Raw genomic sequence first — 115,343 nt, 5'->3', positions numbered from 1 at the left:
CCTGATCGGGATCAGATACTTTCATTCCGGGATAGTGCAGTGCTACCTTGAGTCCGGCCGGACCGCCGAATATTTCTTGCTCCAGCATAGGGAACCCGTAAAAGTCAAAGCCATTCTCCTCCATGTACCAGCATGGGAGTGAACCCAGCCGGAAGCTTTCAGGGTTTTTCGGTTCAACCCAGGCGAGTACCTGCCGGGTGACACGGAAAAGGTCTGACCATTCCGGCACAGTTTTGCCGGCCCATGCCCCTGTGGTGATGATTAGCTTTTTGGCGCTGTAGTTTCCTGCCGTGGTTTTTACATTCACCATTCCCTGTGCATATCTCCAGTCGGTCACTTTTTCATTGGTTCGTATTACCGCTCCTTTTGAAAGAGCCTGGCGGATATATAACAGAATACAACGTTCAGAAGTTAGGAATCCTGCGTCAGGTTCAAATAGCTTTTGATGACCGTCGGGAAGGTTAAATTGAGGAAACTGCTTTTTAGATTCCTCCGAAGTCAATTGATTTAACTGTATATCGTAATCCTGTGCTGATTGCCGGATGGTTTCGAAGAATGGATTTTCCCGGCTTCCGAAGTAGGCGAGACCGGTCTGGAAATAAACCTGTTCACCTGTTTCCTCCTCCAGTTCCTTCCAATTCTTATAGGCCTTTTGGAGCAGCGGTACATACCTGGTGTCCTCACCGTATGCTTTCCTGATTAGCCGGCTTTGTCCGGTATGTGAGCCGTACGAATGTGGAATATCAAATTGCTCCAGGCCTAATACCTTGAAACCCTGCTTTGCCAGATAATAGCAGGCAGAGGACCCCATGCTGCCCATGCCAATGACGATCACATCGAAATTCATTTGAGGGGCCGGATCCTTCAGCCTTAAATGAACATTTTCAAGTAGCTCGTTAAATGACTGCCCGGGCATGACGTATAATATTATATTCCTTCGCGGATTTGTCGGTTATATTCTTCAGCAGAGAACTGCCCCATTGACTTTAGAATGCGGTTATTTTCTCCCATTTGCCAGAATTCAAATCCACTTACCTTCACGGCATTTCCCGTTCCGCCTGGTCCTGTATTTGTGCCGGTCAAAGTCCAGTGAAATTCTGTGCCATCCGATTTGGTAACAAGGCTGTCGAAGCTGACGACCATGTCGGGCAGATCTGTCATAAATCCTCTTGCAACCTCGGTAATGGAGGATCTCCCAATAGCAGGTGAGCCTTCATTGACTTGTAGTGATCCATTTTCCTCAAAATACATGGCTACGAACCCCGGCCTTTTACAGGACCAAGCCTCAGCATATCCGCGGGCAAAGATTTCCATATTGAATCCTTTCTGATTTTCCGGCAGTTCATGGACCGTCCAGGCAATATTCAGCAATTTCCATGTGTCTCCATCTTTTACGAGCATCATATTGTTGATTTCACGTTTGCCGGGAATTCCGAAACGGTTAACAACGGCATCGGCCTGAACCAGGGCCAATCTGCCATCCGTAATGATCATATCATACTCGCTTACAATTTCGACATAGGGGGTTGGGTCACCATTTTCAATGCCGGAAATGAATTCCCCGAAAGTAATCTCCCTGTTTTGCCAGGAACCATCCTTTTGGGAAGTGATACTGATAAAGCCATTTTCACTTAGCAAGCTTTTAAGGTCCTCTACGTTGTAAGTGCCGGCAGCAAGCAAAATTCTTTCTACAGCCGACTTTACTTCACCTTCCGTAGGATCCGAAGAATTGAATGGAGTTTCTGCGGCAACTTCATCTGAATTATTGTTGACAGAAGGGGTTGAATCACAACTGATAAATACTATCAGCAGGATCATGCATATAGTCAAATCCTTAAATGATGATCTGTTCATTTTTTAGGGTGTTTGGTTATTTTCGATTTTTCAACTCAGTTTCCAGGCGCTGTACAAGGTACGACGTTTCCTCAATTACACCATTCAGATGATTGATACAGTCTTCGTTGATCCAGTAATGAACGGCAGCATTTCGAAGATACTTCTGCTTATTGTTTCTCAGGTCGTTTGATATTTCACTGATCGTCTGATTTCCGAAAAGCGGCTCTGTGAAGGGTTCATATTTCAATGCGTCATTCTCAGTATAGAATGGCGCATCCACGGGTAGAGCCCAGTTGGTGTTGACCTGAAAATTGGACTCCACGAATTTGTAGTTCGCATAGTGATTTACGATAAGATCCCGCAATTCAGTATCCTTGATAACAACCAGGTTGCCTGTGCTGGACAGATCCTCAAAGGTTGAGGTCGATGGATTAAAGAAAGGATAATGGCAACCGTACATGAGATAGTCTGTCACAGTCTTCCATAGTAAAGTATCACCGCTCTCGGCATCATTGAACGCTGCCGACATATCACGAATCGTTTGATTTCCTTTTTGCAGTTCTTCGATGCCCTGGTTGAATGTGAGCAAGTCCTGCTGGTTTTCCAGCATTAATCTTTCCAGGTACAACTTTTCCTGTTGGTCCTGCTTTCTTCCTTCATTCCAGTTATTGATCTGCAAGGCAATTAAAATGCCGATAACCACAAGCACTATTTCCCCAAGGGCATAGACGAGGTACCTGCCTGCCGGCGACGAGGCTTTACTGATTTCATTTGCGCCAAGCAATTTCTGGCGAATTTTCCTGAAGAATTTTAACAATATTTTATGATCCAGATTAGTTGCCGGCAATATTCAATGTTACCGGTATGTAATAAAATAAAGTTGGCAGTAATTTCCTATCGACATATGGAATTCGATTTTCTGAGGTATAGTAAATGCTTCCGTCCGTTAAATTCCTGGGAAGGGCTGCAATGTCATCTTACTTTTTGACGAACCGAATGGCCGTACCGCCGCCTGGCGCCAGTTTCAATTGTATCGTGTCCGAAGCTGTTACATCCCGGGTTGAGATGGCTACCTCCGAGGCATTTTTATTCCAGGTAATCCCATCGGGATCCGCATAGATCTGCGCCTCATAAATGGAATTCGGATCAAGAAACGATAAACTGATTTGCAATGAGCGACTCTTCTCATTCGTCAGGCTGCCCAAATACCAGTCATCACTGTAACGGTCCTTTCTAACTGTGGTGATATATTCCCCGATTTCTCCATTGAGAACTTTGGTGTCTTCCCAATCTACAGGAACATCCTGGAGGAATTTGAATGCCGGATTGCCGTCATAATTTTCCGGCAGATCTGCCAGCATCTGAATAGGCGAGTAGAGCACAACATAAAGCGCCAGTTGCTTGGCTGCTGTGGTATGTACATCACGCCCTTCATAGCCCTGCTTTATATCCACATCAAGGATTCCGGGGGTGAAATCCATCGGGCCTGCGAGGAACCGGGTAAAGGGAAGTGTTGCCGTATGGGACGGCGGATTACCTTCGCTCCAGGCATTGTATTCCTGTCCGCGCGCGCCTTCGCGGGACATCATATTGGGATAGGTTCGTCTTTCACCAGTATCCTTAATCGGTTCATGAAAGTTAACGGTCAGCTGATATTCCACAGCCTTATCAAGGACATACCGGTAATAATTGACTCCGAATTGCCCGTGGTGCCACTCTTTCATATTGAGGCGCGAACCTACCTGGCCGATCTTTACATCATGAATCCCTGCCTCCTGGTATAATTTCATGCCCGCATCTATCTGCTTGAGATAATTAATAATATTGGAACCGGTTTCATGGTAGCCAATAATACTCACACCATTTTCCCTGGCATAATCAGTTACTTTATGAAGGTCGAAATTGTCGGCTTCCTCGGTAAAGCTGAACATATGCATGGCATTCTCGTACCAGGCCGGCGTCCAGCCTTTATTCCATCCTTCGATAAGCAGGTGGTCGATCCCCAATTTTTTACAGTAATCAATGTATTCCATGGCATGCTGGGTGGTGGCACCCTGGATCGGACTTTCCCAGAAGGAATATTTACCTATATGCATGGCCCACCAGATACCGAGATACTTATGCGGCTTTATCCAGCTGGTATCTTCCAGTTCGTTTGGATCATTCAGGTTTAAAATGAGATAGGAGGTAATGAGCTCCCCGGGTGTTTCAGCAATTTGAATTGTACGCCAGGGGGTAGTGAAGCCACCATCGGTCTTTACCCTGTCACCATCAGCCCAGGGTACAAGATCTGCCTTTAATTCTGTGCCACCGACTCTTGCCAATGTCATACTTGCATAATTTTTCAGGTTGGCTTCGTGGAAGCTCAGGGAAAGCCCGCTATTACTTTTAATGGTGAGAGGAGTATGCACAGTATCCAGCGTACTTACGGATGATTTATTTGTCAGGTATTCATACCGGTTGTCCTGGTAGGCCCCAATCCACCATGCCTGACCGTCTTCACTCAGGTTGAAGCTTGTTAGCTCGTCCATGATGACGAGGCTGTCGTTGTCCTGCTTCAGATAGATATAACGAAAAGCGACACCATCATCATAAGCCCTGAACTGCAATTCAATGCTTCTCCCTGATTCGCCTGTTTCCTGTAGCGTGACCGACAACTGGTTAAAGTGGTTTCGTATTCTGCTTTTCTCACCCCAAACCTGATCCCACGTCTCATCAAATGTTGTTTCTTCACTTTTAATCATTTCTAAATTCCCATACAATGGCTCACTGTCCTTGAAGCGGAATCCAAGTGTTGAGTTGTTTAGTACCATTTGGTCACCATGTGAAACGCGATATACCGGTGTTCCGTCAATCAACTCAAAGGTTATGGTATTCACCATGTTAGGGGAAGATAATTGAAAACTTTCGGGACTATCGGCCGGAGCACAGGCAGTAATGAAGAATAATGTAAGAATGATTAAAAACAGACGGTTGATCATTTTATGTAATTAGATTGAATTACAAATTACAAATTTTTAATAATGAGCGTAATTAAGGCATCATGCTTTGCCGTCGGACTTGATTAATTCATCATTCAACCGGATGCATATCTAATTCCAGTCCTTCGAAATATTCAATACGATTTGGAATCGTACGTGTGATTGTATTTTTGAGGGATTCCGAGATACGCCCGGGTCGGTAGCGAAGGGCGAAGTAAAGAAGATAGGTTTCGGCAATATCCTCCCGCTGCGGGTTGTCCCGTGCATAGGTAGAAATGAAATTTCCGTCGGCCTTTTGTGCTGCTATCCAGCCGCTTGAGCTGGCATGTTCTGCGTCGAGGGACGTATGGGATGCCTCGTGAACAAAGGTTTCTTCCAGGATTCCATCGTTTTCATAGAGTGTGGACTGGCCGGTATGGATCAATAGATTATTATTTCCACCGCCAAAAGGCTCTGTCCCCCGATGTATCCAGACGGTTTCGACATCCTTGCGAAGCGCGGTGGGCAATCGACCGATGACTTCGGCATACTTAAGTGATAAAACTTCACCGGCATCCTTTCCAAACTCGGGGTTCACCTGGATCTCAATTTCAAGTCCGTCATCAAAGACAGCATCAAAAAGAAAAGGGGTACTGTTTATCCAGTTATTTACCCGCCTGTCATACATCACCCGCTCTGCCTGACCGGAGTAGGAAAGACTAACAAAAGTGGTAGGGTCGTCTTCGGTGATAATGTCGGGATCCAGGAAGATCGTTCCGCCAAAAGGGGGCACTGCAGGTGCCGGAGGGGGTTGAATATTCTCGCCTTCACCATCGGAACCGCAGCGGATAAGCGAGATCAGCAGAAAGATAATAGTGATTTTGTGGATTAGTTTCACGGGTAGAGAATTAGGCCAGGTATATAGATATGCTACTCCTCAGTTTTGATGAATGCCGTGCTTACGATATTGTTTTCAACCGGGTCAAGAGAATTCAGGTAGACATAGATAGCCCCAAGGTCTTCATCCGTCATTCGGCTGAACCATTCCCATGACATAGGCGAGGTTGCAAAAACCCGGCCGGCTCTGAAGCGTGTGATCCAATCTTCCATGGTTTTGAACTGTGCGAGCTTGCTTTGCGGATGAGGAGTTAAATTGGGGGTCTCGAACATCAGGTTCGGATCGAGGCCGTTGGCAATATTGTATTCAGCGTCTGTTTCCATGAGCAGGCCTCCTGAGAATTCGGGGGCAATCGCCTGGAATGTCATATCATCCCTCTTTGTATGGCAGGCAACACAGTTCGCCACAAAATTGGCCAGATATTTTCCTCTTTCCACTGTCGCTTCCATTGGCGGGGCTTTCTTCATAGGGCTTGGCTCATATACTGGTTCAAAAGTGGAAGAAAAGCTTCGAAGTACCTTTCCCATCATTGACCAATTTGGTGGAGGAATTTCTTTTTTTACAGGTTCGAGGGAACGGAGGTATGAAACGACTGCAATCATATCATCGTCGGCCATATTCCAGAATGGCATCATTAGGGCAATGGAAGCACGGCCATTCGGCTTCACTGCATGGCGCATCATGCGAAAGATCTCTTTATCTTCATAACGACCAATTCCGGTTTCGGAATCCGGGGTAAGGTTTGCTGTCGTAACCTCCCCCATAGGGCCCATATTGAACGTTTCTCCCCCGGAAAGATTTTCAGTATGACAAGTTGAACAATGTGCCGGACCGTTCACATAATATTCACCCAGTGCAATTACGGCTGAATCCGTGGAAGATGTTAATGAGGGGTAGGGGATGTCATACACTTTGTCCCAGGTAAATTGAACATAGGTGAATGAAACAAGAAGTGCAATTACGATGACTGCGACCAGTCCGAGTAGTATTCGTTTGAGCATTGGTAATAGGGTTATAGGTTTTGCCAACGCCTCTGCCAAAATCAAGGTAGCGAATAAATTGGAATATACCCTCTTTTCACAAGAGACTTTATTTCAATAAGTTATGAGATATATATAACCGCGAAGGATAAAACTCCAGGTAAATAAGTCACGTCATGGATTAGTCAACTCCATGATCAGTGCTTCTTTGAGATTTGCTTTGTCACCGAATGAATCCGGGTTGAAACGGTTGTTGTTGCTCAGAATAATGATGGTTTTATTACTGCTTAGAATCCGTACCAGCGCAGAATTGGATCCAAGGATTCCACCTCTTCTTTCCATGATGTACGGTGCAGGTGAAACGTACGGATACTTGTAGGTCCATACGCTATACCCTGAATAATTATATTCGGGATAGGATTTGAACATCATTTCTTTGCTTGCTTCAGTCAGGAGTGAATTTCCGTACATTGCCTGGTCGAGTTTTAGCAGATCTTGAGCGGTTGAATACATGCAACCGGCGGCATAAAAGTTTTCAATATGGAAAAGGGGATCTTCTATACGGTTATTGTCCGGATCAATTGAAAAGGAGTACGCAAAATCTTCGGGATATTGATCTTTACCAAGGAAACCCGTGTCATTCATTCCCGTTTTATCCAAAATACGGACCTTCACTGATTGTTGCCAATTTCTGCCATCGATTGATTCGATGATCATTCCGAGCAGCACATAATCGATGTTGGCGTAATTGAACTGCTCAAACCGACTTGATTTGTTTTGCAGGGTAGCATCAACAAATTCTTCCGGAGACGTTTTGGATTGATAAATCAGGTCCGACTCATTTGGTAATCCGGAAATGTGCAAGAGCAGGTGATGAATGGTAATCTTGCTGGATTTTGGTATATCGATCCCGGGCAACAGCTCAGCAAGATTATCAGTCAAGCTAAGTTTGCTTTCCTCGACAAGCTGCATTATGATGATAGCCGTAAACATTTTAGTGATAGAGGCAATGCCGAAACGCGTGGAGTTCCCGACAGGCGTTTGTTTGCTGGCGTCGGTATATCCGAATGATTTCTGATAAATCACTGAACCTCCGTCGGCCAAAAGGACTGTGCCTTCAAAGTAATTTTCCGAAGCGGCTGACGTCACAATACTATCGATCGTTGACAATCGCTGTCCTTTGGTTTTTATTGAAATAAGTGAAATGGCAAATGCAAGGAGTAAGCAGAATGAGTAGGTAATTTTCATGGTGGAATAAACTGAAGGTTAACACTGCTGGAGATATTAACAAGTTAAAGCCTTAAAAGGATTTTGTAAACAGCATTTTTGTACGTTTATGCAAGATAGGAAAGGTGCAAAACTGCCTGATCCACCTTGCATTCCTCAACTTATTCTGCCATCTTCCTCTCCACACCAACGTACAATATTTGATGAAGAAAGTTGTCTTGCTTGTCGCTGTGCTGATGTCCTGTACAGTCAGGGAATCTATTGAGCTGGACGAAAACGATAATTTGCTCACTTTGCAGGTAGGTGGAAGTCCGGTTCTTACCTATCATAAGACCATTCAGTTTCCCCCTGATACAATGCCGGATTATTATCAGCGAAGCGGGTTCATACATCCACTGTATACTCCGAATGGGAAAGTTGTTACCGATGGATTTCCTGCCGGACATCCACACCAGCACGGATTATTTTTTGCGCTGGTTAATACCACCTTCCGCGGCATGCATACCGATTTCTGGAATCAGCAAAATGGTACGGGTACGGTACGACATGTTGAATTATCGGAGAGATATGATGCGCCCGCATCATCCGGATTTATTTCAGAACTTGAGCACCTGGCAATTCACAACGGTGATACGACTCGCGCGCTTGGAGAATTTTGGGAAATCAGGGTTCTGCCTTCTACCGATGCTTACAGGGTGGATTTTATCAGCCGGCTCTTTGCATTTGATACGGTTCACGTCAATGAATATTTGTATGGCGGACTTGGTTTCAGGGGAAGTGCGGAATGGAATGACCTTGAATTTGAACAGCCGGGTGATGTCAATTATATCGGGACAAAAGGAAAGGGAGGGTTTCTTACCTCAACGGGTAAAACGAGGATGGACGGCAACCATAGTCATGAGCGTTGGGTGAGCTTTCACGGACAGATTGACGGAGATTCCGCCGGTGTACTGATTATGGCGCATCCTGAAAATTTCCGGTTTCCGCAGGCCGTCCGACTGCATCCTGTAATGCCTTACTTTTCCATATCACCCATGGTCGATGGCCCGTTCGACCTGGTACCTGGTGATACACTTGTCTCCCGGTACAGAATCATTACCTATGATGGCAATCCGACAGTTGAATGGATGGAGCAGGAATGGCAAGATTGGACAGGGGTAAAGTAGACGAATACGCCCATACAGATGATTAAAATCAGAAATAATTCTTTGTGATTGCCCATATCATTTATTAATATTGACCGACCGGTCAGTCAATTAATAATGAACCAAAAATTATGACCTCCAGAAGGCATTCAAGGAACGAAGAGATACGTGAGGCAAGCATTGGTAAAATACTCGATGCTGCATTAGAGTTGTTTTCTTCCCATGGCTATGAATATACCTCGATGAGTCAGGTTGCCAGGCAAGCGGGGATATCCAAGGGGCTTATTTACAATTATTTCGAAAGCAAGGAACAAATGCTGTATGCGATGATTGAAAACCTTCAGAAAGGTGAGGAGAAGTATCTTGAGCTATTTAAGGAGGATGATGCCCGGTCAGTTCTTGAAAACATGTTTACACTTTTCTTTCAGGAAATTCAGGAGAATACACGTGTCTGGCGCATGATCACTGCTCTTTCCCTTCAGCTGGATAAGTTTGACTTCATCCATGACATGGCCCAGCAGAAATTCAACGCCTGGAATGAATTGATCGGAAGGCAGTTACTCAAGATCGGGTATCCAAATGCAGAAAAGGAAACAAAGCTCCTGACAGCGCTCTTTGACGGGATTGGGTTGCACTATCTCATTATTCGGGAGGATTACCCCCTGGAAGAGATGAAGGATTTTCTCATTCAAAAATATTGCCGCTATGAAAACTAGAATTGTCACATTGCTCTTACTGCTGCCGCTAATTTCATATTCGCAGGACGCTACGGAGATCATTAAACGTGTGGATGCTAAAATGAGAGGAAACTCTTCTTCATCTACCATGACAATGAAGATCATACGGCCCGACTGGACACGTGAAATAACCATGGAAGGATGGTCATTGGGAACCACGTATTCTCTGATACTTATCAAATCTCCGGCGCGTGATGCCGGAACCGCATTTCTCAAGCGGGAGAAGGAGATCTGGAACTGGCAGCCTACTATCGACCGTGTGGTGAAGCTGCCGCCTTCAATGATGAGTCAGTCCTGGATGGGCTCTGATTTTACAAATGATGATTTGGTAAAGGAGTCATCGGTGGTTTATGACTACAATCACTTCATTCGCGGCGATACAACCATCAACGGGTACGACAGCTGGAAAATCGAAATGATTCCAAAGGAGGATGCAGCAGTTGTCTGGGGACGCATTATGATATACGTGGCTAAACAGGATGATATTGAGCTGCTGATCAGGTATTATGATGAGGATAATTACCTGATCAATACAATGGTCCTTTCAGAAATAAGGGAAATGGATGGCAGGGTTATCCCTACCCGCATGGATATGATTCCTGCAGAGAATCCGGATCAGCGGACCGTGATCATTTACCAGGAAATGGAATTTAATATCGACCTTTCAGAGAGTTATTTTTCTATTCAGAATATGAAACGAATGCGTTAATCTTATGTTGTTCAAACTGGCATGGCGGAATATTTGGCGTAACAAAAAGCGAACGGTGATCACAATCGTGAGTATTGCCTTTGCGGTGGTTCTTTCCAGTATCATGCGCTCCATGCAGCTGGGTTCCTATGAACGCATGATCGATAACAGTGTCAAGTTTTACACAGGATATATCCAAATTCATAAAAACGGCTATTGGGACGAACAAACGCTGAACAATGCATTCATGCCTTCCGATACTTTAATCGATGGACTGGCCGGGATTCCGGATGTTGAAGCAGTCGTACCACGGCTGGAATCCTTTGCGCTGGCATCCTTCGGCACACAAACCAAGGGAACACTCGTAATCGGCATGGATCCCGAAAAGGAAGCGTTTCTTACCAACATCGACTCCCGAATCGTAGAGGGCAGTCCTGTGAATATTGATGATCAGTCCGTTCTGATCGGCAAGGGCCTTGCAGATTACCTTAAAATGTCGGTGGGTGATACGATCGTGCTTATTGGCCAGGGGTATCACGGTGTTAATGCTGCCGGGAAATATTTGGTCTCGGGATTAGTCGAATTTGGTCTGCCCCAGCTGACAAACCAGGTTGTTTTCATGCCGATGCCGGCGGCACAGTACTTTTATGGTGCCGATGGTTTGCTCACAGCCATCTCGATTGTCACCACTCACCCAAGACACGTTCCGAATATTATGAAGGGTGGAGGCGAATTGATCGATGAGGGAAAACTTGAGATCATGGATTGGCGGACAATGATGCCTGAGCTTATCCAGGGAATTGAGATCGACAATGTCTCCGGTCAGATCATGCTCATGATGCTATACATCGTAATCGGATTCGGAATGTTTGGAACATTTCTGATGATGACCATGGAACGGTTATATGAATTTGGTGTGCTGTTGGCCGTAGGAATGCGTCGCTTCCGAATTCAATTAGTTGTATTCCTGGAGATTGTTCTTCTGTCGCTGATTTCGGTATTGGTGGGCTTTGCCTTGAGCATGCCGGTTATCAGCTACCTGTACTTTCACCCGATTCAGCTTCCGGGAGAATATAAGGAAGCATTTGAAAAGTTTGGCATTGAGGCGATTTATGTCTTTAGTATTCAGCCGGTAGTATTTACAAGCCAGGCATGGGTCGTGTTTTTTATGGCACTGATTTTAAGCGCTTACCCGATGTACAGAATCTGGAAATTACAACCGGTGGAAGCGATGCACGAGGGACGTTGATGAATTTATAAGATGAAAATGTTATTAACAATAGCGTGGAGAAATGTCTGGCGAAGCAGGGGCCGCAGCCTTGTGGTAATCGGCTCCATTGTGGTAGGAATATGGGCATTAATTGCCATGCTCGGATTTATGAACGGGTTTACGATCTCATATGTGAATGGAGCAATCCGCTATGAGATATCCCATATTCAAATCCACCATCCGAAATTTCAGGATGATTATGACATCCATTATTTCATTCCGGATGGATTTGAAGTGGCTGAAAAAATTTCAGACAAGCCCGGCATTAAGGCTGTTTCCCCCAGGAGTGTTGTGGATGGAATGATCTCTTCTCCCCGAAAAGCGAGCGGTGTGCGAATCATGGGTATTATTCCGGACGCTGAAAAACGTGTTACGCGCCATGACTCACTTATTGTGGAAGGAGATTATTTTACCGGTGACTTGCGAAATCCTGTTGTATTGGGAAAAGAACTTGCCGAGGAATTGAAAGTGGGTCTTGGAGACAAGGTGGTGCTTACCTTTCAGGACATGGACCGGAATCTTGTGGCAGGAGCATTCCGGGTAGAAGGGCTGCTGGAAACAACTTCACCAGCTATCAACAAAGCACGGTCATATGTTCAGATAGAGGATCTGAACCGAATTCTCGGAACATCCGATGATATTCACGAGATTGCCCTGCTTGCCGATAACCCCGACCAGGTACCCGCATTGCGGAGTGAGCTTGAATCGATGTTGCCAGAGATGGATGCTGAGTCCTGGCAAACAATCGCGCCGGAGCTTGAATTGTTTCTGTCGATGACCGACAGCATGTTATGGGTTCTTATTGGCATCATCATGATTGCACTGGTTTTTGGAATCATCAACACCATGCTGATGGCAGTCCTGGAACGTTTTCGTGAACTGGGAATGCTTATGGCGATTGGGATGAACAGAATGCGGATTTTCCTGATGATTGTTATTGAAACCCTGTTTCTTTCCCTTGTCGGAGGTCCACTCGGAGTTCTTGCCGGATTGCTTACCATTCATTGGTTGGGGATACATGGCATAGATCTGAGCGCGTATTCAGAAGGCCTCAAGGAATTTGGCTACAGCAATATTCTGTATCCGTTTGTTGAGAATAAAACGTATGTGATCGCTGCTGTGGGTGTGGTAATTACGGCAATATTAGGGGCTTTGTATCCTGCGTTTAAGGCCATACGGCTAAATCCAACTGAAGCTTTACATACCGTATAAAAATTACGTTTATGGAACCAACAACAGCAAAAAAGATAGTAATCCGAACACAGGACATTTCAAAAACCTACCATGAATCTAAAATTCCTGTTCAGGCACTGAAGGATGTTGACCTGGAGGTTGCTGAAGGAGAATTTACGGCAATTGTAGGTCCATCAGGTTCCGGGAAGACAACTTTTCTGAATATTCTCGGCGGCCTTGATAACCCGACAACAGGGACGATCGAAATTGACGGGACGGATATTTCGAAGTTGAAGGAATCGGAACTGATTGATTTCAGGCTGCATAACATCGGGTTTGTATTTCAGCAGTATAACCTCATTCCTGTATTGACCGCAAAGGAGAATGTGGAATTCATAATGCTCCTTCAGAAAAGACCGGGCCATGAAATGAAGGAACGAGCCATGAAGCTACTGGCGGAGGTGGGACTGGAGGACAAGGCCAATGTCAGACCTTCTGAACTTTCCGGAGGCCAGCAGCAGCGTGTGGCCGTAATTCGGGCGCTGGCGTCCAGACCGAAATTTATCCTTGCCGACGAACCCACGGCCAATCTTGATTCCGTTTCAGCAGCCAATCTACTGGATATGATGGCTCGTATGAACAGGGAAGAGGGTATCACTTTTATTTTTTCAACGCATGATCAGCGCGTCATCGATAAGGCACGCAGGGTAGTAACGCTTGAAGACGGAGTTGTCAAATCTGATGAGGTACGTTCTTAGCACCATATTCCTTTTAATTTTTCTAATGGGTAGTCTCCAGGCACAGGAAGAAAAGCCTAAAAAGTTCTTTGTTAACGGGTACCTGAAGGAAATGATTTCCGTGAATCATATTGGCGATAGTTCACTGGTGGATAATCTCATCCATAACCGTCTTAATTTCAAGTGGTTTCCAAAAGACAATTTGCGGTTTTACGGTTCACTCAGGACAAGGCTGTTCATTGGGGAAACGACGAAATATTATGAAAACTTCAGTGATTTTATAGAATATGACACTTATTTCTTCGACCTCACCTGGACGGTTTTAGATGAAGACGCTGTTCTGTTGCACACCATGATCGACAGGCTTTATATGGAATGGATTAGGAAGGACTTTACGCTGAAAGTAGGGCGGCAGCGTATCAACTGGGGCATCAATACGGTCTGGAATCCCAATGATATATTCAATGCCTATTCCTATTTTGATTTTGATTATGAGGAGCGCCCGGGCACCGATGCAGTTCGTTTGGAATACTTTACAGGAACCAATTCCAGCATTGACGTGGCTGTGAGCCTTCCGGCTGAATCCAGAAGTATCACAGGGGAAGAAAACAATACAATGTCTGCTGCCATCATGTATAAAACCAATAAGTGGGATTACGACTTTCAGTTCCTGGGTGGTTATAGCCGGGAGAAATGGGTACTGGGTGCCGGCTGGGCAGGAAATCTGGGAAGCGCCAGTTTGAAAGGGGAGATGACCTACTTCTATCCCCGAAATATCAGGCCCGAGGATCCAAAGGCCCTGGTAGCCACTGTTTCCATTGACCATTCCATTGGTAATTTCTTCTACAATGTTTCATATCTTATTAATTCTGCGGGACCTGTTGAGCTGGGCCCGGAAGGGTTGATCCGGCTAAGCAGCCGGGCGCTTACCGCTAAGAACCTGTCACCCTACCGGCATTCGGCATTTGTTCAGGGTAGTTACCAGATCCATCCATTGGTTAATGCCGGCATGGGGATAATGCTGTTTCCACCCAACAAGGCCATGTTCCTGTCTCCCTTCGTGACCTGGAATATGCTTCAGAATTTTGACCTTGACTTTATTGTCCAGGGATTTTATGGGGAAGATTTTATTTCAGGTGAATTTAAGTCACTCTCTACGTCTTATTTTCTGAGAGGGAAATGGAGCTTTTGATTAGTCAATAGTCAGCCCTCCTGCCGGCAGGCAGGTAGTCAGTAGTCATTGCTGTGAGATATCTTCGTTAATTTATTCAGGTATAGTTAATTTAATCATAATCAGTTTATTCCAGGTGGCGCCTTATAAAATCGATTTCATGAATAAACACCATCACTATATCCTTCATAAACCATATGGGTATCTCTCGCAGTTTGTAAATAATCAGACCAAAAGGAAAAATAAAAAGTTGCTTGGCGAGCTGTATGAATTTGTTCCCGGTACCATGGCGATCGGGCGTTTGGACCAGGACTCAGAAGGATTGTTACTCCTCACAACAGATGGCAAAGTGAGTGCGCAGGTTTTGAGCAGGCAGGTCGAAAAAGAGTATTATGTTCAGGTGGATGGAATTATTTCTGAAGATGCAATCCAACAGTTAAAAACAGGGGTTGAGATAAGTATCTATGGAAAGAAATATGAAACCTTGCCATGCGCGGTATTTCGGCTGAATGAGGTTCCGGATCTTCCTACAAGAAAACGACAGATAAGGGATGAACGGCACGGACCGACAAGCTGGATTTCCATTACCCTTACAGAGGGAAAATTCAGGCAAATTCGCAAAATGACAGCCGCTGTAGGTTTCCCTACATTACGGCTTATCCGAATACGGATTGGAAATATAAATCTGGACAATCTCGCCCCGGGCGAGACAATGGAGTTGGATGGATTAATGGATTTTTTCGATACTATTAATCCTGACTCACAGACTGATGATCAAAACTAAAAACACGCCGAAGTTTCCAGTCTTTTGGTTCAATAATCCAAAGGTGAATGAATTTGGCTGTGGTCCTCAGTTTTGTTGGTGTGTCATTTTCCCGGTCATAGAATTCCTGGTCGCCACTTTGTATTGCGCCATATAGTATCTCACCCTCATACAATGGGAAAACCTCCATTGAACTGTTAACTAATTTTCTATAGGTCCTTTCGCACACCCAGCTGAAATCTTCAACCATGACCTCCGAAGCCAGTTCATCAGCTGAATCCAGCAGAACACCTCCTTTATCGTGATAAAATTCAAAATCAGAACTTATCAGGGTTCGCGCCAGTGCACTGTCGCAATGGTTATAGGCAACATCGAAATACAGGCTATCCAGTGATTTAATCTGTTTGTAAAGATCATCCTGCATATTTGAAATTCCGGGGCGTTCAACCGGTAAATCCATGCCTTCAGAAGATGTGGGTTCTGAATTCTGACATCCGGTGAGGATGAGATTGATGAGTATAATCCAAATGAATGGCTTCATTTTGATAGATATTTAATACTTTATTCATTTCACTTCACAGTGATCTTTCGGAAGGTACAGAAAATGTAGTTCTGAAGTGATCCATGTGGTGTTTTATGATCTGTCTTAAAGCAATGGATTTTCTCAAAGTAAGGATGAAACCGCTGGCAAAGAGTTTTTTCCGAATATTGCCGGATATTAATGCCGCTGCATGTATCAGGCCCCTGTTCTGAAAATGTTCCTATAACCAGGATGCCATCATGATTCATGTTATTGCCGGCGATGTCCGCATATGCTGAAATTTCTTTTTCATCTGTCAAAAAATGAAATGTTGCCCGATCATGCCAAAGGTCATATTTGCCTACAGGTTTAAAGTCAGTCACATCTGAAATGATCCAGTTCACTGTTTTTCCGGCATCTCCCAGTCTGTTTTTTGCATGATTTATAGCAGTTTCAGATATATCCAGAACAGTAATGTCGGTGTATCCAAGTTTGATCAACTCGTCGACAAAATAACTGTCTCCGCCACCGATATCTATAATTTTCGCGTTTAGAGACAGCTGACATTTCAGAAATATGTCGAGGGATATGACAGGCACAGATTGATACCACCCCAGATCCTTTGTTTCTTTTGTATTATAAATCGTATCCCAATGCTTTTTTCTATCTAGTTTATTCATTGATGCATCCAATCAGATAGAATCCATTTTTCAGTGTATGGCGCTTTACATGCTAAATATGTTTCTAACGCTTCACAAATAATAGATTCTTTACCCTGCCGGCAGCAAGCCTGAAGCTTCCGACGCTTCCATCACCTTCGCGGCTAAAAAGAAAAGTTCCATATTGATCGTTTGAAAACATCTCAGACATAACCGCATCAAGGGGTGAAATTTTGTTATCGTTGATATACAACATGAGGGATTCATTCTCCAGTCTGAGGACGTATTGGACATCCAGTTCTTCACTGTAATAGGTTCCCTCAAAATCGGTGAGTTCAGAAACACTGTAGCTTCTTGGCTGATATCTTTCAAACCGCGATGGTGGTTCCTCATTTACTGTAACGACCATGGACCGGTCACCGCTGGTTTCAAATTTCACCAGGACGCTGGCTCCCACATTGATCATTTTAAATTCATCAGGACCGATTGGAACCAGGGCATTCTCACTGTTTTCATTGCGGTAATAACGTAAGGTGTCATCCCTTACATAAATTTTCCTCGAGTAACTGTTTGCTTCACTCCAGAAATCGCCGGCAAACTGTTGAAGCTTTTGTGCCGAAATCTTTTTAACAGTTGCTGTTTTCTTTCTCTGTTGTGGTTCTTCCGGTAAATCCCTGAATTCATTCTCCAGCATAATGTCGGCAATCTGATAACACATGGCGGTTGGGTTCGCATCTCCACGGTTCGCAAAAAGCGCGATTGATAACCGTTGCTCCGGGAAACGAAAAAAATCTGCCCTGAAACCTACGAATGCTCCGCCGTGACTGATGAGTTTTAATCCTCTGTATGTGTCAATTCCCAATCCTGCTGCATAGTCCAGTTCTTTACCGTTGTTCAGTTTGCCTGGCTCTGTCATGACCGACCAGAATTGTCGGGTGAATATATCTGAATCATAAAATGCATCATCCCATTTTTTAATATCATTGATCGTGGTGAAAATACCCCCGTCGCCAATCATATCAAGTGTTGTCATACTGATCTGGTATCCTCCCTCACGTTTGGGCAAATAACCCGAAGCCCGGTTCTTAACGATCATAGTATGATCATTATGGAAGTGCGTATTTGTCATTCCCAGGGGCTCAAAAATCTCCTTCCGCGCAAAATCAGCCATGTTCATTCCTGAAACCTCTTTTACAATTTGCCCTAGAAGCCAATAGCCGGAATTGCTGTAGAGGTACTCATCCCCGGGCAGGAAATTCAGGTCTTGCTGCCGGATAAGCCATTTCATAACATCTTCATCGGTGTAAAAGGTATCATCACCATGCCCTTTCAAATAGGAGATTGCCAGGTAGTCCCTGATGCCGCTTGTATGATTCAATAAATGACGAATGGTTATGGATGAGGCATAGGCCGGAAAATCCGGAAAAAATTTATCAAGTGTATCATCGAGGCTCAGCTTTCCCTGTTCAGACAGGAGTACAATGCAGGCAGCGGTGAACTGTTTGGAGGTGGAGCCAATACGAAACACCGTGTTGGCTGTGTTGGGGATATCATACTCCAGGTTGGCAAACCCATATCCTTTGGCATAGATGAGTTCACCGTTACGTATGATTCCTAACGCGGCACCCGGTGATCCGGGCTGAGACCATTCCGCAAAAATACTGTCGATTGAGGAAAATTGATCTGGCTGCCCGTGTGCATGAATCATGATTTGAAGACAGACCAGGAACAGGAACATTTTTTTCATAACGGGAAGGATGGTTGAATTAATATTTAAGTAAGTGCTTGCAGTCTCAATTCACTTTCTGAACAAGATAATGATTAAATATTATTTTAAATAGGTGATTTTGAAGGGTTCAGGTTCAGCACGAGGCTATTTTCGAATGGAATATTGGTACGGATTCCTTCCCGGTGTTTCTTTTTTTAACTTCGGCAGCCGCTTGAATCTTCCGGAGGCCAGCATTTTCTTTTGGAACCGGCTGCGGTCGAGTTTCTCTTCCAGGATGGATTCATGAAGCTGGTGCAATTCAGGCATGGTAAATTGCTCAGGCAGCAGGTTGTAGGAAATATGCTCACTGATAATATCCTCCTTGAGACGTTTTCTGGCTTCCTGAACAATGGAGGCATGATCCATCCACATATCCGGCAACTCATCCAGACTGAACCAGGCAAACGATTTATCGAAATTGGAGACAGTAGGGTGGGTTTCCCCGATATTTACCAGCGAGTAGTATGCCAGAGTGACAAATCGGGTGTTCAGCCAGAAGTCATCGTTCCATGGCTGACCGGTATGAATGAGAAATTCTTTTATTTCATGACTGAATTTGCGCTGTGAATCTCCGAATACCGACAGGAATTTGAAATGGGGATTTTCCAGACCGGTTCGTTCTCTCAGATTACGTTCCACTGCTTGCTGAACAGATTCATCAAGCTGTATAAACCCGCCGGGAAGGATCCACTTGTCACCAATCTGCAGCAAAAGGCATTTCAGAACACTGTCTTCCTGGCCAATGATCACCAGATCAATCGAAAGGTTTGGCAGGAAATGATCCTGTCCCTTTTCCAGAAATTCTTTTAAATCCATTTACGAAAACAACAATGTTTGTGACATTATGCCACAAAAAATATGTATATTTGTGGCGTTGTGACACAAATATAATCAGAAATAATGAAAAAGGGTTTGAAAGTTTCTTTGATTGTCCTTGGTTCCTTACTTGGACTCCTGCTTATCGCGGCTACTGTAGGTTGGATTTACGTACGTTCTACATTCCTGAATTTTGAAAACGAATACACTGAAAACAAAGATATTCAGGAGGTTACAATAGATGGCTACACGTTTCCTGACCGAAATGGAAATGGTATGCTTGATATTTACGAGGACTCAAGGCGTTCAACATCCGAGCGTGTCAATGATCTGCTTTCACAGATGACCCTTGAAGAAAAGATTCACTTGCTAAAGGGATCGGGATTGGCATCGGCCTTAGGAAATACAGATGCGACAGAAGGAATTCCGGGTGCTGCCGGTACGATTGTGGCGACACCGCGATTGGGCATTCCCACGGTATACCTGTCAGACGGACCCGCCGGTCTGCGTATTGTACCGATCCGTGAAAATGATGATGCCACCTATTACTGCACGGCTTTTCCCATTGGAACCCTGCTGGCTTCAACCTGGAACACAAGTCTGGTTGAGAAAGTAGGTACTGCCATGGGGAATGAGGCCGTCGAGTACGGTATTGATGTAATTCTTGGCCCGGGAGCGAATATTCATCGCCATCCCTTATGCGGGCGGAATTTCGAATATTATTCAGAAGACCCGATCCTTACCGGCTATATCGGAGCCGCTATGGTGAATGGTATTGAATCCAATGGAGTAGGGGCATCGGTCAAACATTTCGTTGCCAATAATCAAGAGACGCGCAGACTTCAAAATGATGCCATCGTTTCTGAACGCGCACTGCGTGAAATTTACCTGAAAGGTTTCGAGATCATCGTTAAAGAATCCCAGCCATGGACGATCATGTCGTCCTACAACAGAGTTAACGGGACCTATGCTTCGGAAAGCAGGGAATTGCTTACAGATATTTTGCGGGATGAATGGGGATTCAGAGGGATCGTGATGTCCGACTGGTTTGGCGGACAGAATGCACCTGCGCAAATAGCAGCAGGAAATGATCTCCTCGAACCCGGCACCAGGCGTCAGTGGGATGCGCTTCGGGAAGCGGCTGCATCAGGGGAACTGTCGGAAGCCGATATCGATACAGCCGTAAAACGAATTCTAACCCTGGTCATTGAGTCGCGAAAGATGCAATCCTATGTTAACGGGAATAACCCTGATCTGGAAGCACATTCAAAGATCACCCGGCAATCTGCTGCCGAAGGCATTGTGCTTCTTAAGAATGATCAGTTGCTGCCACTGAGGCAGCCCAGGAATATTGCCTTGATGGGTGTTACATCCTACGATTTTATAGCCGGTGGTACAGGATCCGGTGACGTGAATGAGGCCTATACGGTTTCTCTCCGGGAAGGACTTGAAAATGCCGGCTTCGAGATCAATGCTGCAGCTGTCGAAATCTATAATCAGCACAAAGCAGCCAATACTGATGCATTTTTTAAGCCTGAAGGCATTAATGCCATGCTGGAACCGTATAATCCACCACAAATCAGCTATACAGATGCCATGTTCGGGGAATTTGCCCAAACGGCGGATATCGGAGTTGTTACTATTGGCAGGAACAGCGGCGAGGGTTATGACAGGGTTGAAACAGATGACTTTTTATTAACCCAGGTGGAAAAGGATATGATTGAGCGTGCGAGTAAGGCATTTCATGCAGTGAACAAGAAGCTTCTCGTCGTACTGAATATTGGGGGAGTGATCGAAACAGCCTCATGGAAAGATCAGCCGGATGCCATTCTGCTGGCCTGGCAGGGCGGACAGGAGGGAGGAAACTCCGTTGCAGACATATTGGTTGGAAATGTGAACCCAAGCGGTAAGTTACCCATGACGTTTCCAGTACATCTTAATGATCACGCTTCAAATGCTAACTTCCCGCTGGACGGCGAGCCTTTTGACTGGAAGACGATGATGTTTTCCAGTGGTGAAAGAGCTGAGGATGAAAAGATCAGGAATAAAGATTATACCCTGTATGAAGAGGGTATTTATGTGGGTTACCGTCATTTTGATAAAGCCGGTCTTGATGTTTCCTATCCCTTTGGTTTTGGCCTTTCATACACAACGTTTGAATATTCCGCTATGGTAACCGAAGTCGTGAATGACACCGTCGATGTTAAATTGACCATTATCAACACTGGTAACCTGGCGGGTAAGGAAGTGGTACAGTTTTATGTTTCCAAATCCAATTCTTCGATTGATCGGGCCCCCCGGGAATTAAAATCCTTCAGTAAAACACCGGAACTTAATCCAGGGGATTCCATTGAAATTTCCATAAAAATACCGGTGGCTGAATTACGTTACTGGAACGAAGATCAGGGGGGCTGGGTACTGGAAAATGGGAGTTATAAAGTACAGGCTGGCGCGTCTTCCAGGGACATAAGGGTGGAAAATGAGATAGAATTGTAATTTACTGTAGGAAATGCCCCGTTGGTGATCATTCCGGACTATGCATTTAATCTGCATTCCGCAGCCGGTCGAGTTCCTGTTCGATTTGACTGTTGAGCCCATTTGTCCATCGGATAATCCTGGTATAGTTTCTGATTTTGAATATTCGTAACCAGATAGCCTCTTGTAATTTTAATATCAGGAGGTCATCCTTTAGCATCTCCTCATAGTTGTGGATCATCGTCGGATAGATAAAAATGCTGTCGTTCTGGAAGTTGGGTAAATAATAACCGCTGCCGTCGGTTACTTGTGAATATTTATCGGCAAAAGGTGTCATAAATTCAAAATTCCGGATGGGCGCTTTATCTCTTCCAAGGCCCACAACCCTTTCGAATCCCAGCTGGTATAAATTTGTAATATTTTCCCGTAACGTATCATTTCGAAGCGTTCTTAGTCCGACGGATTTCAACGCCTCAAAACCGGATGTTTTTGGGAAAAACTGATCGTCGTTATTGGTATTTCTTAGATAATCCACGAGTGAATCTGTTAATGGATTTTTTTTGATGAGATGATCCCTGAGTTTTGTTGTCATGTCAAGTCGCTCATTGTGTGTTGCCAGACCAGACATCAAATCTCGCAAAGAGGCACTCAGATCATCCTGTATTTCCTCGTAAATATTGATTTCAGTTTTTCTTGATTTTCGTTCGTCATTCCATGTATTTACCTGTAAGGCCATGAGTATTCCAATCATGACCAGAAAAATTTCGCCAAGGGCATAGAGAAGGTACTTCCTGATACTGTTTTGGGAAACTAATTGTTTCCTGATTTGACTGAATAGTTTGATCATGGATTATTGAGCAGAAGCCCTGTCTGGAATAATACTAATTTTTTTGAGGTCAGCACTACATAGTCAGGGTAAGTCCGCCATCAACGGTAAGTGTTGAACCGGTGATATAGCTGGATTCATCCGAACAAAGGAATAATATCGATTTCGCCATCTCTTCGGGAAGACCTGCACGTCTCAGGTGTACCGTAGGGAGTAATCCCTGATCATAAAGTTCATCACCGACAATGCCCCGAAGTCGGCGGTGCATGGGAGTATCGGTAACACCCGGACAAAGAAGGTTCACCCGAATTCCCTGTGGCGCAAGTTCTGCGGAAACGCTGGACGTCAACCCGATCAACCCGTGCTTAGAGGTTACATAGGCAGATCCTGTTGGAAAGCCCAGAAATGAATTCACCGAGCCGATATTCACAATGGAACCGCCATTTCCAAGTTTTATCATCGCCCTGGCTTCGTATTTCATGCTAAGAAATATTCCTTTCAGGTTTATATTCATGACGTTGTCCCAGTCCTCTTCAGACAGGTCGGTGATGGCACCGAAATTACCTTCAATCCCGGCATTATTAACCGCATAGTCGAGACGGCCAAACACATCCATCGTATGTTCCACCATTTGTTCAACACTCTTTGCATTGGACACATCTGTTTTAATGGCAGATGCCTGTCCCCCCATATTTTCAATTGATTCCACCAGGCTATCAAGTTCATCTTTTCGGCGGGCGGCAACGACAACTTTTGCTCCCTTTGCGGCAAAAGCTTCGGCGGTTGATCTTCCGATCCCGCTGCTGGCCCCCGTGATCAGGGCTACTTTATCTTTAATTGTACTCACTAATGGTATGGTTTAAATGAATAAATATCTAATTGTCCACTTCGTTTAGTCACGAAAGAATTTGATCATTGAATTGAAGAATAAATTATGATGCCCATCCGGAACGACAGATAAATTAGTCATTTATTTCCAATTAATCTGAAATCAGATCCAGGGGTAATACTTATTTTGCTCCGTAAACACCTGTCGCGCAGCCGAAGAAGAAGTTCTTCACATTTGACTTAAGTCCGGCTTCGACCAAACATGAATGGAAATATTCACATGTCCCGAAATCGGCGCAATACCGGCCCAGCATTCTATAGTCGTCAGTATTTCCGAGGAAGATCTTTCCGATTAATGGAATGATTATTTTCAGGTAGAACATATAGAGCCATTTCAGCACCAAAGGTTTGGGCTTTGAGATTTCAATAAACGAAAAGGTTCCGCCGGGTTTTAAAATACGATGAACTTCCGCAGCTAAAATTTGTTGCTGTTCCTTCTTAAATGTTTTCAGTCCGAATGTGGAAACGATAAAATCTGCTGATTGATCAGGTATATTATTTTTCAGCACATTAGCATTCCTGATTTCAATATTTTTTGACTTTAGCCTGTTGAGATGATTCGCCGCTTTCCGATTCATCTCGTCTGAAATATCTACTGCAATAATCCTGCAACCATCACCCAGCCGTTCCTGAATATCCCCCCAGGCTTCTCCCATTCCAGACATGAGATCATATCCGGTTGGGGTACTTTTCGTTAATGCAAGTTGATTCAGGCATTGTTTTCTCCAGATCGCTGTGAACCCAAACGAGGTAATGAGGTTTGCCAGGCCATAGGTCTTGGACATTCTGTCGAACATTCCGCTCACAAACTCCGGATCATAGATGTCTGTATTGGGTTTACTCACAGGCGGTTCCGTTATTAACCATCTCCTTCACAAGGTGAAATTTCATCGGGAAAATGTCATGCCTGAACCCTTTTCAATTGGTCATCGATGCAGGCGGCGAAACGTGTGGCCGATTTTGGATCAAACCTGAAATAGAGGCATGGTTCGATCAATTCCAGTTCCATCAATGCAAAATCATTCCGGGCTGTGCGAACGAGGTCGACACGGGCGTACATGGGTACAGCCGGAAGCGCCTTCATAGCTTTCCCGGCTGCCTCAAGAAGCCTCGGTTCCGGGTGTATGATGGGAATCACGTCTCCGCCGTGCTCTTCCTGGACGCGAAAATCTCCATTACCAACCGTCTTCAGGATTACGTGGCTCAGTTCACCATTGAAATACATCAGTGAAAACTCGCCCTCTTCCACAATATACTTCATGAACGGTTGAAGAATGCATTCCCTGTCCTGGAACAGTTGAATGACCTTGTGAGAAACTTCAGTATTCTGCTTTGGGATCCGGAAGGTGTCATCTGCATTGGCGCCAATGATGGGCTTGATGATCAACTCACTGGTTTTGAAGGTTTTATAAGCCTTTTCAATGTCTGAATGATTCGGCCCTGTTTTTCGAATGGACGGGACAAGCTGTATGCCTTTTTGTTCCAGCTCAAAGAGATAGTTCTTATTGATGTTCCAGCGGACAATACTTATATCATTGAGCAATAAAGCAGAAGATTTCTCGATTTGTTCGAGTACATCCAGGAATTGTTCCAGGTGATCCTGGTAATCCCAAGGACTGCGAATCACAACCACATGATAGGCATTCCAATCGGTGGGCTGGTTCCAGGGGATATTATCGACTTCCCATCCCAATTTTGTCAAGGGCTCATGAACAAGATCGTCATCGATAAACCAACCTTCAGTATTCGCGATCGAGAGAAAAGCACATTTTGGCATACAGGCTACTTGTTAGCGACAGAATTCAAATTGTTTGGGTTGTTTACTTTACCTGACTTAAATATAAATCAACATCATGAATTATTTCACGTGAATTGGATAAGGAATATTCGAGCTCCTCTTTGGTTTCTGTGAACAGGATGCGTTTGAAATTGCTGATGCCCTGGAAAGTGGCTGCGAGGTGACTGTAATCGATTTCCGACCAAACGAGGGAATCGATCAGAGGCCCCTGGTCGTGAATAGGTGTGGACCCAAAGGTATATGTATTTACGTAGGAGGTGATCTTTTCCTGATAGTCACGGGTAGTTTTTTCGACCCGGTCTTTCAGGGAAAATTTACGGTTGTAAAATGTCTTGATCTTCGATTTGAGCGAATCCGGCAACTCTTCGATCAAACTGGTCTGATTAAGGCTGTTGAAGGAATTTGTGTTGTAAATAATTTGGGCGCTCCAGTTAGGGTTGAATTCAAAGCGCATGATCCGGATTAAAGTATCTACTGTGGCAGCCGGCTGGGCGACCCGTGACCTCAGCGTTTCATTGAATTCATATTGTTGGGTTATAAAGGGCAAGCGATCGGTGATCAGCAAAGTATCCTGGATCAGATCGCCTTTCAAGGCAACCAGGAGGCTCTGAGTTTCCGATCTCGTTTTTCTCTGTTCATTCAAGGTGTTGATTTGAAGTGCAATGAGTATGCCGATTACTACCAGGATAATTTCCCCAATGGCATATTTGAAATAGCTGACAGTTTTACTTTCACTCAGCATTTTTAGCCTGATTTTTCGGAAGAAATTAATCATTCGGATTTATTTATTTCGGCATCGATCATATTGATAATTTCCTGTGCTGTTTCAATGAGTTCCCTGGATTGTAGCAATGAAACGGATATCGTGAGCTCCCTGGTAGTAAGAGAACTTTCAAAGTCGGGGTCTTTTAATAAACCAGCGTAATCGCTTTCAAACGGACTTGGTGACTGGCTTTGGAACAAAGCATATCCCCTGTAATCAATGCTCCGGTATACATCGTACAACGCAACATATTGCCGGACCACGGGAAGTACCATGTTATATAGGGCGTTACTCGAATATACTTCATCTTCGGTAATGTCTGCGACCTGTTGAGGCCAGAGGACCAGCGCATTCTTAATTGAATCGTTGCTTATAATATTTATTTTACCTGAATTGAATAGAATATTCAGTGTTTCCGACTGTCCATTGTATGTGGGGTTTATCAGAAGTCCGGCGATCAGGCTGTCTATGCGCTGTTTTGTATAGTTGATTTGTTCGTCCCGGATTAGTGTATACAGTGAAGATGTTTTTGAAATAATCTCCTCCCTGAAGGCATTATTCTCCTCAAATTCAATGATCGCGTTGATGAAATCCGTCCGTATATTACGCAGCGTAGAAATCTCTTCTGCCCGTTGTTTCTTTTGTTCGTTCCAGGTGTTGATCTGCAGGGCAATTAATATGCCTATCACGACCAAAATGATTTCCCCGATGGCATAAATCAAATACCTGCTGAATCTTCCCGAAGCGCTGGAAGGGCTGTTACGGTTAATCAGTTTAAGTCTTATTGTTCTGAAGAATTTGATCATATCACACGGTCAGCTATTTATTGTTTTTTGAATTTACCATAAATAGGCTGACCCGGGTAAACATTTTTAACGGTTTTCCCTTCATTCACCACAAGAACCCCGTTCACCAGCACGTAGTGAATTCCCTCCGAAAACTTTAAACCTTCATCAAAGGTTGCGCGATCGATCACTTTATCCGGATCAAAAACAGTGATATCGGCATCGGCTCCTACCTGGATTCTTCCTTTGAACCGCATCATGGGAGATATCGTTTCGAGTCTTCTGGCGGGTAAGAGTGTCATTTTTTCTATAGCCGTGGGCAGGCTGATTACTTTCTCTTCCCTAACATATTTACCCAGGACCCTGGAAAACGTACCTGCAGTACGCGGATGGGCAAGTTTTGCGTAAAACATACCATCGGAAGATATAATCACCTTATCTGCGGCAATACCTGTGCGAATCCAATCCGGCTTCATCATATGAACTATCACTATACCACCCTCTTTTCGCTTCTCGATAAAAGTCTTCTCCGTTAATCGTTCACCTGTTGCAACCCATTGTAGATCGTTGTAGGAAATACCGAGCCGCTCCTGCCATCCGTCGTCAAACAGTGCGGTTTCAATCCCCGTTGATGCAGCGGTGTAGGGATATAATTCCGTAGTGATATCAAAGCCCCGCTGCTGTGCTGCTTGTAACATTTCCAGTGCCAGGCCAATTTCACTGCGGGCCATGCTATTCACATGAACGATATGCAGAGGAGCACCGGTTATGACCGCATCTGAAATGGATTGTTGTATGGCCATCGTTCCGCCTTCCCGTACATGGGTGAAAATCGGCACCTGCATTTCTCCCGCGAGCTGATATATTCGGTAGATCTCTTCCCGACTGGACCCGGTTACATATGCAGGTACCAATCCAATGCCAACACCGCCTTCCCGAAGGGACTCCTTCACATGTTCGAGCATACCCGGAAGTTGATCGGCTGATAGTTCTGTATATAATGCCGGCTTTACCTCGTCGAGGATAATATCCACGCCCTTATATTGGCCACCTGATATCCGTTTTTCAATTTCTTCAACGCCTGATTTCATTTCGGGATTGTCCAGACTTCGGCAAAAAGCCCAGTTGACACTTGCTCCGTAGTTGATCAGCGCATTTGAAGCCCTTGATTCATACCAAGCCCTGAGCATCGGTACACCCCATTCCAGCTCCAGCGCTGAAGTTACCCCGTCTCTTACCTGATATTCCTGTTCCACATTGGTAACGCCATGTACATGCAGGTCGATAAAACCGGGAGAAACCACCAATCCGGAAACATCAATTGTTTGTTTGCCTGACAAACTTCCGGATGAAATTTCCATGATTCTGCCATCACTGATTCCCACATTCCGGATGTCGTCCATTTTGGTTTCAGGATCAATCACACGGCCGCCTTTAAGGACTATGTCATATTGGATTTCAGATTGAGCATTAACGACAGATGTGCCCAAAGCCGAAATAGCCAGGACAACTAATAGTGAAAAGAATATATGATGATTGGAATTCTTCAGGAGGATTAAATATTCAGTCATTTTGTTATTCAATAAATAGTTAGCAGTGGTTGGGATAATCATTCCGGGTTTGTCAATGATTCGATTACCTGCAAAATGATTTCGCCGGCATTTTTGTCGACCGACATTCCGGTCAGGTATTCTGAATGGGGGATTTCATTTTCCGCGTCGAAGAAATCAGGTGTTACAATGTATCCCAAACCATCCATACCCAATCCCAGGACGAATTTTGGCCCGGTGGTATTCATCAATTTTTTTGATTCCAGTGAATAAACCGGGGATGTTTCACCCGGGTGGGTAATAAACTCAGCATCCCCGACCCTGAACCAGGCAATTTCGGTTTCAACACTATCGGTGATAGCACGATCAATAACTCCCATTGATGCGAGTTGCCTGAATCCTTCATTCGAAACCGGCAATGAAAACACACTTCGATTGAATTGAATATCGGTTGATACCGTTGCTTTTGAATTTTTGAGGGAGGAGAGTACCGCATCGGCCAGTTCGCGACCTCTTTTAAATGCATTCGGAAAGCTTTTTTCTTCATACTCGGGTTGAACCCATCCTCCGATGGAACCTTGCAAATACTGGTTTGTTCCGCCTAATTCCTGGTCCATCGCCTCATAAAAACCTCCAATAAAGTCGGATGATACCTCATCATTGGTTCCGTCCATAAAGGTTGGATGACAAGCAAAATTTGTGAGTGTGGCGATCGAGTTGCCGTTTAAATCGGTGAATTGCAACACGCCAAGTGATCGGTCAAGTTCTTCCGGTTTCGATATATTATAGACCCAATCTTCTCCGTAGGTAGTTTCTGCATAGTGCAACTCAGCAGGCTGCTTCTGTTCAAATGCTTCGATAATTTTGGCTGCGGCTATCTGTACAAGTCTTTGCATATATTCCGTATTCACACCAGAACTCTGCTGATTTTGCCCCCACAGACCGACCACATCCGGACCGCTATGGGTGTGGGTAGATGAAGATACAATATGTGACGGATCCAACAATTCAGGGGAGATCTGCCGGGCTACGGCTTCACGGATTTCAAGAAGTGTTGGGTAAAGCAACCCAATGCAATCGACCGTTATTATGGCCACGGTGTGTTGAGAATCAGAAACAACGACGGCCTTTACAAAAAGCGGGTCATGAACACCTGAAAATTTACGGTTATTTCTATCACCTGCGATGAAATCGCCTGGTGCGGGGTTTATAATTCCAAAGGCTGCACCTACCGATAATGAGTTTTCCGAAGGTTTATCCGAAGCACATGAAGAGATCAGCATCTGACTGCTTAAAAATATGATTCTGATGAAAAGGCTTTTGAATTGATATATCATATTTCACAGGGTGGGTCGGCACAAAATTTCCGATAATATACATGAATTAATGGATAATTCCGGCTGTAAAAGGAGGGTGAAAGGAGTTATTTCAACTCAACCACAATCTTACCTTTCGCCTTATTTTCCTCCATATACCTGTGGGCCTCAGGAACCTGTTCGAGTGTGAATACCTTGTCAATATTTAATTTTACCGAACCCTTTTCCACTTCATCGATGAATTCCTGAAGCAATCCTTTCGGGAGATTGGATGATTCACCCATGTATACGGTAAGTTTCCCCAATGAGGGGATATCACCCATTGGCGTGAATTCTTTCATAGTCCATTCGTTCCCGAGGATCCCGGTCATGCATACCATACCACCCGTCTTGATGCACTTTAACGAGTCTTTCAATGTGCGTGTGCCTATTAATTCAAGGACTTTATTGACTCCTTCAGGATATATTGTTTTTACTTTTGAGGAAATCTCGCCATCATCAATTACCACATGATCTGCGCCATTGTCTTTGAGTGCTTGTACTTTTTCATCAGTACGCGTTGTGGATAAGACGGTCAGCCCTTTTGTTTTTGCCAGCTGACAGGCAAGCATTCCGATTGATGAGGTTCCTCCCCGAATGAGAAGGGTTTCTCCCTCCGAAATTTCCAGTGCCTGATTCAGAGAGCCCGATACTGTCTGGAACATTTCCGGAATAGCTCCCAAGATATGCCAAGGTAACCTGCTTTCAAAAGGCAATACGATTTCAAGCGGCACGAGGGTAAATTCGGCATAGCCACCATCATAAAACCTGCCCATACCACCCATTAAAGCGGCCACCTTTTGCCCTTTAGCAAAAGTATTCGAGGGATCTTCTTCAATATAACCTACGCACTCTATACCCTGAATTCTCGGGAATTCAACACCCGGTGAATCTCCTCTTCTTGTAAAAAGCTCCGACCTGTTTAGTCCGAATGCTTTAACCCTGATCAGCACCCAACCCGGTTTGACCTTTGGTTTCATTACTTCCCTCAGAAGGATCACTTCTGGGTTTCCGGGGGTTACTGTCACAGCTGCTTTCATAGAGGTGGGTTGTTCAGTGCAAATTATATACTACCGGCCGATAAATGCATTGTATTCATCATTCATAACTTTATCGGTGGTTATGACACGATAATATCGTTTTAACAATTTACCAATTACTGGGAAAAAGGAAGTAAACTGCTTCAGCGATTGACCTTCGTATTGATATAGTTCGAAATCTACGATGTATACCACCGGATCATCCGGGTAAAAGGACTTTGCCAGCTGATTCAATGCATAGGCATTATCAAAGCCCTGTTGATTATAAGTTGTATAAACCCTGGATTGAAAATAGGGGCGTTCAAGATAGTATGGTAGCCGGCCTTCCGTCTCCAGTTGCCTTATATTTTTTTCTGCCTCCTCATATTTTCCTTCTGAAATGAGCTTTTCGATACTCAGTGCATCGCCAGATCCAGTTAGCTTCAGGGATGAACCATGTAAATGTAAAATCAGCTCCTTCCCAAGGCTGTCCAGCATTTCCAGTCTAATGCCATACCTGAGGGTATAGTATGCCGTATCATTCTGGAAGAGAGGCGCTTCAGTTAAGCCATCTATGGTTACATACCAAACAGAATCACGAGGATGGATAGTAAGGTTTCTTAATTCTGAGAAGATATAATTGCCGCCTGCATTTTCTGGAAGACTGGCATAAATCGCATTGTCAGTGAGATGGATGTGACCGATGGAATCCAGGACCTCATCATGCAAATAGGCCTCACCTTCAAGATTTTGCGGGATTGGAATATCAGGAATTACAGCATCCCGGTGATCATTCAGATGTGAATGAAGTGAGTACAAACTGGGAACAATCATTTTGATTTTGGCATGTGGCAGCGTAAAAAATGTAGGGTCTGATGTCGTGTTCGGCGTATCCATCGTTTTCTCACCCACGAGAATGGTGTGGGTCATTCTCTCCATGTCACTCGCAAAACTCACAGCAGCTGAACCTGTACCCCGGTCGATAAGGGTATAAAGCTTACCATATTGATTAATGAGTGTGTCCGCAGCAATCCGGTTCAGGAAGGAGTTGTGATTCTGCGTGTCACCACCACCATTGCCCCGTACGTCGATCACTACCTTTTCTGGTCTGGTATTATGTATTTTTTCAAATACCTCATTCCAGAATGCTTCAATGTCACCCTGGGCGATACACGCTGAATACCGAAGGTAGAAAATATTATCATCCTCTATAGTCGTATACCAGTAGTTCTTTTCAGGATTCCTTTGGTACAAAGGGATTTCATCAGTATCCCATTTATCATTCATTCTTACATAGTCTGTCAGCCCGGCGATTTCATTTTCCGATAAAGGTTGAAAGGTAAGGGTAGACAGTCTGCCGTCCTGAAGGATTTCCAGTTCAACCTCATTTTTATCCGGAATTATACCTTCATGGTACAAGACTTCGGACGAAGAAATGATACTGCCAATGAAATAGGCAGCTCCCGCTTCGTTAGGTGAATTACAGTAGGATGACAGTTTTTTGAAGACTTCCTGACTATCCATGTTCCCGATTCTTACCACCCTGGCGCCTAATGTTCGCGGATCAACCTGACCCCCCATCAGATAGAAGTTCCCTTCCGACCAGGTTAGTGAGAATGGGAATCGCGGTCCGACAAGGGACGTTTTATTCATTATGTTCGTGTGAGGATCTCTGAAAGAGGCAACGGTCTTGATTACGGCGATGTTGAATTCTTCCTGGCTTTGAAGCGGTTCCTTTGCTGCTGCTTGCCGCAAAGCCTCTATTTGCTCATCAAAGGACTGCCTTCCGGGAAGTACATTATATCCCGAGAATTCATTTTTGAAAATATATTCCAGCCGGTCGATGTCCTCGAGTCGTTTTTCATTTTCCGTAAGAAATGATGCCTGAATTTTTTCGTAAAGCTTATTCAAACCGAGCGGCACCAAAATAAGGAACACAAGGAATATTAACGACAGTATCGTCCACTTCAAACCTTTGAGTACCTTTTTCATGGTTGTTATTTTGAGTATTAATTAAATAGGAATCACAAATAGTGAAAATCAGACCGACTAATCAAATTCTCTGTTGTGGGAGCAGGTTTTTCAATACATGGTATTGGGATTGGCCGATTCTTTAGGTACCTGCTGGATAGCATCCCAATGTTCACAAATCTTGCCATGATGGTCAAATCTGAAGAAATCCATGGTGACATATTCGTCATTCCCGGGCCATATCTGGTGCGTATGAAGGGCGACCAGGTCACCTTCAGCGATGCAGCGTACAAACCGAATGGTTTTTTCAGGATATTCATGTTGCATCCGTTTGAAATAATCGATGAATCCTTCAGTGCCGTCGACTACAGCCGGATTATGCTGAATGTATTCGATACCGACATACTTGCGGACGGCCGTTTCAGGGTCTCCTTCAAATGCTGTCCTGTAAAAGTCGATAGCGTTCTGTTTATTTTGCTCCTGATTCGCTGTGCTCATGTTATTTATTTCTGATCAATATTTTCTATTTCCATATTTATGATTTCAATCAATTGCTCTGCCCACAAACGTTTATTATCAAGAAAATTAATGCCAATTTTTAGCCGGATAGAGAAAGAGTTGATATAATTTTCAACTTCCATATCCCGGCGGAAAGCCTCGGCGGAAAACTGAAATCTGTTATCATTCTCATATCCCGGAAGTAAATAGGATCCGTCCAGACCATCCAGGGCGTAAGTGTTTTTGTTAAAAATCCTATACCTTTTCATCAAAACCGATTCTGAAAAACTATTGGTAAATCTTTTGGTCTCTGTCACATGCTGATCTAGGGTAATGTCGGAATAGTATTTTGAAATAAGATCGACCAAACTGTCATTGCGGATGAAATTGATATGCCCGTTGTTCTTAGCTGTTTCAAACGCTGTACTATTTAAGCTGGGTAAAATGAAATACACCAATCGCGTTACATCGTTATCGAATTGCGATGCATCTGTTACCGGGATTTCGGGATTGATGATATAGGCAAGCAACCGGTCACAGGTTTCTTTCTGCGTTGTTTTAAAGGAACTAACACGCTGTAATTCCCGGATATCATCGTTCAGGTCTCTTCTTAGGTTGATCAAGGTTGCTTTTTCCAGCTTTTTGTTATCCGATGCGATCTTCCAGCCATTAATTTGAATTGCAATGAGAATTCCGATAACCACAAGAATGATTTCTCCAATGGCATATAGCAGATATTTAGTAATCCGGGAAGAAGTATTGGGCGAACCCCCGGGACCCGGGGAAAGTAGTCGCAGACGGATTTTTTTAAAAAACTTAATCATTGGCTACAGCGCATTTCGTGTTTAAAATCTCAATGAGTACGGCATTTTCATTTTTCATAAGATGATATAGTTCCTTTTGCCGGGTATTGGTGGCAAAATAATACAGTGCATCAATGTATAGTGCTCTTTTTATTTCATCCGATATGGCCCCCTGGTTATCAATCGGGAGGGACTCCAGCACATCTTTGTCCAGATTATCTAAAAATCTGTCGGTTGTTAAATTTGATTCAAGCCAGCCATTCTCGAAATTGTTTTTCTGATCATAATAGAGATCAACCGCCTTTTGTCCGTTCACCTGTACAATACTAAAGTAGCTTTCAATCTTGTTGAAATAATGATTCAGCGCCTTTATGATACTTTTGTCGCCAATGATATTCAGGTTGGCTCCTGACTTCAGATCTTCAAATGCCGAGTTGTTTGGCCGGAAATCAACGTATATTGCACTGATGGAGCGATTGATCTGAATTCCGATCTCCGCTTTTCTGGTAGTCTCTTTCTGAAGTAATCTTAGTGCTTCATTTGCGGTTATTATTCTGGCCTCTGAAAGAGAAATATATTCAATAAGCTGCTCCTTATCCTGCAAGGCGTCCTCAAGAAGCCTGCAATAATACTCTTGTTCCAGTCTTGACTGTTTTTTTGCGTCGTTCCAGGTATTGATCTGCAAGGCAATCAATATTCCTATAACCACAAGGAGAATTTCACCAAGTGCATACAGCAGGTATTTGCTGAGCCTGTTTTGGGCAAGAAGCTTCTGTCTGATTTTTCGAAAAAAACTGATCATTTCTCTTTTTCTCTAGGTTTATAAAGCCTGTATAATCCTGCTGCGGTCAGAATTCCGGCAAATGAGGTTAGCACATACCAGATATAAACCAACTCCTTATCCAAATCCGGATTCATCAGGTTGACTATTCCACTAATCAGGACCAATGCAGGTCCGATCCACTGATATTTGGGTGATTCAAGGAACTTCATTTCTTAATTTTCTTCTTCTAATCCTTTCTTAAAAAGCTTTTCAAATGCGTCATACACGGCAAGGTGAAGTGCATCACCATGGTTCTGATTTTCGAAGTATCTGAAATGCACATCGAATTGATTTTGGTGTTGCTGCAGCTTCTCATGTAATTCTACGGCTACCCGTTCCATTACCTCACCCTCTTTTCCAACCCCTACGTAGACTTTCACAGGGGAGGTAAGCGGAGCTATGTTCCGGGAAAGCAGACGCTCGTCATCCCACCATAAACTCGGACTGATGATAATATAATTATCGAACATTCCGGGGTGCTTAAATAGAATCTCCGTTGCGAGTAAGCCGCCCAGTGACTGTCCGATGAGTGTTTTTTGATCATTTAGCCGATAATTTTTTGCAATAATTTCCTGAAGTTCCTTTTCCAGGAAGTTTATAAAATTCTGAGAGCCTCCCGAGGTTGGAAATTCCTGTCTATCATCTTCCGACATACTAGGATACGTAAAGTCTCGTTTTCGGTCGGTGTTTGCGATACCGACTACAATGGATTCGGGAATGATGTTGATCCATGAAAACGAACAGAACTGGACCAGTCCGGCAATGTGAATGAAGTCTTCATCTTTCGAGCCGTCCAACAGATAAATCACCGGATATGTATGCAAAGTATCGTCATGATAACTGGCTGGAAGGTATAGATTGATAGTCCGGTTTTCCCCTAATGCCTCGGATACGATTTGCAGTGTTTCGCCAATCGTGAACTCCCCACTGTCAATAATTTGGGCAATGCCGGCGTGAAAGGTAAGGAATGCGAAAAGGGTTAATTTGAATTTAGTCACCCGGATCAATTTAATGACACGGTACCAAGTCGCTCACCCATCAGAATATGCTCGTAAGCACTGCCATCAGAATTTCTCGGGCTGTCAATAGAGAAGTTTACCCCATCCTGGAATATCATGATAAAATCAGATCCGCCAAACGCGAAGTTGCCAAGCATGTCGCCTTTCTTTACCTGAACCCCGGGTTTAAGGTTATTTTCAAAATTCACCGAGCCGACAGCCACCATGCCAATTGGCATTAATGCCACCAATCCGTATTCTTCAGTTTCCAGAATTACACAGCCCCTGGTTTCTATAGTTTGCCATCCTGTCTTGGCCGAAGGGTCGAAGGCGTAACGGCCGTTTTCCGCATCCCACCAAAGCTCTCCGCCGGTAGGATTTATGCCCTGGATGATTCTTACTTCCTTCACAGTTCCGCTCATGGGGAAGTGATAGCGGTGGTAATCGTTCACATTTAAGAAAGAATGCGTAAAGGTTCCATTGGCAAAAGCATCCTTATATTCACTGTCATCGCCAATCAGGTTGGAAATTGATCGGAGCGATGCAGATTTTACAACAACATCATCAGCAATGAGCAGTGAATTGCTGTCTATCGCCCACACCCCCTGGGGTTCAGAATCCGCGAATGATGCCACAACGGAGTTATTATCCGGGGAGGCAATGGGCCGCATTTCAGGAGACTTGAGATAACGAGCAAAAAATTCGTTGAATGTCTTCCAATTTGACGGGTCTTCATACCAGCCATTTTGTAGTCCGAAATTCGGGTCATTCAAAGCGGCCTGGTAATACTCTTCATTCCAGGAATCTTCTGTATCAAGATAAGACCCCCAAGATTTACTGAATGTGATTAGCCAGGAGGCAAAGGGCTCTGCATATTGCAGTGAGTTGTTAACAAGGTCTTTTCCTTCCAGTTCCGGCAACGGCTGATCAATCAGAAAGTAAAAGCAGGTAAGGCTTTGAAAAATATGATCAAATATCTCGGGATATTCTTCTTTCTCCATAAGCGCCCAGGGCATTGCGGTCTCACAGTGTGAAACAAATGAATAGTATTCTTCCAGGCTTTGCGCAGGATTTGTATTTGGGTCTGGGTTGATCTTCCGTGCCTGTTCGAGAGAGGAGATAAGCATTGATTTTAATTCCGGGCTGCTTTCAACAAGAGAGATGAGCTCCTTGGTTGCAGGGGCGTATTCAATTTTCTTCTCTGTGGAATTACAGCCAGAGATAAGGATTAAAGAAAGGATAATTACATTAAGAGGTGACAGGGAGTAACGTTGGTTCATTCTTGTGGTTGATTAGGTCAGTCACAAGATAGTAAAATCCCACATTAAATAATTTACAGGATATACTCTTTCAAAAAACGAATGGTTTTTTATTAGAAGCCGGAGCTTTCAATTTTAGCCTCATGAAAGAGGATCGCTTCATCGTCTTTGGTAGCATTCAGCAGGCCCGAAGAATGAACTTTTTGATCATTCAGGTTGATCAGAAGGGTCACAAATGAGGCATCGTTCTTTTCATACCAATTAATAAACCAGATACCGGGTACGATCAGCTTTGCGTTATAATCAATGCCGGTCCGTCCCATACCTGCGAAAGGACCGGCAATCCATTCAAAGCTTACGAGTCCGTCTTTGAATGAGACCCGAACGGTTCCGAGGTCATCGTAGGTGTATGTGATGGTTTTACCATCCAGTGGATTAGTCTGATTCATTGTGGTGAGATTGCTTGGTACAATCCAATCTAGTGAAATTATCATTCACAATCTACCTTTTCAATTAGTACCGGAACGGGATAATTATCGCAATTCTACCCGAAAGTTAATTCATATGTAGGATTATGTTTGTCAATCCCGCTGCCCAGACCAGGAAACCAACGGCGATTTGCCATTTCAGTTTTTTGTGAAACCAGGTGATCGCATAGTTGCGTTTTATCAGTTTAAGAACAGGTATCACCGTGTTGTTATTGGCCGCGCTTCGACCCTGAACCAGTCAACATCAACATATCCCCCCAACTCCTCAGTAGCGTAGTTGAATAGACAAAACTTGTTTCCGGTAAAAACAGTCAGTTTGAATTGCATTTGCATGACATCACCAAGGGTTGTAAACGTTTTATTATCAAGGCTGTAGGAAAATGTTACTGTGCCGGTACCGTCAACTGTTTCACCACCGTAATACATGGCAGCTCCTGAACCATGAAAGGGATCAGCGCGAAGATAGATGGATGATGTATTCACTTTCACAGAATCAATGATTGCCCCGTTATTCACCATGATTACATAATATTCGCCATTAATTTTTTCAACACCAATAAATCCATAGGGATCCTGGAAAATCGCAAGACCCGCAATATCACCGTCCTTCATGTGATCAAGGTCTATTTTCGTAGTTCCGACCGTCAGAAGAGAATCAGAATAATACGTGAAGAATCTCTGTGTGAGCGTATTTCTGGCCTTTGGCAAACTGTCCGTTATGGTAGCGGTCTTTAACCTTAAATAGCCAGGGTGTTCTGTTAATGACCATTTTGAAGGTTCAGGATTATGGTTCCATCCCCATTGCATACCTAAATTCTTTTCAGTGAATTCATCGGATGTGGGTAAAGATTTAACCGGGTATGATTTACCTACACCGGGCTTCTTATGGGTAACAACCGCCTTTCCATTCGATCCTGCTATCGGCCAGTCATTTTCCCATGTAACAGGTTGTAAGGAAGGGAACCGGCCAAAAGGACCACTGTCAACCATTAACACGGTCCACCACTCGCCTGTATTCGTATGTATAAGCGCACCCTGGTGTATTCCATAGTTAGGCCCGTCGGTGGTATCATTCAGAACCATATGCTGTTCATAAGGCCCATAAATATTCTCAGACCGCAGCGCTACCTGAAATCCGTCAAGACCCCCGTAAGTGCTGTATAAATAATAGTAATTATTGATCCTGTACAGGTGAGCCCCCTCAAGTCCTGGGCGGATATCGCCGGTATACACGAGGACATCCTTGCCAATGGCATTAAAATTCAGATCAAGTTCTGTGATGTATATTTTATTATAACCGTGTGCTACGTAAATTTTACCATCCGTGTCAAACAACAATCCCGGATCGTGAAATCCCCGGGGAAGATGTGTAATTGTCCAGGGACCTTCGGCTTTTTCCGCAGTGCATAGGAAACCGCCTTCATCAAGTGTATTGTATAACAAGTAGAACTTGCTCTGGTGATATTTGATGCTGCTGGCCCACTGACCGTGACTATACCTGTTGCAGCCGTCCAGGTTGTAGCACGGACCTTCATCCATTCGGGGGACCACATTTGCGCAATATTCCCAGTTTACCAGATCCTTTGACTTCAGGATTGTTACACCCGGGAAAATAAACATGGTAGTTGACAGGAAGTAATAGGTTTCACCAACCCGGATGACATCCGGATCCGGGAAATCTGAGGCAATTACAGGATTGGTAAAGGTTCCGTCACCATTATCGCTGTGGGTTTTTTGGGCATGGCAGGGCAGCAATGCACTGAGCAGGACAAGTATTGGGAATGAAACTTTCATATATGAACAGATCAGGTTACGGCTTCTTAAAAGTTTCATGTTTTCAAACAAGGATAAATGGCTGCACAGCTGGTAGTTTTTTATAATGAACGACAACGTACTTGCGGTGGAAGCATCACATACTATAGCAGATTATAATTATCAATGTCGTGATAAAATGCCTAGTAGTCAAGATTCAGAATGATTGTCGTTGTTGTGCTTATTTTTGAATAGCTAGCATTCAAAATTAATCAGTTAGTCCAGATTTTTTTCTTTGATCTATGCCGTAATCAATAAATGAGCCATCAAAAAACTTACGAAAAGGATGTTTTAGTAATGCTCCAAATCCAGCAGATAGCACCACGCCATCAACCAGTGCTTTTCGAGATTTCCAATTTTTCGCACTCAACATTTTATTTTCATTTTGTAGAAATAAATTTTCAACGTGCCGGACTTCAGCACCAAACAAGTAAAAACCGTGCATCTTCTCTTCTTCACTCAATGAGTCAGGATTATCTCTAAAAACTGTGATTAACCTTGCTAATTCTTGAGAACTACTAAAATTCAGGAGTATGTTGATATCCAGAGCAGCAATTTCATGAAATGATGATGCTTGTGTGGCTTTGGTATTCGCCTTAATTTGAACACCAACAAATACTAATGATATGATTATAGCAATTGCTGATATAATTTCTGCGATTAATGCGTATTCTTCTAATGTTTCTATCATTTCTTTCCTTATTTGAATATTCTCGTTTTCCTACATTAAGCACGACGGATCAGGCTATGCCCTGGACCCATGGTGTGGTAGTTTATTCCCTTAAGAAAGCAAAAAGTAATCACATCGAAAAGGGAGCTGGAAGGCTCGAATGATGATCTTTTCAGCCTGGCTCCCCGAAGGTTAAAAGATTCGTATCCGGATCCAGCAGGGCAAATTCCTTTTGACCCCATGGCTTTTCCTGGAGGGGGGCATTCGGATGTATTTTAACATTTCTATCCAGAAGCATTTTATAGAATGTTTCGATATCGCGAACTCGAATATAGACCTGCCCGTAATTCTCGCGCGGGTTGAGTTCAGGAAATTCAAAAAAGTGTATTTCAATATTGTCTTTTTTTATCATCAGGTAGCCATCATAGTCGGCACTTCCGGCATCCTGGAACCCTAATTGATTAAGGTAATAGTCCCGTGTAATTTTCTTGTTGCGCATCGGCAACTTCGGATGAATGGATTTAAGCATATGGGCTGATAATTAGTTGGTTACCTCAATATCCAGCATGGATACAGAATATCCAAATAAAATATTTTAGACCAATATTAAGATTTTTTCTTATTAGTTATTTCTGCTATTCTGCTTCCGGATTACCTCACCAGGGAAGATTCAGATGCTTCACTTCATCGTTATAGAATTTTTCCAGCTCTAGAATTATTTCAGGCGAAACTCGGTGATTGATGCTTTCAACATTGCTTTTCAGCTGGGCCAGGTTCACATTCCCCGGAATTACTGTTGAGACAGCATCATAGCTCAGGCAAAATGCAATGGCAAGTTGGGCCAGATTGTCACTGGCCGTGGTGATTTCCTTAATTCTTTCAACCAACCGGGCTCGTGTTTGGATATCCTTACGAGTCCATCGGCTTCGGATATCATCAAAGGTGCTATTAACATCGTACTTCCCGGAAAGCCAGCCGGAATCGAGCGGAATCTTTACGATGATGCCAACTTCTTTTTGAATGGCCATGTCAAACGCCCGGGCAGCATCCTGGTGAAGGATATTGAAAAAAGCTTCAATCACTTTTGCGCCGGTTGTTTGCATGAGCAGACTCATGTCGTCGTACGTATCCAGGGAAGCACCATAAGCCTTAATTTTTCCTTCGTCAATCAGGCGTTCCAGAATTTCATAATGATCGTTTTGGTTGCCAACCAGGTAGTGGGATGGGGGATTATGGATAATGAGGGAGTCTACATAGTCGACCTGCAGTCTTCTGAGGCTTCCCTCCAGCGACTTCCGAATATAGTCCGATTCGTAATTCATGGTTCCGGAATCTGTATGTCCGAATTTGGTATTGATCACGATCTTGTCTCGGTCAGTACCTTTCAGTGCGCGGCCAAGCCGATCTTCCCCTGTTCCATACCCGTAATTCGGGGCGGTATCGAAAAAGTTGATGCCGTAGTCAAGTGCTTTATGCACCATTTCCATTGCCTCTTTTTCCGACATGACTTTCCAGCCGGAGTCGACGCCCAGCTGCCATGCGCCCAGTCCGATTTCAGAAACCGGTGGTGCATCCTGAATATATTTGTTGTATTTCATATCAATGAGTATAATACTTGTTGCTGCCTGAAGTTACAAACATTGTGATTAGCATTCGTATACCGGGAAGGTAACTGAATTCCGGAAAGTGGTGGATAAAAGGTGTTCATCCAGCCCGGTTTTATTTTACTATATTTATTCAAAAATCAACCCAGATTTATGAAACAACTTTGCTATTTGTTCCTCCTGGCAGGTCTTTTAGGCTGCGGTACTGATACCCGAAATTCGGCCGAGCAAAATGGGCAGCCTGAATGGGTCCAATTGTTCAATGGTAAGGATTTAAGTGGATGGAAGATTAAGATCCGGGGCGCTGAACTCGGAGATAATTATAAAAATACGTTTCGTGTTGAGGATGGAATGTTAACGGTATCCTACGACGAATATGATTCTTTTAATTTTGAATTCGGTCACCTGTTCTATGAAAAGCCCTTTTCGCATTACAGGCTTCGGGCTGAATATCGATTCATCGGGGATCAGGTGAAAGGCGGACCAGGTTGGGCATTTCGAAATAATGGGTTCATGCTGCATTGTCAGTCCCCAGAAAGCATGGGTCTGAACCAGGATTTTCCAATTTGCCTGGAAGCTCAGATCCTGGGCGGAAGTGAAGAGGGCGAGCGATCAACCATGAACCTTTGTACGCCCGGATCTAATGTGTTCATTGATGGCGAGTTCAGGACAGACCATTGCATGAATTCAACATCCAAAACCTACCGGGGAGATCAGTGGGTAGAGGTTGAAATGATCGTGCTGGGGGATTCGGTTATTCACCATCTTGTTGAGGGGGATACCGTATTTACCTATACCAACATGCAGATGGGAGGCGGAGCCATCAGCGGGTATGATTCGCTAGTATACCAGGAGGGTAAACCCATGGGCTCGGGATATATTGCTATCCAGGCTGAAAGTCATCCGACACAATTCAGGAAAATTGAAATACTGGAGCTGAAATCCGAATAATGTGCTAGGGTTCAGGGATGGACATAGTGATTGCTAGTACGACATAGGAATCACTATGAGCGGGATTGTACCAGTAACCCGATAACTCAAGCCATCTGTAACTTATGCCAAGCAGGGCGCCCCGCTGCAGTTCGAGGGAGCCTTCGTAAAGCCTGGTTCGTTGCAAACTCCCCCCAAAAAATAACCAGTCGAGCGGTGAATAGGAGAAATCTGTCCAGTTATAGTAGTAGTCGAGCTGCTTATCTGAAAAATCAAAAACATATTGAGAAGTTGAATTGAAATTGAATCTTCCAAAATCAAAATTTGTCTCCAGTCCGGGGGCCAGTCCGTTCAGATTTCCAACAACAACTCCTGCCATGGGGGTGATGGTAAAAGAGAGTTTATTTCCGCCACTAAAATTGTATCCGAACCAGGCGGAGAAAGTATTCAGGTCTTCATAATTGTAATGGGCTTCCAGGTGAATCCGGTCTTTGTCGGCCGCATAAATGGGTGAAAATATGGTGCCGTCCGGTATAAGATATAGCCAGGCCTCAATGTCATGACTCCATTTATTCTTGGATGATGGGTCTGATTGTTGAGCTAAAGCAGGAAGATGTTTACAAAGGATAGAAAGGGACAGCATCAGGAAGACCACAGTTTTCATTGATAATCTGATTGATTTATCCTTTGGGATGGCTAAACATAACACAAGAAGTGAAAAAGCAATGGAAGATACAATATCAGGATGGGTCCCGGATTATTATTTGAGTTATCTCAGTACTACGGATTGCAGAAATCACAGTATTGGGGTGATTCAACCGATTTGTGTGGATTGGGCCGGATTTCTCGATGTCCACATTTTTTGCAGGAATAAATGTAGGACTTAATTGATTGGGTGGGGGCCCCGCACAAGTCGCAGGGCAATCCCTTTACAACATCTGTTATTCCATATCCGGGTGTTTCGCATTCACTGCAGGAAGTTAAGGCCAGTTCCAGCAGGTTATCTGTTGCTTCGCCAATTACCTTCATGCGTTTAGGATTGTACATGGCCCTCATATCAGTTTCAATGAAGGCGTCACCATACCTGCCCATTATATTTTGGAATTTGGAACGTAAGTTATCCCAGGAATTGATGCCCGTGAAGATTGTTTCGGCAGAATCCTGGGCATTACGAATAATCAGGGCATGATCTGGGAAACCAGATTTGATGGCGAAGGCTTCCAGCTCTTCCTGGTTCCGACAGACCTCTCCGCCAAAATTGGTATCTGTGCTCAGCTTTTTACCTACAATCTCGAGATCATTTTTGAGGTCTTTGAGCATGACGATTTCTTCGTTTCCCGGGATAAAGACATATGCGGGATGCGCTCCGAATGATCCCTCGCTGGCGATGGCCAGGTCACAGCCCGTGAGTTCCATCGCAAGTTCACATTTACGGCGTGCAGTGGATAGCGGATCCGATTCACGCGGCACCTCGCCGGAGAAAGTTCCGAGAACATCTGTATCGAAATCCTCAGGTACAAAAGGCAGCACCCCCAGTCGCGATGCTGCCTTCGGACCAATGATTATTTCTTTTTGATGCTTGGTGGCTATGACCAGCCGCCGGCCTTTGAAGAAATCCATCGGGGATCAGGCTGCATGAACGTTCATTTCTTCCCAGCCAAGCTCGCCGCGGTAGCGATGTGAAACGGATCCGGTTTCATCCATGGCAAGCAGGTTGATCCATCCGTTGTCACACAGATCTTTTACCGCACTATGTTTTTCAAGGACGTTGTTCATCGCGCTGATCGGTGCTTCGATGATCACATTCAGCCTGACAGGCTCATGCTGGAAATTTTCTCCGTCATGCACTGCCTGCCATGGCAGACCAACCCGCAGATCCCCGGAATAACCTTCCAGCACACCCACGCCAGCGGTTACGTTGTGAAGCGTTTTGTTCCCGGATCCGAAGAGGCGGTTATCGACAGTGGAGGCGTAGTACTGAAGGCTGATCCAGCTGGTGACCACCATGGGAGCGGTCATGATCAGTTCCAGGACTCCGAAATCCTTGTCATTTTTCCAGTCATAGGAGTGGAGGAAGGAGCGTCCGCCGAAATCGATTCCTTTTGTGCGTTCCCGCGGGGCAACCACAAAGGCTGAACAGCCCGCCAATCCCCACTCAGGCCTTGTTTGTGACCAGTCCTTACTTCTGAACATGATTGATTTGTCGGCATCCAGCCCGTCTTCTGATGCCAGTCGGAGTGCACGCTCTGTTCGTGAACCGTGACCTGCGTTCCGCAGTGATTCCTTTAATTCAGAAAGTTCGGCGTGACGATCCGAAGGCACGTCATATTCATTGAAGATCGTAACCTCATCTGTTGTCGTGTCGTGGAGGCAGGCGAGAAATACTGTATTTACAGGTATGAAGATATTCTCCCGTTGCAGACCGGCGCGCACCTCCCTGTTGTTCAGGACCTCGGCCGCAACCCTGGCGTTAGACTCACCTGTATGTCCGCCACATGCTCCGCAGTCGTATCCGGTGGCATGCGGATTATTCACCATGGTAGAGCCATGACCCACAATCAGCACAAATCTGGCAAAATCATCGGTCAGAGACATGGCCGAAAGTGCATTCTTTGCCATGCTGATCTGCTGATCCAGTGGAATTCCACTTGTTGGGTGGTCATGCCCTGAGGCAGTAAGACTTACCCGTTTATTTTTAACAAACTCACTTTTCAAACCATCCTGATCCGGGTGTGGGACAGGCCGGGTTAGTCCGAAGCTATCGGTAAAAAGCTTAGGCAGGTATGACAGGCCGATGGGGCTTACAAAACTGAAGCAGGTGATGGCACCCGATTTGAATGATTTCCAGGCCTGTTTAACCTGTCGGTACAATACCCGGTTATTCAACGCCCGTTGTGTTGTTTCGCTATCCGGCATTTCTTCCAGGATCGTCGGACCTGTTTTCAGCAGTACCGGGCACTGTGCCTCGCCGGTCTCATGTCCTATGGGGACATAGTTGATCGGGAAGGCGAAGAACCCAGCAAAACCGAGGGTTTCAATATCGCTGTCGGCCATTTCAAGGTTTCTGCGATAAACCTCCGAGCGCACATCGATACAGAATATGGCCTGGGCTTTAGCCTGTTCTTTTGACTTTTTCAGTATCTCACCGGAATCGTTGAATTTGCTGACAATTTCACGCTGTGCGGCCAGGTCATAGGCTTCCTGCAGTATGAGCTTTTGTGTTAGCTGCTGGTTAAGTTCTTTTTGAATGGTAGCGAAGGGCAAAGTTTTCCTTGCTGTGTTCCATTCCGATTCAAGTTCTTTATGCGGTATGCATTTCAGCAGGCATGCTTCCCAGCAGAGAAGAATTGCCAGGAATTCAATCAGTACTCCATCCTTTCCTCCGTACAGTTCATTGTCCCAGTCTACACGTGCAGCGTAGGCCGCCCATCCCCCGACGCGCAGGAGCAGGCTGTGGAGGTAGATGTCTTTTCCATCGTCGGGTATATTCAGGGTTTTTAGTGCTTCCTGTGCCGCGTCAACCGCATTTTCGGGGAACGCTTTTACCGCTTTTCTGAATCCCTTCAGTCCGCTCATTTCTGTGGTAAGATCTACGCTGGCCTCAAGTTTCCAGGCAGCGAACGGACTTTTTTCCTGGTCTGCTGCTTTCCAGATCGCCTGACCCTGGTCGAAATAGGAAGCCGCCCAGGTGGAGATCCGTGCGATCATGAACCGGGTCCAGTCTTTTTCGGTAACCTTTTGGGCAACGTCGGCCATGGTGGGAATGAGTTCAAAAGTGTGGATTTCCGAAATTTGTTTCGCGGAATCCAGGAATTCATCTACGCTTGTTTCATTGTGATGTCGGTTGAGCGCTTCAAAAATATCTTGCCGGGATAGTTTTCCTTCCTCCATCTTTTGAAGGTAGAAGGCGGTGGGAAGGGTCATCTGAATTCCTCCGGCCATAGCGAGATCCCGGGCAACGTTTTCGAAGCGATTATCTGTAAGACCCAGGTACGGGTTTACCGCCACAAACCTTTCGAGTGGCCATACCGGCGCGATCTTTTTTGCCGCCGTGCGCATGGTTTCCAGTAATTGTTTCCGGTTTTTTGAGTCGGCTGACATATTGTTTATTTCAGGATTATTTTTGTTCATTCTTTTCTTGTTAGTATGAGTCAAACTGTTGACAAACAGGCTATATAACTTCCTTTTCGAGTTTTTCGATGGTTACGGATTCCTGGCGTTTATTCATTTCCAGTTGCTCGATTGCGATGGAACCATGAGCAGGAGCAGGAATCCGCAGAGATCCGATGATACGGTCAAGTACCGCGTTGGCGTACAGGCCATTACGCAGGTGAATGGCAACTGCTGTATAGGTCTGACTGGTACCAAATAATGGTGCCAGGATTTGAAAGAAAACGACCATACTGAAAGCCAGTAGTACTCCACCGATCAGCCACATTTCTGTAAGGCTCAATCCTGATAGGTCAGGAACCTGGCCTGCCAGGAGATAGTGAAAACCTGATTCAAGTGTGAAAAAGGAGGTGGCGACAATCAGTGCCAGTATGGATGCCCGTATGACCAGCTGGAAACTTCCGTTTGAATCGAGAGCGGAAGTAAAGAGCGTCGATAGTCCCATTACCATGATCGCGCCAATGGCCAGAAGTGCCAGTTCTTTATTTGGGTCAATACCCCAGAGAAGAGCAAATGCGGCGTAAATGCCAAGTGCCAGCATAAATCCGGCAGCGATTTTGATGGGGCTGCCGGTACGTTTCGTCATCTTCACCTTTGATGTCCTGATTGAATCGATAATACTTCCTGAGGAAAGAAAAGAGTGGGCTTTATAAAATGAGTGGGCTACCAGGTGCAGCATGGCTGCCGGATAAACTCCGAGTCCGCACACCATCAGGCTGAATCCCATATGAGCAACGCTGGAATAACCTAAGGCAGTTTTTACCGATGTTTGGGTAAGGAATGCCAGGGAGGCAAACATCGCGGTAAATCCGCCGATTGTGATGATGAAGATGGGTGCATATATACTTGCATCCATTACGAATGCCATTCGGATAAGCAGGAAAGGGCCTGCATTCAGTAATCCGGCATGGAGCAATGCGGATACGGGGGTAGGGGTTTCCATTACTTCGATCAGCCATCCATGGGTGGGGAACTGGGCTGATTTGAAGAGTGCAGCAAATACCAGTGCGATGGCCGCTGCTTCCACATTTACAGGAAGTGAAGCCAGGTTGATCTGCTGAAATATGGTCTCCATGTTCCCTGTTCCGAATTGAGCGTAGAGGAGGGAAACGGCGATCAGCAGGCAGAGATCACCCAGTCTGGCCATAATGAATTTTTTTCGTGCTGCGCTGATGGCTCCGGGCCTGTCATGATAAAAAACGAGCAGCCGATGCAATGAAATACTGGTCAGAATCCAGGATATCAGCAGCAGACCAAGGTTTCCGGAAAGGACCAAAAGTTGTACCGATGCGATTGTAGCCGCCAGGCGTCCGATGAAGCGGCCGTGGTTACGATCACCGTCGAGATAATTGAGGGAAAATTTCATCACAATGAATGCGATGACTGCGATCATTGAGAACATGATCATGCTAACAGAATCCAGGCGTACGCTAAATCCAAGGTTGTTGACGCCCAGTAAGGACGATTCAAGGAGTCCGTATTTAATCACAAAAAAACCGCTTATCGCGGCGGTTATAATACTTAGTAAAGCGGATGAGATTCCCATTCTTTTCGTAAGTATTGGCCGCATACCCGGCTGAAACCATGAAACAATGGCTGTCGCTAAAAATGCGAGCGGTGACAGCAGGATGATCAATATGATAAAATCTAAATTCATGCAGATACGTTTTATTTTTAATCCGGTGCAAAGTTTGTGAATTAAAATCATATATTTTTATTTATATTTATTATATAATACATAAGTAAAAGTTATGAATTACACGATACATCAATTGCAGATATTCCTGAAGGTGATTCAGACCAGAAGTATCACCAAGGCATCGGAGGAGCTTTTTATGACGCAGCCTGCCGTATCCATTCAGCTTAAGAAATTCCAGGATCAGTTTGATATTCCACTTACCGAGGTGATTGGGCGACAATTATATGTTACTGATTTTGGAATCGAAATCGGCAAGATAGCGGAGAAGGTGATTCAGGAACTGGAAAATATAAATTACAAGACCCAGGCTTACGAGGGATTATTAACCGGGAGGCTCAATATTTCTTCAGCTTCCACAGGAAAATATGTAATTCCATATTTCTTATCCGGTTTCCTGGAGAAGAATACAGGGATTGACCTGGTGCTTGATGTTACCAACAAGAGCAGGGTGATTGAAAGCCTGAAGAACAACGAGACTGATTTTGCCCTGGTCTCCGTTCTGCCGGATAAACTGGATATTGAGGAAGAACTGCTCATTGAAAATAAACTCTATCTGTTTGGGAATGAAAGCAGGAGGCGGAAGGACAAGGCGCTTATTTACAGGGAGGAGGGTTCTGCTACGCGCATGGCCATGGAGCAGTACTTTGACAAGCACGAAGGTCAGCAAAGAAAAAGAATGGAGCTTACTTCCAATGAAGCGGTGAAGCAGGCAGTGATCGCCGGGCTTGGCTATTCCATTATGCCGTTGATCGGTATGAAGAATGAACTTTTGAATAATGAACTTCATTTGTTGCCATCCAGGGGTTTACCCATAAAAACAGAATGGCGATTGATCTGGCTGAAAGGAAAGAAGATGTCCCCGGTGAGTGAGTATTACCTGGAATTCATCCGCACCGAAAAGCAGAAGATCAGGGAAGAATACTTTGATTGGTATCTGAAGTATTGATTCCGGATCAATTTAGTCCGATGCAGCACTAATAATGGGTGATATATTAATTACCGATGAACCCATTTAACAGCTCTAAAATCAGATCTTCATTTCTCTCCCAGATTTTATCACTTGTATAGGTGGTAAATTGAACAGACCCCAGGTCATTGGAAAAGTAGTACGTATCAAAAATGAACGTGATCCCTGAAAACTCGGCCAGCAAAACTCCTCTCACTACTTCGGAACCATTAACTGTTCTGACTTCTGTTTTGATTACCTTCGGTTCGTAACCGATTCGTTCCTTCATTGTGTTTTTAGCGATCAGGAATAACTTATCAGGTGAAATGGTGATCTCCTCTGCGATTACAATGCTCCATATATCCGTTTCCTTCGCCTGGAAGGCAAAATCTGCTTCCTCATTCAATGTGGCCGGCGGAACCCGTCTCCACTTATTTTCGTCATACCTGATGGTAAACATACCCCTGGCATCACTCACTTCCTTTGTGGCATTGCCGGGTACCAGAAAATGTTGGGCGATGGTATCCGGTACCAGCACATCCGAAAGAAAATTCAATTCATCGGAATCGTCAGGCAGTTCGTCAAGAAGTTCAAAACTCCAGGTACCATTGTCATAAACGTAAATGGTATCTCCTTTTTCAGTAACTGCTTTAATCTGTGAATTCACCTCCTGCATTAACAATATCAGGATGCATGTCAAAAAATATTTCATTATTCTCAGTAACTAATATTAATATAACGATAGAGTTCCAGATCATAAATTAATCAATAATCTTTCAAAGAAACCGCTGTATTTTCATCCTTTTAGGTACATGTTTTCAAAGGCTGATGATTCAAATTTTATATCCGGTTGGCTTACAGATGTTTAGCCCAAAGGATAATTTATGATTTTGCCTACTTAAGGAAGGCCACAACTGCTTCCAGGCTCTGATCCGGACTTTCTTCCATGGGAACATGTCCTGTATCTTTCAGAATTACCAGGGTGTCTGCAGGCAGATCATCATGAAACCTGTAGGCAGCTTCAATGGGTATCAATTGATCCTGATCACCCCAAATTATCAGGGTTGATTGCTGAATGGATTTGATTCTTTTATAGCTGGTGGTATCCAGGGGTGTATTTAACCGGTCAATAAATGCCTGCCGGTTTCCTTCCCGCAGTGTAAGTTCAAAATAACGATCCACCAACGCTTCACTAACCTTTGATTTGTCGGCATACACATTTTTTACGCTTGACCTGGCTACGGACTTGGGAGTGATATACGTGAATATATTTTTAATCACCGGGATCCGTGCCACTTTAAATGCAAGCGGAACACTTTTTGCCTTCTGTGGATACCCGGAGGCATCAATCAGAATGAGCTTCTCAACCATTTCCGGGTATTCGGCGGTAAAACGCCACGCGATATTACCTCCCAGAGAGTTTCCACCGAGTATGCATTTTTTTATTTCCAAAGCCTTCAGAAAATCCCTCACGAATTCTACATAATGGTCCATCGAATAATTCTGATCCGGAAAGGGTCCTGTTAGGCCGTACCCCGGCAGATCCATTCGTAAAACACGATGATCTTTCTTTAACTGTGATGCCCATTCCTCAAACGTATGCAAACTTGAACCGGTGCCGTGGATAAGCACAACGGGTATTGAACTTCTTCCTTCATCCCGGTAATGGACATTCATCCCTTCAACGTTAATAAAAGAGGAGGGAGGAGGCGCATATTTCTCTGTCAGCGTTTCAATGGGAATATCCCGGTACCCAAACAGCAGGAAAACGATGAGCAACAGGAGCGGTGTGACAAAAAGTAGGGCTTTGAGTGCTTTCATGATAAGAACGTCATCAACTGCTGGTTAAGAATGTCAGAACACCTACCGCAAAATTGTCCTGTTTGTAGGTATTATTATGATCTCCCTCAACGATGATCAGGGTACTGTTCTGGAATTGATTTTTGAGCTCTTCCGGATCACCATTATCTCTGTCCTGATCTCCGCAAATCACAAGGATTTCATTTTTAATTTTCCGAAGCTCTTCCGTTGATGTAACCGGCTGATAGTCCTGAAGAAACCCTAAAACCTTCAGATCCGCATTGATGGATTTTGCATAATTGATGGCCCCTTCTGTCATTTCATTTGGCTCAGCGCGGCCCGAAAAAGCATCGGCAAAGGCAATTCGCCGGTCCCACTCCGGATTGGTGAAGTCAAGCCCCATACCTCCAAAAACAGCTTTGGAAATTCGGGTTTCCCGGGTAAGTAACCTGGCAAGCACAATCGATCCGCGGGAATATCCTATGGCCATAAACGAAGTTAAGCCGAGGTGGTCTGCGAGGGCGACCAGGTCTTTAACTTCGGCATTGTTCTTATAGGCATCTGCGGACTGCGGCTTATCGGAATTGCCATTACCCCGCAGGTCGGGAATAATGACGCGGTAACCATTTTCCATCAATTGTTTTTTCAGGGCAGTATTGTTCCACGAACTCCCATTTGATATAAACCCGTGAATCAGAATGACAGGTTCTCCTTTTCCTTCATCGGTGTAGGCGATCCTGGTTTTATCAAAGGAGTAAAAGGAAGATTCCGAATCATCTCCCACGGGAGGGTTGCAATTTGAAAATGTAACTAAAAAAGCGATGATAAGCAGAGGATAATTCAGTCTCATAATTTCTCCGATCAAAGTTTCTAATCTTTGGATAACTTTTTTATTTCCAGTTCGATATCCCTTGCAAGTTGCTGGTAACTTTCCTTCGAGATCTTTAATGGACGTTGAATAAGCCAGAAATTTTGATTTTTCAGTGTCTTCAGGAAATATTTGAACTGGTGATCCTTTTTAAGTTCCTCGTAGTCAATGGGAACCATTTCGCCCACCACATCTGGTCGCCCATTCCACATCTGATCAAAATGCTTGCTTAGAATAGCTTTGGAAGCATCTTCAATGACTTCGGTATATCGTTGAGAGAGGCTTGCTGCCAATCCGCCCGCATAGTTGTAATAGCTGATAATATCGGACCTCAACGATTCATTTGAAATGAGGTTAATATCGTTCGACATAAGTGATTCATAAGTTGAAAAGTCATATCGCAATCCCCAGTCGCTGGTCATATTTGAAAAATGAAATTTCAGTGTGTCTTTATATGGAAGGTCCTTCTCCATATAATCTATGAGGTAATTGATTGAATTTATGGCCTTCTCGTAATTCACAGTGCTCTGTGCATGATAAGCGGAATCCTGTGACAAACTCAATACGAAGTTCTGCAGCGTTTTTGTTTCCTGAATTTTCAATTTCCGATCCTCATTCCAGAGATTGATTTGCAGTGCAATTAAAATTCCAATGACGACAAGAATGATTTCACCGAAAGCATATTTGAGATAGCTGCCTGTTTTACCTTCAGTAAGCAGACGCTGACGGATTTTCCGAAAAAATTTTATCATGTGTTTCTGTGTGATGAGGGCGCCGGCCTTACCTGGTAACATCAGGCGGTCTTTTTCTCACGCCAACAAACCGTAATAACAGGATAGAATTGCAAAAAAGCAATCTTTATAACGCCGATGACTAATTGTTGTCAGGATAGGCATCCCGGCTAGGGAGCCACAGCAATATGGCCTACCTCGTTCACCCGTGCCGTGAATCCTGCGCGGCGCAGTACATCGACCGCCAGTTGATTAAGGCCTTCTTCGTTAAGCTCTTTGAGTATATTACTCGCATTTGTCCACAGAATTTGAGGTGGAACGGCAGGATCCACACCCCCGTAATAGCCTTCACTGTCCCGCGGGCAGAGGTCGTAATTCTTTCGCTGATCATCATGAAATGCATAAAATGTATTCATGAATTCAGGATCTTTACGGATAATACTGATGTATTTAACCAATTCGGCTTTTTGCCTGTCATCGGCATGATTGGAGTACCAGGTAACAATCCCCATGGGGCAGAGACAATCGATGCTGAAGGCAAACTCACGGTTCACCAGCTGGTTACCGTTTTTTTGATATACATGATAATAGCATTCGGTTGATCCTGCCCAATCACCGCCGATTAAAACGATCCCGCCTTCTTTTGTTTTTTGAGCAAACCATTCAAGCGCTTTTTCAAGAAAGGCATCGTCAAAGTAATACAGGACATTGAAACATCGGATGACATCCTTGGGAGTGATGTCAATCTGACCAATTCCACCCTTCAAAAATGTCAGTTGTTCGGTCTCATAGCTTTTGATGGGATTTAGCTTCAGGGAAGGATAGTCTTCCCCGGAAGGGTTATTTAGTAATTCTTCCAGTAAATTTTCAAAGCGTGTTCTTGTGGCATTTGAATCCGTGAGTAACTTGTTCCAGTTCTCGATGGATGGAATAGCTGGCTGGAAATAAACGGTAGATTTATCCTCATCAAGCGTGGCATAATTTCCATCAGAATCAAAGATGAGATAGGCTGGCAGTGAGGGATCTGCGCCGGTGATTTTCCAGTCATCCAGGAATCCCGCTGTTTCGAGCGTTGTAAATGGAGGAAATCCACAGCCTATGTCCAGCATTTCTTTCCCCTCGGAAGCCAACCAGGAATTTGATTTAACATATTGATCAATGACCGCATGTCGGCCCTGGATGGTGATGGGAGGCACTTTGCCCTCCCAGGCACCCGGCAGTATTCGTGCCAGGAGCGTCCCGAATATATCTGCCTGAAGAAGGGACATGTCCTTTGCCGGCAACCCTGAACTGCTGATCCAGCCAAACATTCGTTGAATAAAGGCGAAAACATCGGGCCTGTCAATGGGTAATCGCTCTAGTTTGGCCTGGAACTTCGGGGACAATTCCCCGTTGAAATATTGAACATTAAGATCCTTAACAAATTCACTGGTATTCATAATTTCAACGGGGCTTATGATTAATGTTTACGATGGATAAAGAAATCATCAGATCTTGAAACGTCCGGTAAATCAACCTTGGACGAAAGAGAATGTCCGCAGCTAATTTGTTCTGATCAATCCTTCACAATCAATTTAGTGCCCTAATTGAATTTTACCAATTATAGCGCAGATTCTTTGCGATATATTTCAGTCTGGTAAATCCTAATTGTTGGGGACAAAAACAATAACAGACGTTGCAGGTTCTTCATTTCCGGAATTTGCAAAATCAAAACTGTCATTACTGTTTGTGAGTGTGATCGTATTATTCCCCATTTCATACGTTCCGGTAACTACGGGCCTGCCTGCCTCTGCAGGAGTTGATATATAAGTTTTATTCGGACCCAGTGATATGATGGCATCCCACTCATCAACCGGATTATTTTGAAATTCAATCCAGGTTCGGGTGCGTCCTTCTCCCCCCGGCAGCATGGTATAGCGAATTTCTCCTCCTGCGGCAATAAAATTCACGACCTCCGAGGAATTGGATTTATTTGTAAAAATCGCAGAAGATGCAATCCAGCTTCCCTCGAAATCTTCAATGGTCACCTGCGGTGTTGGTTCGGAATCATCACTGGAACAGTTGAACCCGAACAGGACGATAAATACAAGTACAATAATTTCAAAGCGTTTCATGATAGTGTTTTTTTGGTTTACATAAATTATCGAGATGCCGTTTGCAGATCGATGATTTAAAGCTCTGAAAATAATCCGGGCATAATTTGTCTCTGTGTTTCAAAGACGTGTCTGTATGTTTCATTCGCCGAAATTCCGGCATTTGAAACGATTTTGAGGCTTAAAAAGCAGGTTTTCCTGCCTTCATAGCAAGGATTGATTGGGCTGTTTATTTTTTTACGTAGGAGCTTGGGGGAGCTCCAAGGGCCTCAGAAAATACCCTGCTGAAATGTGCCTGGGTCTTGAAACCCGTCTGGTAAGCTACTTCACTTACATTAAATTCTCCTGAAGAAAGTAATTCCCTGGCCTTTTCCAATTGCACCTTTCGTATGAGGTTTGAGGTAGATTCCCCAGTAATGGCAACCAGTTTTCGATGCAGTTGCGGCCGACTTAAATGGACAAGATCGCACAGTTTGGTGATGTTGAAATCTTCATGTTCAATATTTTCCAATATGACATTTCGTATTTTCAATAAAAAAGCGTTTTCGGTTCCGGACAGGCCGCTGACCGGTTTGGAAAAATCAGATTCTGAATAATGCTTCTGTATTTCTGCGCGCAGCGCCAGTAAATTCTTGAGACGGATTAAAAGTTCCTTACGGTTAAAAGGCTTTGACAGATAAACATCGGCGCCATGCTCCAGGCCCTGAATTTTGGAATCTCCGTCTGCCTTACCTGTGAGCAGAATGATTGGGATATGGCTGGTGCGTTCATCCTTTTTCAATGTTTCGCAAAGCTCAAAGCCATCCTTTTCCGGCATCATGATATCGCTGATAATGATATCGGGTATGAGTTCAATGGCTTTTTCGATTCCTTCAACACCATTTGTAGCCCTGATGGTCTGGTAGCCTTCTTTGATGCTGGCACCAATGTAATGAGCAACATCTGCATTATCCTCCACTATCAGGACTAAGGGTTTATCCATGTCTTCATGGGCAGAATCCATTTCAGTTTCGATGAAATTAGATATACTCTCAGACCATTCATCACGGGCATTTTCCAATGGAATCATTTCGGCGATTTGAGCATCCTGAGTTATCGGCAACAGCACGGTAAATTCCGACCCTTCATCTATCGTGCTTTCGACCTGAATATTACCATTAAGTAACTTCACAAGTTGTTTTACCAGGGATAATCCGATTCCGGTTCCTTCACCTTTCCGGATATTGGAGTCATCCACCTGGTAAAAGCGGTCGAATATTCGATTAATTTTATCGGCTTCAATGCCAATGCCGGTGTCTCTTACTTTAAACTCCAGAAAAGGTTGCCCCTGGTCTGCAAAAGTCTTCCGTACCTGAACATAAACGTTCCCGCTGCCGGGTGTAAATTTAATGGCATTAGACACCAGGTTCCCGACGATATAGGAGATTTTATCAACATCGAAATCCATTATAATCTCCTCTTCTTCCGGATCAAAATAAATCTGTACCTGTTTTGCTTCACCATAGGACTGAAATGATTCCATTCGGTATTTCAGGTAATCGACAATGTTACCCTGCTGGTTATTGACCGACAGTACACCTGCTTCCAGTTTAGAAAGCTCAAGCATTTGATTGATCAGGTTCAGTAGGTTTTTTCCGTTTCGGTCAATCATTTCAACCGCGTGGAGAACCTTATCCGTTTCGCCTTCCTCAGCATATTCCTTTGCCGCGTCATTCATTCCCAGCATAACAGTTAGGGGAGTGCGAAACTCATGTGTTATGTTGGTGTACATTTTCGTTTTTACTTCATCAAGCTCCTTCATCCGGAGGGCTTCTTCCTTTTCCAGGTTTCTTTTCAGCAACATCCGGTAGATAAAATAGATCGCGGCAGCCACTATGAAAATATAAATCAGAACAGCCCACCACCTTAAATACCAATATTGTTTTATACTGATGGGTATGGCGATTTCATTCAGCGCGGAAATATTATTGGGTCCAACCGCTTTTGCGTGGAATATGTAGTCTCCCGGTGGAATTTCCAGGTACCTGGCTTCATTGCGGAACCCATCGTCAATCCATTGATTGTCCAACCCCTCCAGGATATGTGAATAATTGCTGCTGAATTCGTCACCATAAATGGTGTGCGTATATCTGAATGTAATGGTTCTTTCGTTGGCATTAAAAATGATCTTATCAGCTATTGTATAGGGAAGGTTTGGAATATTGATGAGTGCATCCTCCTTTTGATTGTATTTTGATATCCCCACAAGGTTTAATTGACCTTTTTTACCTGTGGTCATTTTGAAATTTTCAGGATTAAACCCTACGATGCCATTCGGTCCGCCAAAAAACAACCGGCCTGATGAGGTTTTATGACAGGACCATAAATTGAATTCATCAGATGCCAGGCCCTGTTCCTGGTAGTAATTAACCATTACATTTTCATATGGATCTAACTGGCATAAACCATCACGTGTTGCCAGCCATAAATGATCCTTGGATCCTAATACATTGTAAACCACATTGGAAGGAAGTCCGTCCTTTCTGGTGTAGAATTGCCTGTCGCCCGTTTGCGGATTATATCTTATCAGACCTTTATTGGTTGACAGCCAGAACTCATCATTCCAGTTTAATACCGAGGTGATCATGATATCATAGCCTTCCTGGATTGAGTAAACTTCAAGAAGGGAAACCTCCTGTCTGCTGCAATCAATGAGGTAAATACCCTGGTCATAGCTGCCATATATGGCATCATGCACTGGATCATACCGCGCGAATTTGAAATCTGCATGTACTGCAGCCGGACCCGGTCTTAGGTCTGCCGGAATCATTTTTTTATTCTTCCTGTCGAATATACTGATATCACCCGGTCCACACCACCACAGTTTTCCTGAGGCATCTTCGAAAATTCTGGGCCAATACTTTTGAAAAGCATTTTCAGTAAAATTCTCTGCCAATGGAGAAACAGGGATGGCATAAACTTCCTCGGCGCCTGTTACAATATTTGTTTTAATCAGTTTATCAGCCTGGTTTGTCCAGAGGTATCCGTCACGGTTTAATACCATGGAATAAAACCATTTTGAGATATTTTCGCCAGAGCTTGTTCTGTATTGCCTTTTAATCTGAGTGGTTTCACCAGTCACCAGGTTTACCGTGTAGAGGTCTTGCTCGTTTTCCTTCACCAGCAACACATCCGGTGAAAGCTCAATGATTTCCCGGGCGCTGAATGCTCTGATGCTTTCGGACGGACTTGCCTGGTTGAAGTAGGTATTGAATAATTTTTCCCGCTTTTTAAACCGGACTGCGCCAAAAAAATGGCCATTCCAGAAACCACCATCCTGGTCCTCAAAGAAATGATACATCAATTGTACACCATTGGATCTTTTGAACATCGGGTCGACAAATCTTTCAAGTGTTCTTGAATTCACATCATACTGATAAACGTCTCCTTCCCCATGATAGAACCAGATGTTCCCGGCATTATCCAGTTGTACCCGTTCAATTTTCGATACGTCAATGTCATCGGGTAAACTAAAATTTAATAATGCCTCATTTAGCGGATCGACATTGTTTGAAGGGTACCAGAATTTGCGATCCTTGTCGACAGGAATAGCATATCCATTTGCATTCACCGGAAAGTATTCAATAGTGTTGTTTGAAATATCGGCCAGATAATAGCCTGCTCCCATACCCCAGAGCCATAATTTTCCATCCGATCGCTCGGTAAAATATTCCAGTGTCGTACCTGCCACCGGGATATTCAATATGTTTTCAAATTTGTTTTTCGCGGGGTTGTATCTCCATATGGTATTGGTCCCCGATTGATAGTAAAGTGCAATAAAATCGTCGTTACTCAGAGGGCCGAAATGTTTCATTTCAGCATTGAGATTGCCCTCATCGAATGTATGTTGAACCCTTGTAATTTTTCCAGATGCCAGTTCCAGTTTGTTGAAAACTCCATCGTTACCATATGCCCAAATATTACCTTGCTGATCTTTGCTGACTCGAATGATGGTATTGGTGCTAAGCGTTGCAGAATCATTATCTGAATGCTGCCAGGTAATAAAATTCTCGCCGTCATATCTCCTGAGTCCGGTATGATTGGCAAGCCAGATGAAGCCATCATCATCCTGGGTGATGTCATAAACCCACCGGAAGTTCTTTCCGTAATCGGTGGTGCGATGCGTGATTTCAATATTACTCTGGGCGGATGTTGTATATATACAGCCGAGGTGAATTGTAAACCACAAAAGAGCGGTAAGCTTACTCTGTTTAAATACCATGGATTCTACAAGTAAGACCCTGCAGTCATTTTTCATTTGACCGCAATTACCCCAATTTAATATTCTGAAATGATTTATTTGTCTGATGAATGCAGAATCATTGTGGTTTCGGAGTTTTATACTTTAAGGAATTCGTATGAAATTCTGAAATTGTCTTTACTCATGAATAATCGCCTGAATCAGTTTAACAAGATTATTCATGTCCCGGTAATCCATCGCTTCCACCGGCGAATGCGAATATCTTCCCGGCCAGGATAGGGGAATAGATGGAATCCCATAACCCAGAAATGCCTGTCCGTCGGTTCCCCCAGACGTCATGCCGTATTGCGTTTTAATTGCGTTTTTGGCGGCAAGGTCCTGGACGGCCCTGAGATTTTTCCGGCTTACGTAATTAATACTTTCCAGCACCCGTATGACTGCGCCATCACCCAATGGCATGTTCGCAAATGTCTCATCAGTATACGGATCATCAGAAGAGACATAAGTATCAATAGGGTAGACAATATCCGCATCTGTGAGATCTTTTGCGGCATAGGAAGAGCCTGTAAGCCCGATTTCTTCCGCGGTCGACCAGACGAAGGTTACCCTTCGGTCAAGTTCAGCAGGATTTAAATCTTTTAAACTCATCAGCAACGCAGCGCTGCCTACGCGGTCATCAAAGCCACGCGCGGCCGCACGGTTCTCACTCAGACGGATCATTTTCTTGGGCATGGTTACGGTAGTGGACCCAATCTTAATTCCGGCAGCCAATGCCTCACTTTTTGAATCAAAGCCGGCAAATACGGTAAGGTCCGACGGGAGTGCTCTTGCCTCAGCAGTTTTATAATCCTTTCTTGGCTCGAAGACTCCCGGTATCGGTTGGTTTGATACATGGATCAATGCCGGCTGCGCTTCCCATAACCACTGGAGCATCCCGCCCTTGGTCCCGAGTACCAGTTTGCCATCATCGGTAATGGAATCCACAATATATCCGGTCTCATCCATGTGGGCAACAAACACGATATGCTCGTCTCCCTGGCCGAAGCTGAGACGAATATTTCCTTCAGAATCGACGTCAGGCTTCGCCCAATCGGGCAATTGAGTCAGTATATGCTCCCTTACCTGTCCCTCATCGGAGCTTACCCCGTAACGTGCTACGAGTTCTGAAACTACATTGTGTTCATCGTTGAAAGTTCTGTAGGTCGCTCCGGGTATTTCAGTCTTTACTGCCGGCAAGTCATTTGATTTGTTCTTTCCGCCCACTACTCTGAGCCAGTAATCTGCCAGGTGCTCCACATCCGATATAGCAACCATTTCAACCGGAGTGTGCTCATACAGTCCGGGTAAACCGATTTCATAAACGTTAAGCTCATCGAAATTAACAGTAGAGGCACGATTACCGAAGGGAATCGACGGTTTCACATCTGCGTAGTTCACATCGCTGTTGAATGATCGGCCGTTTGTAAGCAGGGTGTTCGCCGCAAGATTATCCGATTCCAGGAAACGGTTAAACCGATGGATCTCATCGAAGGGTCCGTGCGTATTGATCACTGCCTCCAGTCCCTTTCCGTTGATCAGTTCGAGGGTGGTCCATGCAATGACCACCGTACCCTTGATATCTTTTTCACGGATGCTGTTGGCCACGGCGGCAAGCGCTATCGCTGCCGACTTAGTTTTCATAGCCGGCGCCGCCATCATGGTATTATTGATTATACTTACTTTTTTATTCAGTGTTACAGGGTCGAGAAGTTTGATGTTTTTTTGAGCGACGCCCTTCTCGGATGATTCACCAACATCTACAAATGCTTCGTGCCATGTAAAGGGAGTTTTAGAACTTTCCAGGATGATCCGGAGTCTTTCATAGTGCATGGATCGCACCGTTGAAACACCCGTTAAGGGCCCCTTTTCTGTTGTGATGACAACTTCATGCCCCTGTAAAAATTGATGATAAAGATTGCCTGCATGTCCGAATCCAATCGGGGCAAGTCGTAGATAGCCATCTTCCTGGATCTGGCTTATCACATATCCCGGCTCATCCAGCGGTGCGGTGATCAGTTTTTTGGGAGACCCCGAGCCGATGGTCAGGATCAGGTTGCCCAGTTTATCGGTTTTTACATCAGCATCCGGGAGTAATGACCGGATATAGGCAGCTGCGGCATCCTCTCTTCCTGTTACGGAAGAGATTTCCGCGAATGCCTGCAGGTGGGGGATCAGGCTGTTGTAGTTTTTATCGCTTTGTGCGAGGGAATTACTGATATCAAGAATTACAGCTGCAAATAGGATCACAGCATATTTGAAAATGTGCATATAGTTTAGGGGTTCCGTTGAAATCCGGCAGCAGTGAGACAACATCAGCTGCCGAATAATCCCCAAAGTAGTAAAAGGGAACCAGTGAAACAACGGAATTTCATATACACGTTAATATACGCGCTCTGAAGAGATTACCCCTTTTAATGGAGCAATAATGAATCCCCCTTATAGATATTCATTTCCAGCATTTCATAGGTTGAATCAAGCGTTTCAACAGGCGATGTGCCATCATTCTTAAGGTGTCGGTTGAAAAAGGATGTTGTCAGCCTGCCCGTAATTTTCATGGCCAGATCCGGATCAATTTGTCCCGCCTGGCTGAGTGCTCTTACCGGAATCATGTAGGGGATATCCATGAAGTTGCTGTGTTCTGATTTCAGTAGTTTGGCCTCATAAAACCAGGAGGTACTTTTGTTGATGTAAGCATGGCTGTTCAGGTCCTCGTGATCCGCGGGCCAGTCGGCCGATAAAAAAAGAAAGGGCTTCTGGAACACCGTATCAACGATTTGTCCCCACTGCACACCGTCCAGGTTCGCCCCGGCTTTAATCCGGTTGTCAACTAACAGTGATTGTCCGGCAGCCCCACCGCCTCTTGAATGTCCGAAAACTCCTACATTCGCTACTTCCAATCGGCCTTTGAACAAGCCTTCCTTATTCCAGTTATCCAGTTCGTCAATAACATCCATGATATCGAGTGCCCACCGTTCCACAATATCTCTGACGAAATAGGTTGTAAGTGCCTTCTCAACAATGGGATGTCTTTCTTCAAAGGAGAGCCCGTTCCTGAATGCCTCCTGCACAGGCTGAATCTTCTCCCAGGTTCCCGCTTCGATACGGGCAGCATAGTCGTAATCGAAATAAATTTCAGATCCGTCGGGAAAGGTTGAGCCGGTGCTTTCATAACTATGGTTGATGGCGAAAATGATATAACCCTGACTGGCGAGCTCCGAGAGAATTGCATAGTATCCGTTCGCCTTGGAGTTATAGCCGTGCGAGAAGATCAGTACCGGAAAGGTTTCACCGGCAACCGGAGTATTTCGGTAAACATGGGTTTCAATCTTATCGAGATAGTTGAACATCCATCCCGGAAGCTGGTACTTCTGGGCAAAGCCATTTCTGCCTCCCTTGTCGATGTATGAATCCATTTCTTCGCCAGGTTCTGTCGATGGATACCAAACCTTGATCATAAACCGCCTTTGATCGCCTTCATCTGTTGTGATGGGCTCCGGGCGGTCGGAATTCAACAGGATATCTGTTGTTCCTACCGCGTAGGGTCCTGTGGGGGACGGCAGTTCAAATACCGGGAAAACCGAAGGCAGCAGAATGGCCATTGCCAGGAGTACAGCAAGGCCGATGGTCTTAATGATCCTCAGAAAGATCGACGACTTCCTTTCCGGGTTTCTGAAACTGGTGATGATTGCGACAAGAAAGAGGAGGTAGGCCGGAGTTATTTGCCAACGGGGTCCTTCCGCGATCAGGTGTATGCCCAGGATCAGGATCAGGAATCCGATGACATAGCGTTTATTAACATATCTGTAAAGAATACGATTGAAAATGATCGTAATGGAAGAGGCGATAATTATCAGTAATTCGAAGAATTGCATACGTTGTTTTTATTGGTTTTTTGATGACCAAAAATCAACGGATTTAATAGAAAGGGCAATGTCGTATCCCGATGTAAACCGGTTATCTGTCGACAGAATACTGCTTAAATGACCATAGGGTGTTATTTCTTCTCTAAAATTTTGGAATTCCGCAGGCCGAAGTAGAGGACGAGCGGACTTAACAGGAAAAATATTTTTGTTTCTGTGTTGTCGATGCTCAGGGATTTAAAGATCAGGATATAGGCAAACAGGAGCAGATAAATGATCATGCCTGTTTTGATGAGTATGCTTTTCATTTGTTCGTATCGATGTGATTTTAAAGTATTTTTTTAATGTCTGACCTTCATTGTTAAACTTAATCCCTGTAATCCAAAGGCGGCTGTCGGTCACCCAGCAGGGCCTTGTACACATAATCACCTTTGGCCTCAATGAATTCTTCCTTTGCATCCACCAGCAATTTAGGCTGCGTAAATAAATCTATGGCCGTGAGTGCCATAGTCTTTGCGGCCACCATCATGCCTTTGATGCCAATATCCGTTCCTCCGCATGCGACGGCCTGCCAGCTGTGCGGACTGGTTCCGGGTACCCAGGTTGCTATTAATAACCCAACAGTTGGCACCATATAACTCACATCCCCAACATCTGTTGAGCCGCTCAGAGGGAGGCTGCCCGTCGGGTAAATTTGAGCGGCGTCAGATACATCAGGGGCTTTTTTGAGAAAACTTTCCTGCAACGTTTTCGCAAAGTTTTTATCTTCCTCGCTGTAAATTACCCCGCCAACCCGTTGCAGGTTGGTATTCATATTTTCGGCCAGTGTATTGTTGATCAGCAAATCATGGGAACCGCTGATGATTTCGTAATCCATGGATGTTTCGGTTCCCAGCGCAGCGCCTTCTGCGGCCTTTACTATCCGTTCGAATATTGATTGTACAACATCCTTTTTCGGATGGCGTACGTAATAGAAGACCTCTGCATATTCAGGGACCACATTGGGTGCTTCACCGCCGCTGGTAATAACATAATGGATCCGGCTTTCCTGCGGAACATGCTCCCGCATCATGTTCACCATTGCATTCATAGCCTCTACACCATCAAGGGCAGAACGCCCGTTTTCTGGTGCCACTGCGGCATGCGAGGCAATTCCGTGAAAACGGAACTTTGCTGTTTTATTGGCTAATGTGCTTGTCCCAATCACACCGGTTTTATCCCATGGATGCCAGTGGAGCACTGCGTCTACATCGTTGAAAAGTCCTGCGCGAACCATATAGGATTTGCCATTGCCACCTTCTTCTGCCGGTGTACCGTAAACCCGGATCGTTCCTTTCAGCTTTCCACTCTCAAGGTGTTGCTTAATGGCAATTCCTGTTGCCACTGCTGCGGCGCCGAACAAGTGGTGACCGCAGGCCTGACCATTTGACTTGCCATCAACAGGGGACCGTGTTGGTGTATTATCCTGGGAAATGCCAGGCAGTGCATCGTATTCGGCCAGGACCCCGATCACAGGGCTGCCGCTGCCATAGGTGGCTACAAACGAGGTGGGCATGCCTGCTACACCTGTTTCAACCGCAAACCCATTTTCCTCCAAAGTCCTGGCGAGTAGGGCAGAGCTCTGGTTTTCCTTGTATCCCAATTCTGCGTAGTCCCAGATTTCCAGTGCGAGTTCTTTATAGGTGTCGTAGTCAGACTGAATTGAAGCAGCGGTTTCATTTTTCATGGCTTCCACGGCCTTGGGTTTTTGAGCCAGGGTGGTACAGGTGACCGATATGCATAAAACGATGATCAGGAAGGATTTCATTAGATTTTATTTAAATGAGGGTTAGGTGTCGTAATTTGTTAGTAATCAGGGTTTATAATCCTTGCAAGAGCTCTGCTATTAGTCGGGATATATTCCCAAATTACAAGGTCCCCGGACTTAATTTACACTATTCCTGAAATCTCTTGATATTATTTTCAATCACTCGATTTAATTTTTCCAACTCCTTTCAAACAATTTCTCCTTCATCATAGATCAGTTCCATGTGTAATAGTCCAATTGACAACGTATTCCTGAATTCAGGATTATCAAAGAATTCAGGGTAAAGAAACTTATCCTTATCGCTTACTGCTTCTTCTTTCATTCGGGAACGGAGTTCAAATTTCGCTTCTAGAAGAAATAGTGTTAAGAATTCAAAATGCGAAATATGATGTGCAGGGTATTCAAGAATACCGACTTAGAGATACCTCCTTAACTATTATCTTAATTTGACGGTGATTCTTTCAAAGGTCGTATTCCAAAAATCAATAAATATCCGATCATCCAGAATTCTCCAATAGTTGCTGGAATTGTTAAGTATTTAGCCGGGGGGAATTCAATTCCCGAGTAACTGATTGTCGTGCTTAACAGGTAGCCAATACCGCCTATTATGAGCGTGCGCCCCAGCCATAAGGGCATCCTTTTTGAACTGGTGATAATGTATCCCAGGGGGATCAGCCATAGTCCGAAAAACAGTCCGCCCACCCGCCAGGCATTGGAACTTAGGTCGGTCAAAAGTTCTATTAAAATCAACTTGTCTTCAACATTCTGGGATGAACCGGCAATATCAATCGCCGTACCCATTGAAATGGCGCTGATGATAATGACTACTGAGTTGACCATTCCCCAGATTCCGACGGCCCATGCAGCCCAGTCATTTATTTTTCTGAACAGTTTAAAGAACCATACCGCGGTAAGGGCTTGTGAAACGATGATGCCAAATTCCAATAGCAACCGGGTTCTGGCGAGTGATTCGTTGTCAATCAGATTTGCAAGTGTTTTTTGCGGGTCTGCGGATACATATACCTGGGGGTGAAATATCATAAATCCCAAAATGCCGGATATGGCCATAAGCAGGTACCAGATCCCGGCGATTCTGGCGGTAGTTACTAATTGACGTTGGTTGTGTTCTGGAAACATGTTTTATTTTTATCTGATCTTACACACTGGTATTTCGGTTTTGCCGGAGCATTTTGTTATGAATTATTTCCCCTGGGCCATTTCCATGCCTGTGAAATGATAATGGCAAAAATTACAAGTTCCGCAAAGTTGAACATAACATAGAATGTATGCCATTCATCTGTAATGCTGGAAACAATAATGAGCACCGAGATACAAGCATACACGAATGCAAGGATGATATTTAACCATTTATTGAGTTGGGGCTGGAGAAAGATGGAAAGAAATATCATCAGGGCCGGAATAATTAAAATCAGGGAAAATATCATTAAAATTCCTGGAGATGTTGGTCCTACAGGAGTTTGAAGGTTCATCATTCTCTCTAATTTCCCGGGGGTCATTAGCTGGAAATAATCGGCATAAATGTACAGGAACATCAACGAGGTCCAAAGACTGGCAAGTTTAATTTTTATGTTGATTTTGAAGTTGGTTGATGATTCCGATCCCGTCGAATTTATACCCATGGTTATGATTTTAGTGTTTTGCTTTTAGCAAAGACGATGAAAAAGCAAGAATGTTACAAACCGGTAAATTTGTTCGGCTGAAATCATATTCATAGTTGATAGCTCAAAACAAAAAATGCCTCACTCTCGGATTGGAAATCAATCATTGCTACTCTCGCTTAGTAAGATAATTCGATCTATGGCTTTTCGAATTTCAGTGTCCTCATCTTTTACGATATTCAACAATACATTTACATCTCTGCGACGGTCATTAATTAAATTCTCAAATTCGATCGATGTCAAAAATGACAGATCAACACGTTCATCATCTAATCCCCTTTTGTACGGACGTGGTAATCTTGTTGCCAAATAGGGGGTAATAGTTTGCCGGGTATAATTAATTGCCTGCTCTTCCCTTTCAAAATAATCTGATATCAGGTCTTCCCACTGTATGAGCAAAGTTCGAAGTTCATTATTTGAAATAATTTCAAAGGATGACGTATTGATCAAAGTAGAAATGGATCCCATGGAAAGATCTGCAGAAATGGTGTTTCGGATCAGCTCCAATGCTATCGATAAAGTGTCTTTATTTATTTCATTTTGGTTTATTGGGAACAATTTTATCAATAAATCACACTCATTTAAAATGAGGTTATACGTTCTTACGGTACTTTCCAGCTCTTCCTTATTGTACTTAAATTCGGCATTAATTTCTTTTAGCAACAAACTCTCCTTTCGGCCATCAATTCTATTTTGATTCCAGTTATTAATTGAAAGCGCAATTAAAATTCCGATTACGACCAGAATTATTTCACCAACCGCATAAAGCAGATACCTGCCCAATCTGCCTGCCTGTCCGTCAGCCGGGTTCTGAGTCAGCAATTTTTGCCGAATTTTTCGAAAGAATTTTATCATTGGTTAAGGTTTATCCCCGATTAGTTAAAGGACAAAACAGTTGAAGGTTTTTCGTTCGTACATCACCGTCTCATTCTGTTGTTATTTTCTTAAACTTCCGCACTCTTCTGCCTCCTGTTTCGGCAACGTAAATATTACCCTCGCCATCAATGTCTATATCATGATAACGGGGAGCAGCAATTGAATCAGTCCTGCCAAATCGGACCAATTCATTTAGTGCTGCATCAAAAAGCAAAATATCAGCGCCCATTATCAAAGTGTCATTCACAGTTAAATTATCTATTGCGAATAAATTATCCTTCTGGTCGATTGCTATTGAATATAGTTGTGTTGCCATATTATTTTCCCATTGATTCAGAAAATTTCCGTCGGGATCAAATTTCTGGATTCGATTGTTCTCTCTGTCGGCTATAAAGACATTACCCTGTGCATCCAAATCAATACTGTGGGGGGTATTAAATTCGCCAGGTTTGTTTCCCATTGTTCCCCATTCAAAAAGATATTTCCCTTCCTTTGAAAATTTTACAACCCTGCTGTTACCATATCCATCACTTACATATAATGAACCATCATTTGCCACAGCAACGTCTGTGGGAAGATTAAAATGCAGCGAATCATTTCCCGGGATTTTTGCCTCACCTAATTTCATCAACAATTCACCCTCGTGACTGAATTTAAAAATTTGGTGTAAACCAACATCAGCCACCCAGACATTATTTTTATTGTCGACCGACAAGCCATGTGGCATTATAAAGAGATGGGATCCCCAGCTATTCAAAATTTTTCCGGTATTCTTTTCCAGGAGAAATATGGTATTGGATGAAATCAAAGAGTCGGGAATGGTCCATGTCCACTCTCTGCCGGTTCTTTGAAACATGAAAATATTTTGTTCGTTATCAACTCCTACAGCTGAAACGGCACTAAATGAAAATCCTTGTGATAATTGAGGCCAGTCCTTAACCAATACATAGGAATTACCTTTATCCTCTGAATTGGATTTGTTAACCTCATTGCAGGAGAAACAAATCAAAGCCAAAAGGATAAAATAACATTCCTTGATTTTTGTTTTTATCATAAGCGTATTAAGGTTCGAATTTTGGTTTGATTTCCAACGGCCGGAATTTTAGACGGGATCAGTTTATTTTTACAGGTAAATGCTAAAAGCAATATAATCAGAACCACAATGAAAGTACCAAAAAACGTAGCTTCGTTCGTTAAGTCATCATGTATATTGCTATCTAGGTCCAAGGCCGGCATACCTAATACGGGCCGGAGCTATAGTCCTTTCCGGCTATGGACGAGAGAACCAGGGTTAGGCTCTGTTAATTAATGCAATGAAACTATTTCGTCAATTTCTGCAATTGTACTGCTCAAATTATCCCCATAATAATTTAGTGAGAACGTATGGTAGTACATATCATTAATTAATTCATTCAATTGAGCTTCGCTCATATCCGGTATGTGACCGGTTCTTCTGATTTCGCTGTATTTCCTGGTAAAGTAAAACCACTTATCATCTGCAGATTTTGCATTATCCATGAGCCTTGTGTAAGTCGAATTATACAGTTTCGTTACCGCAGAACAAAAAGCCTTATTTTTGAATTTACTTATTTCATTTCCGGCTATTGCAGCTTGAAAAGAACCTGATATTGGATAAAATGTCCGATGAGTGGCAAAGTAGTTTCGGAGCAAAGAATCCAACAATGGTCTGTCGGCATCATACAGAAAAGATAAGTCTTTACTTAAAACTGAGTATACAGAATCTTTATCCTGAGCCAGTTGAATGATATACTTAATGTATTCCTTATCCTGAGCCAGGTCATTTTTTATGCCCTCAATAAATTCGTGTTCAGCAATATTTTGCTTTCTTGTCTCATTCCAGGTATTGATTGATAAAGCGATTAGAATCCCGATTACAACCAGAATAATTTCGCCAAAAGCATAAAGTAGATATTTACTGAATTTACTTTCAGTTACGAGTTTTTGGCGTATGCGATTAAAGAATTTTATCATTTATTATTGGTTGGTCCTGAATGTTTAAGGGATATGCCGCAGCAGTTCTAATTCTATATTATTACGTTTCTTTATCTTAACTCAATTTCATATATCCTCGATTCTCCTCCCCATGGATGATATCCGTTCCCAATATATTTGAATCCATACTTTTCATAGTATCCGATATGTTCAGTGCTGAGATATAAAAATTCAAAACCAGCATTTTTAGCATCGGTTTTGGCATATTCAATGAGTATTAAACCATATGCATTTCCTCTGTACTTTTCATCAATAAAAAGCGCACAAATCCAGGGGTATAAATCTCCTCGGCTGATAAAATCATTCGTAATAAGCCCGGCACACCCAATAATTTTGTCATCATTCAGTAATAAATACCATTGAGGTAATGCGTTTTTAGCATTGATACTGTGACTGATGCAATCTTCATAAATTATAGGCAAAACGTCTGGCCAACTCTTTTGAAAATAGGCGATTGCGTCATCTTTATATTCAGGATTTTTTCTTATGGAAATAATTTTCATAATACAAAACTGGTCAACGTAACGCCAATATCGTGCTTCTACTAATGTTCCCCAAGCCATTTAAGGCTTTGATTTCTGTGTGCATCCTTCGTGAATCACAACTTTTTAGCAGATTGTCCATAGAGGATGAAAGAATGGAACTCATCCTGCTTTGAAAACGAAACCGTGACACCGGTTCCCGGATGAATGAAATCAAGTTCATCTCCGTCAATTGGGACAAGCTCATATTCATCGCCATTTGGGAAGATGAGTGAAATGAGTCCATCGTTTGCGTCGAACGTGATCGAAAGGTCTATCTGATTGTTCCACCTGTAATTACCAGGTAGCGCCTTTAAAATTTTCTGATCTACTTGTTTCCGCTGAACTTCAGTTTGACTAAAGTGCCGCCAGTCATAGATCTGGGATGCCGATAAAAGCAATTCATTTCCAAGTGTTCCCCCGTTATCAGAATTGGTGAGGTAAACCAATCCATTACCACTTGTCAGGCTTATGGTCATGCCAGTCCGGTACCCTTCGTTGCCGCCATAGTGGGTGATAGAAATATCATCGCCGGATCTGTCAATGATGAAGCCATATACATGACCATTTCTTTCGTCGTTTAGCAATGAATTGATTTCAGATTGTGAGAATATCGAGACTTCGCCATTGTAGGCTTTGTAAATTTCAATCAGAAATTTTGCGAGGTCAACAGAATTACTCCAAAGTCCTGCCGCAGCCTGCTCGGGATGGTTTCGCCAACCTCCTTCCACCATATCTCCCGAAAACGTATATCCTTTTGCAACCCGGTTGGAATCTGAAGCAGGGAGCGGTTGCGTGAATTCAGAATGATTCATTCCGGCAGGATCAAGGATCCATCGTTTCATAATGGTTGAAAACTCGTCATTGAATATATTCTGAAGAGCCACTTCCGCCAGCGTATATGCGCCACCGGAATAAGCCAGTGTTTCGTTTGGTGTACTGGTCACTTCTATAGCCGGGGTATTGACTCCTTCGCTACCTCTTAAAATATCCATATCAGTGGGCATCGGAAGGCTTCTGTTATAACCCTGATATCCACCCGGATTAATGCCTGAAGTATGGGAAAAGATATTGCGAAATGTGACGGGATTCTCTGCTCTTTGTTTGCCTTCAGGTATTTCAAAATCCTTGAGATAATCCTGAATATTTGTATCCAGGTCTATCTCACCGGCGGAATACATACGAACGGCCGCCATAACGGTTACTGGCTTGGACAATGATGCTGCCTGGAATATACTGGTACAGTCCAGGGTTTGTTCATCAGCGAAATCCTCATTTTCATAGACGTCTGACCATTCAATCTCCCCATTCTTTATGATGGCGAGCGATAATGCGGGAATCTGATATTCTTTCATTTTATCTGGAATGGAACTGAAATTTTCCGGCTCACCCGAAAACTTAACTTGTCGGCGTATGCCTTGCTCAAGCTGTTCCTTTCCTGCGACAGATTCATCAGGCAAGATGCAACCCGGTTTGTTCACGTGATCTATCAGATCACTCGTGTCATTTGGCTGTGAGGTACAGGAGCCAATAAAAAACAACAGGAAAAACTGAAAGAACAATTTATTCGCATTTGACTTCATTTTTTTAATCTACATCATAGCATGTAAAAATCACAGACCCCTCCAGCGATATATGTCTATTCGGAATAATTATCAGGTCATTTACCCAATGAAGTGAAATGGCTTTTTTCAAATGGAGGTGTGAGCATCGGGTCTTGCTTAAACGCCCATAAGAATTATTCATTGAGTATTCACAAATGTATCTTCAAAAGTTATGATCCACTTTCCGTTGATCAGTTGTTCTCCGCGTTCCTGAAAGCCTCCATCCGGAGTATTTCTGAAGAAAAACCTGGTTTTGTCGTCTTTCCACACAATGAGTTGCCCGTCTTTGAATTCTGCGGAATACCTGGCAGCGCCATTTTTAGAGAACCGGTGGTAATAATATTTTTGGTCATTTTCGTCGTAAAGGATTATTGTATGGAGCTGCAAAAACTCGGTATTCAACTCAATTACGAGAATGTTCTTATCAAGGTCATAGGAAATGTATTCATATGCTGAACCTTGTTTCACAAGAACACCATTTTCATAAATCTTAGATGTTCCTACCCATTCCCCAATAAGGTAGTTTAGGTTTTCCATCTTTTCCTGCTTCAGGTTTTGGGAGAAAATTGAATTATTCAGGAAAACCAGAACAATAAAGAAAAAGTATGCAACAACTTTTTGATAGCTCATATTTAAAGGATTAATAATTATTCCACTGTGTCGATCCCAGGCTGATTTTCAGCAGCGGGGGAGAATAACCATTATTAGTCTTTCGATATTTCTCTATTAATCAACGCAACCACTTTTTTATTCAAATCTTTCATTTTCTTATAATCATCAATAATTAAGGAATTGGTAAATACTGATAAGACAAACCCATTTTTAAACACCTTGTCATTTAAGAGTTTTTCTAATTCTTGCTTCGAAAGCTCTATACTCTGGTCAAATTCTCCATTATTGGCATAGAAAATATAGCTTTGAGCTAATGGGTCCAAATCAACAGTATTAAACCAGGGATTATAGAAATATTGCTCTAAGTCATTTCTTAAATGTGATCGGTTTGAGATAATTTCTTTGTGAATTAAATCTAAATTCAGCAAACCGTTCTTGATTGAATCATTTGAAATGATGGTGAGGTTTCCAGAATTTAATAATTCAAGAAAAGTATTGTTGTTTCTCTGAAACTCCTGCCAAATGCCCACGTTAAAAGTATGGAAATTGAACATTTGAATATTCTCTACTGGCTTTCCATTAAAGTGTTCGAGTGCAATTTGAGCAGAGTTCACTATACTTTCTCTAATTCGGGTGTAGCGTTCAAGTTCGCTTTCTTCAAAAATCAGATCACTCCTTAGATTTTTCAAGAACTGTACTTCTTTCGCTCTCTGTTTATTCAATTCGTTATTATTATTGATTTGTAGTGCAATCAGGATTCCAATTACCACGAGGATTATCTCTCCAATAGCGTAAATCAAATACTTGCTGAATTTGCCCGCCTGTCCGGATGGCGTGTTTTCATAAAGTAGCTTTTGTCGGATTTTTCTAAAGAATTTTATCATTCAATTTATCAATTGCGTGTGGTTCGTTATTTCTTCTCAAGCCGGTCGATTTCCGTACTTAAATCATTCAACAGCCCGTTCATTTTCAATTTGGTTTCTTCAATTGGTTTATAGATAAGCCATCCCAGAAGGTTCTTCTGATTTCGTAAAAAATACAGGTATTCCTGATCAGTTTTTAAACTTTCAAAATCCAGAGGAATCATTTCTCCCTGACTGTATGTTAAATCTTTATAATTTCCACCCCAAAAATTATTAAACCGGGTGTTAAATATATTTTTGCTAGCATCGAAAAGGAAGTCTCTGTATACTATTTCAAAGTTTACTATCCATTCATCATCATCTTCATATAATTGAACGATCCTTTTTCTTAAATCCGTATTTGAAATAAAGTCAACCCCCAGCGATTTTAAGGATTCAAAAACGTTATTGTCCAGATCTGAATCTCCATAAAACCTGGTTGAAATATAGAAATGCCGACTTAGAGAGTCAGAGTAGGGCAAATTTTGTTGGAAATGATGGAAAATTATATCAATTGACCGTGATGCGGCTTCATAAAACTTTATGCTTTGGTCAAACTGAGCTATATCATCCTGGAATTGAATTTCGAACGACTTCAATATCTGTATTTCCTTTTTTTCCTTCAGTCTGTTTTGATTCCAATTATTAATGGACAGTGCGATTAAAATTCCGATCACAACAAGTACTATTTCTCCGGTGGCATATTTTAAATACCTGCCTACTTTAGATTCAGGCCTCCCTTCCGGAGAGGCAGGCTCTTCATTTTTATTTTCCATAAACATATTTTGGCGGATTCGCCTGAAAAAGTTATTCATCATACGTTTTAAAATCCTCCAGGTGCTTGGCGGCTTCTTCCAGATCCATAATCAGAAAACCAAAGCCAACGCCGGGTTCTGTATTATCTTTTCCTATCTGAAAACACATAAATTTACCATCGTCTGAAATTACTCCCTGATTGGCTTTGTACCCTTTATAGTCGGTGAAATGAGTTAATCTTTGCATTTCCCCCGAACCATCTAATTTCAATTTATACAGATCAAGCAGGGGCCAGGCAGTTTTATCGGATGGTCCGTGTTCGACCAGCGTGTGTAAACCATCAGGGAATATTCCTTCAGGCTCATCGTAGCAGCAGGGAGAATTGGTGATCGTTCTGTATTCCCCGGTTTCGCTGTCTACCATGTAGACATCCGTATTATTTCCATTGTTAATGGTGTATACCGCAAATGTTACTTTTATGTCTTCCGGCGGTACAAGACTTTGCGTTTCAAGGCTTGCATGACCCAGTGAAAAGGGTAACTGTTTCGAATCAAAAATCGTCCTTTGGTTCGATAACCTGGGTATCCCGTCCTCATAAATAATTTCAGCCATTAATAACTTCGCCCTGTTTTTCCCCAGCTCAGGCAATTGGCGATCCCGATGGGTCCAGGCGATTCTCATCCTGTTCCTGGAAACAGCAGGCCCTTCAGCGCAGAGGGTATTTAGCGGAACCGGAGGTTTTGTGCCACTTTTATCCATGACATACAACCAGGTAAGGTCGCGGGCTTTGTCCCTTTCCTGGGTGTCGGTAGGGTCAAAGAGTTCTTTCGGACCGGAGAGCAGAATATCTCCATTGGATAAATACATGGCCCTTGTAAATCCGTAATGATTGAAGTGCCTTGTTTTCGGACTGATGATTCCGGTGGCTAATTCCAGTTCATATACTTCGCCCATGGGTTTGTCCAGAAATAGAATGAACCGGCCATCATGGGACCAATCCGGACGTTCTCCAAAACCGCTGGCAAGTTTGATATAGGGCGGTAAATTATCTGCCGGACTTCCATTAATTAAGTCAGCGTCTGTTTTTTCAAGGCTTTGTCCGAATGCACCTACGGACTGTAGTACTATGCACCAAAGGAGTATTTGTCGGGAAAGAGTAGTTTTTATTATGGCTGACATATGGTCGAATTTTAAAAGTGGTGCGGATTAAGTTCGTCTGAAATTATACAATTACTCGTAGTTGTGGTTGTGCGTAGTTATTTGCATACGTTACTTTGACAGATAGCTATCTATACTAATTTTTCTGCTTTGATTATTAGCATATCGTACCGATTCTAACATTTCATCCAGTTGATTTCTGTCCAAATACTTCCCCCCGACAATCACTGCATATATATTTCGAGTGTTTCTAATATCCTGTAGTGGATTGTCATTTAGTATCACAAGGTCAGCTGCTTTTCCACCCTGTATAACTCCGGTATTGCTTCCGATCCAGTCGGCGGCCATCTTAGTTGCCGCATCCAGGACATATTTATTATCGATTCCAATATCACTGAGATGTTGTAATTCATCATGAATTGAAAATCCCGGTACAATGCCTGCATTACCTGCGTCAGTGCCTGCAGTTATAGTAACCCCATTGCGAACAAGGGCAAGAGTCATAATATTAACTGCTTCGATGTAGGTACTCCAATAGATTTCAGCATTCTTAACTCCTTCCGGGTCGGTATTAAAAGCGACTTCATATCGGTTGCTTCCTGGTAACCATCCTGGATTGAATACAGAACCTTCTAAAATGCCCGGGTTTACATATTCAATTTCGATGGATTTAAGGTATGTTATTAAATCCAAATCTTGTTGTTTCGCTCTTGGGTAAACATTTACAGTAGTGGATATTGTAATGTTTTTATCTTTAATCCTTCTGGCGATGCTATCTGCATTATTTTTCAAAAAGGAAAGGTAGGCTTCTGTATTATCATAGAATATTTTAGAACGACCACCAAATTCGCGTTCCACAGCCTTGGCAATTTCTTCCACATGCGCAACCTGAGATTGATTTGAGCGAAATAAATCCTCAAGTCCGACCGCTGGTGTGAGGTGGCCAGTCATTGGAATGTTGTACTTTTTAGATGCTTCTGAAACGGCATAGTAATTTTCTTTATCCAAACTATAGGCCTTGAGCCCATCGTAGCCTAATGACTTAAACTCAGCAACCTTTTTCTTAGTTTTGGCGGTATCATTGAACAAAGGGATTGGACCAAGTAAACCATATACTTTACTCCGAAAATCGTTTGCAGTATTCATTGGTCCTGCGGCTACATACATCCGGGGCATTAATCCTCCTCTTTTTGCTTCTTCTCTCCATTCAAGATAAAGCCCTCGCCAGGAACTCATAGTGGCAACTTGCGTTACTCCATTAGCCAGGAAAAGTAAAAGATCATTTTTACTTCTGTATGGATGAATATGTGTGTCAATTAAACCAGGAATTAAGAACTTTCCTTCTCCGTCAATAATCGTGTAGTTATGTGGGATATTATTGTCTTCACCTACATATTCAATAAGTTCATTGTTTATTAGAATAGTTTGATTTGGAAGTATAGAATCCTGGTCAGCCGCAAGAACATTAATATTTTTTATTGCCAGTTTGCCAAATTGAGTTTTAAATTGGGAAGCATCAACGATTGATGTGTTCGCACCAGAAAGTTGGTTTTCTTCCGACCTAATATACCACCATGCCAATGCGATTAAGGTTAAAAGCAAGATAAGGCTAATGCCAAAAAACCATTTTAAATATGATTTAAATTTTTTCATGTTTAAATACTATCTAGTCTTCAATTGAACAGAATGTATTGGTGTTAGTGAAGCAGGAGGTTAGCATTAATGATACTCAGGGTGGCAAGATGTTTTTATTAATGGAAACCAGGTGCTATTCAATCTTTTCCGGTTTATAAACATCACGGAAAATTCTCCATGTATCGCTCTCTTTTTTCCATACGAAAAGTGAATTTCCTTTACTCACAAGCGTTCCATTCATATGATAAAATTCAACATAGGCATCCTCAACAATAATGTTTTGGTTTCCCCAGATGTTGATTATTTTGAACCTTATGTCAGTAATACTATCCCGCACTAATTCGTGAACCTCTTTAATGAGATTATCCCTACCAGCATAGGCGCCAATTATTTTTGAATCAACCGTATAAATATCTCCAACGGCAATTGAGTCTCCAGCTTTCAGCGCATCTTCAAAATCCTTATTTCGTTTTTTAATAATTGCCGTAGCTTCAGCAACATCAAATTGGGTTTTACTATCATCCGGAATAGAATTAATTTCAGATTTGTCAGCATTCTTTTGACACGATACAGTAAAGACAATTAACAGGATAGAAATTATTTTTATTAGTTTCATATGTGGTTGTTTCTCGTTGCTCACAACGTTTTGATAAAATGAGTTTTAAATCAATTTCATCTTTTGTTGGTGGTTAAGCTCCATATCGATATTCCGGATTACTTTTTCTATACTTTCAAGTCTCGTGGTCAGCCAAATTTTTCTATCTCTAATGACCACCAACGACAAGAATAAACACCAAAATCCACGAGTACCTTTAATATCCTCTATTCCCTGAAACATTGAGTCTTGGGTTGCTTTTGTATTTGCTTTCATCTGTGCGCCGACAAAAACTAATGAAATGATAATGGCAAGTGCAGATGTAATTTCAGCTATTAATGCATATTCCTTTGGAATTTCTTTCATAGTATTATTTCTTCTCTAATCCCGAATGCCAGGTGTCCATACATATTTTCCAATCTCCGTTCTCTTGCTTCCTCCAGGTAGCAACATACACTCCGCGGTTATAAGAACTGTCATTTGTAGCCCTATCTATAAAATATTCAACGTAACCTCCGATTGTGATTACCTGATCTTGACTTATTATCAATTCGGGTTCATCAAAACTCTCTAATGCCAATTTTTTGACTTTTAAATAGTCATTCCAATTGGTTTTTTGTTCCTCAACACCTCTTTGAAAATTCCCGGAAGGAGTAACTCGTAAAAAGTCATTCTCAAAAAATCTAAAAAATTCATCTGTACCCTCGCCATAGGAATTATACATGTCATTGTAAGTAGTTAATACCTGATTCTTTATATCATTTTCACTTACTTTCTTTTCAGAACAACTGAATGCAATTAAGATTCCTGAAATGAATATTGTTAATTTTTTCATAAGGAATATTTTAAATTTTTATCCGGTCATAAACAACCATTGTAAAATGTGTTTACAACCGTTTATGCCTGTCTGAATATATAAATAACCCCTTAACTTTCCCGTGATAAGGGGATTATTTAGCAGGGGGAATTCAACCTAATCCTCCCGGCACTGTCAACGACAACTCTGTAAAATAACAATTCCTGATCGGAGGACCTCCTGAAAAAACATTTCTTATTGAGCAGCATAGGGCTCGAGTTTTGGTAAAATAGAATGGATGTTTTCCAGGTTTGTTTCTAATTCATTTTGAGCGTTGTCATATAACACCTTATATGCCGCCATGAGTACCGCTACGCGTGGGGTAAAATCACGTTCATCTACATTTTCCCAGGTGTTATTGTAGATATAACTGTTTTTGTAATTAGGGTCATACAACCGTCCAATGATGTTGTATTTTTTTACAAATTCGTCAAGGTGATTTCGGTACTGGTCCAGGGTGTTTTCATTTCTGTATTTATATTCATCCAGCGTGGTGTAATAGTCAGATAATTGTTCCTTGATATCAATGGGCAGGAGGTCAAACGTGCTGGTGGATTTTAAGTTAGAAAATGTATTTGTATTGTACACTGGCGATGAGTACCATCGAACCGGAAACTCGTTCTTCATTATGTTGATAAGTGAATCAAGCGTAACCTCTGTTGCATAAGAACGCTTTATCAGCGCTACTATAGTGCGATATCTTAAATCAACTATTGGTTTCGCATTGTGTATAAGAACACTATCTGCGACAAGATCTTTATAGATGGATTGCATCGCGGTATTAAGCTGCATAGATTGTTTTCGTTGTTCATTCCAGTTGTTAATCTGTAGCGCAATCAGGATTCCAATTACAACAAGAATAATTTCTCCGACAGAATATTTCAAATACGTCCAGGTTTTTCCTTCTGAAAGCAAATTATGTCTGATTTTTCTGAAGAATTTTAGCATTTTTTTAAGATTGCTTAGAATTAAGCACAATGGTTTTGCTGAACTGCGCTTTAATGCTTTTTAGTTATTGTTTGGTAAAGAGTTTATATAATCCTGTAAATATTGATGTAATCCTTTTTCAGGATTATTGAGCAGATCTTTTTTAAACTCAATTTTCAGTTCATCTAACAGGCGCATTATATTAAAGCCAATCGTGTAGTGATAGTCGGTTGGGCCGGCATATACTAAGTAATTAAAAGCACTATTTTCCAAATCAATTTCTTCAAATTCCGAAAAAGATTTAAACTTTGGATCGTTTAGGATCGTAGGAGCATCAGAATTGTTAAAGTAGCTTTTAAGGTTAAACATGCTTTGATACTCAATGTACCTGGCTGATCCTTCCTGGATGATATAATAGTTTTCTACCTGTTCAAGATGTGGATGTTCTGAACCGTATTTGATAATCCGCTTTTCTCTCTGGCCCAGGTATGAAGTAATTAGAGAGTCGCGCAAATCTTTATTGCCCTCTGAAATGGCTTTCATTAGAATTTTGTTTTCATTTTGAATCATGGGAAGGAACTGCTCGTCTTCCTGGCAAAGGGCTACCAAATTTCTGGAATCAAAAGGCAAAACCCCAATTACGGATTCAGCGTACTTCACTAAATTTTCATTGTTGTATTGAAAGTGGTGAAACATTTCATGAATAACCATGGTCGACCACATTTCTGTGCTTTCTACAGAAGGAATGTATTTACCAATTTCTTCAACAGAAGAATATTGTTCCACAGGATTTTTAAAGAAGAACTCTGTAGAATCTTCTTCGTTGAAACTGATCATTACTTCCATGTGATAAGGAATGCTGTCAGTCCTTCCTGAGAGCCAATAATTATCACTATGTTTTTTGATGTCCTGTAACTTTTTAATCATATAGGAATCTGGAAAGAAAACTTCCGACCATTCTGAATCGAAGTAAATAAGAGTTCCTTCATTGTATTTTGTGCCAAAGTCTGGCCAGGTATTTTCAGCTACAGATTTTTTCAGTTTAAGAACAAAAGAAATTCTTCGTGTCGATAAACTATCGGGCAAATCAAAATAACTCTCTGATTTATTGCTTTCAATACCCGTCTGAGAATCATTTTTTTGATCCTGGCATGCTGTTGTGAGAGAGCAAACACAAGCTATTAGTAAAAGTTTTATTTTCATAGTGGTCTGTTTTGCCTGACTTTCCGTAAGAATCAAGCTTAAGTCCTTAGCTAGTAATTTTCCGCCTAATAATCCGTGAAGTATACCAAGTCCGGCATAAATCCAAAGTTGATAAATTGTATATGATGCAATAGATTCCAATACTCTTTCAGGCCCAAATTCAAACGATTCTACGATTCCAATAATTATTGACGCTGCGCCTCCGTCATCTTGTTGCCGCCACTTTCATCGCCAGGTCGATGAACCGTTTGTCCTTTGCCACCAGGTACGCCGTCCCTGGCACGTTCCCCGCCGCGGCGGAGCCAGTGCCGGCGCTCGTCGAGTGCATCGATCCCACGTTACTGACCACGGCCACCACCACGTCTGTGCCCTCGACCCAGTAGAACGATCCAGTGAACCCCAGCACGTCGCCGTCATGCCCGATGACCGCGAGATCGCCCGGATACGCGCTGCGAAATAGGCCGTGCCCCACCTGTTCCCCATCGCCCGCCGGAGACCACTCGGTCATGAACTTCATGCTCGCAGGCTTGAGCAGTCGGCCATCGCGCAGCGCTGCGGCGTAGCGCGCGAGGTCCCGCGCTGTCGCCACCATCCCACCGGCCGTCCACTCCACCGAGAGATTTGAGCTGCTGGCGTCAATCAAGCCCGGGCGAACCTCGGGGAAGGCGGCGTTCACTCCGGCGTCCTCTTGGAAGGTCGGAGTCGCCCAGTGATACCGGTGCGCCAGCTGCCCTGGGGGAATGGGCTCGAAGCCTTCAAGATGGATGTCCTTCAAGCCGAGTGGCGTGAGGATCCGCCGATGGATCTCGTCCACCGCCTGATTACCGGTCACCTTCTCGATGACCATGCCGAGCAGTGTGAAATTCGTGTTCGCGTAGCTGAACTTCTCACCTGGCGGGGCCAGCGCCGCTTGCCCTTTGATGTAAGGGAGCGTCGCCGTCTTGTCCCAGATGCGGGCCGGCTCGAGCCGGTCGCCCCGACCCTCGTGGATCCAGGCGGGGTCGTCCTCCCAGCTGCGCACTCCTCCAGTGTGGTTAAGTAGCTGCGCTAGTGTGGCTTTCTCCGCATTGGGTATTCCATCCACCGCCGCCCCCAGCAGACTCGCCGCTGTGGCGTTGAGATCCAGTCGCCCTTCCTCCGTCAGCTGCAAAATCACGACGGCCACGAAAGTCTTGGTAATGCTGCCGATGCCGAAGAGCATCTCGGGGCGTACGGGCGCGCCCGTCTGCAGGTCCGCTTTACCGGCAACCCCCGTCCAGAGGACGCTGTCACCCGTTGCTACGGCGGCAGAGATTCCGGGAATGCCAGAGGCGACGGCCTCGTCCAGGAGCGCTTTAAGCTCAGACGCGGCGCCGCGTTGGTCAGGCGAGCGCTCGGCCGTCCCCACAGTGCACGCCGAAACGACGACCAGGCTTGCGAGTGTGAGCGCCCACTTCATCAGCATGATTGCTCCCGGTGGATTCTGGTCCTGACACTTCAAGACCGCTATGCCGCCTTGGTCTAATAATCGAGGTTTCTTCTCTGTCATATTATTTCAATACTTTTGCTTCTCCAAAATCTTACCGACGGTCTAGGCTATGAGTAGTTGCGAAGCAATTCCTTATAGCCATTGTTGGCAACAGAGTTTATTTTAAAATCAGTTCTTCTTTCAACGTAAAATGTTGAGCAGTTTTATCATATCTCGATAGTACATGTTTAGCATTGTCTGGTATATAAGCTTGCTCATAGTCTTCTCCAGCAAACACTTTAACGGAATCCAGTGAATCAAATTGAAGAACAAGAAAAAACTCCATTTCATCATTCTTTACCATTGTGGAAATACTGACTTTTTCCAACCCTTCAACACCCCTTTTTTTTACTGTTGGAAATACCTCATTAATGAGCATATCTTCATAAATAGGTGCATTTTTTAATGTTGTCCAACCTTTCCAAGTTCGGATAATTTTATTCTTTTTATTCATTTCAATTTAATTGTTGCACAACGATCTCGGCTATGAGTAGTTGCGTGGTTTAGTGGTTAACTTTGCAAGCCTGCCTGCCTGCCGGCAGGTACACACCAAGTTGGAAATTCCTGTGGAATTTCCAAAGTAGGCGAGAACAAGCAATTACTTATAGCCATTGTTGGCAATAGTTATTTCTTAAAAATTGTAGTTCCTTCTTTAATGGTTTCTAAAACTTTGATTTCTTTTATTTTCATCGGGGCTACTTTCAAGGGGTTACTATCTAGAATGACCAAATCTGCCAGTTTACCTTTTTCTAATGTCCCTTTTTTATCCTCTTCAAAGTACTGATAAGCGGCACTACTGGTGATTGCTTGCAGGGCTTGATAGGGTGAAATTCTTTCATCCGCACCAATAATTTCACCATTTCTAGATATTCTGTTTACAGCAGTCCAAACGACCATCATTTGGTCTATAGGTGCCACATTGAAATCGGTATGATTTGTAGGTTTTAATCCTTTTGCAATAGCTGTTTTCATAGGGCTTATAAAGGATGCTTGCTCTAAACCTCTATTTTTAATATGTGCATCGGCAAAAAAGAAAGTATGTTCGGTGTAAAGTGAAGGTATCATTTTGTATTCTACATATTTGTCTAGTTGGTCTAGGCGTACAAATTGAGAATGTATAATGGTAGTTCTACGTTCTTTTGTTGGATTTCCATTACTAGCATATTCATGAGCTTTTATACACATATCTATAGCTCCATCGCCGTTTGCATGAAACGTACATTGTAAGCCTTTATCGTATACCTTTTTGAGCATCTGGTTTACTTCCTCTTGTGTGAAAGTTGATTCGCCCATCCAGTTTTTTTCTCCACTTGGTCCCCCAGTCAAATAAGGTGTTGTAAATAATGCCGTTCTTCCTTGCGGTGAGCCATCAATGGTAATTTTTATGCCACCAAGTTTAAAATGGTTGTTGTATTTACCAAAATCTTCAGGGCTATACAGTTTAAAAATAGTGTCATATTCTGTAATAAAAGGATAGGATACTACATCTATAAATAAAGAATTATTATCTGCGGCTTTTTGTATAATTCCAACATCCCCTATATGCGAAGCTCCTTCTTGTGCAGTAGTAATACCTGCAGCTGCATATATCATCTGACCATCTTTTACTTGTTGCGATAATTGTTCATCTGTTGGTTTGGGCAAGTTTGCGAAAACGGGTAAAAATGCGGTTTCCATTATTAGACCATAGGGTTCATTTGTTCCTGGCTTTCTTACAATAATTCCACCAGGTGGCGTTTCAGTTTTAGCAGTAATACCAAACTGCTCCATTGCCTTTGAATTCAAGACAGCACCATGTAACGATACGTGCATGACCATTATGGGGTTATTTGGAAAAGCGTTGTCCAAATCGTCACGATTTAATAGATGTCCATCAGGCATTGCGTTATCATCATATCCATACCCCATAATCAATTGCCCATCAGGAATGCTTTTTTGGGTTTTCAGGTCTTTTAATGATTTAATAATGCCAGCTACATCATCAGCTTCACCAACCGGTGAAGGTGAGCAGTTGGCTTGACTACTCATCCCCAAAGAGTTTATAAAATGGCTATGAGGGTCAATAAAACCTGGCATTAAAGTTTTTCCATTTAAGTTTATCATTTGATATCCTTCGCCTGCAGCTACCATTGCATCAGCAGATGAGCCCACAAATTCAATCTTACCATCTTTAATCACTAGGGCTTCTGCGTATTCTGGCAAATCACCTTGCATAGTTATAATGTCCCCTCCACTGTACACAACAGCAGTATTAATAAGTGCCTCTTTTTGATCTTGCTTACAAGATATTAGGATGATGATTCCGAAAATAATGGTTAGTGTTTTTAATGTTTTCATAAGATTAATTATAATTATTGCCAACGTACTTGGCTATGATTTGGCGCATTTCATTCTAAGCCCAGCTTGCGCCGCGGTTCATAAATGCGCCAGCATTTAGCGTCGCAAGCGTCGCTGATCATAGCAGATTACAGATATTAATGTCGTGATAAAATCCCTTGCGGTCAAGGCGCTGAATTATAGCCGTTGTTGGCAAGCGTTTTATTTTAATATTTGGTTGACGTCCTGTCGGCCAATGATTGAAATAATCTCTACAGTATCATTATTTATGCGATAGTAAATACTGTCCACTCCACATACAAATCGGCGGTATCCCATTTTAATGTGGTCAACTGATTCGAAATGATACGGATTTAAAGCTATTCGATCAAAACACTCAAAAAAGGCATGGAAATATTTGTCAGCTTGCCTTACACCAAATTTCTGAATCCCGTACTGATGTATTCTGATCAAATCTTCCCTGGCATCATTACTTAACTTGTAGTTAGCCATTCAGCCGACTTTTCGAGTCTTTCAATATCTCAGATTCGGAATCGTTGGTGAATCCTGACTTTTCAGCTTTTTCGAGTTTTAGCCTAATCCAGTCGACCTGCCGTTGCTGCTGTCTTGCTTGTCTGATTAAGTCATTGATCAGTTCACTCTTGCTCGTATATTCTTTGCTGTCAATTTGACTTTTAAGCCATTTATCATTGGGCTCGGTGAAAGAGATGCTCTGTCTTGGCATAATTTTTTTGATGTAAATATACACCATAATCGCATCATTTCATAAGTCGGCAGATGCTTGCCAACGGTTTGGCTATTCGTAGTGCGGGATTTCATGGCACTTCTCTTTCCGGTTACCAATATGTTTGCTAATGTTCTCTAAATATAAATTTAGCACTAAACCCCGGCTTACGTATAGCTATTGTTAGCGATTAATAATACCCCTACTTATGAACTCTTTTAGGCATCCTGTTTTTTCAAGACAGTCCATAGCAAAACTGACATTACCATCGTAAGCAGTGCAAAAAGTTGCTCTGTAGCTGATTTTGCTAGCACATTTCCAACCGTATTTAGGATTAACAGCACCAGAAATGCCCAAAGAGAGAAGTTTACAACTTTCGAAGTAAGAAGCGGTCGTATAAATGATCCTTTTATCATTAGAACTACTGTCAAATAAATGGAGACTATTATCGAAATGCACTCAAGCATATACATTTCACTATCACTACCTAATCTTCCTCCCCATATTATGTCTTGTGGTATGATCTTTAGGAGTACACTTATGTGAAATAGGGTAAGAGGAATTAAGATCGAAAGTAGAAATCGAATAGCTAATTTTGGCTTCATAATATGCCTGTAACTCATTTTTTATTATCAACGCCTGATCATAGATATAGCTTCATACCCTCATCTTTTCATAAAGGCGCACTCTTTATTTTTTCTTTTGATTCAAACTTTAATTGCATTTTTTAAAAATCTCAGTAGAATTGACCCAGTATACATTGCCTTTCATAACACCTGTCCATCCGCTATTTGATGGATAGCTATATCTTTTGGAAAAGAAAAAATATTTATTGTCGGGTGACATATAAGGACAATAATAAACCCAGTTTTCATCTATAGTTTCACCAAGGTTAAAAACAGTAGGTCTCTGCCACTTGCCATTTTTTTTGAATGAAACTGCAAAGCCCCTTTCATCAGTATAGGTATTAGCCGTGATAAGGAAACTTTCATCTGGTGAAACATAAGTACCTCTTTCTCCTTTTTCAGAATTTACTTCTGCGCCAATATTTACTGGTGTATCAAACTTTCCATTTCCTAAGTATTGCGCACGATAAATATCTCTTCCTCCAAAACCACCAGGTCTATCAGATGTAAAGTATAAACTACCGTCTGAAACCACAACAGGGTATGATTCTGCATATTCCTGAGTTGATATAGGCTGTTCAACCTTAGTAGCTAATTGCCATTTCCCATCAACTTTTTGACTTTTATAAATATCAGGTTTAGATTTTTTCAACCGGTCCTCTGGACTTATCCCCAGAAAATACATTGTATTTCCATCTTGGCTGATGGAAGGATCAATGGCAACTGACTCTTTCTCGTGATCAGCAAACATTTGTAAAGGTTTTGGTGAACTCCAATGACCATCAATGAACTCAGAATGATGGATAACAAATTTCTTATTGATGATTCTTGTGAAAAATACTTCTGTAAAAGAAGTGTTAAACACTGTATTAATTTCAATACTGTCGGTGTTAACAATTGATGATGCAAATACTTTGGGAGTAGATGCAGGAGGTGCTTGATCTAAATACGATTGATTAGAATTAGTTTGCTTACAGCCAAGCAACATTAAATGAAGTCCAATTACGAGCAATAGGAAATGTTTTTTATTCATTTGGTGTTAAATTTGTTCTGAGGGATTACTGCAGGTTAAAAAGTAAGTATTGTTAATGTGAGCATACCATTCACATGCTCTATAGATGCATTTTCATTCCTTCGTGTGTGGTCTTAAATCCAAGAGATTCATAAAAACGTATGGCATCAGGTCGCTTTTTGTCTGTTGTTAGCTGTATCACATGGGCACCATTTTCTTTGGCTGTGAAAATAGCCCATTTCAACATCTTAGTACCCAGCCCAGTTCCTCTATAATTTTTATGGATACGTACTGCCTCCATCTGGGCTCGAATTCCGCCCTGATAAGTCAGATACTGTATGAATGAAAGCTGCATGGCACCAATGATCTCACCCTGCTCGTTCTCAACCACTATGAGTTTCTGATTGGAATCCCTATCAATCTTATGGAAAGCCTCAATGTATGAAGAGGGTAGTGGTAGCTGGTAATCTTCCCGGATGCTTCCGAGCTTGTCATCAGCTAGCATTGCTACAATTAGTGGTAAATCAATCTCTTTTGCTTTTCTGATCATCATTTGAGCTCTATTATTGAAGTCTGTTTTATAAATAATACTATTTCGATGTGGATAAATTCCGTAGCCCAAAGAGCATAGTGCATGTGCCGTATTTTAGGTGGTTATTCTTTTTTGTAGACACCCCTATAATCACCTTGGTCAAAAATCAATTGGTTCCCATCATCCGAAAAAGTAAACGAGATTGATTCTGCATAAAGTTGTTCTAAAACAAACCTATTATTGCCCCAATAAACTAATGGTGCTTTGAATTCATTTTTTATGAAATTGACTAAAACATTGTTGTCTTGAATGAAAACACATTGATCTTCAGGGTCATTTTCAGAAATATAAACTCCTACAAACTGTGCAACTTCTTCTTCAGAAATGGTGACTTCCTGTTTTCCCAAATAGGCTTTCAAGATTTCAGAATATACTTCCTCAATAGGCATGGATGATGCATTTGAGCTTATAGTTAAGGCTACATCAAGATCCATAAAGTAAATGCTATTGGCTGTAAAACCATCGATATTTCCACCATGCCCATACCCAGACTGATCATGTATATGGTATCTGAAAATACCCATACCATGATTGCGAATAATAGTGGTCATTTTCTCTATCGATGCTGAAGAAATTAATTGACCATTCATCAAACTTCTAAAAAAGATGTTTAGATCTGAAGGAGTTGAAAGTAGTGAGCCACTACCCTTAGCGATGGATAAATGAGTTTCAGGGAATAATTTCCATTCTCCATTTTCTGAAGTGTATGAGAAGCTTTCGTTATGATCTGAATGAGTGGTTTTACCCACATAGGTATCTTGAAGCCCAAGCGGTTTGATGATGTTTTTTTCTAATAAGTTTTCGTAGCGATCGTCATAAATGAGCTCAAGCAGTTGTGCAAGTAAAAAGTAATTGGAGTTACTGTACTCGGTATTTTCACCTGGCTCAAAATTTCTATCAAGACTGCTTATCACATTCATTAAATCTTTTGTAGATTGATTTTGAGTGCGATTATCCCAAAAATACTGGTCTTTAGTATAACTCATAATTCCACTTTGATGGTGCAATAAGTGAGCTATAGTGATTTTGTATCCATCTAATAATGTCGGAAAGAAACTATCAATTGTTTGATCAAGTTGAATTTTGCCATCTTCAATTGCTTTAAAGATAAGGACAGCAGTAAAGACTTTTGTAATAGAGGCTATTCTGTATTTTGTGTTTTTATTCGCTTTTATCTCACCTTCAAGGTCGCTGTAACCTATCGCATTGGAATAGACAACTTCACCATTCTTTGAGAGAGATACACTTCCCATGAATACCTGATCCTTTGCAAGATTCGTCAAAAAACTGTCTATTTCAACCGCGTAGTTATTTATTGATTGCGTTTCTGCTTTCTGAGGCTTGTCGTTTTCTTTGCAAGAAAACACCAGAGCAAGTGTTACCAGAATTAATATTTTGTTATTCATTTTTTTGAATTGTTTTTACTTTGAAACTCTAATTGTGCTTTTATAGGCTGGAATTCTATCCAATAAATATTTCCCTTGTTTTCATCACCTCTATGGAAAAACAGGTACTTCTGATCGGGAGAAACACTCGGGCACATTTCAGTTAGAGGGGTATTTACTTGAGGTCCCATATTCAATGCTTTCGTCCAGTGACCCTTTCGGTTGAAACTGATGTATAAGTCACTGCCACCTTGACCTGAGTCACGTTTTGCATCGTAGATGAGGTAGCTTTCATCAGGTGCTATATAAGAATGGGCTATATATTTGCCCTCAAAGTTGATGGCACTTCCCATTCTTTCAATTGGCTGATACTTTCCTTCTTGATTGATAGACTGATAGATTACCCAGTCTTCAGGTTTGTCGCCTTTTTCTCCGGTAGTGAAGAAGAGATTTCCCTTTTCTGAAGAAGTTAAGTACATGATTACTGACTTATCAATGAATGGGCTTTCTAATGGAACCGGATTACTCCATCCGTTTAGACTCCTCACACTATACCATTGGTGCAGTCCATTAGATGTAGAGGAATCTGGCAGAGGTCGGGTACTTCCAAAAAAGAGTCGCGTTCCCTGAGGGTTGATTTGTGGCTCAAAGTCCCATCCAGATTTAGCCTTAAAAAACACAGGTTTCGGATCTGTCCAATGACCTTCCACCAGTTGCATCGTCATAATCTCATTGTTCGAGTCAGGCTGCCTTCTGGTCCAAAATACTTCGTCCATTGCTGGTGTGAAAGTGATCGCAAACTCAAAGGCATCTGTTGAGATTTTTCCTTCACCAAAAACTACTGCCTCATCATAGGCAGGTGACTGACTAAGCGAAATTAATCTCGACTTTTTTGTAATATGATTAGAACACCAAATAACAATCAATCCGACTGTTAAGAATATAGTAGTTCGAGTAGACAGTCTCGTATTTTTAAGCAGGTTTGTAGATCTCATTTTATTTCAAAAATCAAGTTTATAAGGCTGCTATAAGAACCTATTTGAGGTTATGTACTTTTATGCGGAATGGTTTTAAACCCAGATAAAACAGCATCCCCAGCAAGGTTCCACAATATTGATTGGTTTGATATTCATTTACTTGGCAAACATCATTTAGATTCAATTCCTGTTTCAACTAACTACTGAGCACTATAAGTGCTACATTGAATTAGCCAAGGAGCTTGGTGATAGCAGAGCATTGGTGACAATGATTTTAGGTGGAGTTATTTTTTTGTGAATTATTTTATTCATGTTAATAACCAGCCAATTCAAAAATCTCAGTCGGACTTAATTCACTCAAGGCTAATATACTTTTGCTTGATTTCTCCATTGCTTTTCTGATTATATAATTGCCTGTTCTATAGCCAATGTAGCTTCTACCATCAGGGTGTATTCCCGATACCCATGTCATATAATCGGCTTCTTTTGGCAGTTGTAGGATTTCATCTACCCAAGCATCGGTAACATCGGCATGAGAGTTCACCACTTCTGACTCTCCCGTATATTCTTCAGCAAAAACTACCGCCAATCCTTCATTTATTGCTGCGATATCTATACTCTGGTCAAATTCATTTTGCTCAATAGACCAGCCTCGTTGAACATGATGTAATTCGTGCCATAGCAAGCTCTTTAAACCATCTTGCCCAGCTTTAACTACCCCTCCAGGATATTGACTTGAAAGATCAACTTGAATTAACGCGTTCATCTTATGCCTTAAAGTCATCCCCGAGACACCTTTGACTATATCCAGATTGTGATCTACTATATTAACTTTATACATAATGGTATCTGGAAGCTTTGTTAATACCATACTCACCTGATTTGTATGTTGAGTTAGTGCTTTTTCTATCACACTTTTCTCTTCTAGTGTTAGTGTTGTATCTGAGGTATATGTAAAAAGAACCGTTTTAACTTCTAGTAATTTTTCTGAGCTATTTGGGTTTAATTGAACATCTATTCCAATAACTAAAAATGAAATAATAATTGATGTTATAGCCGTGAATGTGTTCATTAAGTGCCTTAGATTCATGATATTGAGTTTATGGGTGTAGTTTTTCGTTCGAATTAAAATTGTACGTTTTAATTAATTTATAGCTATCACTCAACTCTTGATAATCGGATAATTGAGTAGTTGAAATGACTAAATACTCTACTTTTCGACCGACATTCTGGAACGCCCCAAAAAGACCAGGCCAACGATTAAGATCATTGCGTCTCTATAGAGTCGGCCTGTTTCTTTAATACATTCCATCGATTTATTACCCCAATTAGCTATGACTATGTCCGTGTGTAGTTGATGTTAGATGCTTTCTGATACGGCTTGATTCCAAACACCCGTATCTAAGGTCTTTTGCACATATTCTTCAAAAGAAGTGGCTCTGCGGCCTAGCACTCTTTTGACATCATTAGACACTGCCTGATTGTCAGGGTTTCCAAGCACCTCTTTAAATAGATAGCCAAAGAGCCATACATAAGAATCCGGAAGGCCTGCAGCTTTCATTCCTGCTTTGAACTCTTCGATAGAGATAGGGATGTATTGGATGTTTCTTCCAATGGCTTGCTCCATTATTTTTACTATCTGGCCAAAGGTTAGTTTTTTGGGGCCGGTCACGGTGATGGTTTCACCATTGTAGGAATCGTCTACCAGCACCTTCGTCACTACTTCAGCGATATCGTCTGCATCTACAAATGGAATCTCTGCCTCTGGCATAGGTAGCGCTACTTGTCCCGCCAAGACGAAATCAAGAAAAGCTCCTTCGCTAAAATTCTGGTTAAACCATGATGCCCTTACCAGAGTATAGTTAAGCCCCGAATTCGCCACGATTTCTTCACAGGCTTCTGCTACCGTTTCTCCCTTTCCAGATAGCAGCACAACTTTTTCTACACCTTCTTTCAAAGCTGCCTCGGTTAATGCTGTGATGGCTTCTTTGGCGCCCGGAACTGCCAGATCAGGATAATAAACGATGTAGGCACGATCCATTCCTTTAAGGGCAGGCGCAAAAGTGGAGTAGTCTTCCCAATCAAATGCAGGAGTGCCTTTCCTTGACCCTACGGTTACATGGTGGCCTAATTCAGAGAGGCCTTTTACTACTCGGTGACCAGTCTTACCGGTTCCTCCGATTACTAAGATATTGTCTTTCATTTTTATTATTTTGAGTTTAAATCTTTGCTCAAAGCTGCTTCTCTAATTCATGCAGCTTTTTGAGTTTGCTTTTTTTGATGGTGTTCTTAATAAGTCCTATGAACCAAGGGACACCATAGCCATTCTTTGCGAGGTGCTGCCCTCCAAATTGGTAAATTGCGTGGTTGCCTTTGATACCGTGTCCGTCTAGCAATCGGTTGTAGAAATTGAATAGACAGCCGACTAGAATGGCTTCATGCAGCGCATCTTCTGACCAGCCTGCTGCTATTACTTTTTCCACATCGGCTTTGGTGAGTTTGCTTGCGGTCAGGGTTAATTTTTTCAGGTAATGAAAGACCGGCTTTAGTGATTCGTTAATAGGTGCTGAATCGACATCTTCAATCAGCTGTTCTATTACCTGAGGACTGATACCGAATTGCTCAGCTACGGCTTTATGAGAGCCGTGGCAAAATGCACAAGCATTGAGCCCTGAAACATAAGCAGCCATTATTTCGCGCTCTGCTTCGGTAAAAGAGGATTTACCTCTCATGATTTCCTGTGACGCTTTATCCATAGGGCCGAGCCTTGGACGATCATTGAAGGTGATATCTGTTATATCGGAGTTTTCGTTGAGATAACTAAAAAAGGCCATTTGATTTGTGATTTAAGGATTATATTCTTTTACATGAACAAAGAGCGCTACTACCGACAGAAGGAATGAGACTACTGCAAATACTGTCCGAATTAGATGAAGCTTGTTCCAGTTGGTTTCGTAGAACTGTCTGAATTGTGCTATCTGTGAGGCGTTCATTTCTGCAATTTTGAGAACATCTAATTGATCATTGAGTGGTACATTGCCAAGCCCTGTCACTAGTATCGTTCCTGCCATATAGGATATAGCAGAGGAGAGCATAAGTCCGAACACGACTTTGTTAGAATGAAACTCATAAATACTGGCAATGCTTAGCAAAATCACACTGCCAAAGAATACAGTAAAGAATGCTGGGTTGAGAATTGCCCTGTTGATAGACTGCATAGTTTCTAGGTAGGGTTGATTCCCTATTAGCTTAGTTCCTGGAATTACCGAAACCGACCAGGCGAATAACAAGCCTGCTGAAAGGCCAGTCAGGATTACTGCTCCCAACAAGACCATTGCTTTTAGTGAATTTTCCATATTTATAGTATGTTTTCAGTGAACAGCCATTTTTTCAGCTTGATGAATTCTTCATTGGTCAATTGGATCTCGTTTCCTTTAGGCATTCTCCGTTCGATAAAGACCATCTGATAGATTTTTTTTGCCCTTCTGGATATGTTCTTTTCATTAAAGACCATGAAAGGGTTCTGTTTGCGATGGCAGACATTACATTTCGTATCAAGAATCTTAAATGCTTCTTTTTTTAGCTTTTCGTCCTTTAAAGGTAGCTCGCCATGATTCTTATGGATATCTGTTTGGGTATTAAAAGCGCTAATCACAATCAGCGCTGCTGTTATTACTCCTAGCCATGATGTTTTAATGAATCTTGCTTTCATTTTAATCGTAATTGATTACGAGTGTAAAATTGAAAGTAAGGGAGGGGGTATGCTTGACATTTTGAGCCAAAGCTTTGATACTTTACGCCAAAATGGAGGTGTGAATTAGTTTTTCCGAAATTCGACAGGAGAAAGGCCCTTCCATCGCTTGAATGCACGGTTAAAAGCACTTTGCTCTGAAAAACCAGTTTCGAATGCAATTTCAGCTATACTTCTCGATGATTTTTTCAGCAGATTTGTAGCAACGCTTTCCTGAATCTTTTTAATTAGATCGCGGTAAGAGACTCCAGCTTCAGTTAATCTTCGTGTCAACGTACGATTGCTCATGCCCATATGTTCGGCAATGTGATGAATGCTAGGGATGCCGCTAGGGAGTGCGTCTGTTATCAGCTTCTCTACATCAAAAACCAGTTTATTACCCGCAACCTCAAGTTTATTGGTTTCTTCTTCGACTCGCTCAACGAGAAAACGATTGATACTTGCATCTGCCTTAGCTGTACGGGTTTCCAGGTCAGAAGTCTTGTAAGTAATTGCGTAATGCTGTTGATTAAAAAGTATTGTGCATTTGAATGCTTCTTCATAAGTGCTGAGATCGCTGGGAGGGTTATGCTTAAAAGAAACCTCAATGGGCGAAATATTCGTTTCTGTCATGTCTCTTAATACAACCACAGCAGCAGAAAGGGTAGCTTCATTAGAAAGCTCTAAACCTCTTCGATGTGGCTCGCGTAGTAAGTAAATAGTTGAAATATTTGATTTTTTATCAACTTTAAAAACGTAAGTATTGGAGAGTAATTTGAAATAGCGCTCACTTCTATCGAAAATCTCACCTGCCCAGGAACAGGTCCGCCATGAGAGCCCCAGAACACCATAATCTTCAATTTTCATTTGTTGGCCTACTCTAACCGAGAAACCAGGCCCTAGCCTTTCATCGATCATCTCATGGAGTTTAAAAAACTCATCAGCTGGTACAGCTTGAATGTTGTCAATATCAGACATCGGTGTTGGAAGTTTAATGAAATCATTTCTGGTCATGCCTTCAGCGATAGCATGATTAATCACTTTACGATATAGATTGATTGAAATGTATTTCACCTTTTTAGTTACTATGCAAAATATCTAATGAAGTTGACTTTTTCATTATCGCTAACGTTTTACATATGGCTTGTGGCGCCTGCCTGCCCGCAAGGCAGGGTTTCGAAGCACTTTCCTGCCTGCCCTTCCGTAGCTCTGTGGAGGCGGGTCCACAGAATCCAAAGCTGGCTAAGAATCCAGAACCTTGCTGACAGCCGTTCTCTCGCCATAAGTTATATGCTTTGTTGGCAACTGCCTTTATTTATGTCATTAAAAATATCAGATCCGCAACCAACAAGACCTGAAGTACAAAAACTAATATGCCAATATTCTTTTTATATAGATAAGCCACTAAAATCGAAATAATTGTCAGCAATGGAAGTACAAGTCCTGATAAGATTCTTAAAGAATAAAAAGAATTGTTTTCAGATGAAAGCAATCTATACCAATTTACTTCTTTAAATATTCGAGAAACCGAGTATTCGATTTTTTCATGATCCTGAACTAATTGTGCAAAATTTTCTGCAACCGAAAATTGATGCTCACTCGTGATTACTTTATATGAATAGTGATAGTTTCTGGCCGCATTGAAATATTGCTGTCGTTCTCTTTTAACATCTATGATTTCATCGTTTACCACTCTTCCCGGTAAAATAAAATCAAATAAGATTACCAAAGCAGCCAAAACGAATGTTGTATATAAAGATAAACGCAATTTATGTTGATGGTCATTCATTTTTTAACTTGGATAAGAAATGAAAAACTCGCTTTGACGCATTCTTCTGTGTTGCCATATCTCCATCTTCTGTGCCACCAAAACCAAAATCATAACTTTTTCCATCAATCATCATTTTCCGTGTCTAATTGATGAAGGATTGCTGGAGTTACCTGAAATTAAATGACCAGCATCGTACTTGGCTATGATTAGGCGCTCTTCATTCTATGCCTGGCTTACGCCGCGATTCAGAAATGCGTTTGCATTTTAGCGGTGGAAACATCGCTGATCATAGCAGATTACAGATATTAATGTCGTGATAAAATCCTTTGCAGTCAAGGCGCTGAATTATAGCTGTTGTTGTAGGTCGTTCACTTCAACTGTACTGCTATGTTCGCCGAGTCGTATCTGTTAATCAGTCAATTAATAAAAAGTCCGACTTCTATTTATTTCCAATCAACTGCGTGATTCTATAGCCTTTGCCATTTTTTTGAATGATATAAGTTGCTCTTCGTTCTTTAATTCCCATGATTTCACCTGTTGTCAGGTACCTGGTGTAGTTTAGGGTAATAGTAATTTTACTATCTGAATGGTCCTCAAATCTCTCCCATTTATTTCTTTTTGAATAACCATAACCTTGGTTTCTCAATGATTTAAATGTTTCGACTAAAAAGTTTTCAAGATTTGCGGAAGCATTGAATACTGTCGTAGAATCCCCATCTATAATAGAAAAAGGAACATCATAAACATTGTCCATAATATATTTCACATCACCTCTCGACCATGCCTGGACATAACCATCAATAAATCTTTCAATCTTTTTAGGAACAACTATTTCTACAGATTCACTTGCTTGAGCAAATAAAGAATGGGATAACATTGAGATCAAGAGTGATAATAAATGTATTTTTTTCATAAGACAAATTTCAACGGTCAATCTTAAATTGTCATAACGTTATTTTCCATACAGGATAAATTTGGCGAATGGCCTACGGATTGGGCTATGCCCAGGGACCGTTTTTAGGGTTGAATACTGTTAATAAACGAAAAAGTAAACAAGGAGAAAAATGGCGAACCGGGGCAGGAGTGTGGGACTTGGGTATAGCCATTGTTGGCATTAGTTTTTAATATTTCGGTCATAGAAGCTTGTGAACTTTTCAATCAAACCATCCAGGTTTTCTCTATCAAATTCTCCAAATCCTAAAGTCATGATATGTCCACTAACATATTTAGAAAATATTGAATTGAAGTATTCTATGTATGTGTGTGCATGTCCGTAATCTTTTAATTCACTATTAATCATTCTCGACCAATGAGGTTCATCTTTACTTTGATATGTTAAGTATGGAAATACAAACGGGACGTATTTCGCGTAGTGTGGATTTCTTTCAGGGTCGAGATCATTATTTGGCCATACCCTATAATTATCCTTTAAGTTTAATTCTTCGGATTTAATCACAGTTGCCGATTTATCGCGAGCAATTTCTCCTATGAATTTTCCATTGTCATGAAAGGCTACTTTAAACCAAGCTAAATCCCAAGCAGTTGCTCCTTTATGGTTTACTAAATTGTAAGGATGAAATATAGAGTCTATGGCTACAAACCCTTTATTTCCAGCTGTATTTTGAACAATTTCTTTGACCGCATTTGTGTCAGAAATAGTTTGTTGTGGATTTCCATTTATAAATCCATAGATATAATTATGGTCCCAATTTGAAGGAGTTTCAAAAGCCTTTTTATGTTTATTCTCCTCTATTGTTGGTTCTGACTTTTTCTTTTTAAATATATTAAACATTCCTCAACGTTCTGCTTTTCGTAATTAATGCCAACTAGTTATATGCGTACCTGAATATATCAATAACCCCATAATTTTCCCGGGATAAGAGGAAAATTTGATGGATTTGAGTGTTCTTTATTCGGGAGGGATTCGAGCTGCTCACGGACCAGTTCGTCCAGAGGGTTGGGCAGGTTTTGGATCTTGTGCGTACTGATGTGTGTATAGATCATCGTCGTTTCCGGCCGCCGGTGGCCCAGCATCGCCTGAATATAACGGATATCCACCCCCAGCTCGAGCATATGCGTCGCATACGAGTTCCGAAGCGTATGCGGCGTGACCCGCTTAGAGATGCCGGCCGTTGTGCAGGACCTTTTCAATATCTTCCGGATACTCGATGCACTGTGTCTTTGGCTGCACGGACCTTCACAAAATTCTATCCCGTACTCTTAAGTCCGCCCGACAACGCATTTACCAGCAGTAATAAGTGAATCAGGTATTTTTCGCCCTCTTCCTTGTTTGTATCACGGATGCTTCGCCATTTCGTTAGATAATCGATCTGTATGCCATGAAGCACCTTCAGGGCCTCGCTTCTCAGGCGGACGTTCTCCAGCTTTGAAACACGTCGTTCTTCGACCGGCTTCTGCATAATTCCTTCAATAATGTTATGACATATTTCAAAGTCAGTCACGATTAAATTCATTAGTTCCTGCCGAGCCTGTGGATCCGGGTATAATTCGGCAAACCGCTCCATGATTTCCCTGTCGGCATCCAGCAGGTTCGATTCCACCTGAATGAGAAAATATTTCAGGAAGGGCCACTCTGCAGCCAAATTCTTCAAAAGTTCAAACTCGTCAGGATATTCCTTCATGAATTCCTCCAGCGCCCTGCCCATACCGAACCAACCGGTAAGATTGAACCGGGCCTGACTCCAGCTGAATACCCATGGAATCGATCGCAGATCTTCCAGGGAGCGCTTTCCGGTACGCCTTGCCGGCCGGGAGCCGATCTTGCTTTGCTCCAAAACATCAATGGGAGTGGCAGCAGCGTAGAATTCAATGAATTTCGGATGATCCAGCAATTTTCGATAAGCCTTTCTGGAAAGAGCAACCAAATGATCCATCGCCTCATACCGTTTGTCATTCCTTGTATTCGTTCCCTGTACCATGGCTTGCCGGGCAGTCCCGGCTACAAACATCTCCAGGTTATAGGTGGCGGTCAGGCGGTTAGCAAACTGGTTGGCAATGGTTTCTCCCTGAACGGTTATTTTTATATCCCCGCTCACTGAACCGGGAGGCATGCTGTCCAGGAACCGGTGAATTTTTCCGCCGCCCCGACTGATCGTTCCGCCACGACCATGAAAAAAGCATAACTTAACTCCCAGTTTTCCCGCAGCTTTTGTCAGGTTCTCCTCCGCCTTGTAAATATTCCACCGACTGGCTAAAATTCCTCCGTCCTTATTGCTATCGCTGTAACCCAGCATAACCTCCTGGGTGAAGTTTTCATCAGACTGTCGCCTGCTTTCGACAACGGGATGACTTAAATAAGCGGTTAAAATATCCGGACCGGCCACCAGGTCGTCGATGGTTTCCAGCAGCGGAACCACGGGTAATTTTGTATCTCCCAGTCCGACCTCGCGCAATAGCAGGTGGACCAACAAAAGGTCACTCACACTGCGTGTCATGCTCACAATAACCGACCCGATTCCCGCTGTTCCAAATTGATCGATATATGCCTTCACCTCACGCAGATAGCCAAGTACGTTGTCAGCCTCCAGTCCGCATGACGTTCCCGTCACGAGGAATGGACGGTTGCTTTTTAGCTCCTGGTTCAGAAATGCCAGCCTTTCTTCTTCGTTCCAGTTGCCATAATCAGATTTTTCAAATCCGGAAGCAGCCAGGATCTGACTGATCGCTTTCTCGTGGTATGCGCTGTTCTGCCGGATATCCAGTTTCGCCAGATGAAATCCAAAGCATTGCAACGTCCGCTCGACCGGGAAGAGGTACTCTCTTGCGACCCGTTCCGAATTCAGTGTAATTAGCAGCTCACGTAATTTTCTCAATTCAGATCCGAGATCATTGGCTGTTGGGAAATATCCCTTCTCACCAAGAGAAAGATCACCGGCAATTGTTCTGTCAAGCCGGAGCAGAAGTAAATTTAAAAACTGGCGCAGAGGTTCAAATACATTGCGATCCTTTGCCTGCTGTCCCGCTTCGCCAAATAATTGCGCTACTTCATCAATCTCATCGAGAAACTCCCTGGGAACATCAATGCGATAGCTAGAGAAACTGAGCTTGCCCGCAAGATCAAACAGTTGCGCGCGAATCATCTTCAATGCGGCCTCGCGATGTAAACGTAGCGTGCCTGCCGTGAATTCCGCAGTTACAAATGGATGTCCGTCGCGGTCTCCGCCAACCCAGCTGCCAAACTGCACCAGCGGATAGTCTTCGGGCCATCGCAATAGTTCAGGGGAAAACCCCATGGTTTTCCATGCATCCTGCAAGCGCAGGTCTGTCAGCCGAACCGCTTCCGGGAACACATTTTTGAAATAGTGCATCAGGTTATTCCGTTCGTCTTCCAACCGGGGTTTTTCAAGATAGATCTCACCTGTCAGCCACCATCGTTCCAGCAGTGTCATGATTTCCTGCTTGAGTCCGGATCGTTCAGAGTCGGACCAGTTGGGATTTTCCTTTTTTACAAGCAACAGGTATAGTTCACGGTGGATATCAATGACGGTCAGACGCTTGGCTTCGGTAGGGTGGGCAGTAAGTACAGGTACCGCCCTTATCGTCCGGAGTTTTTGCGCCATGTCTTCTTCATTCAATCCGGCAGTTTTCCATTGATGCAGGGTTTCACCCCAGGACCCCCGTGTCGAGGCAATCCCGAATTGCGTTTCGGTTTTTCTTCGGTACTGTGTTGCCGCATTTTCTTCAACAAGATTCAGAAGCTCAAAACAGATTCCAATGGCCTGCTTTAGCTTTTCATCAGATGGTCCGTTAATATGCGACCCCCGTTGATCTCCAAATGGCAGCGCTTCTGCCAGTCCCGGTTCTCCGATAGACGTAAGCATTTCCCTGAACAGGGATACCAGGTACTGGAAGTCAGTATTTATTTTTTCAAGTCCTTTCTTTTGAAGTAGTTCCTGGGTCATCTGGTACGGGGTTTCTGCGGTCGTTGGATTTACAACAAATAAACATAATAAAATAGAAATCGATTTGCGACAATACTGCTTTCATCAAGTGAATGAAAAGTGATGAATGCTGTATTAGGGAATTAAACTGGAATGTAGTTCCGCTCAGCCCTGGTTCACTGACGCTCCGGGTTCCCATTTCATAAACCAAAATTTGATGTTTTCCGCTGTATTCTCCCAGTAATGGTATGTCTTAAAACCAAGTCGTTCATATACCTGCTGATTTCTGGCAACAGCAGTTTCCAAATAAATGGGGAGATTTTTCCTTCTGGCTTCATTGAAAATGGCATTTTTTAGTTCAAATCCTGCATTTTTTCCGCCCGGTAAAACCCCAAGAAACCAGAAATACAGATACTCTCCCGATGCTGGCCGAATCTTTTTTCGGTATGATTCACGCTTCAGGATTTTAGGTATCGATCTGAAATCAAAGGAATGGAAAACAAATATTAGTTGGTGGAGGATTTCCGTCAGTGAGAATTTCGTTTCATTAAATTGATAGCAAACTGCCACCCCCTTTTCATTGGAGGAGATATATACACCATTTCTCACCAATCCTTTCATAAAAACATAACTGGCAAGGCTTTTCATCATCCTCGCATGGTTGCCGCCCTTCTTAAACATCCAGTTTACACCAGGATTTTCAGCGAAGGATTTGGAGATGATATCTACTACTTTCGCCTGATCAGATTTAGTTGCCTTTCTCATTTATCCCGTTGGCTTGCCTTCAGTAATATGGGATCTTTTGCAAATCCACCCCATTGCTTTTATGATTCAAATGTCCGCCATAGTACCAAAATAAGTCCGACAATAAAAATTGTTGTGAAGATGACCTTGTTGTGCTTTGCCAGCCAGTTGGGGAGGAATATATCGAAATTGTCCTTGTCTGAATCGGAATACTTCCGCGCGATGAGGGTGAGCGGACAAAACATCCGAAAAACCAATAATGTAAGACCTTCACCAACGATCAGCCCAATTGCTATCCAGGTGTACACTGATACCTGATCAGTAGCCCCGCTGTAAACGATATAGAAGATTACACTTACAAAGAACACCCAAATCAGGGTATGAATCACTTTGATGAAAAGGAGCTTGTCGGACGGTTTCATAACATCACAAACTATCTTACAATTCAAATCCGGTCCCCAACTCTGCAACCCTGAATCCAGCCTCAAGCACTGCTTTGCGGGCATCGCTTTCTGCATCGATGACAGGGTTGGTGTGATTGAAATGGATGAAATAAACCTTGGCCTTGTCGGAAGCCGACAGGTTCTTCAATGTCTCCATACTTTCAAAAATAAAAGGGTGGGGGATTTCAGATACATCCCTGTAACTGATTTCCTCTGCGTCATAAAATGATCCGTCTATAAAGGCGTAATCAACTTCTTTGATCACTTCCGAAATATCCTTTTCCCACTTATGCCATTTGTCAATATCAGGAATAAAAAGCGCGCTCTTATTCGGACCGGTTATCCTGAACCCCACGGTTTCTGAATATTCATCCCGGTGAGGGACGAGGAACGGTGTTACCGACAGTCCCTCTCCAAGTTCAACCGGTACATCGTGATTTATCGGAATGAGTTTGATATTGTTCAGGGAGACAAGCTGACCCCAGGGTCCGTTTGACTCGAGGAATTCCTTCATTGAAGGCATTGTGTAGACGGGAACATTGTTGCTGTTCAGTGCCTCTCTGCCCAGGTACATCAGTCCTGTGTAATGCCCTATGTGCGCATGGGTGAGAAATATTCCATCTGCCGTTTTCCCATCGCCATAGGGTGCTTCCTCGTTAAGCCTGTGCAATTGCCGGGTCATATCCGGCGTTGCCTCAAACAGATATCGTTTTTCTGCTACCGGATCTATGAGCCCGAGTGAAACAACCATCCTGTCCGGATCTGGTTCGGTAAATAATCCGGAACAGCATTCCCGGTCGCAGCCGATATGGGGCGATCCGCCGTCCTGAATGGTGCCCAGGATGATCAGGTAGGGGACAGGCGGCTTTTGTGCCACCTGTCCGCATGCTGATTGCACAAACCCTGCAAGCAAACAAGCCAGCAGGATACATGCGGATGTATTCAATTTTTTGATATTTACTGACGGTCGCATCAGGAGTTTACTTCTCCGGGATCAGGACTTCAAGCTCAATTTCGATCATAAATTCCGGCAGCGCCAGTTCTCGTACGCCGAGCCATGATCCGGTAGGAAAATGATTTTTATAGATCTCATTTCGATATGCCGAAAATTCAAGGAATTGCGGCATGTTCGTTGTGAAAACATTTTCCACGACTACATCATCGAAGGTGCATCCAAAATGAGCAAGCACTTTTTCAAGGTCGCTGTAGCAGTTCTTCATCTGCTGCTCCAGGTCACCCACTGCTGTTGGATTTCCCTGGTCATCCATGCTCACCGCACCAGAAACCTTTACTTCCCGACCGATTTTTACAGCATGGGAATATCCATAGGCTTTTTCGACATCCGGGCGAAGCAGAAAGTACTCGGCTGTTTCGGCGGGCACTTCAATTTTTTCCTCAACTACTTCCTTTACCTGTTCCGATTGCTGGCAACCTGCCAGTGTGCTCATTGAAAATAATACTGCAAGCATCAGGCGTGCGTGTGAAGATTTAATATTCATAGTTCATTGATTGTTTAATTGCCTACTCTGATCGGTTTTCGGCTTTCCCGTCCTTTTATAATTCGAGCGTTTCGTACTGAAGGTATTCGAATCGTTCTTTTAGTATTGATCTGAGATCTTCCGGATCAGGATAAACCACCCTGGCAATCTTTTTCACCAGTCCGCGTGCATGCTTATTTTCATCATGGGTATGGACGACTTTCCTGGCCCCCAGTTCATTGACCAACCGGATGGCATTTTCCTTTCCGGGGTTGACGGCTCCACCGAGGAATGCCGGAAGCTTGAAGAGGGAGAAGCTTGTAATAAGCAGTTCAACTTCATAATCACGTAGCTGGCGCAGCTGCTTTGGGTTAAGGGTAAAACCATGTGGAAAATAAACCACTACTTTTTTCCCCTTCCGAATAACAATGCCGTTATAGATCGGATCAAGTTTTCTGCCGGGATCAAGATAGGCCAGTTCCACATCGCCAATTTCAAGCCATTCATCCGTGCCCAATTCCTGCAGGACCTCGATACGATTTCCGGCGGTTTCTTTTTCAACACGCTTGCGGGCCGACGGGGTTGTACAGACAGGCACCTTTTCCATGGCTTTCAGTGTATTTCCATGACAATGATCCGAATAGGACTGGGAAACGATAATGGCATCGTAATTTCCGATCTCCCCGATGGGTACCGGAGGAGTGGCATGCCATTGTTCATTGAACCAGCTGAAGCCATCCACTTCAGAGCCAATCAGCCATGGGTCAAGAATGAGCACGGTGTCATCCCATTTTATCCACCAGCTGGTATCCATATTTAATCGTTTAACCTGTAGCAAAGATCCGTATTCTTTAAAGTATATTTTAGATATGTCAGGTACGCAAACGTACCTCAGCAATGGTTTCCTGTAAAGCTGCTCCACCTCCCATGTCGGTCAGGCGATCAGAAGTAAGCGCATTGGCACTTCTGCCGCCATCCATCAGTGAAGGCCAGAACCCCTGAGGCAGGCAAGCCACACCCCTGGCCACCCGGTCTGAAATCTTTGCCGTAAGCAGCACCCGCCCCTGATCATTAAAGACCTCAACAGCACTTCCATCAGAAATGCCCCGTGCTTCGGCATCATCGGGATGAAGGTCGAGCTGTGCACCTCCTTCCTTTTTTCTCAGGTGGTCAACATTCGCATGGCTTGTATTCAGGAAATTTTTGGTTGACTTGATGGTAAGAATTTTCAGGGGGTACTTTTGAAGCTGTTCCGGAGTATGGATCACAGGAGTATAAACCGGAAGCGTGGCCATGCCCAAATCCTCGAGGGATTTACTGTAAAATTCGATCTTCCCGGACGGTGTGTTGAAATTGCCATTTTCAAACGGCATCCAGCCCTCCGGGATATTAAGCCGGGCCCAGCCCGTTTTTCGAAGGGAATCGAAGGTGATCCCTTCCATGTACGGATGATCACTGCGAACTGTAGCTTTCAGGATGTCCAGGTCTGATTCAAAAAGGTAATCTTCTGAAAAACCCATTTCATTGGCCAGCAGCCTGAAAAACTCCGTATTCGGTTTGCTCTCACCCAGCGGCGGTATCACAGGTTCGTTGATGTTGAGATACGTTTGACCCCAGGAACTCAGCAAATCCCAGTGTTCCAGCTGGGTTGTGGCAGGAAAAATATAATCTGCAAACCGGGCCGTATCGGTGACGAAATGTTCAAGGACAACCGTGAAAAGATCCTCGCGCTGCAAACCCGTCATTATACTGTTTTGATCGGGAGCGATCACCGCCGGGTTTGAATTGTATACAAACAGGACCCGTATTGGATTTTCCGTATCATTTAATGCACGGCCGATCTGTACCATATTAATGACCCGGGTATCAGGATTTGAAAGTTGTTCAGCGACCGAAAGCTTTTCCCAATTGAGGGCCTGACCGAAAAATTCATACGTCATATGCATGAATCCACCACCCCGGTTTTTCCAGGCGCCGGTAAGGGCCGGCAGCATGGAAACGGCCCTGAAGGCATTTGCTCCGTTTGCCTGATGTTCCATACCAATCAGCATTCGAATCAGTGATGGTTGGGCATTAGCATATTCGCGCGCAAATTCCCGGATCAGTTCAGGTTCGAGCCCGGTAATCCCGGAGGCTTTTTCAGGCGAATACTGCTGGATATAGTCTTTTAATTCATTGAATCCGATAGTATGTGTGTCGATATAGCCCTGATCTGCCAGTCCCTCCTCAATGATTACCTGCATCATACTGAGGGCGAGTACCACATCGGTTCCCGGCAGCGGTTGAATGTGCTGGTCTGCAACGGCTGCGGTGGCCGATTTAAACGGGTCGACTACAATGATCTTTGCGCCCTCTGCGCGTGCCTTTTCAGCCAGCGGCCAGACATGCTGATTTGATAATACCGGATTTGTTCCCCAGAAAATGATGAACCGGCTGTAAATGATATCCTCCGGAAGCACCCCGGATGTTTGTCCGTACACAGATGTAACGCCCGCTACTGCCGCATCTCCGCAAATCGTCCCATCCAGTTTACTGGCTCCCAACGTGGCGAAAAACCTTCCGCCAATGGAATTCCGTTGAATGAGACCTTCCGTGCCTGCGTAGCAATAGGGGAGAACGGATTCTCCTCCGTGCTCACCGATAGTCTGTTTCAGCCTGTTCGCAACATCGGCAATGGCGGTTTCCCAGCTGACCGGCTCAAACTTGCCTTCACCCTTGGCCCCAACCCTTTTCAGAGGAGTGAGAATCCGATCCGGGTGAAAAGTGACATCCATGGGAAACTTGTCCATCTTTGAACAAAGTTTTCCAGCAGTGAATGGGTTGGTTTTACTCGGACCGAATTCGGTGATTTTACCCTGATCCGCAGTCACTGTCCAGCTGCAGGTATCCGGACAGTCATGGTAACAGGCTCCATGTGCTGTTTTTGCTCCTGCCTCCGTTACCGTACAGGAAAGGGTACTGATGAGCGAGGCGCTCAGGCCCTGCGAAAGCGTAAGTCCCGTATAGCCCTGGATGCCTTTATTCAGGAATTTTCTTCGCGTTAAGCCTTTAAATTCTGGTTTTTTGTCGGGGTCGGTCATGCGGTTGGTTGATTGCTAATCAATATATGGCAAGAAATTGCGATTCGCAAGCACGAAGACCGACTCTTAATTCGCATTAATAATATCAAAGCGCGTTTTAAGCAAAAAGCAAATTGAACTGGTCAATAACTATTAAATCCAGTTAGAGGGTATAATAGAAATGGCGGACGCGCTCTTCAGCTGTAGGGCCAGTGAGACGGTAGAAATCGAGAGCATAGTCATCGGGTTCATCCGCCTGTACAAAAACTTCCTCATATCCCAGTTCCCTGCAAGTTGAGCGAACCGCATCAACGAGTTTCCGTCCAATGCCCATGCGCTGAAAATCGACCTTCACAGCCAGATCGTAAATATAGGCCAGGGGCTTTTCTGAATAATACTGATCGAGTGTGTAAACGGTCAGCCCCCCTAAGACTGCATTTGACTTTATGGCTACAAATGCCATGAAACCCTCTTTCTTCAACAAGGATTCCAGGTAATCTGAGGGAGGACGCACAAAACTTTTCATTTCAAACACCTCTGCGAATGTGTCGATGAGCTGAATAAATAAATTCAGGTCATCCGGCTGAAGCTTCCTGATCTCAGTTCCTTCCATGATCGGCTAGTGGTCTTTCGGGATACCGGTTTGATGCCCGTCCAGGCTAACGGTATTTTTTTCCTGCCAGTAATCCCGGATTCCTTCTTCTCCTTTTTGTTCCGCCCAGTCCCTCAGGATCGTACGGTCCGCCTGAAAATCCATTAACGGTACTGCAAAACCACAGGACGACTGCACCAGGTCAACCTCCATTTCAAAGACCTGCCGTTTGCCAGGAATATCCGGAAAATGCTTCATCAGTTTTTGAAACCTGCTATCTCCGCTATGAAGGGTTATGGCATTGCCATAAAGCCGTAGTATCTGCGGTTTGCCTTCAAATGCACAGAACATAAGGGTCATGCGCGAACTTTCCTGCAGGTGGGTGGCAGTTTCGTTCCCGCTGCCGGTAAGGTTGAGCCAGATCACCTTATTCGGTCCCAATACTCGAAGTGAATCCATTCCCTTGGGAGAAATATTCACACGCCCTTCTGTCATCGCGGTACCCACGAAGAAAATATGTTGTTTTTCAATGAAGTCCTGCAACTCTGGTGTAATGGATTCAGATCGTTTTCCCATGGAAATGTTGTTTCTTTTTGTAAACGATTATGAAGGGGATTTGGTTGATGCAAAATCCTGACCATGACACCCCAAACCCCCTGACTAAGGGGAAAATACATACCTCTGCGGACATCTGAAACCAATTTGGAATTGAATTTAAAATGGGTTTAGATCGTCCTCTTCTTTTTCGTCTACCATTTCTATTTTGGCCGGTTCTTCGTCATCCTTTTTTTTGATCGGCAGGAGGGGGACCGGGCCGACGATCCCAATACCAAAGCATCCCAGTATGATCAACAGGATGAGCGCGATCCGTCTGAGGATCACTTTAATTTTTTTCATACGTATGGTTGTAAAAGGCTGATTGCCTTGTGATGAAATTCCTGATTATACCTGGTTATGGATTAGCCCAGGGGAACCTCATCATTGGATGGGATGATGAAAAAATGGCTGTGAAGAAGGGCAAATAAAGGGGGATCGAAGGCCCTCAGCAATTTCAACCGTACCAGTACGGAATGGGTCTCAATGTCAGACAGACCGCAAATAACATCATTTCCGCCAGATGGAATTGATGTCGCAGGGTTTAGAAAATGAAAAGTACGTTTTAATTGCTGCTGAGGTGTTCTTTCAACCACCTCTGTCCTGAACTTATTAAAATCAGTCCGTGCGTTCACCGGTGCCATGGTGATGGTCGCCAGCAATGAAAAGATCAGCAGAAATAAGAAACGCTTTTTCATTATACTAAATGTACAAAATCCTGATGAAATTACTGTCTACCTGCCTGCCGGTTTACCTGCCGGAGCCAATGCGGAGGTAGGCAGCAGGCTGACTACTGACTACTGACTACTGACTACTGACTACTGACTACTGACTACTGACTACTGACTACTAAAGTCTCTGCTTCCCACACCTTTTTCTCCGGTAAGTGCATCTCCCAGTTCATGACGAATTGAATCGGCCAGGTGATTAATCTTTTGAACGATATCGGGATAGTCATTGGCCACATTCATGGTTTCTGAAGGATCGTTCTCCAGGTCATAAAGGGACACCTCTTCCAACTTGATGTAGTCGTAGGGTGCTGGTAATCCGCCCGATCCACCTGGTCTTCCGCCTAGCGTTCTGTAAATATGCGGGAAGTACATTTTCCAATTGCCGTACCGAACTCCATGGAGCTGATTCACATGGTAGTAAAAGAAGTACGCCGGTTGTGGACTTACATCGGTTTCGCCGGTAAGCACCGGCCAGACATTTTTCCCGTCGATCGGTAATTCCGGCAATGAAGCGCCTGTAAGTTCTGCTACCGTAGGCATGATATCAATGGCCATCACAGGAGTTGAAATTATTTTTCCTGGCGGAAGTTTGCCGGGGAACCGGGCGATAAACGGTTCCCGGTGACCACCCTCGAAAGCAGTTCCCTTACCTTCCCTGAACGGACCGGCCGAGCCCGCATGGTCGCCGTAGGAAAGCCACGGACCGTTATCGGAAGTAAAGATCACCAGCGTATTGTTGGCCAGGCCATTTCGTTCCAGCGCGTCCAGGATCTCACCCACCGACCAGTCGATCTCCATGATCACATCACCATACAGGCCGCGATCTGATTTTCCCTTGAATTTATCTGATACGAACAGGGGGACATGGGGCTGTGGATGCGCCACGTACAGGAAGAAAGGCTGGTCTTTATTTTTGTCTATAAATTCGACGCTTCTTTCTGTGATCGCGGTGGTAAGAAACGACTGGTCCTCCAGTGTGTCGATAATCTGATTGTCCTCATATAGGGGAAGCGGACTGAAGTTAAATGATTCCTGCTGTGGATGATACGGCCACATGTCATTGGAGTATGGGATGCCAAAAAAATCATCAAACCCCTCGGATAGTGGCAAATTTTCCGGAGCGTCACCCAGGTGCCACTTGCCATAGACCGCTGTTGCATACCCTTGTCTTTCAAGCATTTCAGCCATGGTTGTTTCTTCCTCACGAAGACCCTTCTTTGCCTGGGGCATAAACGCCTGGTGGATTCCCACCCTGTTTGGATAGCAGCCGGTAAGCAGGGCCGCGCGCGAGGCAGAACAAACCGCCTGTGCTGCGTAAAAGGATGTCAGCCGAACTCCTTCGGTTGCCATTCTGTCAAGATTCGGTGTTTCTATTTGTTTGCTGCCAAATACGCCAACGTCCTCGTACCCCTGATCATCGGTAAAAATGATTACAATGTTCGGGGGAGGGCCTTCTTCCGGATTGGAGCAGGAAAATGAGATTAGAATAACGAGTAAAATCAGCGCGCGTATCACATTGGCAAAATACGGTCTGGGTTCTTACCGATCAATTATTCCGAAGATTTTCAAGCATCTGACGGTACTCACTATTGTCGGGGTACCGGGCAATGAGCTGGTTTACGTATTTTTCTGCCTTGTCAATCTTGTTCTTTCGCTGCGCTTTAAGTGCCCTGTCGATCAGCTTTCCGTCGTCAAGCGCCTGGTTTCCTGAATCCATGGCATTTATCACAGCCAGGGCGTCCTTTGCCACAGGGCCAACGCCGTTGATGGTGAATGAAAGCTTGATCCGAATACGTTCCGAATTGCTCGTGGAACAGGCATACCAGCTGCCTTGCGTCGACATGATAGCATTGATAATGGCATCCTCGATGTTGTCGCCCATCTTTGTTTCGAACTCAAAATCAAAGGGCATTTCAGTATCACAGTTGATGCCAAATGTGAAAATGGATGTTCCGATGGTTCCATTAATCCGTGCATCCCTCGGGTAGTAGAGCTTGTTGGTTACAAAAAGCCTGAACGCGTCAACGCCCCCCTTGAAGGAATTATTCAGGGCAGATCTCCCGGCTTGTCCGAATACCAGCGAGGGAGTTATTAAAATCAGAATGACCGCGAATTTTAGGGTTTTCATATTGAAGTATTGTCTCAAAAATTATTCCATTTTTCGGGAAATACAAATGTTGCCGAACGAAGATGTGCCCCCGTTTTTGTTTGTCATCTTAATGTTTATCCCTGATAGATTCATTGCCATGGACTTATGGGATGCCATGGTTGTATTAAATAGGTCCCGGCCCGACTCCCTGATTATCCCCGGCTATCGCCGCTGATCTCAGGGAGTAAAGCCGGGATGACGGTGAAGGGGTGTTGAATATCCCCGGCTATCGCCGTTGATCTCAGGAAGTAACGCCGGCCTGCCTGCCGGAAGGCAGGGATGACGGTAGCGGGGCAGGCTCCACTGAACGCAGTGCTCCACCTGCCTGCCGGCAGGCAGGCTGAATAGAGTGCTCCACCTGCCTGCCGGCAGGCAGGCTGAACGCAGTGCTCCACTACTTAGTAACCTTTCTCCCTGGCAGGGCCCCGGTGTGTTCGCCATTCTTTATTACCTGTACACCATTCACGAAAACATGATCAACACCGGTGGCATATTGATGCGGGTCGCTAAAGGTGGCATGGTCAGTGATAGTCTCCGGATTGAAAATCACCACATCGGCAAAATAACCCGTGCGGAGGGCACCTCGTTTTTCAATTCCCAGGTTCATTGCGGGCTGAAGGGTGAGCTTACGGATGGCTTCTTCAAGGGGGATCACTTTTTCTTCCCGCACATACTTGCCAAGGAGTCTGGCAAAATTTCCATAAGAACGCGGATGGGTACTGTTCTCCAGAAATTTACCCTCTGTCGCCATCGATGCACCATCCGAACCAAATGTCATCCAGGGGAGGGCGATTTGTTTTTTTACATTTTCCTCCGACATCAGGAAATATACGGTTTCCACGCGACTGCTGTCCTGGATCACCAGATCCATTGCGGTTTCTTCCGGACTTTTTCCGCGCATTTCAGCTACTTCCTTAAGTGTTTTTCCCTGTAAGTATTTCAATGAGTCATTTCGAAATCCGACCAGGAGAACATTCTCGGCACTTCCTGCGGAAAGCATCAGGTTTTCCCATTTGTCCGTCGGGGTAGTCATTTCGTCATACACCCGTTTGCGGATTTCAGGATCCTGTAATCGTTTTACCCATTCAGCATAACCACCTTCCTGAACCCAGGGCGGCATGGCCGCGTCCAGTCCGGTGGACCCTGCAACGTAATTATACATATCAGCCGTAATCGTAAGTCCGGCGGCCCTTGCAGAATCTACCTTGCGCACAACATCGTCAAACTTATCCCAATTATCCTTCCCGGACATTTTCAGGTGATAGATCTCAGCAGCTATGCCCGCCTCCGAAGCGATCCGTATTAATTCATCCACACTCTCCAGCAATCGGTTTCCTTCATTACGCATATGGCTAATGTACATCCCGTCGTACTCGGCTGCCACCTTGCTGAGTTCGATCAGCTCTTCAGTCGTTGAATAAAACGCCGGCGCATAGATGAGTGACGAGCCCACACCAAGCGCGCCTTCTTCCATGGCCTGGCGCACCATCGCTTTCATCTGATCCAATTCTTCGGGTGTGGCTTCGCGATCTTCGAATCCAACTGTATTCACACGAAGGGTAGTAGCCCCCACAAAAGAGGCTACATTTGTGGAAATCCCTTTCTTTTCAAGATAGGAGAGGTATTCTCCCAAAGTTTTCCATTCGAGCTTGGTATCATCATCGAACATCCCTTTGATGTACTGTGCGCTCGTTTCCGTTACAGGTCCCATTGAAATACCCTCTCCAAAAACCTCGAGCGTTACGCCCTGTCGGATATCTCCCTGTGATTTTCCGTCTGTAATCAGTGAAGTGACAGCCCAGCTGAGCATATTAATAAAGCCCGGTGCAACGGCATGTCCGCCGGCATCAACCTCCTGAACAGCCGTGGCTTCCGACAAATCACCAATAAAAGAGATTGAATCCCCACGTATACCCACGTCAGTCTTTTGAGGCGGCTGACCGGAGCCGTCATAAACCAACCCGTTACGGATGATAACATCGTATTCCGGGGTATTTTGTTGACATGAGAATAGTGAGAAAATAATTAGGAGCAGAGGTAGAATATTTTTCATTCAGCAATATAAAAAATATTGAAATGCAGAAAAATATAAAAGGGGCCACAGCTGATGCTATGGCCCCCATACTTGTGAATTCTATCGTTTATTCTGTATCACGATCATCAAAATTTGTTTTTGCCCATTGATAAACCTTCATGTTATCTACCACTCCGTTGGACACCCTGTATTGATGTCCGCCTACATAGAATGGCCATGCAACCACTGGTTCTGCATATTCATGGATTTCAGTTTCGGGCGAATGACCGTGCAATACCCCATTAACCCATAATTCAAACCTGGGTGCCCCGTCATATCCGGTGGGATCATAAACCACTGCCATGTGTACAAGGTCTCCGGCGTTCCATGAAACGTCATTGTCTATTACATCATTTCGGAAGAAATAATAGTCACCCAGAGCTTTATAATATACCAGATCTGCTACTACATCTGTTGGGCCGGTATAGCCGCCGTTGATCGGAACGATTCGAATTCCGGCATTTGCTCCATCCCAGTTCCAGCAATTGGCGACAATTACGTGTGCCCTGCCATATGGAATGGTTCCGACGATGCGGTTATCCACAACAGAATAATTAGGCTTGTACCAGACTTCTATGGTCCAGGGCTCGAGAAGAGGATTCGGAATGAATTCATTAAAGATTCCCGAAGGAATTTCCGGAATTTCTGATGCATATCTGGGATACACACCGTTGCCGAATTTGGCAGGCGCGAAATTTGGTGTTCCAGGAACAACCAATGATGGACCAACCTCACTATTAGCCAGTTCATCAGTGCTTCCCAGCTTGTTCCAGACGATCAAACCATCTGACAGATATAAATCAAGTGGCCCGTCTTTTCCTTCAAGCAGTTTTTTAAGTACCTGTTCATTGATGAGCGTATCAAGAGTAACACGGTTCGGCTTGGTTACGTGCAGCAAATAATCCTCATAACCGTCGCGTACGGTGATATGATTGCTAGTGTTGCCTACCGGTTTTTCAAATAAAATATCACCGCTGGCTTCGACCATCAGAAATGCTTCGCTTAACACAAATTCGCCGGTAGTTCGATTCAGATCGAAAACACGAAGGTCAAAATCGAGGGTTTTGATCTTGTCGAACTTGAAACTGGTGTAACCGAAATCCTCAGGTTTTTTATTGAGGGCATCCAAAACCTGTGGTGTGACGGACGTGGTTTCACCTGTATAGACTATGAATGATACCGGCAGGGGATTGTCGGTTAAATAGGCCAGGGGTGAGCCCGCAACAGGTGCTGCTAATAATACATTATAGTCGTAATCGACTACCAGGAACTCTGTTACCGCGTATTCTCCAACCTGAAGGCGAATAGGTTTGGAGGCATAGGATTCACCCCATTTTTTCAGCTTGATCTCCTCCGAGTTCCAAACAATACCGCCGTTGGTATTTTCCAGGGATATCAGCAGATTGAGTTGCGCCGGAAGTTCCGTGTCACCTGCTTTTCCCGATGGAAAGTTTTGATAAATTTCATTCAAGGATATTTCCACATAACCCTCAGCAAGGGGATCGGAAATTTCCTCTTCGTTACATGACAGCAAAAGGCCAAAAATGGCCACTATCATAAACGGTGCAAAAATTCTGTTGAAAGTTTTCATTTTACAGGAGCTTATCTACCTGTAAAACAGTCTTTGATAATATTAAATTTTTGCTAATCAGCTATTTAAATCATGGATTGACATGATTCTTCAGCTTCTTTTTGTGAGGTAAAATTTGTATACTTTATAGTGTATTTCCGGACTCCAGGTAATCATCCAGATCCTGAATTTTATACATCCAGTCGAAAGAATATGTGGCAGCATTTTCAGCAAGGAACTGATAGAGAACCCGGGCTTTCGACATTAGCAGTCGCGCACCATCGTCATCATCCATTTCTTTTTTTCGTAAACCCAGTTCAAAAAGCAGGGTTGCCATTTGTTCAAGGACTGAATCACCTTTAATATTTTTTTCCGACAAAAAATCAATAAACTCGCGGTCGTCGATTCGCACGGCACTCCTGAGGCGAATATCCAGGTGTTCTTCCAGCGCCTGCTCCGTATCGACAATGACATCATTTATATCGCTGTCCAGCGAAGTGCCCAGGAGTTCTGCCAGTATTTTCCCCAGGACCTTACCGAGTTGCTGAATTTGATCCTGCAAATAATCACGTTTTATCATGATCAGTTCTTTTGAAAGATCTATAATATACAAATTTGGTTGGAATATTAAAGGGCTGCCGATTCTTCAGGGAATAAAAAAGCCGGAGAGTAATTCTCCGGCCTCTGTGTTGTTTACCGTGATCGTGAATATCGGTTTCGGGAGTTCCGGTTTCTCGGATTCCCCGTCCTTGAATCCTGTCTTGTTTGTGGTGCATCCTTCACCGGCCGGTCGGCATCCATATACGGATGCGGCTGGATCACCGGCAGCTGCTGACGGATCAATTGCTGAATATCCTTCAGGTATGCGCGTTCTTCCAAATCACAGAATGAAATGGCTCTGCCGCTCGCTCCCGCCCGTCCGGTACGTCCGATCCGGTGTACATAGGTCTCTGAAACATTGGGAAGATCAAAGTTGATCACATGTGACAATTCGTCAATATCAATGCCACGTGCGGCAATATCAGTGGCAACCAGAATCCGGATATCGCCGTTTTTGAAATCAGAAAGTGATTTCTGTCGGGCTCCCTGAGATTTATTGCCATGTATCGCGCTTGAGCTTATGCCGGCGCGGTCCAGTTGTTTTACAATTTTGTTTGCACCATGCTTGGTCCTTGAAAAAACGATGGCTGAAGGAATGTTCTCTTCTTCAAGCAGATGGATCAATAATGATGCCTTCTGTTTTTTCTCAACGAAATAAACCGATTGGTTAATTTTCTCTGCCGTTGTTTGCTCTGGTTTGATGATCACCTTTTCGGCGTTGTGCAGGATCTTGGCCGACAGTTCAATAATTGGCTGTGGCATCGTTGCTGAAAAGAACAGCGATTGTCTGCGCTCAGGCAATTCGCGAATGATGCGCTTTACATCGTGAATGAATCCCATATCGAGCATTCGATCAGCTTCATCCAGGATAAAATATTCAATATCCCTTAGGGAAATGTATCCCTGGTTCATAAGGTCAAGTAATCGTCCGGGAGTGGCAATCAGTACTTCCGGGTGCCTTTGAAGGGCGTTGGTCTGATTGCCCTGCTTAACGCCGCCGAAAATTACGGTATTCCGGACGTCCGTATGACGGCCATAGGCTGTAAAGCTTTCGCCGATCTGAATGGCGAGCTCACGGGTAGGGGTAACGATCAGTGCGCGTAATGGCTGACGGCCGCCTTTTTTTCGGTTGCTGTCTGAAACAATATTTTGCAGAATGGGAATCGCAAATGAAGCGGTTTTACCGGTTCCTGTTTGCGCACTCGCCATTAAATCTTTTTTACGTAGTAATACAGGGATTGACGCCTCCTGTATGGGCGTGGGTGATGTATATCCTTCTTCGGCCAGGGCCTGAAGGATGGGCGTGATAATGCCCAGTTCTTTAAAATTCATAGGGGTTGTGTTACTAAAAAATGTGGGGCAAAAAAAAGCCCTTCTTCGCGAAGGGCTTTCAAGCGATATAAAGTTAGCGCGTAACGCTTAAACAACTTTAACGTTAACCGCGTTTAATCCTTTTCTTCCTTGTTGCAATTCAAATTCTACTTCGTCACCTTC

General features: G+C 43.4%; 114 protein-coding genes (2 of these 114 cut by a window edge). 11 read left to right on the top strand and 103 right to left on the bottom strand.

Annotated elements, in window-relative coordinates:
• The 7 genes from solA to LDX50_RS09375 all read right to left on the bottom strand — a co-directional run.
• Positions 1-916: the 5' portion of an N-methyl-L-tryptophan oxidase gene (solA, locus tag LDX50_RS09405; RefSeq protein ID WP_225698190.1), read on the bottom strand. 299 nt of this gene lie to the left of the window's left edge; only the first 916 of its 1,215 coding nucleotides appear in the window; its start codon is at positions 914-916; its stop codon lies beyond the left edge, outside the window.
• Positions 917-927: 11 nt separating this feature from the next.
• Positions 928-1,854 (bottom strand): ester cyclase, encoded by a 927-nt coding sequence (locus LDX50_RS09400; protein ID WP_225698189.1) that lies wholly within the window; start codon positions 1,852-1,854, stop codon positions 928-930.
• Between the two features lie 16 nt (positions 1,855-1,870).
• The gene (locus LDX50_RS09395) at positions 1,871-2,653 is read right to left on the bottom strand and encodes a DUF6090 family protein (protein ID WP_225698188.1); all 783 of its coding nucleotides are present in this window, start codon (positions 2,651-2,653) and stop codon (positions 1,871-1,873) included.
• Positions 2,654-2,813: 160 nt separating this feature from the next.
• Positions 2,814-4,817: a glycoside hydrolase family 97 protein gene (locus LDX50_RS09390; RefSeq protein WP_225698187.1), complete on the bottom strand. Its 2,004-nt coding sequence runs from the start codon at positions 4,815-4,817 to the stop codon at positions 2,814-2,816.
• A gap of 91 nt (positions 4,818-4,908) precedes the next feature.
• Complete coding sequence (locus tag LDX50_RS09385; RefSeq protein WP_225698186.1) at positions 4,909-5,694, bottom strand: hypothetical protein; 786 nt, start codon at positions 5,692-5,694, stop codon at positions 4,909-4,911.
• A 32-nt stretch (positions 5,695-5,726) separates the two neighbouring features.
• Positions 5,727-6,695, bottom strand: a complete 969-nt coding sequence (locus LDX50_RS09380) for a cytochrome c (RefSeq protein WP_225698185.1) — start codon at positions 6,693-6,695, stop codon at positions 5,727-5,729.
• 153 nt (positions 6,696-6,848) lie between these two features.
• Positions 6,849-7,922: a serine hydrolase domain-containing protein gene (locus LDX50_RS09375; RefSeq protein ID WP_225698184.1), complete on the bottom strand. Its 1,074-nt coding sequence runs from the start codon at positions 7,920-7,922 to the stop codon at positions 6,849-6,851.
• A 182-nt stretch (positions 7,923-8,104) separates the two neighbouring features.
• Between LDX50_RS09375 and LDX50_RS09370 the strand changes: the two genes are divergently transcribed.
• The 8 genes from LDX50_RS09370 to LDX50_RS09335 all read left to right on the top strand — a co-directional run bounded on the left by LDX50_RS09370 (position 8,105) and on the right by LDX50_RS09335 (position 15,606).
• On the top strand, positions 8,105-9,067 hold the full coding sequence (locus LDX50_RS09370; protein ID WP_225698183.1) for a DUF6807 domain-containing protein: 963 nt from the start codon (positions 8,105-8,107) through the stop codon (positions 9,065-9,067).
• Positions 9,068-9,177: 110 nt separating this feature from the next.
• Positions 9,178-9,762: a TetR/AcrR family transcriptional regulator gene (locus tag LDX50_RS09365; protein WP_225698182.1), complete on the top strand. Its 585-nt coding sequence runs from the start codon at positions 9,178-9,180 to the stop codon at positions 9,760-9,762.
• Positions 9,752-10,492, top strand: a complete 741-nt coding sequence (locus LDX50_RS09360) for an outer membrane lipoprotein-sorting protein (RefSeq protein WP_225698181.1) — start codon at positions 9,752-9,754, stop codon at positions 10,490-10,492. Before LDX50_RS09365 ends, LDX50_RS09360 begins: the two co-directional genes overlap by 11 nt.
• Positions 10,493-10,496: 4 nt before the next feature.
• Positions 10,497-11,720, top strand: a complete 1,224-nt coding sequence (locus tag LDX50_RS09355; protein ID WP_225698180.1) for an ABC transporter permease — start codon at positions 10,497-10,499, stop codon at positions 11,718-11,720.
• 12 nt (positions 11,721-11,732) lie between these two features.
• The gene (locus LDX50_RS09350) at positions 11,733-12,953 is read left to right on the top strand and encodes an ABC transporter permease (RefSeq protein WP_225698179.1); all 1,221 of its coding nucleotides are present in this window, start codon (positions 11,733-11,735) and stop codon (positions 12,951-12,953) included.
• 11 nt (positions 12,954-12,964) lie between these two features.
• On the top strand, positions 12,965-13,672 hold the full coding sequence (locus LDX50_RS09345; RefSeq protein WP_225698178.1) for an ABC transporter ATP-binding protein: 708 nt from the start codon (positions 12,965-12,967) through the stop codon (positions 13,670-13,672).
• 25 nt (positions 13,673-13,697) lie between these two features.
• Positions 13,698-14,843 (top strand): hypothetical protein, encoded by a 1,146-nt coding sequence (locus LDX50_RS09340; RefSeq protein ID WP_225698177.1) that lies wholly within the window; start codon positions 13,698-13,700, stop codon positions 14,841-14,843.
• Between the two features lie 139 nt (positions 14,844-14,982).
• Positions 14,983-15,606, top strand: a complete 624-nt coding sequence (locus LDX50_RS09335) for a pseudouridine synthase (protein ID WP_225698176.1) — start codon at positions 14,983-14,985, stop codon at positions 15,604-15,606.
• Here the strand turns inward: LDX50_RS09335 and LDX50_RS09330 are convergent.
• The 4 genes from LDX50_RS09330 to LDX50_RS09315 form a co-directional block, all read right to left on the bottom strand.
• Positions 15,572-16,126: a nuclear transport factor 2 family protein gene (locus LDX50_RS09330; RefSeq protein ID WP_225698175.1), complete on the bottom strand. Its 555-nt coding sequence runs from the start codon at positions 16,124-16,126 to the stop codon at positions 15,572-15,574. The two genes, LDX50_RS09335 and LDX50_RS09330, sit on opposite strands and share 35 nt — an antisense overlap.
• A 29-nt stretch (positions 16,127-16,155) precedes the next feature.
• Positions 16,156-16,785 carry a class I SAM-dependent methyltransferase gene (locus tag LDX50_RS09325; RefSeq protein ID WP_225698174.1) on the bottom strand — a complete coding sequence of 210 codons (630 nt, stop codon included), beginning with the start codon at positions 16,783-16,785 and terminating at the stop codon, positions 16,156-16,158.
• A 64-nt stretch (positions 16,786-16,849) separates the two neighbouring features.
• On the bottom strand, positions 16,850-18,511 hold the full coding sequence (locus tag LDX50_RS09320) for a serine hydrolase domain-containing protein (RefSeq protein WP_225698173.1): 1,662 nt from the start codon (positions 18,509-18,511) through the stop codon (positions 16,850-16,852).
• A 126-nt stretch (positions 18,512-18,637) separates the two neighbouring features.
• On the bottom strand, positions 18,638-19,348 hold the full coding sequence (locus LDX50_RS09315) for an NUDIX hydrolase (protein WP_225698172.1): 711 nt from the start codon (positions 19,346-19,348) through the stop codon (positions 18,638-18,640).
• A gap of 84 nt (positions 19,349-19,432) precedes the next feature.
• Between LDX50_RS09315 and LDX50_RS09310 the strand changes: the two genes are divergently transcribed.
• The gene (locus LDX50_RS09310; RefSeq protein ID WP_225698171.1) at positions 19,433-21,844 is read left to right on the top strand and encodes a glycoside hydrolase family 3 C-terminal domain-containing protein; all 2,412 of its coding nucleotides are present in this window, start codon (positions 19,433-19,435) and stop codon (positions 21,842-21,844) included.
• A 46-nt stretch (positions 21,845-21,890) separates the two neighbouring features.
• On the opposite strand, the gene LDX50_RS09305 is transcribed toward LDX50_RS09310, so the two are convergent.
• The 21 genes from LDX50_RS09305 to LDX50_RS09205 form a co-directional block, all read right to left on the bottom strand.
• Positions 21,891-22,670, bottom strand: a complete 780-nt coding sequence (locus LDX50_RS09305; protein WP_225698170.1) for a DUF6090 family protein — start codon at positions 22,668-22,670, stop codon at positions 21,891-21,893.
• A 55-nt stretch (positions 22,671-22,725) separates the two neighbouring features.
• On the bottom strand, positions 22,726-23,496 hold the full coding sequence (locus LDX50_RS09300) for an SDR family NAD(P)-dependent oxidoreductase (protein WP_225698169.1): 771 nt from the start codon (positions 23,494-23,496) through the stop codon (positions 22,726-22,728).
• Positions 23,497-23,659: 163 nt separating this feature from the next.
• Complete coding sequence (locus LDX50_RS09295) at positions 23,660-24,382, bottom strand: class I SAM-dependent methyltransferase (protein WP_225698168.1); 723 nt, start codon at positions 24,380-24,382, stop codon at positions 23,660-23,662.
• 56 nt (positions 24,383-24,438) lie between these two features.
• Positions 24,439-25,314: an ATP-grasp domain-containing protein gene (locus tag LDX50_RS09290; protein ID WP_225698167.1), complete on the bottom strand. Its 876-nt coding sequence runs from the start codon at positions 25,312-25,314 to the stop codon at positions 24,439-24,441.
• A gap of 43 nt (positions 25,315-25,357) precedes the next feature.
• Positions 25,358-26,110 (bottom strand): DUF6090 family protein, encoded by a 753-nt coding sequence (locus LDX50_RS09285; protein ID WP_225698166.1) that lies wholly within the window; start codon positions 26,108-26,110, stop codon positions 25,358-25,360.
• Entirely contained in the window at positions 26,107-26,904 is a 798-nt protein-coding gene (locus LDX50_RS09280) for a DUF6090 family protein (RefSeq protein ID WP_225698165.1), read from the bottom strand. The genes LDX50_RS09285 and LDX50_RS09280 overlap by 4 nt, the downstream gene beginning before the upstream one ends.
• A 17-nt stretch (positions 26,905-26,921) precedes the next feature.
• Positions 26,922-28,454 (bottom strand): amidohydrolase family protein, encoded by a 1,533-nt coding sequence (locus tag LDX50_RS09275; RefSeq protein ID WP_225698164.1) that lies wholly within the window; start codon positions 28,452-28,454, stop codon positions 26,922-26,924.
• 38 nt (positions 28,455-28,492) lie between these two features.
• Positions 28,493-29,770 (bottom strand): neutral/alkaline non-lysosomal ceramidase N-terminal domain-containing protein, encoded by a 1,278-nt coding sequence (locus LDX50_RS09270; protein WP_225698163.1) that lies wholly within the window; start codon positions 29,768-29,770, stop codon positions 28,493-28,495.
• A gap of 86 nt (positions 29,771-29,856) precedes the next feature.
• Positions 29,857-30,828: a zinc-binding alcohol dehydrogenase family protein gene (locus LDX50_RS09265; RefSeq protein WP_225698162.1), complete on the bottom strand. Its 972-nt coding sequence runs from the start codon at positions 30,826-30,828 to the stop codon at positions 29,857-29,859.
• 30 nt (positions 30,829-30,858) lie between these two features.
• Complete coding sequence (locus LDX50_RS09260; protein WP_225698161.1) at positions 30,859-32,799, bottom strand: S41 family peptidase; 1,941 nt, start codon at positions 32,797-32,799, stop codon at positions 30,859-30,861.
• A 90-nt stretch (positions 32,800-32,889) separates the two neighbouring features.
• Positions 32,890-33,276, bottom strand: coding sequence for a nuclear transport factor 2 family protein (locus tag LDX50_RS09255; RefSeq protein ID WP_225698160.1), 387 nt, complete (start codon positions 33,274-33,276; stop codon positions 32,890-32,892).
• Between the two features lie 5 nt (positions 33,277-33,281).
• A complete protein-coding gene (locus LDX50_RS09250; protein ID WP_225698159.1) occupies positions 33,282-34,100 on the bottom strand; it encodes a DUF6090 family protein in 819 nt (272 codons plus the stop codon).
• A complete protein-coding gene (locus LDX50_RS09245) occupies positions 34,093-34,881 on the bottom strand; it encodes a DUF6090 family protein (RefSeq protein ID WP_225698158.1) in 789 nt (262 codons plus the stop codon). The genes LDX50_RS09250 and LDX50_RS09245 overlap by 8 nt, the downstream gene beginning before the upstream one ends.
• Positions 34,878-35,072 (bottom strand): hypothetical protein, encoded by a 195-nt coding sequence (locus LDX50_RS09240; protein WP_225698157.1) that lies wholly within the window; start codon positions 35,070-35,072, stop codon positions 34,878-34,880. The genes LDX50_RS09245 and LDX50_RS09240 overlap by 4 nt, the downstream gene beginning before the upstream one ends.
• Positions 35,073-35,075: 3 nt before the next feature.
• On the bottom strand, positions 35,076-35,900 hold the full coding sequence (locus LDX50_RS09235) for an alpha/beta hydrolase (protein ID WP_225698156.1): 825 nt from the start codon (positions 35,898-35,900) through the stop codon (positions 35,076-35,078).
• 5 nt (positions 35,901-35,905) lie between these two features.
• Positions 35,906-37,180, bottom strand: coding sequence for a phosphatidylserine decarboxylase (locus LDX50_RS09230; protein ID WP_225698155.1), 1,275 nt, complete (start codon positions 37,178-37,180; stop codon positions 35,906-35,908).
• 92 nt (positions 37,181-37,272) lie between these two features.
• Positions 37,273-37,608 carry a MoaF-related domain-containing protein gene (locus tag LDX50_RS09225; protein ID WP_225698154.1) on the bottom strand — a complete coding sequence of 112 codons (336 nt, stop codon included), beginning with the start codon at positions 37,606-37,608 and terminating at the stop codon, positions 37,273-37,275.
• Positions 37,609-37,845: 237 nt separating this feature from the next.
• The gene (locus tag LDX50_RS09220) at positions 37,846-39,480 is read right to left on the bottom strand and encodes a glycoside hydrolase family 43 protein (protein ID WP_225698153.1); all 1,635 of its coding nucleotides are present in this window, start codon (positions 39,478-39,480) and stop codon (positions 37,846-37,848) included.
• A gap of 187 nt (positions 39,481-39,667) precedes the next feature.
• Positions 39,668-40,150: a hypothetical protein gene (locus tag LDX50_RS09215; protein ID WP_225698152.1), complete on the bottom strand. Its 483-nt coding sequence runs from the start codon at positions 40,148-40,150 to the stop codon at positions 39,668-39,670.
• A 151-nt stretch (positions 40,151-40,301) separates the two neighbouring features.
• Complete coding sequence (locus tag LDX50_RS09210; protein ID WP_225698151.1) at positions 40,302-40,658, bottom strand: bleomycin resistance protein; 357 nt, start codon at positions 40,656-40,658, stop codon at positions 40,302-40,304.
• 127 nt (positions 40,659-40,785) lie between these two features.
• Entirely contained in the window at positions 40,786-41,727 is a 942-nt protein-coding gene (locus tag LDX50_RS09205; protein WP_225698150.1) for an aldo/keto reductase, read from the bottom strand.
• Between the two features lie 159 nt (positions 41,728-41,886).
• Between LDX50_RS09205 and LDX50_RS09200 the strand changes: the two genes are divergently transcribed.
• Positions 41,887-42,684, top strand: coding sequence for a 3-keto-disaccharide hydrolase (locus tag LDX50_RS09200; RefSeq protein ID WP_225698149.1), 798 nt, complete (start codon positions 41,887-41,889; stop codon positions 42,682-42,684).
• A 4-nt stretch (positions 42,685-42,688) separates the two neighbouring features.
• Here LDX50_RS09200 and LDX50_RS09195 read toward each other — a convergent pair whose 3' ends face one another.
• The 4 genes from LDX50_RS09195 to LDX50_RS09180 form a co-directional block, all read right to left on the bottom strand.
• Positions 42,689-43,327, bottom strand: coding sequence for a hypothetical protein (locus LDX50_RS09195; RefSeq protein ID WP_225698148.1), 639 nt, complete (start codon positions 43,325-43,327; stop codon positions 42,689-42,691).
• A gap of 116 nt (positions 43,328-43,443) precedes the next feature.
• Complete coding sequence (locus LDX50_RS09190) at positions 43,444-44,283, bottom strand: DUF6671 family protein (protein ID WP_225698147.1); 840 nt, start codon at positions 44,281-44,283, stop codon at positions 43,444-43,446.
• 6 nt (positions 44,284-44,289) lie between these two features.
• Positions 44,290-46,794 (bottom strand): YbcC family protein, encoded by a 2,505-nt coding sequence (locus tag LDX50_RS09185; RefSeq protein WP_225698146.1) that lies wholly within the window; start codon positions 46,792-46,794, stop codon positions 44,290-44,292.
• A gap of 40 nt (positions 46,795-46,834) precedes the next feature.
• Positions 46,835-48,490 carry a proton-conducting transporter transmembrane domain-containing protein gene (locus LDX50_RS09180; RefSeq protein ID WP_225698145.1) on the bottom strand — a complete coding sequence of 552 codons (1,656 nt, stop codon included), beginning with the start codon at positions 48,488-48,490 and terminating at the stop codon, positions 46,835-46,837.
• A gap of 94 nt (positions 48,491-48,584) precedes the next feature.
• Here LDX50_RS09180 and LDX50_RS09175 point away from each other — a divergent pair, with 94 nt between their 5' ends.
• A complete protein-coding gene (locus LDX50_RS09175; RefSeq protein ID WP_225698144.1) occupies positions 48,585-49,478 on the top strand; it encodes a LysR family transcriptional regulator in 894 nt (297 codons plus the stop codon).
• Between the two features lie 46 nt (positions 49,479-49,524).
• On the opposite strand, the gene LDX50_RS09170 is transcribed toward LDX50_RS09175, so the two are convergent.
• From LDX50_RS09170 to LDX50_RS08840, 67 genes are all read right to left on the bottom strand, one after another.
• Positions 49,525-50,190 (bottom strand): hypothetical protein, encoded by a 666-nt coding sequence (locus LDX50_RS09170; RefSeq protein ID WP_225698143.1) that lies wholly within the window; start codon positions 50,188-50,190, stop codon positions 49,525-49,527.
• 182 nt (positions 50,191-50,372) lie between these two features.
• Complete coding sequence (locus LDX50_RS09165; RefSeq protein ID WP_225698142.1) at positions 50,373-51,299, bottom strand: alpha/beta fold hydrolase; 927 nt, start codon at positions 51,297-51,299, stop codon at positions 50,373-50,375.
• Positions 51,300-51,312: 13 nt separating this feature from the next.
• A complete protein-coding gene (locus LDX50_RS09160; RefSeq protein WP_225698141.1) occupies positions 51,313-52,128 on the bottom strand; it encodes an alpha/beta fold hydrolase in 816 nt (271 codons plus the stop codon).
• Positions 52,129-52,148: 20 nt separating this feature from the next.
• Positions 52,149-52,898, bottom strand: coding sequence for a DUF6090 family protein (locus LDX50_RS09155; RefSeq protein ID WP_225698140.1), 750 nt, complete (start codon positions 52,896-52,898; stop codon positions 52,149-52,151).
• A 149-nt stretch (positions 52,899-53,047) separates the two neighbouring features.
• Complete coding sequence (locus tag LDX50_RS09150) at positions 53,048-54,316, bottom strand: hypothetical protein (protein WP_225698139.1); 1,269 nt, start codon at positions 54,314-54,316, stop codon at positions 53,048-53,050.
• 204 nt (positions 54,317-54,520) lie between these two features.
• Positions 54,521-54,991, bottom strand: coding sequence for a hypothetical protein (locus LDX50_RS09145; protein WP_225698138.1), 471 nt, complete (start codon positions 54,989-54,991; stop codon positions 54,521-54,523).
• A 208-nt stretch (positions 54,992-55,199) separates the two neighbouring features.
• Positions 55,200-59,267, bottom strand: coding sequence for a hybrid sensor histidine kinase/response regulator transcription factor (locus tag LDX50_RS09140; RefSeq protein ID WP_225698137.1), 4,068 nt, complete (start codon positions 59,265-59,267; stop codon positions 55,200-55,202).
• A gap of 120 nt (positions 59,268-59,387) precedes the next feature.
• Positions 59,388-61,517 carry a M20/M25/M40 family metallo-hydrolase gene (locus tag LDX50_RS09135; RefSeq protein ID WP_225698136.1) on the bottom strand — a complete coding sequence of 710 codons (2,130 nt, stop codon included), beginning with the start codon at positions 61,515-61,517 and terminating at the stop codon, positions 59,388-59,390.
• A gap of 143 nt (positions 61,518-61,660) precedes the next feature.
• A complete protein-coding gene (locus LDX50_RS09130) occupies positions 61,661-63,121 on the bottom strand; it encodes an alpha/beta hydrolase family protein (protein ID WP_225698135.1) in 1,461 nt (486 codons plus the stop codon).
• Between the two features lie 122 nt (positions 63,122-63,243).
• Complete coding sequence (locus tag LDX50_RS09125) at positions 63,244-63,417, bottom strand: hypothetical protein (RefSeq protein ID WP_225698134.1); 174 nt, start codon at positions 63,415-63,417, stop codon at positions 63,244-63,246.
• A gap of 59 nt (positions 63,418-63,476) precedes the next feature.
• The gene (locus LDX50_RS09120; RefSeq protein ID WP_225698133.1) at positions 63,477-64,916 is read right to left on the bottom strand and encodes an amidohydrolase; all 1,440 of its coding nucleotides are present in this window, start codon (positions 64,914-64,916) and stop codon (positions 63,477-63,479) included.
• A 187-nt stretch (positions 64,917-65,103) separates the two neighbouring features.
• On the bottom strand, positions 65,104-65,238 hold the full coding sequence (locus tag LDX50_RS30750; protein ID WP_255647359.1) for a hypothetical protein: 135 nt from the start codon (positions 65,236-65,238) through the stop codon (positions 65,104-65,106).
• Between the two features lie 119 nt (positions 65,239-65,357).
• The gene (locus LDX50_RS09115) at positions 65,358-66,053 is read right to left on the bottom strand and encodes a DUF4386 domain-containing protein (RefSeq protein WP_225698132.1); all 696 of its coding nucleotides are present in this window, start codon (positions 66,051-66,053) and stop codon (positions 65,358-65,360) included.
• A gap of 56 nt (positions 66,054-66,109) precedes the next feature.
• Positions 66,110-66,556 carry a DUF6326 family protein gene (locus LDX50_RS09110; protein ID WP_225698131.1) on the bottom strand — a complete coding sequence of 149 codons (447 nt, stop codon included), beginning with the start codon at positions 66,554-66,556 and terminating at the stop codon, positions 66,110-66,112.
• Positions 66,557-66,694: 138 nt separating this feature from the next.
• Positions 66,695-67,450: a hypothetical protein gene (locus tag LDX50_RS09105; RefSeq protein WP_225698130.1), complete on the bottom strand. Its 756-nt coding sequence runs from the start codon at positions 67,448-67,450 to the stop codon at positions 66,695-66,697.
• 70 nt (positions 67,451-67,520) lie between these two features.
• Complete coding sequence (locus LDX50_RS09100; protein ID WP_225698129.1) at positions 67,521-68,525, bottom strand: peptidyl-alpha-hydroxyglycine alpha-amidating lyase family protein; 1,005 nt, start codon at positions 68,523-68,525, stop codon at positions 67,521-67,523.
• Between the two features lie 251 nt (positions 68,526-68,776).
• Entirely contained in the window at positions 68,777-69,463 is a 687-nt protein-coding gene (locus LDX50_RS09095; protein ID WP_225698128.1) for a DUF6090 family protein, read from the bottom strand.
• A gap of 71 nt (positions 69,464-69,534) precedes the next feature.
• The gene (locus LDX50_RS09090) at positions 69,535-70,047 is read right to left on the bottom strand and encodes a GNAT family N-acetyltransferase (protein ID WP_225698127.1); all 513 of its coding nucleotides are present in this window, start codon (positions 70,045-70,047) and stop codon (positions 69,535-69,537) included.
• A 35-nt stretch (positions 70,048-70,082) separates the two neighbouring features.
• The gene (locus tag LDX50_RS09085; protein WP_225698126.1) at positions 70,083-71,588 is read right to left on the bottom strand and encodes a serine hydrolase domain-containing protein; all 1,506 of its coding nucleotides are present in this window, start codon (positions 71,586-71,588) and stop codon (positions 70,083-70,085) included.
• Between the two features lie 159 nt (positions 71,589-71,747).
• Positions 71,748-72,239, bottom strand: a complete 492-nt coding sequence (locus tag LDX50_RS09080) for a hypothetical protein (protein WP_225698125.1) — start codon at positions 72,237-72,239, stop codon at positions 71,748-71,750.
• 74 nt (positions 72,240-72,313) lie between these two features.
• Positions 72,314-73,105 carry a DUF6090 family protein gene (locus LDX50_RS09075; RefSeq protein WP_225698124.1) on the bottom strand — a complete coding sequence of 264 codons (792 nt, stop codon included), beginning with the start codon at positions 73,103-73,105 and terminating at the stop codon, positions 72,314-72,316.
• Positions 73,106-73,131: 26 nt separating this feature from the next.
• Positions 73,132-73,899 (bottom strand): DUF6090 family protein, encoded by a 768-nt coding sequence (locus LDX50_RS09070; RefSeq protein WP_225698123.1) that lies wholly within the window; start codon positions 73,897-73,899, stop codon positions 73,132-73,134.
• Between the two features lie 31 nt (positions 73,900-73,930).
• Positions 73,931-75,058 carry a TolB-like translocation protein gene (locus LDX50_RS09065; protein WP_225698122.1) on the bottom strand — a complete coding sequence of 376 codons (1,128 nt, stop codon included), beginning with the start codon at positions 75,056-75,058 and terminating at the stop codon, positions 73,931-73,933.
• 90 nt (positions 75,059-75,148) lie between these two features.
• Positions 75,149-76,690, bottom strand: coding sequence for an amidohydrolase family protein (locus LDX50_RS09060; protein ID WP_225698121.1), 1,542 nt, complete (start codon positions 76,688-76,690; stop codon positions 75,149-75,151).
• 115 nt (positions 76,691-76,805) lie between these two features.
• Entirely contained in the window at positions 76,806-77,288 is a 483-nt protein-coding gene (locus tag LDX50_RS09055; RefSeq protein WP_225698120.1) for a nuclear transport factor 2 family protein, read from the bottom strand.
• 45 nt (positions 77,289-77,333) lie between these two features.
• The gene (locus LDX50_RS09050) at positions 77,334-77,633 is read right to left on the bottom strand and encodes a hypothetical protein (protein WP_225698119.1); all 300 of its coding nucleotides are present in this window, start codon (positions 77,631-77,633) and stop codon (positions 77,334-77,336) included.
• A 4-nt stretch (positions 77,634-77,637) separates the two neighbouring features.
• Positions 77,638-78,102 (bottom strand): Cif family virulence factor, encoded by a 465-nt coding sequence (locus LDX50_RS09045; protein ID WP_225698118.1) that lies wholly within the window; start codon positions 78,100-78,102, stop codon positions 77,638-77,640.
• 216 nt (positions 78,103-78,318) lie between these two features.
• Positions 78,319-79,071 carry a DUF6090 family protein gene (locus tag LDX50_RS09040; RefSeq protein ID WP_225698117.1) on the bottom strand — a complete coding sequence of 251 codons (753 nt, stop codon included), beginning with the start codon at positions 79,069-79,071 and terminating at the stop codon, positions 78,319-78,321.
• A 60-nt stretch (positions 79,072-79,131) separates the two neighbouring features.
• Positions 79,132-80,253: a hypothetical protein gene (locus LDX50_RS09035; RefSeq protein WP_225698116.1), complete on the bottom strand. Its 1,122-nt coding sequence runs from the start codon at positions 80,251-80,253 to the stop codon at positions 79,132-79,134.
• A gap of 205 nt (positions 80,254-80,458) precedes the next feature.
• Entirely contained in the window at positions 80,459-81,781 is a 1,323-nt protein-coding gene (locus LDX50_RS09030) for a serine hydrolase domain-containing protein (RefSeq protein WP_225698115.1), read from the bottom strand.
• A gap of 97 nt (positions 81,782-81,878) precedes the next feature.
• A complete protein-coding gene (locus LDX50_RS09025) occupies positions 81,879-82,214 on the bottom strand; it encodes a hypothetical protein (RefSeq protein ID WP_225698114.1) in 336 nt (111 codons plus the stop codon).
• Between the two features lie 170 nt (positions 82,215-82,384).
• Positions 82,385-84,097: an amidohydrolase gene (locus LDX50_RS09020; protein ID WP_225698113.1), complete on the bottom strand. Its 1,713-nt coding sequence runs from the start codon at positions 84,095-84,097 to the stop codon at positions 82,385-82,387.
• A 201-nt stretch (positions 84,098-84,298) separates the two neighbouring features.
• On the bottom strand, positions 84,299-84,589 hold the full coding sequence (locus tag LDX50_RS09015) for a type II toxin-antitoxin system RelE/ParE family toxin (protein WP_225698112.1): 291 nt from the start codon (positions 84,587-84,589) through the stop codon (positions 84,299-84,301).
• The gene (locus LDX50_RS09010) at positions 84,582-84,821 is read right to left on the bottom strand and encodes a ribbon-helix-helix domain-containing protein (protein ID WP_225698111.1); all 240 of its coding nucleotides are present in this window, start codon (positions 84,819-84,821) and stop codon (positions 84,582-84,584) included. The genes LDX50_RS09015 and LDX50_RS09010 overlap by 8 nt, the downstream gene beginning before the upstream one ends.
• Positions 84,822-85,535: 714 nt before the next feature.
• Complete coding sequence (locus LDX50_RS09005; protein WP_225698110.1) at positions 85,536-86,480, bottom strand: TolB-like translocation protein; 945 nt, start codon at positions 86,478-86,480, stop codon at positions 85,536-85,538.
• Positions 86,481-86,559: 79 nt separating this feature from the next.
• Positions 86,560-87,012, bottom strand: coding sequence for a GNAT family N-acetyltransferase (locus tag LDX50_RS09000; RefSeq protein WP_225698109.1), 453 nt, complete (start codon positions 87,010-87,012; stop codon positions 86,560-86,562).
• A gap of 101 nt (positions 87,013-87,113) precedes the next feature.
• Positions 87,114-88,457, bottom strand: coding sequence for a serine hydrolase domain-containing protein (locus LDX50_RS08995; protein WP_225698108.1), 1,344 nt, complete (start codon positions 88,455-88,457; stop codon positions 87,114-87,116).
• On the bottom strand, positions 88,454-89,431 hold the full coding sequence (locus LDX50_RS08990; protein ID WP_225698107.1) for a TolB family protein: 978 nt from the start codon (positions 89,429-89,431) through the stop codon (positions 88,454-88,456). Before LDX50_RS08990 ends, LDX50_RS08995 begins: the two co-directional genes overlap by 4 nt.
• Positions 89,432-89,726: 295 nt before the next feature.
• Positions 89,727-90,485, bottom strand: a complete 759-nt coding sequence (locus LDX50_RS08985; protein WP_225698106.1) for a DUF2268 domain-containing putative Zn-dependent protease — start codon at positions 90,483-90,485, stop codon at positions 89,727-89,729.
• Positions 90,486-90,773: 288 nt separating this feature from the next.
• Positions 90,774-91,616 carry an NmrA family NAD(P)-binding protein gene (locus LDX50_RS08980; protein ID WP_225698105.1) on the bottom strand — a complete coding sequence of 281 codons (843 nt, stop codon included), beginning with the start codon at positions 91,614-91,616 and terminating at the stop codon, positions 90,774-90,776.
• A gap of 28 nt (positions 91,617-91,644) precedes the next feature.
• The gene (locus LDX50_RS08975; RefSeq protein WP_225698104.1) at positions 91,645-92,247 is read right to left on the bottom strand and encodes a carboxymuconolactone decarboxylase family protein; all 603 of its coding nucleotides are present in this window, start codon (positions 92,245-92,247) and stop codon (positions 91,645-91,647) included.
• Between the two features lie 12 nt (positions 92,248-92,259).
• A complete protein-coding gene (locus LDX50_RS08970; protein ID WP_225698103.1) occupies positions 92,260-92,769 on the bottom strand; it encodes an anthrone oxygenase family protein in 510 nt (169 codons plus the stop codon).
• A 2-nt stretch (positions 92,770-92,771) separates the two neighbouring features.
• A complete protein-coding gene (locus LDX50_RS08965; RefSeq protein ID WP_225698102.1) occupies positions 92,772-93,125 on the bottom strand; it encodes a hypothetical protein in 354 nt (117 codons plus the stop codon).
• A gap of 105 nt (positions 93,126-93,230) precedes the next feature.
• Positions 93,231-94,217 carry an AraC family transcriptional regulator gene (locus LDX50_RS08960; RefSeq protein ID WP_225698101.1) on the bottom strand — a complete coding sequence of 329 codons (987 nt, stop codon included), beginning with the start codon at positions 94,215-94,217 and terminating at the stop codon, positions 93,231-93,233.
• Between the two features lie 241 nt (positions 94,218-94,458).
• Positions 94,459-94,932, bottom strand: a complete 474-nt coding sequence (locus LDX50_RS08955) for a hypothetical protein (RefSeq protein ID WP_225698100.1) — start codon at positions 94,930-94,932, stop codon at positions 94,459-94,461.
• 421 nt (positions 94,933-95,353) lie between these two features.
• On the bottom strand, positions 95,354-95,827 hold the full coding sequence (locus LDX50_RS08950) for a hypothetical protein (RefSeq protein ID WP_225698099.1): 474 nt from the start codon (positions 95,825-95,827) through the stop codon (positions 95,354-95,356).
• A gap of 201 nt (positions 95,828-96,028) precedes the next feature.
• A complete protein-coding gene (locus LDX50_RS08945) occupies positions 96,029-96,706 on the bottom strand; it encodes a hypothetical protein (protein ID WP_225698098.1) in 678 nt (225 codons plus the stop codon).
• 59 nt (positions 96,707-96,765) lie between these two features.
• Positions 96,766-97,125 (bottom strand): tyrosine-type recombinase/integrase, encoded by a 360-nt coding sequence (locus LDX50_RS08940; protein WP_225698752.1) that lies wholly within the window; start codon positions 97,123-97,125, stop codon positions 96,766-96,768.
• Complete coding sequence (locus LDX50_RS08935) at positions 97,122-99,836, bottom strand: phosphoenolpyruvate carboxylase (protein WP_225698097.1); 2,715 nt, start codon at positions 99,834-99,836, stop codon at positions 97,122-97,124. Before LDX50_RS08935 ends, LDX50_RS08940 begins: the two co-directional genes overlap by 4 nt.
• A gap of 144 nt (positions 99,837-99,980) precedes the next feature.
• A complete protein-coding gene (locus tag LDX50_RS08930; protein ID WP_225698096.1) occupies positions 99,981-100,580 on the bottom strand; it encodes a GNAT family protein in 600 nt (199 codons plus the stop codon).
• 59 nt (positions 100,581-100,639) lie between these two features.
• A complete protein-coding gene (locus LDX50_RS08925; protein WP_225698095.1) occupies positions 100,640-100,981 on the bottom strand; it encodes a hypothetical protein in 342 nt (113 codons plus the stop codon).
• 16 nt (positions 100,982-100,997) lie between these two features.
• Positions 100,998-101,948 carry an MBL fold metallo-hydrolase gene (locus LDX50_RS08920; RefSeq protein ID WP_225698094.1) on the bottom strand — a complete coding sequence of 317 codons (951 nt, stop codon included), beginning with the start codon at positions 101,946-101,948 and terminating at the stop codon, positions 100,998-101,000.
• Between the two features lie 34 nt (positions 101,949-101,982).
• The gene (locus tag LDX50_RS08915) at positions 101,983-102,501 is read right to left on the bottom strand and encodes a RidA family protein (RefSeq protein ID WP_225698093.1); all 519 of its coding nucleotides are present in this window, start codon (positions 102,499-102,501) and stop codon (positions 101,983-101,985) included.
• A 55-nt stretch (positions 102,502-102,556) separates the two neighbouring features.
• The gene (locus tag LDX50_RS08910) at positions 102,557-103,294 is read right to left on the bottom strand and encodes an MBL fold metallo-hydrolase (RefSeq protein ID WP_225698092.1); all 738 of its coding nucleotides are present in this window, start codon (positions 103,292-103,294) and stop codon (positions 102,557-102,559) included.
• Between the two features lie 58 nt (positions 103,295-103,352).
• Positions 103,353-105,560, bottom strand: coding sequence for a molybdopterin-containing oxidoreductase family protein (locus LDX50_RS30930; protein WP_275951757.1), 2,208 nt, complete (start codon positions 105,558-105,560; stop codon positions 103,353-103,355).
• A 142-nt stretch (positions 105,561-105,702) separates the two neighbouring features.
• Positions 105,703-106,152, bottom strand: coding sequence for a GNAT family N-acetyltransferase (locus LDX50_RS08895; protein WP_225698091.1), 450 nt, complete (start codon positions 106,150-106,152; stop codon positions 105,703-105,705).
• A gap of 6 nt (positions 106,153-106,158) precedes the next feature.
• On the bottom strand, positions 106,159-106,707 hold the full coding sequence (locus LDX50_RS08890) for a pyridoxamine 5'-phosphate oxidase family protein (RefSeq protein ID WP_225698090.1): 549 nt from the start codon (positions 106,705-106,707) through the stop codon (positions 106,159-106,161).
• A 138-nt stretch (positions 106,708-106,845) separates the two neighbouring features.
• Entirely contained in the window at positions 106,846-107,028 is a 183-nt protein-coding gene (locus tag LDX50_RS08885) for a hypothetical protein (protein ID WP_225698089.1), read from the bottom strand.
• Between the two features lie 62 nt (positions 107,029-107,090).
• Positions 107,091-107,423 carry a hypothetical protein gene (locus tag LDX50_RS08880; protein ID WP_225698088.1) on the bottom strand — a complete coding sequence of 111 codons (333 nt, stop codon included), beginning with the start codon at positions 107,421-107,423 and terminating at the stop codon, positions 107,091-107,093.
• A 141-nt stretch (positions 107,424-107,564) separates the two neighbouring features.
• Positions 107,565-108,971 carry a sulfatase family protein gene (locus LDX50_RS08875; protein WP_225698087.1) on the bottom strand — a complete coding sequence of 469 codons (1,407 nt, stop codon included), beginning with the start codon at positions 108,969-108,971 and terminating at the stop codon, positions 107,565-107,567.
• Between the two features lie 31 nt (positions 108,972-109,002).
• Complete coding sequence (locus LDX50_RS08870; RefSeq protein WP_225698086.1) at positions 109,003-109,584, bottom strand: tetratricopeptide repeat protein; 582 nt, start codon at positions 109,582-109,584, stop codon at positions 109,003-109,005.
• A gap of 173 nt (positions 109,585-109,757) precedes the next feature.
• Positions 109,758-110,000, bottom strand: a complete 243-nt coding sequence (locus LDX50_RS08865; RefSeq protein ID WP_225698085.1) for a hypothetical protein — start codon at positions 109,998-110,000, stop codon at positions 109,758-109,760.
• Positions 110,000-111,658 (bottom strand): N-acyl-D-amino-acid deacylase family protein, encoded by a 1,659-nt coding sequence (locus LDX50_RS08860; protein WP_225698084.1) that lies wholly within the window; start codon positions 111,656-111,658, stop codon positions 110,000-110,002. Before LDX50_RS08860 ends, LDX50_RS08865 begins: the two co-directional genes overlap by 1 nt.
• Positions 111,659-111,746: 88 nt before the next feature.
• A complete protein-coding gene (locus LDX50_RS08855) occupies positions 111,747-113,270 on the bottom strand; it encodes a LamG domain-containing protein (protein WP_225698083.1) in 1,524 nt (507 codons plus the stop codon).
• A gap of 124 nt (positions 113,271-113,394) precedes the next feature.
• Positions 113,395-113,829 carry a hypothetical protein gene (locus LDX50_RS08850; protein ID WP_225698082.1) on the bottom strand — a complete coding sequence of 145 codons (435 nt, stop codon included), beginning with the start codon at positions 113,827-113,829 and terminating at the stop codon, positions 113,395-113,397.
• Between the two features lie 113 nt (positions 113,830-113,942).
• Complete coding sequence (locus tag LDX50_RS08845) at positions 113,943-115,181, bottom strand: DEAD/DEAH box helicase (protein WP_225698081.1); 1,239 nt, start codon at positions 115,179-115,181, stop codon at positions 113,943-113,945.
• 87 nt (positions 115,182-115,268) lie between these two features.
• Positions 115,269-115,343, bottom strand: the 3' portion of a protein-coding gene (locus tag LDX50_RS08840) for a cold-shock protein (RefSeq protein ID WP_225698080.1). 117 nt of this gene lie beyond the right edge of the window; the window shows 75 of its 192 coding nt (coding positions 118-192); the start codon falls outside the window, past its right edge — the gene reads right to left on this strand; the stop codon is at positions 115,269-115,271.

The organism is Fulvivirga sedimenti (genome assembly GCF_020328055.1).
This window is presented reverse-complemented; position numbering and strand designations above follow the sequence as displayed.

Coding starts and splice junctions, on each gene's coding strand:
- LDX50_RS09400 (WP_225698189.1), bottom strand. CDS start 1,854: ATGAACAGATCATCATTTAAGGATTTGACTATATGCATGATCCTGCTG.
- LDX50_RS09390 (WP_225698187.1), bottom strand. CDS start 4,817: ATGATCAACCGTCTGTTTTTAATCATTCTTACATTATTCTTCATTACT.
- LDX50_RS09380 (WP_225698185.1), bottom strand. CDS start 6,695: ATGCTCAAACGAATACTACTCGGACTGGTCGCAGTCATCGTAATTGCA.
- LDX50_RS09375 (WP_225698184.1), bottom strand. CDS start 7,922: ATGAAAATTACCTACTCATTCTGCTTACTCCTTGCATTTGCCATTTCA.
- LDX50_RS09370 (WP_225698183.1), top strand. CDS start 8,105: ATGAAGAAAGTTGTCTTGCTTGTCGCTGTGCTGATGTCCTGTACAGTC.
- LDX50_RS09365 (WP_225698182.1), top strand. CDS start 9,178: ATGACCTCCAGAAGGCATTCAAGGAACGAAGAGATACGTGAGGCAAGC.
- LDX50_RS09360 (WP_225698181.1), top strand. CDS start 9,752: ATGAAAACTAGAATTGTCACATTGCTCTTACTGCTGCCGCTAATTTCA.
- LDX50_RS09355 (WP_225698180.1), top strand. CDS start 10,497: ATGTTGTTCAAACTGGCATGGCGGAATATTTGGCGTAACAAAAAGCGA.
- LDX50_RS09350 (WP_225698179.1), top strand. CDS start 11,733: ATGAAAATGTTATTAACAATAGCGTGGAGAAATGTCTGGCGAAGCAGG.
- LDX50_RS09345 (WP_225698178.1), top strand. CDS start 12,965: ATGGAACCAACAACAGCAAAAAAGATAGTAATCCGAACACAGGACATT.
- LDX50_RS09340 (WP_225698177.1), top strand. CDS start 13,698: ATGGGTAGTCTCCAGGCACAGGAAGAAAAGCCTAAAAAGTTCTTTGTT.
- LDX50_RS09335 (WP_225698176.1), top strand. CDS start 14,983: ATGAATAAACACCATCACTATATCCTTCATAAACCATATGGGTATCTC.
- LDX50_RS09330 (WP_225698175.1), bottom strand. CDS start 16,126: ATGAAGCCATTCATTTGGATTATACTCATCAATCTCATCCTCACCGGA.
- LDX50_RS09325 (WP_225698174.1), bottom strand. CDS start 16,785: ATGAATAAACTAGATAGAAAAAAGCATTGGGATACGATTTATAATACA.
- LDX50_RS09320 (WP_225698173.1), bottom strand. CDS start 18,511: ATGAAAAAAATGTTCCTGTTCCTGGTCTGTCTTCAAATCATGATTCAT.
- LDX50_RS09315 (WP_225698172.1), bottom strand. CDS start 19,348: ATGGATTTAAAAGAATTTCTGGAAAAGGGACAGGATCATTTCCTGCCA.
- LDX50_RS09310 (WP_225698171.1), top strand. CDS start 19,433: ATGAAAAAGGGTTTGAAAGTTTCTTTGATTGTCCTTGGTTCCTTACTT.
- LDX50_RS09305 (WP_225698170.1), bottom strand. CDS start 22,670: ATGATCAAACTATTCAGTCAAATCAGGAAACAATTAGTTTCCCAAAAC.
- LDX50_RS09290 (WP_225698167.1), bottom strand. CDS start 25,314: ATGCCAAAATGTGCTTTTCTCTCGATCGCGAATACTGAAGGTTGGTTT.
- LDX50_RS09285 (WP_225698166.1), bottom strand. CDS start 26,110: ATGATTAATTTCTTCCGAAAAATCAGGCTAAAAATGCTGAGTGAAAGT.
- LDX50_RS09280 (WP_225698165.1), bottom strand. CDS start 26,904: ATGATCAAATTCTTCAGAACAATAAGACTTAAACTGATTAACCGTAAC.
- LDX50_RS09275 (WP_225698164.1), bottom strand. CDS start 28,454: ATGACTGAATATTTAATCCTCCTGAAGAATTCCAATCATCATATATTC.
- LDX50_RS09270 (WP_225698163.1), bottom strand. CDS start 29,770: ATGATATATCAATTCAAAAGCCTTTTCATCAGAATCATATTTTTAAGC.
- LDX50_RS09265 (WP_225698162.1), bottom strand. CDS start 30,828: ATGAAAGCAGCTGTGACAGTAACCCCCGGAAACCCAGAAGTGATCCTT.
- LDX50_RS09260 (WP_225698161.1), bottom strand. CDS start 32,799: ATGAAAAAGGTACTCAAAGGTTTGAAGTGGACGATACTGTCGTTAATA.
- LDX50_RS09255 (WP_225698160.1), bottom strand. CDS start 33,276: ATGAGCACAGCGAATCAGGAGCAAAATAAACAGAACGCTATCGACTTT.
- LDX50_RS09250 (WP_225698159.1), bottom strand. CDS start 34,100: ATGATTAAGTTTTTTAAAAAAATCCGTCTGCGACTACTTTCCCCGGGT.
- LDX50_RS09245 (WP_225698158.1), bottom strand. CDS start 34,881: ATGATCAGTTTTTTTCGAAAAATCAGACAGAAGCTTCTTGCCCAAAAC.
- LDX50_RS09240 (WP_225698157.1), bottom strand. CDS start 35,072: ATGAAGTTCCTTGAATCACCCAAATATCAGTGGATCGGACCTGCATTG.
- LDX50_RS09230 (WP_225698155.1), bottom strand. CDS start 37,180: ATGAACCAACGTTACTCCCTGTCACCTCTTAATGTAATTATCCTTTCT.
- LDX50_RS09225 (WP_225698154.1), bottom strand. CDS start 37,608: ATGAATCAGACTAATCCACTGGATGGTAAAACCATCACATACACCTAC.
- LDX50_RS09220 (WP_225698153.1), bottom strand. CDS start 39,480: ATGAAACTTTTAAGAAGCCGTAACCTGATCTGTTCATATATGAAAGTT.
- LDX50_RS09215 (WP_225698152.1), bottom strand. CDS start 40,150: ATGATAGAAACATTAGAAGAATACGCATTAATCGCAGAAATTATATCA.
- LDX50_RS09210 (WP_225698151.1), bottom strand. CDS start 40,658: ATGCTTAAATCCATTCATCCGAAGTTGCCGATGCGCAACAAGAAAATT.
- LDX50_RS09205 (WP_225698150.1), bottom strand. CDS start 41,727: ATGAAATACAACAAATATATTCAGGATGCACCACCGGTTTCTGAAATC.
- LDX50_RS09200 (WP_225698149.1), top strand. CDS start 41,887: ATGAAACAACTTTGCTATTTGTTCCTCCTGGCAGGTCTTTTAGGCTGC.
- LDX50_RS09195 (WP_225698148.1), bottom strand. CDS start 43,327: ATGAAAACTGTGGTCTTCCTGATGCTGTCCCTTTCTATCCTTTGTAAA.
- LDX50_RS09190 (WP_225698147.1), bottom strand. CDS start 44,283: ATGGATTTCTTCAAAGGCCGGCGGCTGGTCATAGCCACCAAGCATCAA.
- LDX50_RS09185 (WP_225698146.1), bottom strand. CDS start 46,794: ATGAACAAAAATAATCCTGAAATAAACAATATGTCAGCCGACTCAAAA.
- LDX50_RS09180 (WP_225698145.1), bottom strand. CDS start 48,490: ATGAATTTAGATTTTATCATATTGATCATCCTGCTGTCACCGCTCGCA.
- LDX50_RS09175 (WP_225698144.1), top strand. CDS start 48,585: ATGAATTACACGATACATCAATTGCAGATATTCCTGAAGGTGATTCAG.
- LDX50_RS09170 (WP_225698143.1), bottom strand. CDS start 50,190: ATGAAATATTTTTTGACATGCATCCTGATATTGTTAATGCAGGAGGTG.
- LDX50_RS09165 (WP_225698142.1), bottom strand. CDS start 51,299: ATGAAAGCACTCAAAGCCCTACTTTTTGTCACACCGCTCCTGTTGCTC.
- LDX50_RS09160 (WP_225698141.1), bottom strand. CDS start 52,128: ATGAGACTGAATTATCCTCTGCTTATCATCGCTTTTTTAGTTACATTT.
- LDX50_RS09155 (WP_225698140.1), bottom strand. CDS start 52,898: ATGATAAAATTTTTTCGGAAAATCCGTCAGCGTCTGCTTACTGAAGGT.
- LDX50_RS09150 (WP_225698139.1), bottom strand. CDS start 54,316: ATGAATACCAGTGAATTTGTTAAGGATCTTAATGTTCAATATTTCAAC.
- LDX50_RS09145 (WP_225698138.1), bottom strand. CDS start 54,991: ATGAAACGCTTTGAAATTATTGTACTTGTATTTATCGTCCTGTTCGGG.
- LDX50_RS09140 (WP_225698137.1), bottom strand. CDS start 59,267: ATGAAAAATGACTGCAGGGTCTTACTTGTAGAATCCATGGTATTTAAA.
- LDX50_RS09135 (WP_225698136.1), bottom strand. CDS start 61,517: ATGCACATTTTCAAATATGCTGTGATCCTATTTGCAGCTGTAATTCTT.
- LDX50_RS09130 (WP_225698135.1), bottom strand. CDS start 63,121: ATGCAATTCTTCGAATTACTGATAATTATCGCCTCTTCCATTACGATC.
- LDX50_RS09125 (WP_225698134.1), bottom strand. CDS start 63,417: ATGAAAAGCATACTCATCAAAACAGGCATGATCATTTATCTGCTCCTG.
- LDX50_RS09120 (WP_225698133.1), bottom strand. CDS start 64,916: ATGAAATCCTTCCTGATCATCGTTTTATGCATATCGGTCACCTGTACC.
- LDX50_RS30750 (WP_255647359.1), bottom strand. CDS start 65,238: ATGAAAGAAGAAGCAGTAAGCGATAAGGATAAGTTTCTTTACCCTGAA.
- LDX50_RS09115 (WP_225698132.1), bottom strand. CDS start 66,053: ATGTTTCCAGAACACAACCAACGTCAATTAGTAACTACCGCCAGAATC.
- LDX50_RS09110 (WP_225698131.1), bottom strand. CDS start 66,556: ATGGGTATAAATTCGACGGGATCGGAATCATCAACCAACTTCAAAATC.
- LDX50_RS09105 (WP_225698130.1), bottom strand. CDS start 67,450: ATGATAAAATTCTTTCGAAAAATTCGGCAAAAATTGCTGACTCAGAAC.
- LDX50_RS09100 (WP_225698129.1), bottom strand. CDS start 68,525: ATGATAAAAACAAAAATCAAGGAATGTTATTTTATCCTTTTGGCTTTG.
- LDX50_RS09095 (WP_225698128.1), bottom strand. CDS start 69,463: ATGATAAAATTCTTTAATCGCATACGCCAAAAACTCGTAACTGAAAGT.
- LDX50_RS09090 (WP_225698127.1), bottom strand. CDS start 70,047: ATGGCTTGGGGAACATTAGTAGAAGCACGATATTGGCGTTACGTTGAC.
- LDX50_RS09085 (WP_225698126.1), bottom strand. CDS start 71,588: ATGAAGTCAAATGCGAATAAATTGTTCTTTCAGTTTTTCCTGTTGTTT.
- LDX50_RS09080 (WP_225698125.1), bottom strand. CDS start 72,239: ATGAGCTATCAAAAAGTTGTTGCATACTTTTTCTTTATTGTTCTGGTT.
- LDX50_RS09075 (WP_225698124.1), bottom strand. CDS start 73,105: ATGATAAAATTCTTTAGAAAAATCCGACAAAAGCTACTTTATGAAAAC.
- LDX50_RS09070 (WP_225698123.1), bottom strand. CDS start 73,899: ATGGAAAATAAAAATGAAGAGCCTGCCTCTCCGGAAGGGAGGCCTGAA.
- LDX50_RS09065 (WP_225698122.1), bottom strand. CDS start 75,058: ATGTCAGCCATAATAAAAACTACTCTTTCCCGACAAATACTCCTTTGG.
- LDX50_RS09060 (WP_225698121.1), bottom strand. CDS start 76,690: ATGAAAAAATTTAAATCATATTTAAAATGGTTTTTTGGCATTAGCCTT.
- LDX50_RS09055 (WP_225698120.1), bottom strand. CDS start 77,288: ATGAAACTAATAAAAATAATTTCTATCCTGTTAATTGTCTTTACTGTA.
- LDX50_RS09050 (WP_225698119.1), bottom strand. CDS start 77,633: ATGAAAGAAATTCCAAAGGAATATGCATTAATAGCTGAAATTACATCT.
- LDX50_RS09045 (WP_225698118.1), bottom strand. CDS start 78,102: ATGAAAAAATTAACAATATTCATTTCAGGAATCTTAATTGCATTCAGT.
- LDX50_RS09040 (WP_225698117.1), bottom strand. CDS start 79,071: ATGCTAAAATTCTTCAGAAAAATCAGACATAATTTGCTTTCAGAAGGA.
- LDX50_RS09035 (WP_225698116.1), bottom strand. CDS start 80,253: ATGAAAATAAAACTTTTACTAATAGCTTGTGTTTGCTCTCTCACAACA.
- LDX50_RS09030 (WP_225698115.1), bottom strand. CDS start 81,781: ATGACAGAGAAGAAACCTCGATTATTAGACCAAGGCGGCATAGCGGTC.
- LDX50_RS09025 (WP_225698114.1), bottom strand. CDS start 82,214: ATGAATAAAAAGAATAAAATTATCCGAACTTGGAAAGGTTGGACAACA.
- LDX50_RS09020 (WP_225698113.1), bottom strand. CDS start 84,097: ATGAAAACATTAAAAACACTAACCATTATTTTCGGAATCATCATCCTA.
- LDX50_RS09015 (WP_225698112.1), bottom strand. CDS start 84,589: ATGGCTAACTACAAGTTAAGTAATGATGCCAGGGAAGATTTGATCAGA.
- LDX50_RS09010 (WP_225698111.1), bottom strand. CDS start 84,821: ATGCCAAGACAGAGCATCTCTTTCACCGAGCCCAATGATAAATGGCTT.
- LDX50_RS09005 (WP_225698110.1), bottom strand. CDS start 86,480: ATGAATAAAAAACATTTCCTATTGCTCGTAATTGGACTTCATTTAATG.
- LDX50_RS09000 (WP_225698109.1), bottom strand. CDS start 87,012: ATGATGATCAGAAAAGCAAAAGAGATTGATTTACCACTAATTGTAGCA.
- LDX50_RS08995 (WP_225698108.1), bottom strand. CDS start 88,457: ATGAATAACAAAATATTAATTCTGGTAACACTTGCTCTGGTGTTTTCT.
- LDX50_RS08990 (WP_225698107.1), bottom strand. CDS start 89,431: ATGAGATCTACAAACCTGCTTAAAAATACGAGACTGTCTACTCGAACT.
- LDX50_RS08985 (WP_225698106.1), bottom strand. CDS start 90,485: ATGAACACATTCACGGCTATAACATCAATTATTATTTCATTTTTAGTT.
- LDX50_RS08980 (WP_225698105.1), bottom strand. CDS start 91,616: ATGAAAGACAATATCTTAGTAATCGGAGGAACCGGTAAGACTGGTCAC.
- LDX50_RS08975 (WP_225698104.1), bottom strand. CDS start 92,247: ATGGCCTTTTTTAGTTATCTCAACGAAAACTCCGATATAACAGATATC.
- LDX50_RS08970 (WP_225698103.1), bottom strand. CDS start 92,769: ATGGAAAATTCACTAAAAGCAATGGTCTTGTTGGGAGCAGTAATCCTG.
- LDX50_RS08965 (WP_225698102.1), bottom strand. CDS start 93,125: ATGAAAGCAAGATTCATTAAAACATCATGGCTAGGAGTAATAACAGCA.
- LDX50_RS08955 (WP_225698100.1), bottom strand. CDS start 94,932: ATGAATGACCATCAACATAAATTGCGTTTATCTTTATATACAACATTC.
- LDX50_RS08950 (WP_225698099.1), bottom strand. CDS start 95,827: ATGAAAAAAATACATTTATTATCACTCTTGATCTCAATGTTATCCCAT.
- LDX50_RS08945 (WP_225698098.1), bottom strand. CDS start 96,706: ATGTTTAATATATTTAAAAAGAAAAAGTCAGAACCAACAATAGAGGAG.
- LDX50_RS08935 (WP_225698097.1), bottom strand. CDS start 99,836: ATGACCCAGGAACTACTTCAAAAGAAAGGACTTGAAAAAATAAATACT.
- LDX50_RS08930 (WP_225698096.1), bottom strand. CDS start 100,580: ATGAGAAAGGCAACTAAATCTGATCAGGCGAAAGTAGTAGATATCATC.
- LDX50_RS08925 (WP_225698095.1), bottom strand. CDS start 100,981: ATGAAACCGTCCGACAAGCTCCTTTTCATCAAAGTGATTCATACCCTG.
- LDX50_RS08915 (WP_225698093.1), bottom strand. CDS start 102,501: ATGAATATTAAATCTTCACACGCACGCCTGATGCTTGCAGTATTATTT.
- LDX50_RS08910 (WP_225698092.1), bottom strand. CDS start 103,294: ATGGATACCAGCTGGTGGATAAAATGGGATGACACCGTGCTCATTCTT.
- LDX50_RS30930 (WP_275951757.1), bottom strand. CDS start 105,560: ATGACCGACCCCGACAAAAAACCAGAATTTAAAGGCTTAACGCGAAGA.
- LDX50_RS08895 (WP_225698091.1), bottom strand. CDS start 106,152: ATGGAAGGAACTGAGATCAGGAAGCTTCAGCCGGATGACCTGAATTTA.
- LDX50_RS08890 (WP_225698090.1), bottom strand. CDS start 106,707: ATGGGAAAACGATCTGAATCCATTACACCAGAGTTGCAGGACTTCATT.
- LDX50_RS08885 (WP_225698089.1), bottom strand. CDS start 107,028: ATGAAAAAAATTAAAGTGATCCTCAGACGGATCGCGCTCATCCTGTTG.
- LDX50_RS08880 (WP_225698088.1), bottom strand. CDS start 107,423: ATGAAAAAGCGTTTCTTATTTCTGCTGATCTTTTCATTGCTGGCGACC.
- LDX50_RS08870 (WP_225698086.1), bottom strand. CDS start 109,584: ATGAAAACCCTAAAATTCGCGGTCATTCTGATTTTAATAACTCCCTCG.
- LDX50_RS08860 (WP_225698084.1), bottom strand. CDS start 111,658: ATGAAAAATATTCTACCTCTGCTCCTAATTATTTTCTCACTATTCTCA.
- LDX50_RS08855 (WP_225698083.1), bottom strand. CDS start 113,270: ATGAAAACTTTCAACAGAATTTTTGCACCGTTTATGATAGTGGCCATT.
- LDX50_RS08850 (WP_225698082.1), bottom strand. CDS start 113,829: ATGATAAAACGTGATTATTTGCAGGATCAAATTCAGCAACTCGGTAAG.
- LDX50_RS08845 (WP_225698081.1), bottom strand. CDS start 115,181: ATGAATTTTAAAGAACTGGGCATTATCACGCCCATCCTTCAGGCCCTG.